Genomic DNA, 113,565 nt, shown 5'->3' with positions numbered 1-113,565 from the left:
GCGTGCAGTTCCACCCGGAGTCGGTGCTGACCGAGCACGGGCACCTGATGCTGGCCAACTGGCTGGTCCAGTGCGGTGACACCGGAGCCGTCGCGAGGTCGGCGGGGCTCGCGCCGGTGGTGGGCAAGGCCGCCGCGTGACCCCCCTCCGCCCCGAACACGAAGCAGGACAGGACGGCCCGTACGAGCAGGGAACGTACGAGGCCGCGGGCGTGTTCGAGGCGGAGGTCGACCGGCTGGCGGATCCGCTGAACGATCCGTTGCCCGGACAGCACGCCTCGCCGTGGTTCAGGGCGGACAACATCCGTCCCGAGGAGACCGGGGCACCGGAGGCGGGACGGGGGCGGCACCGGAACCCGGCCCCGCAGCAGTGGTCCGGGGAGGGGACGGATCCCCGGGCACAGCCGTCCGGGCCGCCACCGGCGGCGCGGGAGGCGCGGGGCGGCCCCGAGAGCGTCCCGGACGAGTGGTACGACCCCCAGGGGTTCGAGCGGGACTGGTACGGGCCGCAGAGCCCCGCGCCGGCGTCCGCGCCCGCTCCGGTGCCCCCGGTCCGGTCGGACCCCTCCCCTTCCCCCTCCCTCTACCAGGACCCCTTCCCGGGCCCCTCTCCGGCCGAGGACGGGACGGCCGTCCTGCGGACCGTCCGCGAACCGGGCCCCTTCCCGGCCGACGACGCGACGGCCGTCCTGCCGGTCGTCGACGGGGCGGGCTTCGGCCCGGACCCGGTGCCGCAGGAGGGCACGGAGGGCTTCGAGGACCCCGAGCAGGGCCCGGAAGGGCCCGCCCCGGGCCCCGGGGACACATCCCCGGAACCGCGCCCCGGAGGCCGTGCCGAACGCCGCCGTGCGGCCAAGGGGCGCGGCCGTCGCCGCGCCGACGCACCGGCACGGACCGCGTCGCCGACCGCGGCGCAGGACGACAGACCGATGTCGCGCGTCGAGGCACGGCGTGCGGCACGCGCGGCCAAGGACAGCCCGGCCGTGGTCGCCAGCCGGTTCACCGGTGAACTGTTCATCACGCTCGGCGTGCTGATGCTGTTGTTCGTCACCTACCAGCTGTGGTGGACGAACGTGCGCGCGAACCAGTACGCGGGCAAGGAGACGGACAAGATCCAGGACGACTGGGCCAAGGGCGACCGCAATCCCGGGGTGTTCGAGGCGGGCCAGGGGTTCGCCATCATCCACATCCCCAAGCTGGACGTGGTCGCCCCGATCGCCGAGGGCATCAGCAAGGAGAAGGTCCTCGACCGGGGCATGGTCGGCCACTACAGCGAGGGCTCGCTGCGCACCGCGATGCCGTCGGCCGAGAAGGGCAACTTCGCCCTGGCCGGCCACCGCAACACGCACGGCGAGCCGTTCCGCTACATCAACCGGCTGGAGCCCGGCGACCCGATCGTGGTGGAGACGCAGGACGCGTACTACACGTACGAGATGGCGAGGATCCTGCCGCAGACGTCGCCGTCGAACGTCTCGGTGATCGATCCGGTGCCTGCCGGTTCCGGCTTCACCAAGTCGGGCCGGTACATCACTCTGACGACCTGTACGCCGGAATTCACGAGTACGTACCGTTTGATCGTCTGGGGCAAGATGGTCGACGAACGACCGCGCAGCAAGGGGAAGCCCGACGCGCTCGTGGGCTGAATCATCATCACGACAGGGACGGGTGCGGTGACAGCGAGGACCGAGGACGAAGAGCGGGTCGACGAGTCCACGCCCCTTCCCCGGCGCGGGGGCCGCCATCCCGTCGCGACCGCGGTCAGCGTCTTCGGCGAACTGCTGATCACCGCGGGCCTGGTGCTGGGGCTCTTCGTCGCCTACTCCCTCTGGTGGACGAACGTGCTCGCCGATCGCGAGGCCACCAAGCAGGGCGAAACCGTCCGCGACCGCTGGGCGGGCGGACCGGGCGCGCTGGACACCAAGGACGGCATCGGGTTCCTACACGTCCCGTCGATGAAGAACGGCGAGGTCCTGGTCAAGAAGGGCACCGACACCGAGAACCTCAACAACGGCATCGCGGGCTACTACACGGAGCCGGTGAAGTCGGCCCTCCCGTGGGACGAGAAGGGCAACTTCACCCTGGCGGCACACCGTGACGGGCACGGCGCCAAGTTCCACAACATCGACAAGATGCGGACCGGGGACGCGATCGTCTTCGAGACCAGGGACACCTGGTACGTCTACAAGGTCTTCAAGGAGCTTCCCGAGACGTCGAAGTACAACGTCGACGTCCTGCAGCCGGTGCCGAAGGGCTCCGGAGCGAAGAAGTCCGGCCGCTACATCACGCTGACGACCTGCACGCCGGTCTACACGTCGAAGTACCGCTACATCGTGTGGGGCGAACTGGTCCGCACGGAGAAGGTGGACAACGACCGCACGAAGCCGGCGGAACTGCGCTAGCAGATCTGCCGCTCCGCGCGAGGGGCCCGGAGCCGCGACCACCGCTTGCGGCTCCGGGCCCCTCGCGCGTGCTGCCGGGGCCAACCCGCCCACGGGCCACCCCCGGCCGTCCAACGACCGTCCACCGGCCGTCCAACGACCGTCCACCGGCCGGGCGGGACCGGAGACAGGGACGCGGGGCGGGAACCGGGCAGGACCAGAGGGGCCGTCACGGCCGAGGGCGCGGGTACGGCAAAGGGCCCCGGTCACCGTGAGGTGCCGGGGCCCGATGGCGGTCGGTGCGGGTCGGTATCAGTCTTCCCGCGAGCCGGACGGCCCGCCGAAGATGTTGCCGTCCCCACCGCCCGGCATGGTCCGGACGGTGACCGCGCTGTTCTTGTCGACCTGCTGGCCCACACCGGGCTGGAAGCCGATGATCCTCGCGTTGTCGTCACCGGGGCCCTGGACCTGGCCGAGCTGCAGACCCGCCTGGGCCAGCAGGGCCTTCGCCTCCGCGATGGTCTTGCCCTGCAGGTCGGGCACCGTGGCCTTCTCCGGCTGCTGCGGCCCCTTGGAGACCTTCAGGACGATCTGCACGTCCTTGGCCTGCTTGCCGGCACCCGGGGTCTGCTCGATCACCGTGTTCGCCGGCTGGTCGGAGTCGACGTCGGTGCGCGAGATGTTGGTGAACCCGATGCCCCTGAGCTGGGCCTCGGCCGCCTCGTACGTACGGGTACGGACGTCCGGGAGGTCCAGGGTGGCCTCCTTGGCCACCGTGATCGTGACCTCGGAGTTCCGCTCGGCCTTCGAGTTCCCCTGGGGGTTCTGCTCGATGACCGTGCCCGAGGTCTTCTCGGACTCGACAGCCTTGACGGCCACCGTGAAGCCCTTGGCCTCCAGGTCCTTGCGGGCGGTCGCCTCCGTCTTCTCGACGACGTCCGGGACCTCGACCTTCGGCGCTCCGGTGGAGACGACGACCGTGATGGTGTCCTTCTCCTCCATCGTGCTGCCGGGTTCCGGGGTCTGGCTGCAGATCTTGCCCTTGTCCTGCTCCTCGCAGGGCTCGCGGGAGCCGATCTTCAGGGTGATGTTGGCACTGTCGGCGAGTTTCTGCGCCCGGTCCACGGTCGTGCCGATCATGTTCGGCGCGTCGATCTCGCCGCTGCTCTTGGTGTCGCTGAACACCGCCCTGCCGATCAGGATCGCCCCGATCAGCACCAGGATGCCCGCGACGACCAGCAGGATCGTCGAGGTGTTGCTCTTCTTCTGCCGACGCCGGTCGGGCCGGTCGTCGTAGCCGTAGCCGCCGTCGTCCGGGTTGACCGGCGGCAGCATCGACGTGGCCGCGTTGTTCGGGTCGGTGGCGTGCAGCGCGGTGGTGGGCTGGTCGTTGCCGCCGTAACCGTCGTAGCCGCCGTAACCGGCCGCGCCCATCGTCGCGGTGGCGGCGACCGGCTGGCCGTCGAGGCAGGCCTCGATGTCGGCACGCATCTCGTCGGCCGACTGGTAGCGATAGTCGGGGTCCTTGACCAGGGCCTTCAACACGATCGCGTCCATCTCGGGCGTGATCTCGGGGTCGAAGTTGCTGGGCTTCTGCGGCTCTTCCCGCACGTGCTGGTAGGCGACCGCGACGGGCGAGTCCCCGATGAAGGGCGGCCGGACCGTCAGCAGTTCGTAGAGCAGGCAGCCGGTGGAGTACAGGTCGGAGCGTGCGTCGACCTGCTCGCCCTTGGCCTGCTCCGGGGAGAGGTACTGGGCGGTGCCGATGACGGCGGCGGTCTGGGTCATCGTCATGCCGGAGTCGCCCATGGCGCGGGCGATGCCGAAGTCCATGACCTTGACCTGACCGGTGCGCGTCAGCATGACGTTCGCCGGCTTGATGTCCCGGTGGACGATGCCCGCGCGGTGCGAGTACTCCAGCGCCTGGAGGATGCCGACGGTCATCTCCAGGGTGCGCTCGGGCAGCAACTTGCGGCCGGAGTGCAGGAGTTCCCTGAGCGTCGACCCGTCGACGTACTCCATGACGATGTACGGGATGGAGACCCCGTCGACGTAGTCCTCGCCGGTGTCGTAGACGGCGACGATCGCCGGGTGGTTGAGCGAGGCGGCGGACTGGGCCTCACGGCGGAACCGGGCCTGGAAGGACGGATCGCGGGCCAGGTCGGCCCGCAGCGTCTTCACGGCTACGGTGCGGCCGAGCCGGGTGTCGTGTGCGAGGTAGACCTCGGCCATGCCACCACGGCCGAGCACCGAGCCCAGCTCGTACCGGCCGCCGAGGCGACGCGGCTCTTCCATAACTGTTCCAGCCCTCTCCGTCAGTCCCGACCGCACCGGTGTGCGGTCCGGCGGTGTGCTGCTCGCACATACGCTACCGGCCACGCACTACCCGATCGGGCGGAAGTCCGGACTCGATATCCGACCGGTATCCCAATGTGCAGGTATGCCGCCCGATGTGATGGGCATCACTTCTTGCTGTCGATGACCGCCTCCATCACGGCCTTGGCGATCGGCGCGGCCAGACCGCCACCGGAGATGTCGTCACGGTTGGCCTGGCCGTCCTCGACGACGACGGCGACGGCGACCGGGGAGCCGCTGTCGGTCTTGGCGTACGAGATGAACCACGCGTACGGCTTCTCGCTGTTGTTGAGGCCGTGCTGGGCGGTACCGGTCTTGCCGCCGACGGTGACGCCGTCGATCTGGGCGTTGCGGCCGGTGCCGGTCTCGACGACGGTCTCCATCATCTGCTGGAGCTTCTGTGCGTTCTCACCGGAGAGGGGCTGGCTGAACTGCTCCTTCTCGTGGGTGTAGATCGCGTCCAGGTTGGGGGCCTGGCGCTCGGCGACCATGTACGGCTGCATCAGCTTGCCGTCGTTGGCGATCGCGGCGGCGACCATGGCCATCTGGAGCGGGGTGGCGCGGTTGGACGCCTGGCCGATGCCGGCCATGGCGTTCTGCGGACGGTTGTCCTTGGGGTAGACGCTGGCGTCGGCGCGGACCGGGGTGAAGATCTCCTCGTTGAAGCCGAACTTGTCGGCCTGGTCGATCATCTTCTGGTTGCCCAGGTCGTCGCTGATCTTGCCGAAGACCGTGTTGCAGGACCACCGCAGCGCTTCCCGGAGCGAGGCGTTCTCGCACGGGATGGTGCCCTCGTTGTCGAGGTCCTGGGTCGAGAGCGGAAGCCGCCAGGGCAGCGGCGACTTCGTCTTCGCGTCGATGTCGGTGTACAGCCCGTTCTCCAGCGCCGCGGCGGCGGTGACGACCTTGAAGGTCGAGCCGGGCGGGTAGGTCTCGCGCAATGCCCGGTTGAGCATCGGCTTGTCCTTGTCCTTCAGGAGCTTCTGCCGGGCCTTGCTGTCCTTGTCGGAGTTGCCCGCGAAGACCGAGGGGTCGTACGACGGGGTGCTCACCAGGGCCAGGATGGCGCCGGTCTGCGGGTCGAGGGCGGCGACGGCGCCCTTCTTGCCGTTGAGCTTCTTGAACGCGGCCTTCTGCGCGGCGCCGTTCAGCGTGGTGACGACGTTGCCGCCCTGCTTCTTGTCACCGGTGAACATCGACAGGGTGCGGTCGAAGAAGAGCTGGTCGTCGTTGCCGGTGAGGATGCCGTCCTCCAGGCTCTCCAGCTGCGAGGCGTCGAAGGCCTGCGAGGAGTAGCCGGTGACGGGGGCCCACATGGGGCCGTCCTTCCAGACCCGCTTGTACTTGAAGTCGCTGCCCTTGGTCTCGACGGACCCGGTGACGGGGTTGCCGTCGACGATGATGTTGCCGCGCTCGTGCGCGTAGCGCTCGATCCGGACGCGGCGGTTCTCGTCACGCTTGTTCAGCTCGTCGGCACGGACGTACTGGAGGTAGTTGGTGCGCACGAGCAGGGCGAGGATGAGGACGCCGCAGAAGATCGCGATTCGGCGCAGGGGCTTGTTCACGGTCGGACCACCTGGGTCATCTCGGCATCGGGGGACGGCGCGGGTGCCGGGGCGGGGCGGCGTGCGGTGTCGCTGATCCTGATGAGGATGGCGATCAGTGCCCAGTTGGCGAGCACGGACGAACCGCCGTACGCGAGGAACGGCATCGTCATGCCACTGAGCGGGATGAGGCCCATGACACCGCCGGCGACCACGAAGATCTGGATCGCGAAGGCCCCGGACAGCCCGACGGCGAGCAGCTTGCCGAAGGGGTCACGGGCGGCGAGCGCCGTGCGGATGCCCCGCTCGACGATCAGGCCGTAGATCAGCAGGACGGCCATCATCCCGGCCAGGCCCAGTTCCTCGGCGACGGTGGAGAGGATGAAGTCGGCGTTGGCGGCGAACATGATCAGGTCCGAGTGGCCCTGGCCCAGTCCGGAGCCGAGGGTGCCGCCGGCACCGAAGGACATCAGCGACTGGGCGATCTGGTCGCTCTGCGCCAGCGTGGCCTTGGAGAACGGGTCGAGCCAGGCGTTCACACGCTGCTGCACGTGGGACTCGAAGGACGCCACACCGACCGCGCCCGCTGCGGACATCAGCAGACCGAAGACGATCCAGCTGGTCCGCTCGGTGGCGACGTACAGCATCACGACGAAGAGGCCGAAGAAGAGCAGCGAGGTACCGAGGTCGGTCTCGAAGACCAGGATCAGGATCGACAGGGCCCAGATGGTGATGATCGGACCGAGGTCGCGGCCGCGCGGCAGGTACATCCCCATGAAACGGCGGCTGGCCAGCGCCAGGGCGTCACGCTTCACCATGAGGTAGCCGGAGAAGAAGATCGCGATCAGGATCTTGGCAAACTCTCCCGGCTGGATGGTGAACGGGCCGAGGCTGATCCAGATTTTCGCGCCGTTCACCGCGGGGAAGAACATCGGCAGGATCAGCAGGACCAGCGCCACAGCCATCGAGATGTAGGTGTAGCGCTGGAGGATGCGGTGGTCCTTGAGGATGATCAGCACGGCGACGAAGAAGGCGACACCGATCGCCGAGTACAGCAGCTGCTTGGGGGCGTCGGGGCTGTACTTCCCGTAGTAGATCTCCGCGCGCTGGATCAGTCGCTGCGACTGGTCCAGCCGCCAGATCAGCACCAGCCCCAGGCCGTTGAGCAGGGTTGCCAGCGGCAGCAGCAGCGGGTCCGCGTACGGGGCGAACTTGCGCACCACGAGGTGGGCGACGCCGCCGAGCAGGATGATTCCGGCGCCGTATCCGAACATGCCGGACGGGAGCTTGCCGTCGATGGCGAGCCCGACGTTGGCGTAGGCGAAGACCGAGATGGCGACGGCGAAGCCCATCATCATCAGCTCGGTGTTGCGGCGGCTCGGCGCGTCGATCGCGCCGATCGTGGTCGTGTTGGTGACAACGCTCATGGTGCTGAAGGCCCCCTACGGCTTACTGCTTACCGCACTGCGGGACCAGCTTTTTCTCTTCCTCCGAGAGGCTGGGACCAGGAGTGGGAGTTTTGGTCGGCTTGGTCTTGTCGGTTTCGGACGTCTTGGCGCCACCGGAGGTCTTGGTGGCGTCCGAGTCCGTGCCCACGGCCTGGCCCTCGTCCGATCTGGCCTTCTCGGCGGCACGTCGCTCGGCGTTCTTCTTGCAGGCGGACGCCTGGACGGAGAGCTCGCCGATCTTCTCGCGGGCGGAGGCGAGGTCGCCCTCGGCGATGGTCGCCTCGACCTGCTTGCGCTGGTAGGCCGGGAGGTACTTGAGTTCGATCTCGGGGTGGTCCTTCTCCACCTTCGAGAGCGAGACCCAGCCCAGTTCCTGGCTGATGCCGCGGAACAGCGCGACATGGTCGTTCTTCGCGCCGACGTAGAACTGGTTCTGGGTCCAGCGGTAGCCGCCGTAGAGGCCGCCACCGACGACGGCGAGCGCCAGCACGGTGTAGAGGGACCTCTTGAGCCACTTGCGTCCGCCGCCGGGCTTCACGAAGTCGTCGTCGGTGTACGCGTCGAAGGAGCCGTCCGGCATCCCGCCGTAGCCGACGTCCTCACCGCTTCCGGGCGGGCCGAAGCCTCCGGCGGGCGGCGGGACGGGGCGGCCGAGGCCGGCCGCGCGGCCGGCCGGGGTCTGCATGGCGGCCGTGCTCTCGGCGGCGGTCATCTGCGCGGCCTGGTTCTCGGCGACCGCGCCGACGATGACCGGGGTGTCGTTGAGCTGCGCGGCCATGGTGTCGTTGCTGTCGACGTCGAGGACGTCCGCGACGATGCAGGTGATGTTGTCCGGTCCGCCGCCGCGCAGGGCGAGTTGGATCAGTTCCTGGATGGTCTCCTGGGGGCCCTGGTAGCTGGCGAGGGTCTCCTCCATCGTCTGGTGGGAGACGACGCCGGAGAGCCCGTCGGAGCAGATCAGGTAGCGGTCGCCGACCCGGACCTCGCGGATGGAGAGATCGGGTTCGACGTGGTCGCCGCTGCCCAGGGCACGCATCAGGAGGGCGCGCTGCGGGTGGGTGGTGGCCTCTTCCTCGGTGATCCGGCCCTCGTCGACCAACCGCTGCACCCAGGTGTGGTCCTGGGTGATCTGGGTGAGCACGCCGTCGCGCAACAGGTACGCGCGGGAGTCGCCGACGTGGACGAGGCCGAGGCGCTGACCGGTCCAGAGCAGGGCGGTGAGCGTGGTGCCCATGCCCTCCAGCTGGGGGTCCTCCTCGACCATCATGCGCAGTTGGTCGTTGGCCCGCTGGACCGCCGTACCGAGCGAGGTCAGGATGTCGGAGCCCGGGACGTCGTCGTCGAGCTGGACGAGGGTGGAGATCACCTCGGAGCTGGCGACCTCACCGGCCGCCTGGCCGCCCATGCCGTCGGCGATGGCGAGAAGGCGCGGACCGGCATAGCCGGAGTCCTCGTTGCCCTCCCGGATCATGCCCTTGTGCGATCCGGCGGCGAAGCGCAGGGAAAGACTCATGCGCACCTCTCCCGTCGGCTCGGGGTACAGCCGGTCTCGAGCCACACTGCCCACCCTCCGGTCGGGAGCCGGGCGGGGTCCGATGACCGTACCGCCGCGGCTCGCTCGCTCCGCTCGCTCATTGTCGTACTACTTCCGCAGCTCGATGACGGTCTTGCCGATTCGGATCGGCGCGCCCAGCGGAACAGGCGTCGGGGTGGTGAGACGGGTCCGGTCGAGATACGTGCCGTTGGTGGACCCGAGATCCTCGACGATCCACTGGCCGTCACGGTCGGGGTAGATCCTGGCATGCCTGCTGGACGCGTAGTCGTCGTCCAGCACGATCGTTGAATCGTGCGCGCGGCCCAGCGTGATGGTCTGTCCCTGGAGCGCCACCGTGGTGCCGGTGAGGCTGCCCTCGGAGACGACCAGCTTTGTGGGTGCCCCCCGGCGCTGGCGGCCGGACTGTTGACGCTGCTGCGGCGGTGCCGCGGCGTTCTGGCGCTGTTGTGGCGGTCGCGCGTCGTTCGCGGTGCGGCGTGAGCCGCGCTGCGTGACGCGCGTTCCGAACAGATCACTACGGATGACCTGGACGGCCACGATCACGAACAGCCACAGAACAGCCAGGAAACCTAGCCGCATGACCGTCAGGGTCAGCTCTGACATTGCCCCCGCTTCACCCTTCGGCTTGCCGGTAAACGATGGTGGTGCTGCCCACGACGATCCGCGAGCCGTCGCGGAGCGTAGCGCGGGTGGTGTGCTGCCCGTCTACCACGATGCCGTTGGTAGACCCGAGATCCTGGATCGTCGAGGGCGTTCCGGTCCGGATCTCACAGTGCCGACGCGATACGCCGGGGTCGTCGATCCGCACGTCGGCGTCGGTGCTGCGTCCCAGCACCAGCGTCGGGCGGGAGATCTGATGGCGGGTGCCGTTGATCTCGATCCAGCGTCGCACCTGCGCGTTGGGCAGGGGGCTGGGACCGGCCGGCGAGTGCCGGTCGGCGCTGGGCCTGCCCGCGCCCGGCGGCGGGGCCGCGGGCATGGGCGGGGCGGAGCTGGGCGGGTAGCCGTAGCCGCCGCCGGGAGGCTGCGGGGACCGTCCCGGGCCGGGGTGGGGAGGCTGGCCCGGGTGGCCCTGCGCTCCCTGCCGGCTCTGGGGGTCCTGTGACGAACTCGACGCCAGGGTGCGGCTGCGCACCCGGTAGAGCCCGGTGTCGAGGTCGTCGGCCTTCTCCAGGTGGACCTTGATGGGGCCCATGAAGGTGTACCGCTGCTGCTTGGCGTAGTCGCGGACCAGGCCGGAGAGCTCGTCGCCCAACTGGCCCGAGTACGGGCTGAGTCGCTCGTAGTCGGGGGTGCTGAGCTCGACGATGAAGTCATTGGGGACGACTGTCCGCTCGCGGTTCCAGATCGTTGCGTTGTTGTCGCACTCGCGTTGGAGGGCTCCCGCGATCTCCACCGGCTGGACCTCGGACTTGAAGACCTTGGCGAAGGTGCCGTTGACCAGACCTTCGAGACGCTGCTCGAAACGCTTCATGACTCCCATGGGGCACCTCCTCCGTCGTAGTCGTCCCTGTACTGCTTACTGATCGTATCCACGCGTCGGGAAATCGGCTGGTTCCCCTTGTCTGCCCTGTGGATGAGTGTCACCTCTCACACGGATCGTAGAGGCGGCCTCTTCACAGTGTCCCGCACCCCGGGTACATACAGCTCGCACCCCGGGTACATACAGGAGGAGTGAGGGCGGCCGCTCGGCGTTCCCGCTGCCCTCCTGACGGTCGGCGAAACAACGGATGTGAATCCACCCTGTCCAGCGTGCTAATCTTCCGGATGTCGCCAGGCGATCGCACCAAACGGTGGGAGAGCCCGGAAACACCACTCTTGCGCGAGTGGCGGAACGGCAGACGCGCTGGCTTCAGGTGCCAGTGTCCTTAGGGACGTGGGGGTTCAAATCCCCCCTCGCGCACAAGGGAGAAGCCCCCCAGGCCAACGGTCTGGGGGGCTTCTTCGTTCCCGGCCTCCATTGTTTCTGTTTCACGTGAAACGTCTGGTTTGGTGAGTGTTGGGTGTCTGTGGGGCCCAACAGGGCTTACGGGGCTTGTGGGGTGTTCGCGGTCGAGTCGCCCGCCGAGTTGTAGCGCAGCAGGTACTCCGCGAACCGGGCGAGGTCGTCCTCCGTCCAGTCCGCCAGGCGCTGCTGGTACGCCGCGTGCCGGCTGGCCTGGGTCGAGGCGAGGGCCTGGGTTCCGGCCGCGGTCGGGTGCAGTACCTGGATGCGGTGGTCGTCCGGGTCCGGATGGCGTTCGACCAGCCCCATTTTCTCCAGGGTTCCGATCTGCCGGCTGACCGTCGATTTGTCCAGCATGTAGTGGGCGGCCAGGTCCGTCGCGCGGCATCCGTTCCGGTCGTCGATGTGCGCCAGCAGTGTGTACGAGACCAGGGGGAGCTCCGGGTGGAGGCGGGCCGCGGCGGCTCGCGCGCGGCGTGCGAAGGCGGTCAGCTCCCGCTGGATGACGTCCAGTGACTCTTCGCGCTTCTCGGGGGTCCCCATCGCTGGTCCGCCTTCCGGCTCGCGTTCCTCGAAATTCAGTTGTAGAGTACAACAAGTAAGAGGTTGTAAAAGCCAACCATTGGAGTGCCCGTATGTCCGCTGGTCCGAGTGCCGGCACCGGATCCACCGCCGCCGCTCTGCGGCATGTGCTGGGCCATTTCGTCACGCCGCTGCTGATGTGCGTCGGCATGGGGCTCGCCTACCTCGGGGCGTTCCATGCCCCGGAGCCGCACGATCTGCGGGTGGACGTGGTCGGCTCGGGACCGAGCGCCCAGGTGCTCGCACAGACGCTGCAGGACAAGGGGGACGGGGCGCTGAGCGTGCGTACCGTCCCCGACCGCGCGGCAGCGGTGGAGAACCTCAGGACCCGGGCGAGCTTCGGTGCGTATGTGCCGGGTGGGCACCCCGAGCTGCTGGTGGCCAGTGCCTCGTCCGACACCAGCGCCACGGTGGTCGAGAAGGTCTTCACCGAGGTCGCGGCGGAGCAGGGCGAGCCGCTGAAGGTGACGGACACGGTGCCGACGGCGGACGGCGACCCGACCGGGCAGGGCATCTTCTTCCTGCTGGTCGCGGTGAGCATCGGTTCGTACGCGTCGGTCGCGGTGATCGGCGGTGCGGGTGCCGTGCTGGCGCTGCGGATCAGGGCCGCGCTGGCTGTCGCCGCGTCGCTGGTGGTGAGTGTGATCGGGGTGATGTTCGCGGGGCCGGTGTTCGGTCTCGTCGACCACGGGCTCGGCGGCCTCTGGGCGATGGCCTGGCTCTACTCGGCGGGCATCCTGCTGATCGGTGTCGGACTGCACACGTTCCTCAAGCGGTGGACGACGCTCGCGCTGATGGTGCTGTTCGTGATGCTCAACTTCACCAGCTCCGGCGGCATCTTCCGGCCCGAGCTGCAGTCCGGCTTCTTTGCCTCGTTGCACTCCTTCTGGAACGGCGCGGGCTTCGTCGAGGGCGTGCGCAGCCATGTGTACTTCGACGGGCACGGGCTCGGCGGGAACGTGCTGGTGCTGGCGCTCTGGTTCGTGGCGGGACTGGTCCTGGTGGGGCTGGCCGGGCTGGCCGAATCGAGGTGGCGGAAGACTGCCGCGGAGGCGGCCGGTGGCGTCATGACCGGGTCCGCCGTCGCCGGGGCTGCCATCGCTGGATCCGTCACCGCCGGGGAGACGCACCACGGGCCGAAGCACGCCGTGAGGAATGCCACCCGGGCCGGGGCCGGGGCGGGCGACGAGGCGGAGACCGAGGAGGAGATGGAGGAGGCCGTCGGCGTCTGACCGGGGCGGATTGTTGTCCACAGGTCGCGGATCAGGTTTTCCACAGGGGCAGACGGGTTTTGGCCCACGGAGGTACCTTCGTCGGAATTGATCTGCGACAGGGCGTAGGGCCGGGAGCGCAGGGGAGCGGGGGAGGCTGCGCACCATGGGCGAAATCGAAGCGACCGTGCCGGTTCAGAGGGCCGCGGCGGGCGATCGGCGCATTCCGGCCGTGCCCGGATTCGCGCGGAGGGCGACCGGGGCGGGCGGGGGCGCGGCGCGGTCGCCGCGGAAGGAGGGCAAGGCCCTGCGGGCGAGGGTGCCCAGGGCCTCGCACGCCTTCCTGGACCTTCCTGCCGGGCGGCCCGACGCGGTGCGTGCGGTGGAGGAGTCGAGCAGGGGCAGGGTGCCGGCGCTCACCCCGATCCGGGTGGGCCGGATGGCGGCCACCCCCTTCGCCTTTCTGCGCGGGTCGGCCGGGCTGATGGCCCACGACCTGGTGGGCACTCCGGTCAGCGGAGTGGGCGCCCAGCTCTGCGGTGACGCCCACGCGGCCAATTTCGGGCTGTACGGCGATGCGCGCGGCAGCCTGGTCATCGATCTGAACGACTTCGACGAGACCGTGTTCGGCCCGTGGGAGTGGGACCTCAAGCGGCTAGCCACCTCGCTGGTGCTCGCGGGGCGCGAAGCCGGTGCGGACGAGGAGACCTGTCGGCGGGGGGCGTACGACACGGTGGGGGCGTACCGGCGGACGATGCGGCTGCTGGCCAAGCTGCCCGCGCTCGACGCCTGGAACGCCATCGCGGACGAGGAGCTCGTCTCGCACACGGACGCCCGGGATCTGCTCGGGACCCTGGAGCGGGTTTCGGAGAAGGCCCGCAACAACACCAGCGCCCGTTTCGCGGCCAAGTCGACCGAGGACTCGGGGGACGGCGGGCGCCGCTTCGTGGACGCGCCGCCGGTGCTGCGGAGGGTGCCGGACGAGGAGGCCGCGGCGGTCGCGGCGGGGCTCGGGGACTACCTGGGCACGATCTCCGAGGACCGTGTGCCGCTCCTCGCCCGGTACGCGATTCACGACGTGGCGTTCCGGGTGGTCGGCACCGGAAGCGTCGGCACCAGGTCGTACGTGGTGCTGCTGCTCGACCACCGCGGTGAGCCCCTGGTGCTTCAGGTGAAGGAGGCGCGGCCCTCCGTGCTGGCGCCGTACCTGCCGGCTGTCGGGTTCGAGGTGCCGGAGGTGGCCCACGAGGGGCGCCGGGTGGTGCTCGGACAGAAGCGGATGCAGGTCGTCAGCGACATCCTGCTGGGCTGGGCGACCGTGGACGGCCGCCCGTTCCAGGTGAGGCAGTTCAGGAATCGCAAGGGCAGCGTCGACCCGGCGGCGCTGGCGGCCGACCAGGTCGACGACTACGGCCGGATGACCGGTGCGCTGCTGGCCCGCGCCCACGCGCACAGCGCGGACCCCCGGCTGATCGCCGGTTACTGCGGCAAGAGCGAGGAACTGGACGAGGCCGTGGCGGCGTTCGCGGTGACCTACGCGGACCGTACGGAGGCGGACCACACGGAGCTGGTGCAGGCCATCGGGTCGGGACGAATAGCCGCCGAGCTGGGCGTCTGAGGGGGCTGGAGCGCCCGGCGACGGCCTGCGCGGGGGCACCGGGGCGTCCGGTGGCGCGGGGTACGGCGCCGGGAACGGTTCCGAGGCGGCCCTGCGACGGTTCCGAGGTGGGCGCGGTCGTGCGTTCGAGGAATGCGGGAGCCGACCGCGCGTCCTCGGGGTGCGGCCCGTGGCCATACGCTGGACGGGTGACCCACGAAGCCGCCGGAGTGCCGACCACCCGGAACGACGATGACCGGCAGGACAACGACCGGCAGCACGGGCTGCATGCCCGGCACGAGGAGCACGTCCTGGACGAACCGATCGAGGAGCAGGGACAGCCGGCCGGTGCCGGTTCGGGAACCGGTGCCGAGGACGGCGCGGGCCCGGAGACGGACGGCACCGGTGCCGCAGGCGGTGTGCCCGACGGGGAGGCCGCGGCCGCAGGCGGTGACGGCCGGACCGGTGACGGTGCCGCCGACGGAGGCACTGGCGACGCCGCTGCGGGGGAACGGCCCGAGGCCCGGCTCGCGAGGGCGGTCCGGGTGGCGGAGCAGGCGCTGATCGAGTTCGAGATCGCGGTGGAGACGTTCCGGGTCGAGGTCGAGAACTTCTCCCGGTTGCACCACCAGAAGCTCGGCCCGATGTACACCCGCCTCGACGAGCTCGACGCACAGATCGCGGAGGCCCGCGCCGCCAGGACGGGTGACCCGGAGGACATCCGCAAGGCGCAGGAGGCGCGGGCGGTCGTGATGCCGATGCCCGGTGTCGACGAGCTGTTCCACGACTGGATCGACTCGGACGGGCTGTCCCCCGAGGCGGCGGCGATGCTGACCGAGCAGCCGGTGCGGCCGCCCAAGCGGGTCAGGCCTACCGAGGAGGCGCGCAGGCTCTACCGCGACCTGGCCCGCAAGGCCCACCCGGACCTGGCTCAGGACGAGGCGGAGCGGGCCCGCAGGGACGAGTTCATCGCCCGGGTGAACGCCGCTTACGGGCGCGGGGACGAGGCCCTCCTGATGGAGCTGGCGCAGGAGTGGGAGGCGGGTCCCGCGCTGCCGGAGACGGAGCTCGGCGAGAGCGAGGAGCTCTACGCCCGGCTGAACTGGCTGACCCAGCGCAAGGAACTGCTCACCGTGCTCGCGCAGGAGCTGGAGGAGAGCGCGATCGGTGCCATGCTGCGGATGGCGCCCGACGACCCGGACCGGCTGCTCGACGAGATCGCCGAGCAACTGCTGGGCGAGGTCGCGAAGCGCGAGTCCGAGCTGGCGGGCCTGGTGCAGTAGCGTTCCGGGTGACCCTGGAGCGTACGTACGAGAGAAGGCATGACCCATGAATTTCGCCCCGTTGCCCTCGGTGGACGTCGCGGCGGTTCCGGCGGACGGCTTCGTGCTGGACGTCCGGGAGGACAACGAGTGGGCGGCCGGGCACGTCGAAGGCGCCCTGCACATCCCGATGAGCGACTTCGTGGCCCGCTTCGGTGAGCTGACCGAAGCCGTCGCCGACGGTCGTCGCGTTCATGTGATGTGCCGGGTCGGCGGTCGGTCCGCCCAGGTCACCCAGTACCTGGTTCAGCAGGGTGTCGACGCCGTGAACATCGACGGCGGCATGCTCGCCTGGGACGGTGCCGGACGCCCGATGGTCGCCGACGGCGAGAGCCCGGCCTTCGTGCTCTGAGCCGGTCCTCTCGGTTTCTGAGCCGGCCTGCTCGGTCCGCTCGGTCTCTTCTCTGAGCCGGTCCGCTCGGCCAGGGCAGTCGTGCGGTGCCGGGCCGGTCGGCCTTCTGGGGCCGGACCGGCCGGGCGCATGTCGTCGGGGTGCGGGACGGGTGTCAGTCGAGGAGGTGCGCGGCCAGCAGGTCGCCCAGGGCCTCCTCGTGGGCCGCTGCGGGGCCGAGGGACAGTTCGATCTGCTTCGCCCAGGCATGGAAGCGGTGCAGCGAGTAGTCCGTGTCCGCGCCGAAACCGCCGTGCAGGTGCTGTGCCGTCTGTACGACCCGTCGGATGCCGTCCGACGCCCAGATCTTCGCCACCGCGATGTCGCCCTCGGCGGGCAGGGCCCCCTCGGCCCCGGTGGAGATCCGCCAGGCCGCCTGCCAGAGCGTCACCTCCATGGCCCGCAGATCGATGTACCGGTCCGCGGCCTGCACGGCGACGGCCTGGAACGTCGCGATCGGAAAGCCGAACTGCTCGCGTTTTCCGGTGTATTCGCTCGTCATGGCGAGCACGGCCTCGCCCAGCCCCAGCGCGAGCGCGCACGTTCCGGTGGTGAGGAGGGCCCGCAGCCACTCCCAGGCCCCGGCACCGTCGATCAGCGCGCGCCGGTCGACCCGCACCGACCGCAGCCGGACCTCGGCGAACCGCTCACCGTTGGTGGAGACCTGCTCGGCCAGGGCGACGCCGTCCTGGTCCGGTCGGACCAGGGCCACCACGGCCCGTCCCTCGCCCGTGTGCGCGGGAACCGCGATCCAGTCGGCCACCTGTGCCCACGGCACCGCCGACTGCACCCCGTCAAGCACCCATGCCGAGTCGGCGTCGTCGGCACCACCGGACTTCCCGTCCGGCAGGTGGCCTCCCGCGGTCGTCTCCCGGCGTGCGGTGACGGCGAGTTCGGCCGGATCGTGGCCCGAGCGGCCGTTGGCCCCGACGGTGAGCACCAGCTCGCCCCGGCCGACCGGGGGCAGCAGCTCGGCGGCCAGCCCGGGGTCCCCGTACCGCTGGAGCGTCATGGCGACCGCGCACGTCTCCAGCAACGGCACCCGGGCGAGCACCCTGGCGGATTCGCGCAGCACCAGGCAGAGCGCGATGGGATCGAGTCCGGCCCCGCCGTGCTGCGGCTCCAGGGTCAGGCCCAGCAGGTCACCGGTGGCGAGTTCGGCCCACAGCGGCCGGTCGATGTCCTCGGCCACCGCGCCCGGTGTGAGCGCGGGGCTGGGCACCCGGTCGGGGGCGGTCCCCGAGAAGACCGCTCGCGCCGCCTCCGTAGCCGCCTGCTGTTCTTCGGTGAAGGTGAAGTCCACTGTCCCTGCCTCCCGCGAACCGCTGCTCCCGTACCCGAATCTGACGGTCCGTCAAGATAGAACAGGTTCTATGAGAAGGGAACAGGGCGCGGGGGAGGGCGGGGCGGGAGACGGTCAGCGGTCGAAGTCGAGTTCCACCTCCGGCGTCATCGGATGCGACTGGCACGCCAGCACGTAGCCCGCCTCCGTCTCGTCCGGCTCCAGCGCGAAATTCCGGTCCATCCGGACCTCGCCCGAGACCAGGAAGGCCCGGCAGGTCCCGCACACCCCGCCCTTGCAGGCGTACGGGGCGTCGGCGCGACTGCGCAGCACGGTCTCCAGCAGTGATTCGTCCTTCTCCACCGGCCAGGTGCCACAGCGGCCGTCCAGGGTCGCGGTGAGCCTGCTGTGGGCCGGCGATTCGGCCCGGGTGCGGGCGGGGGCGTCCGGGCCGTCGTCCACATGGAAGATCTCCTGGTGGATGCGGGTCCGGTCGACGCCCAGGTCGCGCAGCGCCCGGTCCGCGGATTGGAGCAGCCCGAACGGTCCGCAGAGGTACCAGCCGTCCACCTCGGTCACCGCGAGCAGCGCGGGCAGCAGTTCGGTGAGACGGTCCCGGTCCAGCCGGCCGGAGGGGAGACCGGCCTGCTGTTCCTCCCGGGAGAGCACCGTGATCAGCTGGAACCGGTCCGGGTAGCGGTCCTTGAGGTCGGCGACCTCGTCCAGGAACATCGTGGAGACGGCCGTCCGGTCGCTGCGGATCAGGCAGAACCGGGCAGCCGGTTCCCGCGCCAGCAGCGTGGCCGCGATGGACAGGACCGGTGTGATCCCGCTGCCCCCGACGATTGCCGCGAAGTGTCCGGCGCGGGGCGTGAGCACGAAGCGGCCCATCGGGGGCATCGCCTCGACCACGTCGCCGACGGCGAGTTCCTTCAGCGCGTACGTGGAGAACGCGCCGCCGTCGACCAGCCGGATGCCCACGCGCAGCACCGGCTCGTCCGGTTCCTCGGTGGCGGGGGAGCAGATCGAGTACGAGCGGCGGATCTCCTCGCCGTCGACCGTGTGGCGCACGTTGAGGTGCTGGCCGGGCCGGTGGCGGAAGGTCTCGCGCAGCTCGGCCGGCACGGCGAGCGTGACGGCCACCGAATCGTCCGTGAGCCGTTCGATCGCGCGGACCCGGAGCGGATGGAACATCTACAACTCCTTGAAGTGGTCGAACGGTTCGCGGCACGTCACACAGCGGCGCAGCGCCTTGCACGCGGTGGAGGAGAACCGGCTCAGCAGCTCCGTGTCGGTCGAGCCGCAGTGCGGGCAGCGTACCGAGAGCGTGAGCGGCACCGGGCCGCCCGCGGGGGCCTCGGCGTCGTGCGGGCGAGGGGGTGCGATGCCGAACTCGGCCAGCTTGCGCCGTCCCTCCGCGCTGATGTCGTCCGTGGACCAGGCCGGTGAGAGCACGGTGACCACGGAGACCTCCGGTATGCCGTGGTCGTGCAGCACCCGCTCGATGTCGGCGGACATGGCCTCGATGGCGGGGCAGCCGGTGTAGGTCGGGGTGAGGCGCACGGTGACCCTGCCGGGGCCGAGGACGTCCACGCCCCGGAGCACGCCCAGCTCGTCCAGGGTCAGCACGGGCAGCTCGGGGTCGGGCACGGAGCCCGCGAGCCGGTGCAGCTCCTCCTCCAGGAGCGTCTCGGTCACCATGACGCCCCCGGGTGGCTGCGGTGCAGGTGCTGCATCTCGGCGAGCATCCGGCCGAAGGGCTCGGTGTGGATGCCCTGGCGTCCCGCGCCCGCCGTCCACGCCCCGGAGTGCGGGCCGGTCGGCAGGGTCAGCGTGGCCCGCTCCAGCACCGCGGTGACGGACTCCAGCCAGCCGCTGTGCAGCGACTGCCAGTCGACCTCCACGCCCTCGACGGGCTGGAACAGCTCGCCGGTGAACCGCCACAGCGCGTCCGCGGCGCCCTGCATCCGCTCGTGGCTCACGTCCGTGCCGTCGCCGAGCCGCAGCGTCCAGTGCTCGGAGTGGTCCTGGTGGTACGCGACCTCCTTGACGGCCTTCGCCGCCAGGCCGGCGAACCGGCTGTCGCCCGCCGCCAGCTGCTCGTACAGCAGCCGCTGGTAGGTGGAGAAGTAGAGCTGGCGGGCGATGGTGTGGGCGAAGTCGCCGTTCGGCTGCTCGACCAGCTGGACGTTGCGGAAGGCGCGTTCCTCGCGCAGGTAGGCCAGCTCGTCCTCGTCCCCGACGAGGGAGAGCAGCACCCGGGCCTGCCCCAGCAGGTCCAGGGCGATGTTGGCCAGGGCCACTTCTTCTTCCAGCACCGGGGCGTGACCCGCCCACTCCCCCAGCCGGTGCGAGAGCACCAGCGCGTCGTCGCCCAGGGCGAGGGCCGCGGTCACAGGTGCTTCACCCCTTCCGGGATCTCGTAGAACGTCGGGTGCCGGTACGGCTTGTCGCCGGCCGGTTCGAAGAAGGAGTCCTTCTCGTCCGGCGAGGAGGCCGTGACCTGCGCGGACGGGACCACCCAGATGGAGACGCCCTCGGAGCGGCGGGTGTACAGATCGCGCGCGTTGCGCAGGGCCATTTCCGCGTCCGGGGCGTGCAGGCTGCCCGCGTGGGTGTGGGAGAGCCCGCGGCGCGAGCGCACGAACACCTCCCACAGGGGCCATTCGGTCGAGCTGCTCATGCTGTCGCCTCCCCGTTCCGTACGGTCGCGGTCCGCGCCGTCGTGTGTGCTGTCGAGTGCTTCTCGGCGTAGGCGGCCGCCGCGTCACGGACCCAGGCGCCCTCCTCGTGCGCCCGGCGGCGCTGGCCGAGACGCTGCTCGTTGCACGGGCCGTTGCCCTTGAGGACCTCCTGGAACTCCTTCCAGTCGATCGCGCCGAAGTCGTGCTGTCCGCGCTCCTCGTTCCACCGGAGGTCGGGGTCCGGGAGGGTGAGTCCCAGCGTCTCGGCCTGGGGAACGCAGATGTCCACGAAGCGCTGCCGCAGCTCGTCGTTGGAGTGGCGCTTGATCTTCCAGGCCATCGACTGCGCGGAGTGGGCTGAGGCGTCGTCCGGCGGGCCGAACATCATCAGGGACGGCCACCACCAGCGGTTCACCGCGTCCTGCGCCATCTCGTGCTGCGCCGGGGTGCCGCGGCTGAGGGCGAGCAGCAGCTCGTACCCCTGGCGCTGGTGGAAGGACTCCTCCTTGCAGATGCGGACCATCGCGCGGGCGTACGGGCCGTAGGAGCAGCGGCACAGCGGCACCTGGTTGGTGATCGCCGCGCCGTCCACGAGCCAGCCGATGGCGCCGACGTCCGCCCAGGTCAGCGTCGGGTAATTGAAGATCGACGAGTACCTCTGGCGGCCCGCGTGGAGCTTGTCGAGCAGCTCCTCGCGGCCGGTGCCGAGGGTCTCCGCGGCGCTGTAGAGGTAGAGGCCGTGCCCCGCCTCGTCCTGCACCTTGGCCATCAGGATGGCCTTGCGGCGCAGCGAGGGCGCCCGCGAGATCCAGTTGGCCTCCGGCTGCATCCCGATGATCTCGGAGTGGGCGTGCTGGGCCATTTGCCTGACCAGCGAGGCTCGATACGCGTCGGGCATCCAGTCGCGCGGCTCGATGCGCTCGTCCGCCGCCACCGCGGCGTCGAACGCCGCCGCCAGGGCCCCGTCCGCCCCCTCGGGGCCGCCCGCTCCCGCCTGCGCCGCCTGGTCCGCAGTCACTGCCGCCATCCCGGACTCCCTACCGACCGATCGTTCGGTTCAATGTCTTCAATGGTGAGTCGGCGGCCCGTAGGGTGTCAACCCTGTGGATAACTGGCCGGGGAGCGACGGGGATCGGGGCGGGATGGATTCGTACGACGACAGGGGCGCCGGGAGCGGTGACGGCGACGCCGGGCCGGGGACGGAACGGAGCGAGGACGTCCCTTCCGCCCCTTCTCCCTCCTCTGCCCCTTCCGCCGCTGACGGCGGGGCGGCGGCGGGGACTGACACCCGCGGCGGGATGGCCGCCCTGTCGCTCCCGTACCAGATCGTGGCCGCGGTCGTGCTGTCGGTGATCGGGCTGGTCGCCTGCACCCAGCTGGCCATGGTGTTCCTGCACGTCGCGCCCTCGAACACGCTGACCAAGCGGCACGGCGAAGCGGTCGACGACTGGGTCTACCCCGAGTTCGAGCAGAACTGGAAGCTCTTCGCCCCGAACCCGCTCCAGCAGAACATCGCCGTGCACGTACGCGCCGAGATAGCGAGTGCCGACGGCCGCCGCACCACTCCCTGGATGAGTCTTTCCGGCGAGGACGGCAAGGCGATCCGCGGCAACCTCCTCCCCAGCCACATCCATCAGAACGAGCTCCGCCGCGGCTGGGACTTCTACCTCAGCTCCCACGACAACGAGAACCGGGCCAACGGTCTCCGCGGCCAGTTGTCCGAGCAGTACATCCGCCGCATCGCGATGCTGCGCCTGAGCGAGCACGACTACGGCGGCACCGTCGAGCGCATCCAGATCCGCTCCGAGACGCGGTCCGTCGCAGCACCCGGATGGAGCGAGGAGAAGATCAGCACGAAGCCGTCCTACCGGGTGCTGCCCTGGTGGAACGTCACCGCGGCCGACCTTCCCGCAGACGCCGAGGGGGCGGACAAGTGAGCACGCTTTCCTTCGACCGCAAGGTCGCCCGCGCCGTCCAGCGCATCACCTCCTCGGCCTTCGGCCCGTACCAGAGCGCCGTCATCCGGATCGGTTTCTCGGCGACCTATCTGCTCTTCATGCTGCGAGAGCTGCCGCACCGCCACGAGATGTACGGCCCCGACGCCCCGTGGCGCTGGGACATGGCGCAGCAGCTCATATCCGGAAACCAGGCCTTCACCGCCCTCATGTGGTCGGACAGCGCGGTCTGGTTCGAGATCGTCTACGCGGTCGCGCTGCTCTCGGCGGCGCTGCTGATGGTCGGCTGGCACACGCGGGCCATGTCGGTCCTCTTCATGGCCGGTGTCCTCTCCCTGCAGAACCGCAGCATCTTCATGGGGGACGGCGGCGACAACGTCATCCACCTGATGGCGATCTACCTGGTGCTCACGCGTTGCGGGCAGGTCTGGTCGCTGGACGCCCGGCGTGCGGCGCGAGCGGCACGTGCGGCGGAGGCGGAGGAAGCGGTACGGGGAACGGGCGTGGAAGCCGATGTTCCGCGACGTCCGGTGCGCGGGAACGTGGTCGGCCCGGTCCTCTGGGCGGTGCTCGGCGTGGTGCTGATCGCGGCCAGTGCGACGGACGGGCTCGGCGGTACCTGGTGGCTGCCCACGCTCCTGTGGATCCTGTGGATCGGCGAGGGCGCCTGGTGGGCCGTGAACCGCTACGCCCCGCGGAGCCAGACGCGCATCCTGCTCGATGTCATCGCCAACCTCGCCCACAACGCGACCCTCGTCGTGATCATGGCCGAGGTCTGCCTCATCTACGCCACGGCCGGTTGGTACAAGATCCAGGGCTCGCGCTGGCAGGACGGCACGGCGCTCTACTACCCGCTCAAGCTCGACTACTTCACGCCGTGGCCCGCGCTGTCGGACATCCTCGCCTCCAACGGCGTGATGGTGATGCTGATCACGTACGGCACCGTCATCGTCCAGGTCGCGTTCCCCTTCACCCTGTTCAACCGGCGGGTCAAGAACGTCCTGCTCGTCGCCATGATCTGCGAGCACGCGGGCATCGCCCTGCTGCTCGGGCTGCCCTTCTTCTCGATGGCGATGATCGCCGCCGACTCGGTCTTCCTGCCGACCGTCTTCCTGGTCTGGCTCGGCGGCCGGGTGACCCTTGTGCGGAAGCTGCTGTTCTCGCGGGGGAACGGGGTTCCGGAGCAGCGGCGGGCCGCCGACGACGAGGAGGCCCCGCAGCACAGCGGTGGCGGGGGCCATACGCTCGTCGGGTGAGCAGCAGCAGTGAGAGTGGCGGTACCGGCCGTACCGATGAAGCGTCCGCAGCGGTGACGGGACGGGCTCCTCGGCCGGGGTCCGTTCCCCCGGCGGAGCGTGCTTCCTCGGCAGAGAGGGTTCAGACGGGGAACGTTCCGGTGGAGAGCGCCCCGGTGGGGAACGTTCCGGCGGGGGAGCACGGACCGTCCGTCGAGCCGGTGCAGTACGACGACGGGTTCGGGACGGAGGTGGGTGTCGGGCCGCACCCGCTGCCCTGGCCCTCGGACGAGCGGTACGACCCCGAGCTGCTCGCCCACGGCGACCGGCGCAACGTGGGCGACGCCTACCGGTACTGGACCCGGGAGGCGATCGTCGCCGATCTGGATCTGCGGCGGCACGACTTCCACGTGGCGGTCGAGAACTGGGGCCACGACTTCAACATCGGTTCGGTGGTGCGCACCGCGAACGCCTTCCTCGCCAAGGAGATCCACATCGTGGGCCGGCGGCGCTGGAACCGGCGGGGCGCGATGGTCACCGATCGCTACCAGCACGTGCGGCACCACCCCGACACGGAGTCGCTGACCGCGTGGGCGGAGGCCGAGGGGCTGCCGATCATCGGCATCGACAACCTGCCGGGGGCGGTGCCGCTGGAGCGGACCGAGCTGCCGCGGCGCTGTGTGCTGCTCTTCGGGCAGGAGGGTCCCGGACTGACCGAGGAGGCCCGCAGGCACGCGGCGATGGTGTGCTCCATCGCGCAGTTCGGATCCACCCGGTCGATCAACGCGGGGGCTGCGGCCGCCATCGCCATGCACGCGTGGGTGCAGCGGTACGCGGAGATCCCGGAAGGCTGAGGGCCGGCCGCCGTCCGGGCCGGGCACGACGGGACCGGGTGGGGTGAGGCCGGGTGGGGTGTGAGGTGTGGGCCGTCCGGCCCGGACGGCCCACACCTCACCCGGTGATCACGCCTGGCGGCGGACCTCCACCATGCGGAAGCGGTTGGCCACGAAGGCCCCGTCGCACAGCGCAGCGTTCGCCGCCGGGTTGCCGCCCGAGCCGTGGAAGTCGGAGAAGGCCGCGGTCTGGTTGACGTACACGCCGCCGGTCAGGTTCAGCGACAGCTGGGCCGACTCGTCCAGGCAGACGTCCACCACCGCGCTCTCCACCTCCGGTGAGGTGGTGTACGCGCCGACCGTCATCGCGCCCTTGTCCCGGACCGTGCGGCGGAGCAGGTCCAGGGCGTCGGCCGTCGAGTCGACCGCCACCGCGAAGGCGACCGGCCCGAAGCACTCCGACAGGAAGTGCTCCTCGTCGTCCGGCTTGGCGGCGTCCAGCTTGACGACGACGGGGGTGCGGACCACGGCGTCGGGGAATTCGGGATTGGCCACCTCGCGGGAGGCCAGGGCGACCTCGCCCCGGTCCTGCGCCGCCTCCAGGCGTGCCTTCACGTCCGGGTTGACCAGGGCACCGAGCAGCGCGTTCGCCCTGGCGTCGTCGCCCAGCAGGCCGGTCACCGCACCGGCGATGTCGGCCACCACCTCGTCGTACGACTTGTCGCCGGCGTCGGTGGTGATGCCGCCCCGGGGGATCAGCAGGTTCTGCGGGGTCGTGCACATCTGGCCGCTGTACAGGGAGAGCGAGAACGCCAGGTTGGACAGCATGCCGCGGTAGTCGTCCGTGGAGTCGACGACGATCGTGTTGACCCCGGCCTTCTCCGTGTAGACCTGGGCCTGTCGGGCGTTGGCCTCCAGCCAGTCGCCGAACGCGGTGGAGCCGGTGTAGTCGATGATCCTGATCTCGGGGCGGAGCGCGAGGGTCTTCGCGATGCCCTCGCCCGGCCGCTCGGTCGCCAGCGCGACCAGATTGGGGTCGAAGTCCGCCTCGGCGAGCACCTCACGGGCCAGCTGCACCGTGAGCGCGAGCGGCAGCACGGCGCGCGGGTGCGGCTTGACCAGCACGGGATTGCCGGTGGCCAGGGAGGCGAAGAGGCCGGGGTAGCCGTTCCACGTGGGGAAGGTGTTGCAGCCGATCAGCAGCGAGACGCCGCGCGGTGCCGCGGTGAACGACTTGTGCAGCTGGAGCGGGTCGCGCTTGCCCTGGGGCTTGGACCAGTCCGCGCTTCCCGGCGTGCGGATCTGCTCCTCGTAGGCGTACGCCACGGCTTCGAGGCCGCGGTCCTGGGCGTGCGGGCCGCCTGCCTGGAACGCCATCATGAAGGCCTGGCCGCTGGTGTGCATCACGGCGTGGCCGAACTCGTGGGTTCGGGCGCTGATCCGGGCCAGGATCTCCAGGCAGAGCAGGGCCCGGGTCTCGGGACCCGCCGCCCGCCAGGCGCCCATCCCCGCACGCATCGCCGGCAGCAGGACGTCCGGGTCGGCGTGCGGATACTCCACGCCCAGCTCCGGCCCGTACGGAGAGACCTCTCCGCCCGTCCAGCCGTCGGTGCCGGGCTGGCCGAGGTCGAGCCGGGTGTTCAGCACGGCGTCGAAGGCGGCCTTGCCCTCGGCGGGGCCCAGGCTGCCGGGCGCCCCGCCCTCGCCGTACGCCTTCGGGTGCTCGGGGTGCGGGGACCAGTAGGCGCGCGTGCGGATCGCGTCGAGGGCCCGGTCGAGCGTGGGTCGGTGCTTCTCGGAGAGCAGTTGCGGGGAGAGCTCGGCGGCCATGACGGACCAACTCCTCGTCGAGCTGGGCAGGGACGGGCGGACAGAGTTAGAGTAACCGAACGATCGGTCGGGACAAGGGGGCCCGCCAAACCTGTGGACAACTCGTAGGGGAGGATCGCGGACATGACCACGGCCAAGCGGGACACGTACACCCCGGAGACCCTGCTCACCGTCGCCGTCCGTGTCTTCAACGAGCGCGGCTACGACGGCACGTCCATGGAGCATCTCTCCAAGGCGGCGGGCATCTCCAAGTCGTCCATCTACCACCATGTCGCGGGCAAGGAAGAGCTGTTGCGGCGGGCGGTCAGCCGGGCGCTGGACGGGCTCTTCGGGATTCTGGACGAGCCGGGAGCGACGCGGGGGCGGGCGATCGAGCGGGTCGAGTACGTCACCCGCCGCACCGTCGACGTGCTGATAGCCGAGCTTCCCTATGTCACGCTGCTGCTGCGCGTGCGGGGCAACACGAACACGGAACGCTGGGCGATGGAGCGGCGGCGCGAGTTCGACCAGCGGGTGACCGAGCTGCTCAAGGCCGCGGTCGCGGACGGCGACCTCCGTTCCGACGTGGACATACGACTGGTGACCCGGCTGCTCTTCGGAATGGTCAACTCGCTGGTCGAGTGGTACCGCCCGCTGCCGGACGGCGGGGCCGACGGCGAGCAGCTGGCGGACACGCTGGTCCGGGTGGCTTTCGAAGGCATGCGCGCCAGCCGTTGAGCCGCTGAGTCACCGACCGTCGAGCCACTGACCGTCGAACCGTCGAGCCACCGACCGTCGAGTCGCCGACCGTCGAGCCGTTGAACCATTGGCCGTCGAATGGCTCGTTCTCGACCGGTCGGGGCCGGTGGGTGCGGGCAGCGCGGGTGGGCCCCGGGCGTTCCCGGCCGGTCGGGGCCCGCGAACACGTGTTTCAGGTGAGTTCGGTGGGCCTGTCCGGGCCCGGCGCCAGGTCCGTCTCCTCGAACACCAGGAGCGTGCGGGTCGAGAGCACCTCCGGGATGGCCTGGATCTTCGTGAGGACCAGCTCGCGCAACGACCTGTTGTCCGGGGTGTGCACCAGCAGGAGCACGTCGAAGTCGCCGCTGACCAGCGCTATGTGGGTCGCCCCGGGCAGTGCCTGGAGCTGCTCGCGCACGGTGCGCCAGGAATTCTGGACGATCTTGAGCGTGATGTACGCGGAGGCGCCCTGCCCGGCCCGCTCGTGGTCCACGCGTGCACTGAAACCGCGGATCACGCCGTCGTCGAGGAGCCGGTTGATGCGGGCATAGGCGTTGGCCCGCGACACGTGGACGCGGTCGGCCACCGACCGGATCGAGGCGCGTCCGTCCGTCTGGAGCAGTCGCAGGATGTCGCGGTCGATGGCGTCGAGGGGGCGGGCCGGCGGGAGCCGGCCGGGATCCTCTCCACCGGCGGCCATTTGTTCAGCTGACATGTGCCCGTGCCTCCCCGTCCTGGACGACCTGCCTCTATCCCAGGTTGTGGAGAACCGTTTGTCCACAGGCTGGAGGCGCCTGTAGCCAAAATGCGCTCGCGACCGAACAATCGGTAGGTGAGGAACGCCGCACCGGCGCCTCGGCCAGTGCTCGACATTTCGATGTATTTCGACACCCCTCGGCATCGGACCATCCCCCGATGCCGACAGACGCCGCTCGAAACCCCTCGACGCCAGGAGGTGCTTGTCATGACGGTCCAGGAGCTGCCCGGCGCGGCTGCTTACCGGCCCGCGCCGCCCCCGGCCTGGAAGCCGCTCACCGATCCCGCGCCGCTGCTCCCGGACCCCGAGCCGTACCGCGTGCTCGGTACGGACGCCGTGGCGGACGCCGATCCCGAGCTGCTTCTGCGCCTCTACGCGGAGCTGGTCCGCGGCCGGAGGTACAACGCGCAGGCCACCGCGCTCACCAAGCAGGGCCGGCTCGCCGTCTACCCGTCGAGCACGGGCCAGGAGGCCTGCGAGATAGCGGCCGCCCTGGTGCTGGAGGAGCAGGACTGGCTCTTTCCCAGCTACCGCGACACCCTCGCGGCGGTGGCGCGAGGACTGGACCCGGTCGAGGCGCTGACGCTGCTGCGCGGTGACCGGCACACGGGTTACGACCCGCGGGAGCACCGCATCGCCCCGCTCTGCACTCCCCTGGCCACCCAGTTGCCGCACGCGGTGGGGCTGGCGCACGCGGCCCGGCTCAAGGGCGACGACGTGGTGGCGCTGGCCATGGTCGGCGACGGCGGGACCAGCGAGGGCGATTTCCACGAGGCGCTGAACTTCGCCGCGGTCTGGCGGGCCCCGGTGGTCTTCCTCGTGCAGAACAACGGCTTCGCGATCTCCGTACCGCTGGCGAAGCAGACGGCCGCGCCGTCCCTGGCGCACAAGGCCGTGGGATACGGGATGCCGGGCCGTCTGGTGGACGGCAACGACGCGGCCGCCGTGCACCAGGTGCTCGGCGAGGCGGTGGCACGGGCCCGGCGCGGGGACGGCCCGACGCTCGTCGAGGCGGTGACCTATCGCATGGACGCCCACACGAACGCCGATGACGCCACGCGCTACCGCGTCGACAGCGAGGTGGAGGCGTGGCGCGAGCACGACCCGATCCGGATCCTGGAGCGGGAGCTGACCGGGCGGGGGCTGCTCGGTGACGAGGGGATCGAGGAGGCGCGCGAGGCCGCGGACCGGATGGCGGCCGCCCTGCGCGAGCGGATGAACGCCGACCCGGTGCTGAACCCGATGGACCTGTTCGCCCACGTCTACGAGGAGCGGACCGCGCAACTCCGGGAGCAGGAAGCCCGGTTGCGCGTCGAACTGGACGCGGAGCAGGACCGGCACGGCCACGACGACGTGGAGGAGCGGCGATGACGACGGCGGCGGCTGCCACCGGGGAGCGGACGGCGAGGACCAAGCCCGCCACGATGGCGCAGGCCCTCGGACGGGCGCTGCGCGACTCGATGGCGCAGGACCCGACGGTGCACGTGCTCGGCGAGGACGTGGGCACGCTCGGCGGGGTCTTCCGGATCACCGACGGTCTGGCGAAGGAGTTCGGCGAGGACCGTTGCACGGACACCCCGCTGGCCGAGGCGGGCATCCTCGGCACGGCGGTCGGCATGGCGATGTACGGGCTGCGGCCCGTGGTGGAGATGCAGTTCGACGCCTTCGCCTACCCGGCTTTCGAGCAGCTCATCAGCCATGTCGCGAAGATGCGGAACCGGACGGCCGGCGCCATGCCGCTGCCGATCACGGTGCGGGTGCCGTACGGCGGCGGGATCGGCGGGGTGGAGCACCACAGCGACTCCTCCGAGGCGTACTACATGGCGACGCCCGGCCTCCACGTCGTCACGCCCGCCACGGTCGAGGACGCGTACGGGCTGCTGAGGGCGTCGATCGCCTCCGACGACCCGGTGGTGTTCCTGGAGCCGAAGCGGCTCTACTGGTCGAAGGCCGACTGGTCGCCCGAGGCTCCGGTGGCCGTGGAACCGATCGGCCGGGCCGTGGTCCGCCGCACCGGGCGCAGCGCCACGCTGATCACGTACGGGCCCTCGCTGCCCGTCTGCATGGAGGCCGCGGAAGCGGCCGTCGAGGAGGGCTGGGACCTCGAAGTCGTCGACCTGCGCTCCCTGGTGCCGTTCGACGACGAGACCGTCGCCGCTTCCGTGCGGCGCACGGGGCGTGCGGTCGTCGTCCACGAGTCCTCCGGGTTCGGCGGTCCGGGCGGTGAGATCGCGGCCCGGATCACGGAGCGCTGCTTCCACCACCTGGAGGCGCCGGTGCTGCGCGTAGCCGGGTTCGACATCCCGTATCCGCCGCCGATGCAGGAGCGGCACCATCTCCCGGGCGTGGACCGGGTGCTGGACGCGGTCGCCCGCTTGCAGTGGGAGGCGGAGAGCTGATGGCCCAGGTACTCGAATTCAAGCTGCCGGACCTCGGTGAGGGACTCACCGAGGCGGAGATCGTGCGCTGGCTGGTGGAGGTCGGCGATGTCGTCGCCATCGACCAGCCGGTCGTCGAGGTCGAGACGGCCAAGGCGATGGTGGAGGTGCCGTGCCCGTACGGGGGCGTGGTCACGGCGCGGTTCGGCGAGGAAGGGTCCGAACTCCCGGTCGGGGCACCGCTGCTGACGGTCGCGGTGGGGTCGCCGCAGGAGACGGGACGCGGTGCCGGTGCGGACGCCGGCTCCGGCTCCGGCGGTGGTTCCGGCGGCGGGGCGGTCTCCGGTGCCGGTGCTGGTTCCGGTGCCGGTGCGGCGGAGTCGTCCGGCAATGTGCTGGTCGGGTACGGGACGGGCGCACCGGTGGCGCGTCGGCGGCGGATCCGCCCCGAGGCGTCGATGGCGCGGGTGTCCGCGGAGGCGGCGGCCGGGGCCGCCGCTCCGGTTCCGGTCGCGGAGCCGGGCCCGGTGGCCGTCGTCTCCCCTCCGGTACGGAAGCTGGCGCGGCAGCACGGTCTTGACCTGCGGAAACTGGCGGGTTCAGGGCCGGACGGGCTGATCCTGCGGGCCGATGTCGAGGCCGCGATCAGGATGCTGGAGGAGCCGGCCACACCTTTGTCGACCGCTGTTCCCACGGCGGGAACAGCGACGGCCGGGACGGCAGTGGCGGATGCGTCGGCGGCGCGGCCGTCGGCGGCGCGCAGGGCCGCGACCGCGGGCGCGGAGCGGATTCCGTTGCGCGGTGTGCGGGGCGCGGTCGCCGACAAGCTGGCACGCAGTCGGCGGGAGATCCCCGACGCCACGTGCTGGGTCGATGCCGATGCCACCGAGCTGATGGCGGCCAGAGCCGCGATGAACGGTGCCGGCGGGCCGACGGCCGGTCCCAAGGTGTCCGTGCTCGCCCTGCTGGCGCGCATCTGCACCGCCGCACTGGCCCGGTTCCCCGAGCTCAACTCCACCGTGGACCTGGAGGCGCGGGAGATCGTGCGGCTGCCGGAGGTCCACCTCGGGTTCGCGGCCCAGACCGACCGCGGGCTGGTGGTCCCCGTCGTGCGGGACGCGCAGGACCGGAACGCGGAGTCGATCGGAGCCGAGATCGCCCGGCTGACGGAGGCGGCACGGGCCGGGCGGCTGACCCCGGCGGAGCTGACCGGCGGCACGTTCACGCTGAACAACTACGGGGTGTTCGGGGTCGACGGATCGACCCCGATCATCAACCACCCCGAGGCGGCGATGCTGGGGGTCGGCCGGATCGTGCCCAAGCCCTGGGTGCACGGGGGCGAGCTGGCCGTGCGCCAGGTCGTCCAGCTCTCGCTGACCTTCGACCACCGGGTCTGCGACGGCGGTACGGCCGGTGGGTTCCTCCGCTACATAGCCGACTGCGTGGAACAACCGGCAGTACTGCTGCGCACGTTGTAGGCGGAAGCAGTCGCGGGACCTGTTTTCCCCGCGGCTGCTTCCCCCGCGGCTGCTTCCTACGCGCCCGTCTCCGCTCCGTCTCCGCTCCGTGCCTGCGTTTCCCGCGCCGCATTCGTGTTCTCCGTGTTCGTGTTTCCCGTGTTCGTGTTCCGCGTTCTTTTTCCTCGTGTCCGTGCTTCGGCGGGCCCACGGGAACACGGACGCGGGGGAACGGTGCGGGAGCGCGGCCCGCATACTCGGACGCATGACCGCCTATGACGCCATCGTCCTTGCCGGAGGGGCCGCCGAGCGGCTCGGCGGCGCCGACAAGCCGGGAATCCGGGTCGGTGGCCGTGCGCTGCTCGACCGGGTCCTCTCGGCCTGCGCCGACGCCTCGACGACGGTCGTGGTGGGCGGGCGTCGGCCCACTGCGCGTGCGGTCACCTGGACGTACGAAGTGCCGCGGGGCGGCGGTCCGTTGGCCGCGCTCGACGCCGGGGTCCGGCTGACCACGGCGGAGCGGGTCCTCGTGCTCTCCGCGGATCTGCCGTTCCTGGGGGCCGACACCGTCGGAGCGCTGCTGGCGGCCGCGGAGGACGGGCGGCGCGAGGGAGCGCTGTGCGTCGATCAGGACGGGCGCGACCAGCCGCTCGTCGCCGTCTACGGTGCCGAACCGCTGCGGCGGGAGCTTGCGCTGCTCGCCACCGAGCACGGGGGACTGTCCGGACTCCCGCTGCGCCTGCTGACGCACGAACTCGATCTCGCGCGGGTGGAGGGCGACCCCCTGGCCTCTTTCGACTGCGACACCTGGAAGGACATCGCGTCGGCCCGGGCCCGCATCAGAGAGCATGGGGTCGTGCTGGACGAATGGATCACCGCAGTCAAGGACGAACTCGGGATCGAACTCGACGTCGACACCGACGTCCTGCTCGACCTCGCCCGTGATGCCGCCCACGGCGTCGCCCGGCCTGCCGCGCCGCTGACGACCTTTCTGGTCGGTTACGCGGCGGCGAAGGCGAGCCAGGACAGGAACGGGGGCGGGGACGGGGACGGTGCCGTGGAGGCGGTGGCCGAAGCCGCCCGGAAGGCCGCCGCGCTCGCCCGCCGCTGGGCGGACGAGAACGAGACGCAATGACGGCTCGTGACAGCGGGGCCGGTGCCCGGCGGCCGACGGCGGACCACGTGTCTGTTCCCGGGGCCGTCCATGCTTCTGCCTCCGGGATCGGTCCTGCCTTTGGTCCCGACTCCGATCCCGGCTGGGTTCCCGGACCGGCCCCCGATCCGGCCTCGGAGGAGGAACGGGCCGTCGAGGAGGCTCTCGCACTGGTCAGGCGCCGGACGGTCGACGATCCCCGTCCGGCGGGCCGACCCCACCCCGGGACGCGCCCCGACCTCACGGGTTCCCGATCCCCGAAACACCCGAAACACCCGGAACACCCGGAGCACCCGGAGCACCCGGAACATCCGGAGCACCAGGTCTGCCGGGATCGGCCGGATTCCCCGAGCGGGGCGGACTTCCCGAACGGGGTGGTTTTCTCGGGCAGTACGGATTCCTCGGGCGGGGCGGATTCCTCGGGCGGGGCGGATCCTCCGGAGCCCCGGCCGGTCGGGTCGGTGCCGGTGAGCGGGGGCGCCGGCCGGGCCCCGGGGCATGGCCGGCGCGAGACGTCGGTCCCTTGGCGGGAGGCGCGTGCGCTCGCGGCTCGGGCCGGGCGCGGGGCGGCCGCACGGACCGTTCGGCTCGTGCTCGACCGGGCGCTCGGCCACGTACTCGCCGAGCCGCTCGTCGCATTCACCGATCTGCCGTCCTTCGACACTTCCGCGATGGACGGCTGGGTCGTTTCCGGGCCGGGACCGTGGACCGTCCGCGAGGTTCCCGTGACCGGGGAAGGGGACGGAGCCGGGGCGGACGAGAAGGAGGCCGGGGCCGGTCCGGCGTCGGGGACGGGGACGGGGACGGGGCCGGGCCGGGGACCGGGCATTCTCGCCGGGCGGAGTGTTCCCGCACCGCTGCCCGACGGGGATGCCGTACGGATCGCCACCGGGGCCCGTATTCCGGCGAACGCCAACGCAGTGATCCGCAGCGAACACGCGCGCGTGGACGAGGCCAAGGGGCTGCTTCACGCGACGCGTCCGGTCGTACCCGGGCAGGACATCAGGCCGTGCGGGCAGGAGTGCCGGTCCGGGGACCGGCTCATGCCCGCCGGGGCCGTGGTGACCCCCGTCGTTCTCGGTCTGGCCGCGGCGGCCGGGTACGACACGCTCGTCGTGGCGCCCCGGCCCCGGGTCGACGTCCTCGTCCTCGGCGACGAACTGCTGACCGAGGGGCTGCCGCACGACGGCCTGATCCGTGACGCGCTCGGCCCGATGATCGGTCCCTGGCTGCGCGCGCTGGGCGCCGAGGTGTCCGGCCCGCAGCGGCTCGGCGACGACGCCGCAGCCCTGCGGCATGCTCTGACCAGTACGGATGCCGATCTGGTCGTCACCACCGGGGGCACGGCCGCAGGCCCGGTCGACCATGTCCATCCGGTGCTTGCCGGGATCGGGGCCGAGCTGCTGGTCGACGGGGTCGCCGTCCGCCCCGGTCACCCGATGCTCCTGGCCGGGCTCAGGAAGCCGGGGACGCGCACGGGGGCGGGAGCGGGGGCTCGTAAGGGAGACGACGAGAGGAGGACGTACCTCGTCGGGCTGCCGGGCAATCCGCTGGCCGCGGTCTCCGCGCTCCTCACCCTCGCCGCTCCGCTGCTGCACGGGCTGACCGGTCGAATGCCGGAACCGGTGCGCCGGGCCGTCGTGCGTGACGAGGTGCAGGGGCATCCGCACGACACCCGGCTCGTGCCCGTCGCCCGCCGGGCCGCCGGACCCGCGGCGTCCGCCGTCGGCCTCACCGGCGTACCGGGTGGCGGACGCGGCTCCGCGGGCGGAACGGGCAGCGGATACGGTGGCGGCTCGGGAACCGGTGGCGGATACGGCAGGGGCGGCATGGGAACCGGGAGCGGCAGCGGCGAGTACGTCGTACCACTGCACTACAACGGTCCGGCGATGCTTCGTGGGATCGTTGCTGCTGACGGTCTGGCCGTCGTACCGCCCGGCGGGGTACGGTCCGGCACCGAGGTGGAGATCCTCGACCTACCGTGGGCCTCGGCGCTGCCGTGGACGGAAGGGCGTTTCACGTGAAACTTCCCGGCCACGACGCGATGGCCAGGCGTGCCGACGAAAAGGCCCTGCCCACGCGGGTGCTGCTGCCGAGACGTGTCGTCGACGGACCGGCCCGGCAGGTCGCCAAGCGGCTGCTGATGGCGCTGTTGGTGCTTGCCGTGACCGTGCTGATCGTCTGGATGGACCGCGAGGGCTATCACGACGCCGCCGACGACCGGGTCGATCTGCTGGACGCGGTGTACTACTCGACGGTCACGCTCTCCACCACCGGTTACGGCGACATCACCCCGTACGCGGACGGCGCCCGGCTCACCAATGTGCTGCTCGTGACACCGCTGCGGGTGCTCTTCCTGATCATTCTGGTCGGCACCACTCTCGAGGTCCTCACGGAACGGACCCGGGAGGACTTTCGGCTGAAGCGTTGGAGAACCAACTTGCGTGACCACACCGTCGTCGTCGGCTTCGGGACGAAGGGCCGCTCGGCCATCCAGACCCTGCGCGCCACCGGCCTGAAGAAGGAACAGATCGTCATCGTCGACCCGGCGTCCAAGGTGATCGAGATCGCCAACGCCGAAGGGTTCGTGGGTGTGATCGGTGATGCGACGCGCAGCGACGTCCTGCTGAGGGCGGAGCTCCAGAAGGCGCGTCAGATCATCATCGCCACCCAGCGCGACGACACGGCGGTGCTGGTGGCGCTGACGGCCCGGCAGCTCAACCGCGGCGCGAAGATCGTCGCCGCGGTGCGCGAGGAGGAGAACGCGCCGTTGCTCCGGCAGTCCGGGGCCGATGCCGTGATCACCAGTGCCAGCGCGGCGGGCCGGCTGCTGGGCCTCTCCGTCCTCAGCCCCAGTGCGGGCACGGTGATGGAGGACCTGATCCAGCAGGGCAGCGGGCTCGACCTCGTCGAACGGCCGGTGATAAAGGCCGAGGTGGGCAAGAGCGTCCGGGAGACGGACGACCTGGTGGTCAGCGTGCTGCGGGGACACCGGCTGCTCGGTTACGACGATCCGGCGGCCAGCCCGTTGCAGTTGACGGACCGTTTGATCACCATCGTGCGCGCCACGAACGACCTGCCGCCGGACAATCAGCCCCCGCCCATGCCGCGTTCGTAGCCGGAGCGGTTTCCCCCCGACGCGGCTCGACGCGACGCGGCGCGGCTCGGCCTGGATCGGCGCGGCTCGGCTCGGTCCCGACGTGGTTCGCTTTCGTGGTCCGCCGGGGGGTACGGAGTAGCCTCGCGGCCATGTATGCGATCACGATCCCCGAACCCGGTGGCCCCGAGGCACTCGTGTGGGCAGAGGTGCCCGACCCGGTGGCCGGTGAGGGCGAGGTCCTCGTCGATGTCGTGTCCAGCGCGGTCAACCGTGCCGACGTGCTGCAACGGCAGGGCTTCTACAACCCGCCGCCCGGCGCTTCCCCGTATCCCGGTCTGGAGTGCGCGGGCCGTATTTCGGCGGTCGGGCCCGGCGTCACCGGCTGGTCGGTCGGGGACCAGGTCTGCGCGTTGCTCGCGGGCGGCGGATACGCGGAGAAGGTGGCCGTGCCCGTCGGGCAGCTGCTGCCCGTACCGGACGGGATCGACCCCGTCCTGGCCGCGGCGCTGCCCGAGGTGACGGCCACGGTCTGGTCGAACGTCTTCATGGTGGCCCACCTGCGCCCCGGCGAGACGCTGCTGGTGCACGGCGGGTCCAGCGGCATCGGCACGATGGCGATCCAGCTCGCCAAGGCCGTGGGGGCCAGGGTCGCGGTGACCGCCGGGGGACCGGAGAAGCTGGCGCGCTGTGCGGAGCTCGGGGCCGACATCCTGATCGACTACCGGGAGCAGGACTTCGTGGAGGAGCTGAGCAAGGCGACGGACGGGGCCGGCGCGGACGTCATCCTCGACATCGTCGGCGCGAAGTACCTGGACCGGAACGTGAAGGCGCTCGCCGTCAATGGCAGGCTGGCCGTCATCGGCCTCCAGGGAGGCGTCAAGGGCGAGCTGAACCTGGGGGCCCTGCTCAACAAGCGGGCCGCCGTCACCGCGACCTCGCTGCGCGGCCGTCCGCTCGCCGAGAAGGCAGCCATCGTCGCCGCGGTGCGCGAACACGTGTGGCCGCTGATCGCCGACGGCATCGTCCGGCCGGTTGTGGACCGCACGCTGCCGATGTCGGAGGCCGCCGAGGCCCATCGGGTGCTGGAGTCGAGCGGACACGTCGGAAAGGTGCTGCTGCGGGCGCCCGCGGGCTGATGCACGGACCGACCGAGGCCCGGCGCACCTGGTTCATGACCTGTGCGCCGGGCCTCGGCGGTACGTTGCTGTCGGCTGTCGGCTGTCGGCTGTGGGACTTGTGGGTATGTGGGGGCGGAAGCGGTTCTGCGTCCGGCCCGGTGGACGTGGGCTGTCAGTGGCGGTGGATCAGAGGTACGGGCCCGACCGCAGGGCGCCGTGCGGGTCCCCGCTGCCGTCCTCGTCCTCGTGGACGCTGCCCGGCGGAAGGGCGCGGCGCATCTGCTCCAGCTGGGCCCGCGCCGCCATCTGCTGGGCGAACAGCGTCGTCTGGATGCCGTGGAACAGGCCCTCCAGCCAGCCGACCAGCTGGGCCTGGGCGATCCGGAGCTCCGCCTCGGAGGGCACGGACTCGTCGGTGAACGGCAGGGAGAGCCGCTCCAGCTCCTCCACCAGCTCCGGCGCGAGGCCGTCCTCCAGCTCCTTCACGGAGCCGGCGTGGATCTCCTTGAGCCTGACCCGGCTCGCCTCGTCGAGAGGAGCCGCCCTGACCTCCTCCAGGAGCTGCTTGATCATGCTGCCGATGCGCATGACCTTCGCGGGCTGTTCGACCATCTCCGTCACCGGGACCTCACGCGATTCGTCGTCAGTGCCACCGCCACCGCCGCCGATCGCCATGCCGTCCTGTCCCACCACGAGGACTTGGGGGTGCTCCTGCGACCGTTCATTCCTCGGCATCTCCATGGCGACATTGTCTCGCACACCTGCCGTACAACACCTTGGTGCCCCCGCGAACGGTTGATCCACCGTTCGCGGGGGCACTGGATCGGCCGATCGCGCCGTCACCCGGCGACGGTCCGCGGCACCGGCTCTCCGGCCCGTACCGCCATCCGCGTCGCCGGTGCCGTCCCCCGTACCGTCACTCGTGCCGTCATCCGGCCCGGCGGGCCAGGGCGAGGCGCGAGCGGGTGAACGCCATCGCGAGCAGCCCGGCCAGCAGCGGAACCCCGACGACGAGCAGGCCGATGGTGCTCCAGGGCAGCACGATCGGGGTGTACGCCGACTCCATGGGTTCCGCGCGCATCGTCTTCAGCGCCTCGCGCAGGTCGACGAGGCGCAGCGCCACCGCGGGCACCAGACCCGCCAGCGTGCCGAGCACCACCCCCGTGAGCGCCACCACCATGCACTGGAAGCCGGACAGCTTCCGCCGTACGCCCGGGGGCGCGCCCACCGCGCTGAGCGTGTTGAGATCCGCCTCGGCGTCCGCCTTGGCGAGGCCCGTCGTGATCGACGCGGCGCCCAGGGTCACCAGTCCGGCCAGCAGGGTGAGGATCACCAGCATGGTGTCCTCCATCTTGTAGGGGCCCGATTCGGCCTGCACCCAGAGTCCGCCGCCGGCCTGGTCGATCGCGGCGCGCGCCCGCTGGAGCTCGGCGTCCGTCGGCGGGTGGGCGGCGGTGTACACGCTTCCGGCGGGCGAGGTGTGCAGGCCGAGCCGTTCCGCGGTCCTCTGCGGCATGACCATGCTGATCCCGGGGGTGGCCGCGTACTTCTCGGGCGCCACGTACACCTTCAGTTTCGCCGTGGTGGTCCGGGGCCTGCCCGGGTGCTGTGCCCGGTTCTTCTTGTCCTCCTTGCTGTACCGGTGGACCGCCTTGATGGTGACCTCGCCGTTCTTCGCGTACGTCTTGTTGAGCAGTACCGGGGTGCCCGCCGCCAGGGCCTCGGCGGCGGCGGGGTCGGAGAACTTCGCGTAGACGTCGAGCAGGGCCTCGTCCGCGACGATGATGCTGCTCATGTCGGAGTTGAAGATGCCCGACGGCATGAGGCGGGTCAGGCAGGCCGGGGAGCGCATCAGTTCCTTGTGCTCGTCGGCGGAGAGCCGGGCGGCGAGTGCCTTGGCGCCCTTGCCGGTGAGCGGGCAGGCGTGGTCCTTTCCGGCGGGTACGACCATTTCGAGCGAGCCGCAGCTCTCGGACTCGTAGACGTTGCAGTCGCTGCCCGCCCAGACCCGCCGGTAGTCGGCGCGCCTGCCGGTGGTGGCCAGGCTCCGCTCGACGGCGGGCCGGGCCCGCGGGAGCCGTTCGGCGACATCGGCCTCGGCGGAGTAGGAGGAGGATAGGAGAACGGTGCCCTGCGTCATCGTGGGGACGTAGTCGAACTCGTTCTCGGCCTTGGAGCTGGACATGTACGTGGCGACGGCCACCGATCCCGCGACGGCCGCCATCACGGCCGCGACCGCCGGAGCCGTACGGCCGCGGTTGCGGGCCGCGTCGCGCAGCGCCATCCGGGGCGAGAGCGGCAGCCTCCGGCCGATCCGGCCGAGGAAACCGACGAGCACCGGGATGCAGGCGAGCAGACCGAGCTCGGCGACTATCGAACCGCCGGAGACCAGTCCCGAGTCGCCGGTGGTGCCGCCGTAGACGGCGACGCCGGTGCCGATGGTCAGGACGCAGCAGCCCAGGATCGGCAGGACCCGGGAGGAACGGCGGACACCGCGACGGCCGGTGAGCGATTCGAGCACGGACTGCCGGCTCGCCACGATCGCCGGGGCGAACGCCGCCAGGAGGCCGGTGACCAGGCCGAACGCCGCGATGCCCAGCAGTTCCAACGGCCGCAGTTCGAGAGAGACGAAGCGGTGTCCGACCAGGTTCTCAAGTAGCGGGCGGAGCACCGCGGTGAGCCCGATCCCGGCCACCGCACCGGTCACCGCCCCGACTCCGCCGAGCACGAGACCACCGCCGAGCACCACGGCCCGGACATGGCGCCGGTCCCCGCCGCAGGTGCCGAGGAGACCGAGCTGACGGCGGGAGCGACGCGCACCGACCGCGAAGGCGGGCCCGGCGAGCAGCACGATCTCCAGGATCGCCATGGCGACCACGGTGACGACTGCGACGCTCAGTTCCTCGGAACCGCCCACGTACGACTGGTAGCCCTTCCCGGCCAGCGGGACCTCGGAGTCCGGCGGCGGGTCGAGCACGACCTGACGGGACTTGACGAGAACACCCGACTTGTTGGCCCGGAGGATGTCCGGCCAGGTCACTCCTGCCCCCACGGGGCCATCGACCAGCCATTGCACGGGGCGTTCGTTCGGCGGAAGCACCTTCTTGTCGTTCTCGGCGCTGTTCTTCCACGGGGCGAGGACCGCTCCGGGCTCGGCGTACAGCGCCTCGGTCTTCAGCGCGTCCGGCTTCTCGACGACGCCGGTGATCCGGTACGTCCTGCCGGAGTTGCGCACGGTGGTGGTCGAGCCGACGTCCAGCCCGGTCGACTCCAGGAACGGCTCGGTGGCGGCGACCTCGCCCGCGCCGTGCGGGTAGGAGCCGCGTACGAGGTCGACCATGCCGCGGACCATCTTGTCCGAGATCCGGATCTCGAAGATGTCGGTGTTGGTGATGCCGTACGCGGTGGTGACGTCCGCCGGGGCGGACCGGATGTCGATCGCCCGCGAGCCCTCGGGGAACGTGGTGCCGATGTCGATCGCCGGGCCGCTCTCGTCCGGGACGGCCTCCTCGTCGACGGACATGTACATCTCGCCGTCGGGCAGTTGCTCGATGGGGCCGCTCCGCGGGTCCCTGAAGAGGGCGTCGGCGGAGCCCAGTTCGGCCGTCAGCCGTTCGGCCGTGGTCGGATACGCGCTGCGGTACGTCACGTCGAGCGCGGTGACGCCGAGCACCGGTACGGCGATCATCGCGACCACCAGCGCGCTGCGGCCCTTGGCCCGCAGCGCGTCGCGCCGGGCTATCCGTAGGGCCGCGCGCCAGCCCGTGAAGACGCTCACTCGGCGGTCCCGGTGATTCCGGTGGTGCCGTTGATGTCTGCGGAGCCGGTGGCTCCGGTGGCTCCGACAGTGAGCAGGGAGTCGGCGTCGGCGGTGAGCGACTGGTCGACGATCGAGCCGTCCCGGAGGAACACGACCCGGTCGGCCCAGGCCGCGTACCGCGGCTCGTGGGTCACCATCACCCCGGCCGCGCCCTGGTCGCAGCGGCTGCGCAGCAGGGCGAGCACCGCTTCGCCGGTCTCGGAGTCGAGGGCCCCGGTCGGTTCGTCGGCGAGCACCAGACGCCGGTCCCCCACCAGCGCACGGGCGATCGCGACCCGCTGCTGCTGGCCGCCGGACATCTCGTCCGGGAACCGCTCGGCGATCTCCAGGAGCCCCATCTCCTCCAGCGCCGCCCGCGCCTCCTTGCGGGCCTTGCGGACGGAGACGCCGTCGAGTTCGCGGGGCAGGGCGATGTTCTCGGCGGCGGTGAGGGCGGGGATGAGGTTGTAGTCCTGGAAGACGTAGCCGACGCTGCGGCGGCGCAGGGCGGCGACGCCCTTGCGGCCGAGGCCGGCGATGTCCTGGCCCTCGATGATCACCTGGCCGCCGGTCGCGGTGTCGAGGCCGCCCGCGATGGTCAGCAGGGTCGACTTGCCGGAGCCCGAGGGGCCCATCACGGCGACGAATTCACCGGCGTGCACGCGGAGGTCTATGCCGCGCAGGGCGTGCACCTCGGCGATGCCGGAGCCGTGGGTGCGGGTGAGCGCCCGGAGTTCGAGCACCGGTGTACCGGCCGGCGGCGGCGAACCGGCGGGTGCTGCGGATCGGGACGGGGCGTGCGAGGACATGGCGGGTGGTTCCCCCCTAGGAACGGGTGTGTGGCGACGGGACGACGGGGCCGCGACGGGTCGGCGGGCGTCGTCCTGCCGGGTGGCTCGTCGGACGGCCGGACCGGCGGACCGGCGGGCGGCCTGGCGGCCCGCCCGCCGGAGCGCGGTGCATGGTCCGCCGCGAGTGGCCTGTGGTGCGTGGTGCGTGGTTCGTGGTGCGGGTCAGCGTCGGCTGCGCGCGCGGGCGGTACGGGGCGCGGCGCGGCCGGGCGTACGGACCTCGGGCTCCGGCTCCGTGGCGGCGGCCTCGGCGAGACGGACCAGCCGGGTCTCGCAGTGGTCCAGCCAGCGGGCCTCGGCCTCCGCCTGGAAGATCATCTGCTCCAGTACGAGCAGCCAGGCGACCTCGTCGCGGTTGGACGGGGCGGAGGTGAGCGACTGGGCCTTGAGCCGGGTGTAGTCCTGCATCGCCTTCAGGGTGTGGCGGCGCTGGGACTGGATGACGGCGCGGATGTCCACCCCGGGCGCACCGACCGCCATCGCGAGCTTGATGGCCAGCTCGTCCCGGGGCGGGCTGCTGCGGTCGACGGGCGTCTCGAACCAGTTCCGCAGTTCGGTGCGTCCGTCGTCGGTGATCGCGTAGAGGGCGTGGCCCTGGTCGTCCTCGTCGTCCTGGACGACCAGGCCGTCACGCTCCAGCCGGCCCAGCGTCGTGTACACCTGCCCGACGTTGAGCGGCCAGGTGGAGCCGGTGCGCGATTCGAATTCGGTGCGGAGCTGGGAGCCGTACCGGGGGCCCCGCTCCAGGAGGGCCAGCAGCCCGTGGCGGATCGACATACTCAGTATGTATACCGAGTATGTTGTTCGACGCAAGCCTCCGCCGGGAGGTCCGGGGCCGGTCGGGGGCTCGGGCGGGGGGTCAGTTCGGGCGGCGCATGCGGAACGCCAGGAAGGCCAGCCCCAGCCCGATCAGGGCGATTCCCATGCCGAGCGACACCTGTTTCACCTGGCTCACGGTCGGCGCGTCCAGGGCCTGTCGCGGGGCCGGTTCCGCCCTGGTGGGCGCGATCTGTGCGGGGGTGGCGACGGGTGCCGGCCCCGGATCGGTCGCCGGGGGCCGATCCTCCGGCGGATCGAGCAGGCCGTCCGCGTGCGCGAACTCCCACGGCGAGAACTGCCGTCCGGGCCGCAACCGCCCCTCCCCGGCCTCGCGCCCGGCCAGCGGGGACTGCGCGTCGGGAGGCGAAGCCCCCTCGCCGGAGGCGGCCCCGGCCCCGGAGGGTGAAGCGGAGGAGGACGAGGAGGAGGAAGGCGACTGGGGGGAGGACGCGGAACCGGAGGGGGAGCCGGGTGCCGGAGCGCCCGGAGGCGCGGGCGCGGCCGGTCCGTCGCCCGAGGGGGCGGACGTCACCGGCCCCGAAGGCGTACCCGAGGACGTACCCGATGGTGAGCCCGAAGGAGTGGCGTCCCCTTCGGCCTCCCCCTCGTCGGTCTTCTCACCGGCCTTCCCGGCCGCCCCCTCGTCCGGCTCGTCGTCCTGCCCCTCCCCCGCCCCCTCGCCCGAAGGTTCGGCGCCGGGCACCCGGGAGAACGCGGCGGAAGGAGATCCGGCCGAGGTGGCCGAGGCCGGCACGCTGAACGGCCCCGGGGGCAAGGCGGATGCATGCTGGTCGGCCCGCGCCTCGCCCGCCGCAGCCCCCAGCGCCGCGCCCGCCGTCAGCACCAGGCAGGCCACGCACCGTGTGGGATGCGCAGACAGAAATCCTGAAGACAGAATCCCTGAAGGCAGAAGTCCTGGAGACATGGGCACAGCGTCACATGTGACGATGCGTCCGGCATCCTGATGCAATGCGCCGGAGTGAAAACGGCCGATCTTTGAATGTGTGCCCAGGGGATTTCTTTGTCACTCGGGGTGGGGTGCCGACGAATGATCCCAAAGGTTTTTCGTATGAGTTATCACCCGAGGGAATTTTGATGAGCCGGCAAGGGGCGGCCGAATCCGGCGGCTCCCGGGCGCTTGTTCCTGAAGGCCGCGCTTCGGGGCTGCGTCAGGTCAGATGTAGGGATTGGTGATGGACCGGTCGTTGCACATTTCGAGCGACTCGTCACCGTCCATCAGATTGACCTCGATGTACACGTACTTGAGTCCCCTGCTGTCCGTGGCGGACGTCGTCCACGTGTGCGAGGCGCCCTTCCCGTCGTACACGTGGTGCCTTTTCCAGCTGTGCGACTTCAAGTTGCGATCGACCGTGGTCAGTTGGATGGTCACATGATGGCCATCGGCAGCGGTGTCGGTGACCGTGAGATTCACGTTCTTGATGCTGTTGGCATCGACGAACTCCCATGAGCCCCGCCCTTTGGCGCCGCGGATGCTGCATGAAGCCCCGACGGACTCTGCCGCTGCCGGGGATGCGGCCACGGGAATGGTGACCGCTGCCGTGATGCATGCGGCGGTCAGTCCGAGCAGGTTTTTTCGGGCGTGCATTCTCTTCGCATGGATTTTTGCCACGGGTGCAATGTACGCAGGCTGTACATATCGATGCGGTCGATTCGGAGCCGTGTCGCCCACCCATGACCAGGAGATGGTGTGGCAGAAAATCCCTGGTCGGGGCGGGCGGTCGCAGGCCGGTCCTCGTCGGATTCCTGCTGGGTTACTAGGCCGGGTCGCCCGTCGCGATGCGGAGCTCGAAGTGGGCGCCCCGCTTCGGCACGGCGGTGCCGGACGACGGGAACTGGTCGATGACCTGGTCCTCCGCGTAGGTGTTGCCGGGCACCTTGATCGGCTTGATGGTCCAGCCGGCCGCGTCCGCGCAGGCCCGTGCGGAGAGGATGTCCTTGTACAGGAAGCTGGGAGCGTCGACCTTGTTCGGGTCGTCGTTGTTCTCCATGGCGTCCGTGCACTTCTCGGTCTCCATCGTCCGGTTCCGCTCCGGCGGCTTGTGCTCGCCGGCGACCGTCGACTTGGTCGGATTCGGGTCGTCCTCATCCTTACCGTTCAGCGAGAGCACCGTGATCAGCCCGCCGATCGCGACCAGGGAGACGACTATCGCGCCCACGATCACCGGCATGTTCCGCTTCGAACCGCTGCCGCCCGAGCCGGACCGCGGCTGGGTCTGCGTCTGGGGCTGCGGGGAGACCGTGTAGGGCGGCGGGGTCTGGTGGGCCGGGGCCTGGCTCTGGTACGGCTGGGGCGACTGCGGGTAGCCGTAGGACGGCGCCGGGGTGGGGGCCGGGGTCGTCGGTCCGTACGGGCCCGGCTGGGCGCCCGACGGGTACGGGCCCGGCTGGTACGGCGTCTGAACGCTCTGGGGCATGCCGCCGGACTGGTCGACCGGCGGGAAGACCGCCGAGCCGACGCCCGAACCGCTGTTCGTCGGGGCTCCGCCGCCCGCGACGATCATCGGCGCGCCGGTGGCACCGCCCGCGTTCAGCACGCGGGCGATCTCGTCCTGCATCGCCGCCGCGCTCGGGAAGCGCTCGTTCGGGTTCTTCTTCAGGGCACGGGCGACGAGCGCGTCCATCGCCGGCGTGATCGACCGGTTGATCGTGGAGGGCGCGACCGGCTCCTCCTGGACGTGCGCGTACGCGATCGCGAGCGGCGAGTCCGCGTCGAAGGGGAGCCGCCCGGTCAGCAGCTGGAACAGCATGATGCCGACCGAGTACAGGTCGGAGCGGGCGTCCACCCCGCGGCCCAGGGCCTGCTCGGGGGAGAGGTACTGCGGGGTGCCGACGACCATGCCGGTCTGCGTCATCGACGTGACGCCCGACTGCATGGCGCGGGCGATGCCGAAGTCCATGACCTTCACGACGCCGCGCTTGGTCACCATCACGTTGCCGGGCTTGATGTCGCGGTGGACCAGGCCCATCTCGTGGCTGGTGTCCAGCGCGGCCAGGACGTCGGCCGTCACCTTCAGCGCCCGGTCGGCCGGCATCGCGCCGTGGTTCCGGACGTCCGCCTGGAGCACGGAGCCGAGCGGCTGGCCCTCGACGTACTCCATGACGATGTACGGCATCAGCGCGCCGCCGAGCTCGTCCTCGCCGGTGTCGAAGACCGAGACGATGTTGGTGTGCTGCAGTTTTGCGACAGCCTGGGCCTCACGCCGGAAGCGTTCGCGGAAGGACTGCTCGCGGCCCAGTTCCGTGTGCAGGGTCTTGATCGCGACCTGGCGGTCCAGCGCGGTGTCGTACGCCAGGTATACGGACGCCATCCCGCCTTCGCCGAGCAGATCGCGCAGTTGGTAGCGCCCGCCGGCGACCGAACCGCCCGCGTAGCGCCCCTGAGCGCCGTGTGCGCCGTCCTGGCTCATGACTTGCTTCCCCCTCGGCGCGACTGACGCGATCATCCCTATTTACGCGCCAAGTCTGCCCCAGGGGTACGACACGTCAAGCCAGGTGCCCGTTCCGTGACCCTACGCACAAGAAGCGTCTCGGAAGCGTTACAGGAACGGCACGGATTTCGTGCGGAAGGCGCGCCGGGCGGTCGGATGACCCGCCCCTGTCGGCCACGGGGTGTCCGGTGGAGGCTGTAGCGTGGCGTGGCAATGCAGCTGGGGCCTTCCGTTTCGGATCGCGCCGGTCCCACGGGCCCGGCGCGATCCGAAACGGAAGGCCCCAGACACCGTGAGCACGCGGACGCGCGGACAGATACGACGGCGAGGACTGATGGCACCCGATTCCGAAGCAAACGGCGGCGGAGTTTCGGATGGCACCGACTCCTGGGGCATCGACGGCGTCGTCGGCGACGGGCGCTACCGGATGACCCACCGCCTCGGCCGGGGCGGCATGGCCGAGGTCTTCGCGGCCGAGGACGTCAGGCTCGGCCGCACGGTCGCGGTCAAGCTCCTGCGCTCCGACCTGGCGGAGGACCCGGTCTCCAAGGCCCGGTTCACGCGCGAGGCGCAGTCCGTGGCGGGCCTGAACCACCATGCGATCGTCGCCGTGTACGACTCCGGCGAGGACGTGGTGGGCGGGCAGACCGTCCCCTACATCGTGATGGAGCTCGTCGAGGGCCGCACCATCCGCGATCTGCTGCTCAGCGCCGAGGCCCCGCCGCCCGAGCAGGCTCTGATCATCGTCTCGGGGGTGCTGGAGGCCCTCGCGTACTCGCACCAGCACGGCATCGTCCACCGTGACATCAAGCCCGCCAACGTGATCATCACCAACTCGGGCGCGGTCAAGGTGATGGACTTCGGCATCGCGCGGGCCCTGCACGGCGCGCAGTCGACGATGACCCAGACCGGCATGGTCATGGGCACGCCGCAGTACCTCTCCCCCGAGCAGGCGCTGGGCAAGGCCGTCGACCACCGTTCCGACCTCTACGCCACCGGCTGTCTGCTGTACGAACTCCTGGCGCTGCGGCCCCCCTTCACGGGTGAGACGCCGCTCTCCGTCGTGTACCAGCACGTCCAGGACATCCCGGTCCCGCCGTCCGAGGTGCTGAACGCGGTGCCGCCGGAGCTGGACGGGCTGGTCATGCGCTCGCTCGCGAAGGACCCGGACGACCGGTTCCAGAGCGCCGAGGAGATGCGCGGCCTCGTCCAGTACGGCCTGCAGATGCTCCAGGTGCAGGGCGGCCACACGCACACGTGGAACACCGGCCCGGTCGCGGTGCACGAGGGCGGCCACACCCCGCCCGCGGGCGTCACCGGGGGCACGATGGCGATGGGCCACCCGCCGCACCACGGGGACACCTCGCAGGGCCCGATCCTGCCGCCGATGAACCCCGACGACGGCGGTTACGAGGGCGGCCAGGGCGGTTCCGGCGGCGGTCGCGGCAAGCTGTGGCTGTTCGTCGTGCTCGCCCTGATCGCGATCGGCGCGGGCGTCGCCATCGCGGTCAACGCGGCGAACACCGGCGGTACGAAGGAGAAGAAACCGCCGGTGACGAACTCCGATTCGCCGTCCCCGACGAAGGACTCCTCCGAGCCGAGCGACGAGGAGACCGAGGAGAGCCAGACGCCGGAGAACTCCACCGGCAACCAGGAGAACACGCCCCCGTCGCGGACCTACTCCCCGTCCACCACCCCGAGCCAGACGTACGAGCCGCCGACCACCGGACCGTCCACGCCGGGCACGGGCAACGGCGGTACGGGCACCGACGACGGCGGCACTGGTACGGACGACGGCGGCACCGGCACCGACGACGGCGGTACGGGTACGGACGACGGCGGCACCGGCACGGACAACGGCGGCACGGGCACGGACAACGGCGGCACCGGCGATTCGACCGGGGCGACCGCGGGCACTCCCGCCGGCACATCGGCCGCGGCCGGCGCCGCGGCGGGCGCCGGCCAGTGACCTGACGGGCCCGGAACGGGTCGGGGCCGGGACCGGACACTCCGGTTCCGGCCCCTTCCCGTTCCCGCCCCTTCCCGCCCCTTCCGGTTCCGGCCCCTTCCCGTTCCTTCTGGTTCCGGGACGGCCCGGTCGGGCTCACTCCGTGAACGCCTCGCGCACCGCTTCGTACTCGCGCGTCCACCAGACCGCCAGGGCCGACACCGCGGGGAACTGCGGGTCGGCCCTCCGGTCGTGCAGGCAGTACCGCCAGCGCAGTATCCAGAAGTCGTTGAGCCGCTCCCACCACACCCGGTGCACCGCGGCGGCCAGTTCCGCCGCCCCGGCCCCGGCCGCCCGCCGGTAGGCCCGCGCGTACGCCCGCACCTTCTCCAGCTCCAGCCTTCCGGCCGGGAGCACGAAGAAGATCGCCGCCGCCCGCACCGCCTCCTCCGCGCGCGGCTGGATGCCCAGCCGGTCCCAGTCGAGGATCGCGACCGGGTCCGCGCCCCGGTACAGGACGTTCAGCGGGTGGAAGTCGCCGTGCACCCAGCCCGTCGCCGGGACGTCGGGCGTGGGCGGTCTGCGGTCGGCGTGCTGTTCCAGCAGGACGCGCCGCTCCAGGAGGCGGTGCTCGGCCAGTTCGTCGAAGGCGTCCCGGGGCCGTCGCCGACGCGCGGCGGCCAGCAGCTCGTCGATCAGCGTGAACGTTTCCACGGGGTCGGGGCTGTGGTGGCCGCCGGTCCGGTACGCCGGGCCGGCGCCCTCCTCCATGACCTGTTCGAGCCCGGTGTGCACGGCCCCGAGCAGGGAGCCGAGCCGTTCCGACTGGGCGGTGGTGAGCTGGGCGCCCGCCCGGTGCAGCCCGTCCACCCAGGGGTGCAGGGCGTAGCACCGGCCGCCGATCTCCGTGACCGTCCCGCCCTCGGTGTCCGCCACGGGCGGGGCCACGGGCACGCCGAGCGACTGCAGGCGCTGGGTGGCGCGGTGCTGGCGGACGATCGTGGCGCGGTCGCCGGTGGTGTCGTCGAGGTGGTGCTTGAGGAAGAAGGAGCCGCGGGTGGTGGAGACGCGGTAGCCGTGGTTGAGCAGCCCCTGGGTGACGGGTTTGCAGGTCAGGGGCTCGCCCGCGTCCGGGTATCGGCGCAGTACCTCGTCCACGGGTGGGACCGGGCGCCCCGGTCGGTGGGGTGTGGACGGGCGCGGCAGTTCGCCGACCGGTGGAGCGGAGGAGAGGGCTACCGACGGAGCGGAAGAAAGGGTGACAGATGAGCGCGGCACTCACCAAATGTTAGATCACGCTACGTATTGCTTTGGTTCACTTGCGTGAAAGCCCAGAGTGTGCACAGAGACGAAGTGCGGGTCGAGCCTGAGATACGCCGGGGCGAAGGGCTCGCCGTTCACCCGGGCCGGGGCCGTGCCGAAGAGTTCCCGCTGCTCGGCCGTCGGGCGCACGACCTGGGCAGGTCCGGTGAACTGCACGGCCCACAGATCGCCGTCGTCCACGGCCTCGCCGTCGTCCACGGCCTCGCCGTCGTCCACGGCCTCGCCGCCGCCCACGACCTCGCCGTTCCCCGCGCCAGGGGGCACGCTGCCCGCCCCAGGGGGCACGCTGCCCGTTCCCGGGGTCGCGCTGCCCGTCCCCGGGAGCATGTTCCCCGTCCCCGGGGCCACCGTGTTGAAGTTGTCCGCGCCGTACGCCACGACCGCCCCGTCGCAGGAGTCGTGGTAGCGGAAGCCGCCGTGCAGCCGCAGGAACACCCGGCCGTCGATCACGACGTGGCGCGCCACCATCAGAAACGGAAGGGCCCGCATGCTCGTGGCCAGCCGACCGTACGGGACGCGGCCGAGCAGTTCGATCGCCTGGAGTTCCTCGGAGGACATGGCCTCCACTCTCCGTCACCGGGCGAGACCGCCGACAGAGGCTGCGGCCCCGGTTGAGCCGGGACCAAAGTCCCGCTCGACAGCGCCCGTCCAGCAGCGCCCGTCCAGCAGCGCCCGTCCAGCAGTCCCCGTTCAGCAGTCCCCGCTCAGCGTTTCTGCGCCTGCAGCCTGGCCACGTACGCGGCGGCCTGCGAGCGCCGTTCCATGCCGAGCTTGGAGAGCAGGCTGGAGACGTAGTTCTTGATCGTCTTCTCGGCGAGGTGCAGCCGCTCGCCGATCACCCGGTTCGTCAGCCCCTCGCCGATCAGGTCGAGGATTTTGCGCTCCTGGTCGGTGAGGGAGGCGAGCCGGTCGTCGTCCCGGTCCTTCTTCCCGTCGCGCAGCCGCTCCAGGACCCGGGCGGTCGCCACCGGGTCCAGCAGCGATTTCCCGGCCGCCACGTCCCGTACCGCGTTCAGCAGTTCGTTGCCCCGGATCGCCTTCAGCACGTACCCCGAGGCACCCGCCATGATCGCGTCGAACAGGGCCTCGTCGTCGGCGTACGAGGTGAGCATCAGGCACTTGATGTTCTCGTCCTGGGAGCGGATCTCCCGGCACACCTCCACGCCGCTCCCGTCCGGCAGCCGCACGTCGAGCACCGCCACGTCCGGCCGGGTCGCCGGGATGCGCACCAGTGCGTCCGCCGCCGTGCCGGCCTCGCCGACGACCTCGATGTCGTCCTCGACCGAGAGCAATTCATGGACTCCACGCCGGACGACTTCGTGGTCGTCCAGCAGGAAAACGGTGATTTTTCCTTGTTCGCGCACAAAATGCAGTCTCACACACTCGCCTCTTCCCTGCCGCCGAACGGCGGGATAACGTGCGGTTGTTCCGGTGACCTGCGGGGCCGTTACCAAGGCTGTGACCAGCGAGAGTTCCCGACTTTTTCGATTTACTTGGAAATCCAAGCAAAATCGCAGGTCAGATGGGGTTTCGCAGTTATGCGTCGCACTGGGTAACGTGCTTTTGGCAGGGCGCTCGCCGGGGCACCTGTCACGCCTGTCCCCGAACCGAGCGGCACCCACCCCGTGCACGGGTACGGACCCAGGCGAGCCGCACTGGCTTCCCGGCAGACCCCGGGGGCCGGACCGACGGAGGAGCACGCACGTGACCGTGGAGAGCACTGCCGCGCGCACACCGCGACGCAGCAGCAAGCGGACCAGCGCAGCGAAGACGACCGCGAAAGCGCCCGCTGAGACGCCGACGCCCGCGAAGAAGCCGGTGAGCACGCCGGCGAAGAAGTCCGCCGGGACGACCGCGAAGGCGCCCGCGAAGAGGACCGCCGCGAAGAAGACCGCGGCGAGGACGGCCGCCGCGAAGGCGCCGCAGCGTTCCGAGCCCGAGCTCGTCCAGCTGCTGACGCCCGAGGGCGAGCGCGTCGAGCACCCGGACTACTCGATCGACCTGACCGCCGACGAGCTGCGCGGTCTGTACCGGGACATGGTCCTGACCCGCCGCTTCGACGCCGAGGCCACCGCGCTGCAGCGCCAGGGCGAGCTGGGCCTGTGGGCCTCGCTGCTCGGCCAGGAGGCCGCACAGATCGGCTCCGGCCGGGCCCTGCGCGACGACGACTACGTCTTCCCGACGTACCGCGAGCACGGCGTCGCCTGGTGCCGGGGGGTCGACCCGACCAACCTGCTCGGGATGTTCCGCGGGGTGAACCACGGCGGATGGGACCCGAACAGCAACAACTTCCACCTGTACACGATCGTCATCGGCTCGCAGACCCTGCACGCCACCGGCTACGCCATGGGCGTCGCCAAGGACGGCGCGGACTCGGCCGTGATCGCGTACTTCGGCGACGGCGCCTCCAGCCAGGGCGACGTGGCCGAGTCGTTCACCTTCTCCGCGGTCTACAACGCCCCGGTCGTCTTCTTCTGCCAGAACAACCAGTGGGCGATCTCCGAGCCGACCGAGCGGCAGACCCGCGTCCCGCTCTACCAGCGCGCGCAGGGCTTCGGCTTCCCCGGCATCCGGGTCGACGGCAACGACGTGCTCGCCTGCCTGGCGGTCACCAGGTCGGCGCTGGAGCGGGCCCGCAGGGGCGAGGGTCCGACCCTCGTCGAGGCGTTCACCTACCGGATGGGCGCGCACACCACCTCCGACGACCCGACGAAGTACCGGAGGGACGAGGAGCGGGCCGCCTGGGAGGTGAAGGACCCGATCCTGCGGCTGCGCACGTACCTGGAGAAGCAGGGCGCCGCCGACGAGGCGTTCTTCACCGCGCTGGACGAGGAGAGCGAGGCCCTCGGCAAGCGGGTGCGCGAAGTGGTGCGGGCGATGCCCGACCCGGACCCGATCGCGATCTTCGACAACGTCTACGCAGACGGCAACCCGCTGGTCGACGAGGAACGCGCCCAGTTCGCCGCGTACCAGGCATCGTTCGCCGACTCCGCCGAGAAGGGCAAGTAAGCAGCCATGGCCATGGAAAAGATGTCCATCGCGAAGGCGCTCAACGAGTCGTTGCGCAAGGCCCTCGACACCGACCCCAAGGTCCTCATCATGGGTGAGGACGTCGGCAAGCTGGGCGGGGTCTTCCGGATCACCGACGGGCTCCAGAAGGACTTCGGCGAGGACCGGGTGATCGACACCCCGCTCGCCGAGTCCGGCATCGTCGGCACGGCGATCGGCCTGGCCCTGCGCGGCTACCGGCCGATCGTGGAGATCCAGTTCGACGGCTTCGTCTTCCCCGCGTACGACCAGATCGTCACCCAGCTCGCGAAGATGCACGCCCGCGCGCTCGGCAAGATCAAGCTGCCCGTCGTCGTCCGCATCCCCTACGGCGGCGGCATCGGCGCCGTCGAGCACCACAGCGAGTCGCCCGAGGCCCTGTTCGCGCACGTCGCGGGCCTGAAGGTGGTCTCGCCGTCGAACGCGAGCGACGCCTACTGGATGATGCAGCAGGCCGTCCAGAGCGACGACCCGGTGATCTTCTTCGAGCCGAAGCGGCGCTACTGGGACAAGGGCGAGGTCGAGACCGACGCCATTCCCGGCCCGCTGCACAAGGCGTCGGTGGTGCGCACCGGCTCCGATCTGACGCTCGCCGCCTACGGGCCGATGGTGAAGGTCTGCCTGGCGGCGGCCGAGGCCGCCCAGGAGGAGGGCAAGTCGGTCGAGGTCCTGGACCTGCGCTCGATGTCCCCGATCGACTTCGACACCATCCAGTCCTCGGTGGAGCGGACCGGCCGGCTCGTGGTGGTCCACGAGGCCCCGGTGTTCTACGGCTCCGGCGCGGAGATCGCCGCCCGGATCACCGAACGGTGCTTCTACCACCTGGAGGCGCCGGTGCTGAGGGTCGGCGGCTACCACGCCCCGTACCCGCCGGCGCGGCTGGAGGACGAGTACCTGCCGGGTCTCGACCGTGTGCTCGACGCCGTCGACCGCTCGCTGGCGTACTGAGGACTGGGACGTGACAACGATGACCGACACTTCCAACGCTGCCCGCTTCCGTGAGTTCAAGATGCCCGACGTGGGCGAGGGACTCACCGAGGCGGAGATCCTCAAGTGGTACGTCCAGCCCGGCGACACCGTCACCGACGGTCAGGTCGTGTGCGAGGTCGAGACCGCGAAGGCGGCCGTGGAGCTGCCGATCCCGTTCGACGGGGTGGTGCACGAGCTGCGCTTCCCCGAGGGCACGACCGTCGACGTCGGCCAGGTGATCATCGCGGTGGACGTGGACCCGGGCAGCGGCGACGCGGCCCCGGCCCCGGCCGAGGCCGCGGCTCCCGCGCCGGTGGCCGAGGTTCCCGCCCCGGCCGCCGCGGCCGAACCGGAGCCCGAGGCCCCGAAGGGCCGCCAGCCCGTCCTGGTCGGTTACGGCGTGGCCGAGACCTCCACGAAGCGGCGCGCCCGCAAGGGCGCGGCGGCCTCCGTGCCGGCCGCCGCCGCGGCGATCCAGGGCGAGATGAACGGCCACGGCGCCGCGCTCGCGGCTCCGAAGGACCGTCCGCTGGCCAAGCCGCCGGTGCGCAAGCTGGCCAAGGACCTGGGCATCGACCTGGCGACCGTCGTCCCGACCGGCAAGGACGGGATCATCACCCGCGAGGACGTGCACGCCGCTGCGGCGCCCGTACCCGCGCAGGCCCCCGTGCCCGTTCCGGTCCAGGCGCCCGCGCCCGCCCCGGTCGCCGCCGAGGCCCCGGCGGTGTCCGGGACGACGGTGGCGGACGCCCGCGAGACCCGCATCCCGGTCAAGGGCGTGCGCAAGGCCATCGCACAGGCGATGGTCGGCAGCGCCTTCACGGCCCCGCACGTCACCGAGTTCGTCACCGTCGACGTGACGCGCACGATGAAGCTGGTCGCGGAGCTCAAGGAGGACAAGGACATGGCGGGGGTGCGGGTCAACCCGCTCCTGATCATCGCCAAGGCCCTCCTGGTCGCGATCAGGCGGAACCCGGAGATCAACGCCGCCTGGGACGAGCCCAACCAGGAGATCGTCCAGAAGCACTACGTGAACCTGGGCATCGCCGCGGCCACCCCGCGCGGTCTGATCGTGCCGAACATCAAGGACGCGCACGACATGACCCTGCCGCAGCTCGCGGCGGCCCTGGGCGAGCTGGTCTCCACGGCCCGGGACGGCAAGACGTCCCCGGCCGCGATGGCGGGCGGCACGGTGACGATCACCAACGTCGGCGTCTTCGGCGTCGACACGGGCACCCCGATCCTGAACTCCGGCGAGTCCGCGATCCTCGCGGTCGGTGCGATCAAGCTCCAGCCGTGGGTCCACAAGGGCAAGGTGAAGCCGCGTCAGGTCACCACGCTGGCCCTGTCGTTCGACCACCGCCTGGTCGACGGCGAGCTCGGCTCCAAGGTCCTGGCCGACGTCGCCGCGATCCTGGAACAGCCGAAGCGCCTGATCACCTGGGCGTGACCGTTCCGGCAGTAGGTGCATGAGGTGGGCCCGCGCGAAGTTCGCGCGGGCCCACCGGCGCGTCCGGCCCCCGCCGCAGGGCGAGTTCGGCGAACACGGTCTTGCCGACGGTGCGCGACTCGACGCCCCACCGGTCGGCGATCGCCGCCACGATCAGGAGCCCCCGGCCGTAGCACTCCTCGCTCGTCGCCTCGCGCAGGACCGGCAGCCGTTCGCCCCACGGATCGCTGACCGCGACCCGGAGCGTGGTCGCGGTGAGCGCGAGCCGCACCCGCAGGAGCCGTCCCCGGACGACGCCGTGCAGTAACGCGTTGGTCGCCAACTCGCTGACCGGCAACGCCGCGTCCCCGGCCAGCCCCGGATACCCCCACTCCCGCACCAGCCGCGCGGTGCGCCGCCGGGAGAAGGAGACGCGGTCGGCGGTCGGGGCGAAGTCGATCCGGTCCTCGCGAAGGACGGGTTCGGGGGCGGCTTCGGGGGCGGGATTCTGTTCGGCTGCGGTCATGGGCGCGTGCCTCCGTGGGTGCGGGCGGTGGCGATGCCGTGCCTGCGGGGCGCCGGTTTCGGGCGCGGGGCAGGGCGGTGCACTTCCGCCGACTGGTTCCGCTGTGCGAGCGGTCGTGAACCGAACGTAGCGACCTCGGTCAGTTGGAGGCAAGTGAAACGGAGCCAATTGTCTCCAGCGGGGGACGGCGGTCGACTGGCTGTGCTCCGGAAGGCCACACTGGAGCGGTGAATCGAGCGACTCGGCAAGGCAATCGGTCGTCAACTGTCCTGGGGCGCAGGCTCGGAAGCGAGCTGTTGCGGCTGCGGGATGCGTCGGGCAAGACACAGCAGCAGGCCGCTCAGGTCATCTGCGCGACCAACTCGAAGATCGTGAAGATGGAGCAGGGATGGGTCCCGATGAGGGATCCGGACATCCGGGCTCTCTGCGAGTTCTACGGTCTCGATGACGCCCAGTCCGTCGACCGCCTGCTGGAAGTGGCCCGGGTGGATCGGGAGCGACGCAAGGCAAAGGGCTGGTGGAACCAGTACCCGGAGCTGCGCTCGCTGGTCGAGTACGTCGCGCTCGAAGACATCGCCAAGGGCGTCAGAACCTGGCAGGGGGCGTTCGTGCCGGGCCTGCTCCAGACGCCGGACTACGCCAGGGCGCTCGCCGTCGGCAACGCGGACTGGGACGACCCCGACGAGATCGAGCGCTTCGTCGAGGCGAAGATCGCACGCCAGGCGCGCCTCACGGACGGCAGCCCTCTCGCACTGTGGGCGATCGTTGCGGAAGGCGCTCTGCGCCAGCTGGTCGGTGGCCGCGAAGTGATGCGTGCCCAGCTGGCACATCTGGCGGAGGCTGCTGCCAAGCCAAATGTCACGGTGCAGGTTGTCCCATTCCTAGCGGGCTCACACCCGGGCATGACCAGCGCTTTCAGCATCGTGTCGTTTGCCGATCCTGGTGCGATGGACGTGGTTTACATGGACACCACGTCGTCTACGCTGTGGCTTGAGAGCGAGTCGGATGCCGCGCGCCACAACGTCACGTTCGGTCGAATCGCCAGAAGCGGACTCGCTCCCCGCGATTCCATCGCTCTGATGGGGCGTATTCGCAAGGAGTTGTAGTCGTGCCGCACTTCGAGTTCGTCAAGTCCAGCTACAGCAGCGGCAACGGCGAGTGCGTCGAAGTGGCCCGCAACATCCCCCGCACCGTCGCCGTCCGCGACTCCAAGAACCCCGCCGGCCCCGTCGTCGTCCTCGGGCCCGCCGCCTGGGACGCCTTCCGGGCCGGGCTGGGCCGGGCGGACTGACCCGGAACGGCGAGGCCGGGCCGGCAGGGCGGGAACACGTCCGTCCCGCACCGGGGCCGGTACGGGACGGACGCTCCGGGTGGTTCAGCAGCCGACCCACGACATGTCGGGGCGCCAGGTCCTGTCCTCCGAGGCCTTGCCCTTCTTCCAGCTGAACGTCGCCACCACGCGGTAGCTGTCGTGCGGGTACTTGCAGGCGTTGATGCTGCTGGTGGTGGCCGAGTCACCGGTGCCGTGCCAGCCGTCGTAGTCCTGCGCGGTGCGCATCGTCACCCGCTTGCCCGCCGGGTAGCGTTCGAGCTTCACGTTGGTGACCTTGACCTGGTAGTCGCCGCCGCCCGCGACGTCGGTGATCTTCGCCTTGGCCCGGAAGGTCTTGCTCGCGTTGTCCCAGGAGACGGTCGCGCAGCGCCTGACCTCCTTGCCGTAGCACTGCCAGCTGTCGGCCGCGGAGGCCGAGGAGGGGGCGATGACGACCGATGTGGCGAGCGCCGCTGCGACCAGTCCACCGGTGGCCCCCACGCGGCCGACATGCTTGAGCTTCATGTGAATCCCCTCTGATCTGCCGGTAATCCCGGGTCAAGCTATCCATCGAGGGGCTGAAACCGGTCATGAAGTGTCAGGTGGTTGCACTGCCATGACAATGTCGGCGTCCCGTCCCGGGAACGACTCGTACCGTCACGGGGCGATGCCCGGGGTGTGTCGCAGCAGGGCGGGCGTTGTCCGATACCGCGCTGTTCCGGTGCCGGGTGGACGGGCTCCGGGGATACGGGCGGGGGATCCGGGAAAGGATCAGCGGCGTCCTGAGTGCCATCGCCTCCGATCGAACAGTGCCTGCGGAACCCGTGGTCCATCCTTCTCGGCCGTCCGACCGATCGAAAGGTTCCCCGCCTTGCGCACGCAGCCCCCGAAGACCGTGTCCGAACCCGCTCCGACCCTGCTGGAGCGATTACCCGTCCTGCGCCGCGGGCTCGACCGGCTGGAGCGCAGACCCACCGCGTTCGGGCTGGTCATGTGGGCCTTCGGGCTGGCCAGACCGGTGTTCCTGGACCATGTGGTGAGACCCGAGCCGCGCGCCGAGCTCGGTGCCGTGCGCGAGCTGCTGGAGAAGAACCGGGAGCGTTACGCCGAGCACCTCACCGGCTTTCTGGAGTACGCCGACCAACTGGCCGCGATCCCCATGGAAGGGGTGGAGAAGGCGTCCACCGCCTACTGGGGAAACACCTGGCTGCCCCCGCTGGACGCGGCCGCGCTCTACGGGTTCCTCGCCGAGGGGAAGCCGGCCCGCTACCTGGAGGTCGGTTCCGGGAACTCCACCAAGTTCGCCCGCCGGGCCATCGAGGACCTCGGGCTGAGCACCCGCATCACGTCCATCGACCCGGAGCCCCGGGCCCATGTCGATCACCTCTGCGACGAGGTGATCCGTGTCCCGCTCCAGGACGCCGACCTCGGTGTGTTCGCCGAACTGGAGCCGGGGGACGTCCTGTTCGTCGACGGCTCGCACCGGCTCCAGATGGGCTCCGACGTCATGGTGTTCTTCTTCGAGCTGCTGCCCCGCCTCAAGCCGGGAGTGCTCGTCCAGGTCCACGACATCATGCTCCCGGCGGACTACCCGGAGTCCTGGCGCTGGCGCCTGTACTCGGAGCAGTACCTGCTGGCCGGGCTGCTCACCGCCGCGCCGGAGCGCTTCGACGTCCGGCTGCCGAACGCCTTCGTCCACGCCGACCCGGAGCTGCGGAGGATTCTCGACCCGCTCTGGCGCCGGCTCGGCGTGACCCGGCACTTCCATCCGGGCTCCTTCTGGTGGCGGCACGCGGGCTGGTGATTCCACCGGTGTCCTGGACGGGGTGTCCGTCGGCCAATCTGCGGACCGCTGCGGGGAATTGGGCCGCTGAGGTGCGCTGTTAGGGTGACCGGATGTCATCGGTAAAGAAGTTCCAGGTCACCTTCGACTGTGCGAACACCGAACGTGTCGCCCGCTTCTGGTGCGAGGTGCTGGGGTACTCCCTGACGCTGCCCCCCGAGGGGGAGGGCACGTGGGCCGTGTGCTCCGACCCCACGGGGGAAGGCCCGCGGATGTACTTCCAGCAGGTGCCCGAGGGCAAGGCCGCCAAGAACCGGGTGCACCTCGACGTGCGGGCCGGCACCGGGCTCGTGGGTGCGGAGCGGCTGGCCGTGCTGGAGGCCGAACGCGATCGGCTGGTGGCGCTCGGCGCGGTGTGCACGAAGGTGCTGTACGCCGACGAGGAGAACGAGTCGTGCATCAACATGCAGGACGTCGAGGGCAACGAGTTCTGTCTCGACTGAGCGTCGTCGACCGGGCGTCTTCGACCGGGCGTCCCTCGGGGCGGCGGGGGTGTCGGCGCCGCCTGCCATGCTGCACGTATGGCATTTCCCGGCTCCCGTACGAGGACGACCTGTGTGTGGCTGCTGTCCGAGGACGAGCGGGACGTCGGGCGGCGCATCGGTGAGGCGCTGCCCCGGGCCGGGTGGCTGTGCAGCCATCCGGGCCCGAAGGGGCTTCACCAGGTGCACCTGCACCCGTCGCTCGGGGATGCCTTGGGCTGCGGCGGCCGTCAGGCGTTCCTGCTGCTGCCGGAGGGGGCCGGGGCGCCCGAGGACGTCCAGGTGGCCGAGGGGGTCGTCGCCGATCCCGGTCTCCTGCACTCCGCCGTGCTGCAACTCCTGTGCTCGCGCCGGTTCCGGGACGACGAGGGCGAGGCCCTTGAGGCCGGCCGCCTCGCGGTGCGCTGGTACGAACCGGAGGTCGGGCCGGAACGGCACCGGCTCCTGACCGACCAGACACGCCTGGCCTGGCAGGCCCTCCGGTCGGCGACCCGCCCGGCGGCCGTCGAGACCCCGGACGGCCGACGGGTTTCCGGTCTGCGGATCGGCTCCGCCGCGTACGACCTCGTTGCCGGTTCCGGGACGGCGCTGACCCGGGGCGGCTCCCAGCGTCTGCGGCTGGTCGTCGGGCGCTCCGCCGGCATCGGCGGCGGGCGGGGCGGGACGGCCTCCGGGTGACCGTGCGCACGAGAGAGGGGGCCCGCGTGACGCGGACCCCCTTCGTCGGTGCTGCCGGACCGGACTACTTCTTGAAGGAGTAGTCCATGATCTTCTTCATGTCCGCGGTGCGGTTGGTCGCGCTCGTGGAGGCGAGCACCGTGCCGACGATCGTCTTGCTGCCGCGGGTGGCGGCGAAGACCAGGCAGTACTTGGCCGTCGGACCGGAGCCGGTCTTGATGCCGATCGCACCGCTGTAGCTGCTGAGCATGGTGTTGGTGTTGGTCCACGACATGTAGCGGTAGCCGCCGGACTTCGTGGTGACCTTCTGCTTGGTCGACTTGGTCTTGACGATCGAGCGGAAGGTGGAGCTCTTCATCGCGCTGCTGGCGATCTTCGTCAGGTCGCGCGGCGTCGAGTAGTTGGAGCCGTTTCCTATGCCGTCGAACGAGTCGAAGTGGGTGTTCTTCAGCCCGAGGGACTTGGCCTGGGCGTTCATCTTGCCGATGAACGACTTCACGCGGGCCGCGCGGGTGGTGCCGGAGCCGAACTTGTCGGCCAGCGCGTAGGCCGCGTCGCAGCCGGACGGCAGCATCAGGCCGTACAGGAGCTGGCGGACGGTGACCTTGTCACCCACGATGAGGCGGGCCGACGAGGCGCCCTTGGAGACGATGTAGTCGCTGTACGCCTTCTGGATCGTGACCTTGGAATCCAGGTTCAGGTTCTTCTGCGACAGCACCACCTTGGCCGTCATGATCTTGGTGGTGGAGCCGGTGGAACGACGGGTGTCCGCGGCCTTGGAGAACAGGGACTTCGCGGTGCCGTTGTTCATCGTGTAACCGCCGGGGGCGGTGATCTTCGGGGTGGGCGGCGTGGCGGCCTGAGCCGTGGAGGCGAACATGCCGCTCGCGATGACGGCACCCGCTGTCAGGGCCACGGTGGCGGAGGCGGTGATGCGGTTTATGCCCTTGATGCCGATTTTCAACTGAAAGCTCCAAATGCCCCTTGAATGCGGCCACATGAAGGTGCCGCTCGGTGGTGAGACTCATGAGACCAGGTGATGGATGTGCCGATTCCTGGGGCAATTTCGGGCTGCGGGTGATTTCCGGTCCGGACGCCGGTCCGGGCGGCGGTCGGAGTGTGGGCCGGGGTGTGGGCCGGGGTGCCGGGCGGGCCCCGGCCGGTCCGCATCCTGGACGGGTTTCATCATGCATGCATGTTGTATCTATGCTGTGTGCATGCCTGCCGCATCCTCGACCGTGAAGCCGTCGGAAAAATCCCCCGAGAAGAACGTCGCCAAGGTGACCGCCAGGGCGACTGCCGGGGTGACCGCCAGAGCGGCGGTGAAGCGGCCGCCCGCCGCCGAGCGTGTCTACACCCACATCAAGGAGGCGGTCCTGGACCGCCGTTACGAGGGCGGCACGCTCCTCACCGAGGGCGACCTCGCCGAGGCCGTCGGCGTCTCCCGCACACCGGTGCGCGAGGCGCTGCTGCGGCTGGAGGTCGAGGGGCTGATCAAGCTGTACCCGAAGAAGGGCGCCCTGGTGCTCGCCGTCTCCGCCCAGGAGATCGCGGACGTGGTGGAGACCCGGCTGCTCGTCGAGGAGTTCGCGGCCCGCAAGGCCGTGCCGGCCTCCCCGCGGCTGATCGCCCGGCTGGAGGAACTCCTGGAGGAGCAGCGGCTGCTGGCCGAGGCCGGGGACCTGGCCGCGGTGTCCGTGAAGGACCGCTGCTTCCACGCCGAGATCGTGCGCAACGCGGGCAACGAGATCCTCTCGCGCCTCTACGACCAGCTGCGCGACCGGCAGTTGCGGATGGGCGTCGCCGTGATGGAGGCGCACCCGGGCCGGATCGCCGCCAACATCACCGAGCACGGCGAGCTGCTGGAGGCGATCAGGGCCGGTGACGCGGAGGGCGCCGCACAGGTCGTGCGCCGCCATGTCGGCCGGGTCAAGGTGCTGGTCAGGGGTGAGGACCGGTGAGTTCCGCCGCCGCTCCCACGCTGTCCCTGCCCGGTGATCCCCCCGGCGGCCGACGTGCCGTGCGGGTCTGGGGCATCGGCGTCGCCGTCTACTTCGTCGCCATCATCTTCCGCACCAGCCTGGGCGTCGCCGGGCTCGACGCCGCCGACCGGTTCCACGTCAACGCCTCCGCCCTCGCCACCTTCTCCATCCTCCAGCTGCTCGTCTACGCGGGCATGCAGATACCCGTCGGCCTGATGGTCGACCGCCTCGGCACCAAGAAGGTCCTCGCTCTGGGGGCCGTCCTGTTCACCCTCGGGCAGCTCGGCTTCGCGCTGTCCCCCTCGTACGGCATGGCGCTGGCGTCCAGGGCGCTGCTGGGCTGCGGCGACGCGATGACGTTCATCAGCGTGCTGCGGCTCGGGGCGCGCTGGTTCCCGGCCCGGCGCGGCCCGATGATCGGGCAGGTCGCGGCGCTCTTCGGGATGGCGGGCAACCTCGTCTCGACGCTCCTGATCGCACGGGCCCTGCACGGGCTCGGCTGGACCACCACCTTCGTCGGCAGCTCGATGGCCGGCGTCGTCGTCCTCGTGCTCCTGCTGCTGTTCCTGAAGGACCACCCCGAGGGCCACGAGCCGCCGCCCGTCGAGCGGGCGGGCGCCGCCTACGTGCGCGGGCAGATCGCGGACGCCTGGCGGGAGCCCGGCACCCGGCTCGGCATGTGGGTGCACTTCACCACGCAGTTCCCGGCGATGGTGTTCCTGCTGCTGTGGGGGCTGCCGTTCCTGGTCGAGGCGCAGGGGCTGAGCCGGTCGGCCGCCGGTGAACTGCTCACCCTGGTGGTGCTCTCCAACATGGCGGTCGGGCTGGTCTACGGGCAGATCGTGGCCCGCCACCACGCCGCCCGCGCCCCGCTGGCCCTGGGCACGGTCGCGGCCACGGCGCTGCTCTGGGCCTCGGCCGTCTTCTTCCCGGCCGACCACGCGCCGATGTGGCTGCTGATCGTCCTGTGCGCGGTGCTCGGCGCGTGCGGCCCGGCCTCGATGATCGGCTTCGACTTCGCCCGGCCCGCCAACCCTCCGGAGTGGCAGGGCACCGCCTCGGGCATCGTCAACATGGGCGGCTTCATCGCCTCGATGACCACGCTCTTCGCCGTCGGCGTCCTGCTCGACGCGACCGGCGACAACTACCGGATCGCGTTCTCCTCGGTCTTCGTGCTGGAGGCGGTCGGCGTCGTCCAGATCCTTCGACTGCGCTCCAGGGCCGCGCACCGGGAGCGGGAGCACCACGTCATCAGCCGTGTGGAGGCCGTGCACGTACCGGTGTGACCGCCCGCGCCGGACCCGGTCCGGGCCGGTGGCGGCGCCCGTCCTCGCGCGGCGGGCGCCGCCGGTCACCGTTCACAGCACCGCGGAACGCCTCACGGGGTGACGGCGAAGTTCCGCAGGATCGCCTCCGCCAGGTCCTGGTCGCCCTCGATCTTGATCCGGTCGGCGACCGCGCCCGGCCGCACCCGCCCGCAGGCGAGACGGAAGTACGTCTCCCAGTCCATCGCCAGCGTCACCGCGGGGCCGAGCGAGGGCGAACCGTCCACCGAACCGCGGCCCTCCGCGTCGACCCTGACGGTGCGCAGGAACTCCAGCGGCCCGTTCACATCGAGCACGATCGCCGAATTGTGCGGCGCCCCCGCGTCCTTGGCGACCACCTTCGGCAGCGCGTCGAGCAGGGTGTCCCGGACGACGGTGGCGCCGGGGGAGTCCAGGTTGCCGGGCCGGCCCAGCGTCGCCCGCAGGTCCTGCTCGTGCACCCAGACGTCGAAGACCCGCATCCGCAGCGCCAGTTCGAGGGTCTGCTCGGCGCCCAGCGGGGCCCGGACCATGGTCTCGGGGTCGCGCGACTCGTTGCGCAGCTGACGCGCGCGGCGAATGATCGTGTACTCCAGCTCGGAGGTCATCTCCGGCGCGGTGTGGTGGCGCCGCACGTCGACCTGCATCTCCATGTAGCGGGCGAAGTCGCTCTGCACGTGGTAGAGGTCGCGGGGCAGCGTGTGGATCGGGCGCGGGTCGCCGAGCTGCTCGCACTCCATGCCGATGATGTGCGAGACGACATCGCGCACCGACCAGGCGGGGCACGGTGTCCTGCGGTTCCACTCCCCCTCGGGGAGCGACTTCACCAGCTCGGCTATCGACTCGATGGAGTGGGTCCAGGCATCGGCGTAGGTCTGGAGGCTGGGATGGACGGTCACGGGACCCCTCGTGCGGTTCTGCGGTGCATGGGCTGGAGTGCTGGGCGCGGGCGGCGGCGGACTGCGTGGGAGGTTCGATCGCTAAGTTACGCTGCGATCAGGCACCCCGGCAGTGCTTTCGTGTGACGATCGTAGGCCGTGTTGACGGCTTGAACGCCAGGACGGTGGTAGTGTGCGCGCCTCCCTCATCCAGATCGCAGTAGACCCGGACGAATCCGTCGACTCCCGCAGACGGCGCGCGGCCTCGCTGGTCGCCTCCCGCCGCGGCGCGGACCTGGTGGTCCTTCCCGAGCTCTGGCCGGTCGGAGCCTTCTCGTACACCGAGTTCGAGAAGGAGGCCGAACCGCTCCGGGGCCCCACCCACGACGTCATGGCGAAGGCCGCGGCCGACGCCGGGGTCTGGCTGCACGCGGGCTCCGTCGTCGAGCGGGCCGCCGACGGCACCCTCTACAACACCTCGCTCGTCCTCACCCCCGAGGGCGAGCTGGCCGCCGCGTACCGCAAGGTGCACCGCTTCGGCTTCGACAAGGGCGAGGCGGTCATGATGGGCGCCGGCGACGAGCTGGTGACGGTCGCCCTGCCGCAGACCGTGCTCGGCCTCGCCACCTGCTACGACCTGCGCTTTCCCGAACTGTTCCGGGGCCTGGTGGACGCGGGCGCCCAGACGCTGGTCGTCCCGGCGGGCTGGCCCGAGCGCCGTCGGGCCCACTGGACGCTGCTGGCCCGCGCCCGCGCGGTGGAGAACCAGTCGTACGTCCTGGCCGTCGGCTGCGCGGGCACCCACGCCGGTGTCGAGCAGGCCGGGCACAGCATCGTCGTCGACCCCTGGGGCGAGGTGCTCGCGGAGGCGGGCGCGGGCGAGGAGGTGCTCGACGTGGAGTTCGACCCGGGGATGGTGGCGGAGACCCGTGAGCAGTTCCCGGCCCTCAAGGACCGCCGCCCGGCGCTGAGGACCGCCCGGCCCTGACCCCGTCCTCGGGCCCCGACCCCGCCTTCGGGCCGTTTCACGTGAAACCGGCAGGGCCCGGTCACCGCGAGGTCGGCCGGGCGTCGCGGAACCGGCCGGGCATCGTGAAATCGGCCCGGCATCGTGAAATCGGCCGGATTCAGCCGTCGTGGTCCTTGTCCGCGAGGACGATGACGCAGATCGCCACGGCGAGGAGGAGCGCCGCGTCCGCGTCCTCGCGCACGATGTCGATCCCGTAGGTGTCCCGGACGGTCAGCCACCGCCGGGAGATCTGGGCCAGCAGCTCCCCGTCGTACTCGATGGCGAACTCGCGGTCCAGGATCCTGCCGCTGACGTCGAGCACGGTGCCGTCCACCAGCGTGACCCGGTAGTGGTTGCGCAGCAGCGACAGCCGCTTGCGCCTGATCTCGGCGAGCTGTTCGCCGTCGCGCTCGACGATCATCGTGTCGCGCAGGCTGAGCAGCTTCTGCCGGCTCCGGACCAGGACCCGGCCCGAGGGGTCCTTCAGCTCGAAGGTGTCCCGCAGCCGCATGGCCTTGCCGTCGACGAGGAAGACCTTGCGGCCGCCCGCGTCCTCGATCCAGTAGTCGTCACCGACGGCGAAGAGCCGTTCGCGCACCAGGAATCTCATGGGCCACAGGGTCCCCCAGGAACCCCCGGAAGGCCCGGACCCTCCGGAATGCGCGCGGGCCGCGGTGATGTTGACTGTCCACATGGCAACACGTGCGCGCGTCAGGGCCCCCGAGCTGATCGGCAAGGGCGGCTGGCTCAATACAGGCGACCAGCAGTACACCCTCGCCGACCTGCGAGGACGCATTGTGATCCTGGACTTCTGGACCTTCTGCTGTGTGAACTGCCTGCATGTGCTCGACGAGCTGCGCGAGCTGGAGGAGAAGCACCGCGACACCGTCGTGATCATCGGTGTGCACTCGCCGAAGTTCGTCCATGAGGCCGAGCACCGGGCCGTCGTGGACGCCGTCGAGCGGTACGGGGTGCACCACCCGGTCCTCGACGACCCGGAGCTGGCCACCTGGAAGCAGTACGCCGTACGGGCCTGGCCGACGCTCGTCGTCATCGACCCCGAGGGCTACGTCGTCGCCCAGCACGCGGGCGAGGGCCATGCGCACGCCATCGAGAAGCTGGTCGGGGAGCTGGAGGCCGAGCACGGCGCGAAGGGCACGCTGCGCCGCGGCGACGGCCCGTACGTCGCGCCCGAGCCGGTCGCCACGCACCTGCGCTTCCCCGGCAAGGCGCTGCTCCTGCCCGACGGCGGCTTCCTCGTCTCCGACACCACCCGCCACCGCCTGGTCGAGCTCGAACCGGACGGCGAGACGGTGCGCCGGCACATCGGGACGGGGGACAGGGGGCTCGCCGACGGCGGGCCCGACGGGGCCCGGTTCTCCGAGCCGCAGGGCCTCGCCGCACTGCCCGACGGGCGGATCGTGGTCGCCGACACGGTCAACCACGCCCTGCGCGCCTTCGACCCCGCCACCGGTACGACCACGACGCTCGCCGGTACCGGCCGCCAGTGGTGGCAGGGCTCGCCGACGTCCGGCCCGGCCCGTGAGGTCGACCTCTCCTCCCCCTGGGACGTCGCCTGGTTCGCGGACCGGCTGTGGATCGCCATGGCGGGCGTGCACCAGCTGTGGACGTACGACCCCGGGACGGGAACGGTGCGGGCCGGGGCGGGCACGACCAACGAGGGGCTGGTCGACGGACCGGCCGCCGAGGCGTGGTTCGCCCAGCCGTCCGGGCTCGCCGTGTCCGCCGACGGGACCAGGCTCTGGGTCGCCGACTCGGAGACGTCCGCCCTCCGTCACGTCGAGCGCGACGGCACCGGCTTCGCCGTCCGTACGGCGGTCGGCACCGGACTCTTCGACTTCGGGCACCGCGACGGCGCCGCCGGACAGGCCCTGCTCCAGCACCCGCTGGGGGTGACCGCGCTGCCCGACGGGTCCGTGGCGGTCTGCGACACGTACAACCACGCGCTGCGGCGCTACGACCCCGTGGACGACGAGGTCACCACGCTGGCCACGGACCTGCGCGAGCCCAGCGACGCCGTGCTGGTCGACGGCGACCTCGTCGTCGTCGAGTCCGCCCGGCACCGGCTGACCCGGCTGCGCCTGCCCGAGGAGGCCGTACGCGTCGCCGACCGGGCGCACCGCACGCAGCGTGCGGCCACCGAGATCGCCCCGGGCACGCTCCGGCTCGACGTGGTCTTCCGGGCCCCCGCAGGGCAGAAGCTGGACACCCGGTACGGTCCCTCGACCCGGCTGCTGGTCTCGGCGACCCCGCCCGAGCTGCTGGCCGGGGGCGCGGGGGCCGGTACCGACCTGTTCCGCGACCTGGTCCTCGCCGACGACGTCACCGAGGGCGTGCTGCACGTGTCGGCGATGGCGGCCTCCTGCGACGACGACCCGGCCAACGAGTACCCGGCCTGCCACGTCCACCAACAGGACTGGGGCGTCCCGGTCCGGGTGAGTGACGGGGGAGCGCCCCGGCTGCCGCTGGTGCTGGCGGGAATGGACGAACAACAGGCCTGAGACATCGGCCTGAGACATCGGGCCGAGGCGCCGGGATGTCGGGCGGGGCCTCCGGACCGGCGGGTTCGGGTCCTGCCGGTCCGGACCCCGCCCCCCGGGTTTCCGGATCCCACCCCCCGGTGCGATCCGGCTCCGGTGGTCCCGACCGGCAGTTCGGGGTCTGCCGGTCGGGACCTGTTCCGTCGGGACCCGCTGGGTCGGGTCCCGACAGCTCCGAGGCCGTCCGTGCCGTCGTGTGGCCGCGCGCATGGCACGGGCGGCGGAGACCGGGCGTCGGCGAACCCGTCTCCCGCCTCGTCGGCATCGCCGATTCTGGGTGACGCCGCTCACGTCCCGCTGTCGCGATACTGACGTTCCGCTGATGCGCGGGACGGGACGGGACCGGCCGTACCCGGAGGCGCCCGGCCGCACCCGGTCCGGCGTACCGGCCGTACCCGGGCCTGCCGCACCCGGCGCATCCGGGCGCGGCGCGCAGGGTGCGGTGAACGGTGCGCGGGGCCGCGGAATCACCCGGGCGCGGGGGAGCAGGCCCCCGCGCCCGCACGGGTCACCCGTCGGCGGTGAGCCGGTGGGTGGCTTCCTCGTACCGCTTGCGGTAATCCGGCAGGGCCGTCACCCGCAGCAGTGCTTCGAGGGCCCGGACCGCGCCCACGTCGTAACCGGTGCGCTCCGCCTCACCGGCCGCCCGGTCCAGCAACCGGATGCCCTCCTCCTCCGAGCCGAGCGCCAGGTGGGCCTCGCCGCTGGTGGTCAGCAGCAGCACCCTGCGGGCGACCTCCTCGTGCTCGGGGCCGAGGTCGAGCGCGGTCCGGGCGGATTCCAGGGCTTCCAGCGGCAGGTTCGCCGTGAGCTGCATCCGGGCCAGGTGCTGGAGGGCGAGCATCTCGGTGTGCGGGTCCTGCTCCGCACGGGCCAGCTCCACGGCCTGCTCGCAGTTGTCCAGCGCGGTGTGCAGCTCCCCCTGCTCGGCCTGGACGACGGCCAGGTTGATCAGCGCGGTCGCCTCGCCGAGCCGGTCGCCGGACTGCCGGGCGAGGCCGGGCGAGCGCTCCAGCAGGGCGATCGCCTCGGCGGTCCTGCCCTCCTCGGTCAGCACCCAGCCCAGCAGGTTGAGCACCCGCGACTCGGCGTACGTGTCGGAGCGGATGCGGGCGGAGTCCAGCGCCAGTTCCAGCAGCGGGGACCAGTTGTCCCGCACCCGCCAGACCACCTGTGGCCACTGGAGCAGGATGATCCGCCACGCCCGGTCGTGGAATCCGGCGTTCCGGGCGGCGACGGCGGCCAGCGCCAGATCGTCGCGTTCGGTGACCAGCCAGCGCATGGCCGTCGCCCGGTCGGTGAAGTCCCGCACGGCGGCGGGGCGGTGGTAGTCGTCCGGCAGGACGAAGCAGGGCTCGCCGCCGGGCTCGGCCGTGTCGGCGGCGGCCAGCGCGGTGGCGATGTAGTGGTCGAGTACGCCGATGAGGGCTTCGGGCCCGCCCGAGGCGTCCATGCCGCGGGCGTAGAGGCGCACCAGGTCGTGCAGCCCCCAGCGGCCGGGGGCCGTCTCGGCGACGAGGTGGGCGGTGGCGAGCCGCTCCAGCGCCGCCGCGGCGGCGACCGGGTCGGTCCCGGCGAGCGCGGCGGCCGTGTACGGGTCGAAGTGGCTGCCCGGGTGGTGGCCGAGCCGGGCGAGCTGGTGGACGGCGTCCTGCGGCAGCTGTTGCACGGTCAGCCGCAGCGCGGCCGAGACGCCGGTGTCGTCCACGTCGAGGTACGTCAGCCGGCTGCGTTCGTCGGCCAGTTCGTCGGCGAGGCCGGCCAGGGTCCGGGTCGGGCGCCCCGCCAGCCGGGCCGCGGTGACCCGCAGGGCGAGCGGCAGCCCCCCGCAGAGTTCGGCGAGCCGGCGGGCCGCGACCGGTTCGGCCAGGACCCGGTCCTCGCCGAGCACACCGGCGAGCAGGGCGGTGCCGTCCGGCGGTTCGAGGACGTCGAGCGGTACGGGCCGGGCGGCGTCCGAGGCGATCAGGCCCTCCAGCCGGTGCCGGCTGGTGACCAGGGTGACGCAGTCGCTGCCGCCCGGCAGCAGCGGCCGGACGGCGGCGGAGTCGCGGGCGTTGTCGAGGACGACGAGCAGTCGGCGCCCGTCGGTCAGCGAGCGGAAGAGCGCCGCGGCGGCGGCGACGGACTCCGGGACGCGGCGCGGTGCGACCCCGAGCGCCAGCAGGAACTCGCGCAGCACCTCGATGGCCGCGGGCTCGCCGGTGTCGCTGAACCCGCGCAGATCGGCGAAGAGCCGTCCGTCCGGGAAGGTGGCGGAGTTGCGGTGCGCCCACTGCACGGCCATCGCGGTCTTCCCCACCCCGGCCGGTCCGGTGACCAGGCAGACGGGTGCCTCGCCCGCCGCGGCCCGGGTCAGCGCGGCCAGTTCGGCGGTCCGGCCCTGGAAGCCGCGGGGTGCGCGGGGCAGCAGGTCGGCGGGGTGCGGGGTGCTGCCGAGGGGCGACAGCGGGAGGGAGCGGGCCGCCGCGGGCGCGAGGGCGACGGCCGTGTCACCGCTCGTACCGGAGTCCGCACCGGCATCGGCCCCCGCCACCGCCCCGGCCCCGGAGACCGGACCGGCCGGCGGGGCGGCTGCCGTGCGCGGCGCGGCGGACCCGGACCCGTCGGCCGCGGCATTGCCCTCGGCACGGGCGCCGGGGGCGGGGCCGCCGCCCGGCCGGGCCGGACCGGGTGCCGTCGCGCCCCGGCCGTCGGACGCGTTCCGCGCGGCGTCCGGACCCGGGTCGCCGCGCAGGATCAGCGCGTACGCGTCGGCCAGCTCGTGCCCCGGGTCTATGCCCAGCTCGTCGGCGAGCAGCCGCCGCGTGCGGTGGAACCAGTCCAGCGCCTCGGACTGGCGCCCCGCCCGGTACAGCGCCGTCATCAGCCCCGCCGCCAGCGACTCCCGCATCGGGTGCGTGACCGCTTCCGCCCGCAGCACCGCCGCGGCCCGGTTGTGCTCCCCCAGCTCCGAGTAGGCGCGCGCCAGCTGCTCGACCGTGGCCAGCCGCGACTCCTCCAGCGAGTGCGCGGCGGCCTGGAGCGGCGGCCCGGCGAACGCGCCGCTGAGCGCGGGGCCCTGCCACAGGGACAGCGCCTCCTTGAACATCAGCACGGCGTCGGCGGGGTTGCGCTGCCCCCGCGCCAGCGTCAGCAGCTCCTCGAACCGCTGCGAGTCCAGCAGGGTCTCCGGCAGCCGCAGCACGTACGCGTCGCCGAGGGTGACCAGCTCCACCCCGTACGCCTCCGCGTCCGCGCCGACCAGGAGGGCGCGCAGTCTGGAGACGTGCCCCTGGATGACGCTGCGGGCGTGCAGCGGCGGCTCGTCGTCCCACAGGGAGTCCGTCAGTCTCGCTATGGAGACCGGGGTGTTCGCGGACAGCAGCAGCGCGGCGAGCAGGCTGCGGCGCTTGGCGGGACCGAGCGGCAGGGGTCCGGTGAACGTGTCGACGGAGACGGTGCCGAGCAGCCGGAACTCCACGGGCGGCTTCCTTCCGGGCCGGACGCGCCCATGGCCGGGCAGCGGGAAAGTCCCAGGATATCGGGGCTCCCGAGGCATCGACGACGAGCGGCAGCCGGCTGCTGAGATGAAAGTGGAATGTCATATTCCGCCAAGCTCCGCGACATCCGGACGCGGGCCGGGCGTCCTTCCGGAGCCCCGGGAGCATCCGGAGCCCCTGGAGTCACGGAGAACCCACGGGGCCCGCGGAGAGCGCTTGCCGCCCGCCGCTGAAGGCCGACGGGCGACAGGACCGGGCTCGGGCCCGGGTTCCGGCAGGCGGACGGGCGGGGATCAGCCCGTCAGGAACGCCGCCATCGAGTTGGCCAGCAGGTACGGGTCGTCCGAGCCGCACAGTTCACGGGCGCTGTGCATGGACAGGATCGCGACCCCGATGTCCACCGTCTGGATGCCGTGCCGGGCGGCGGTGATCGGGCCGATCGTGGTGCCGCACGGCATCGAGTTGTTGGAGACGAACGTCTGCCACGGCACGTCCGCCTCCCGGCACGCCTCCGCGAACACGGCCCGGCCGCTGCCGTCGGTCGCGTACCGCATGTTGACGTTGACCTTGAGGATCGGTCCGCCGTTGACCACCGGGTGGTGGGTCGGGTCGTGGCGCTCGGCGTAGTTGGGGTGGATCGCGTGACCGGTGTCGGAGGAGAGACAGACGGTCCCGGCGAAGGCCCGCGCACGGTCCTCGTACGCGCCGCCGCGTGCGAAGACGGAGCGCTCCAGCACCGTGCCGAGCAGCGGCCCGTCGGCGCCGGTGTCGGACTGCGAGCCGTTCTCCTCGTGGTCGAAGGCGGCCATGACCGGGATGTACGGGAGCTCGTCGTCCGGCTGCCCGGCGACGGCGGCGAGCGCGGCGGTCGCCGCGTGCACCGAGAGCAGGTTGTCCATCCGGGGCCCGGCCAGCAGCTCGCGGTCCCGGCCCAGGTAGGCGGGGGGCTCGACGGCGTGCGGCATCAGGTCCCAGCCGGTCACGTCCTCGGCGGCGACGCCCGCCTCCTCGGCGACGAACCGGATCAGGTCGCCCTCCGCGACCTCGCCCAGGCCCCAGATCGGCTGCATGTGCTTCTGCCGGTCCAGCTTCAGCCCGTCGGGGTTGGCCGACCGGTCCAGGTGCACGGCCAGCTGCGGAACGCGCAACAGCGGCCGGTCGATGTTCACCAGCCGGTGGGTGCCGTCCCGCAGCGAGATCCGGCCGGCGAGGCCGAGGTCCCGGTCGAGCCAGGTGTTGAGCAGCGTCCCGCCGTAGATCTCCACGGCGATCTGCCGCCAGCCGTGCGCCCCGGTGTCGGGCAGCGGCTTGACCCGCAGGTTCGGCGAGTCGGTGTGCGCCCCGATGATCCGGAACGGGGTGTGCGCCCCGGCGCCCTCCGGTACGTACCAGGCCACGATCGCGCCGCCGCGCAGGACGTACTTCCCCCCGGTGCTGCCGTCCCAGGCGGCGGTCTCCTCCACCTGCCGGAATCCGGCCTTCTCCAGGCGCTCGGCCGCGGTGGCCACGGCGTGGTACGGGGAGGGGGAGGCCATCAGGAAGGCCTGAAGATCGTCGGTGTGGCCGCGGTCGAAGCGGGGGGAGGAACTCATGTTCCTCACTGTAACGAGACCGGACCGGCGGGCTTCACCGTCGTCCCCGGGAGGGCGTCCGCCCAATGCCCGTCCGATGTCCGGTCGGTGCCCGCCCGACGCCCGGCCGGTGCCCTTTCGGCGCCCGGTCAGTGCCCGGAGACCTTCGCGGAGGGCTTCTCCCCGTTCTGGGCCTGCTGCGCCCGCTCGGCGAGCACGGCGGCGAATGCCTCGACCTGCTCGTCGGGGACGGTCGTCTTCCCCTGGGTGCCGGTGCTGATGCCCAGCACGGTCGTCCCGACCCGGACCTGCGCGATCGTGGCCGGTCCGCCCATGGTGCCGACGGCGGCGCGGTTGGCCTCCCGGTCGTCGCCGATGTCGCCCAGGTCCACCTTCCGGGCGTCCAGTCCGACCCGGTCCCCGCCGTACCACTCGATCAGGACGTCGTAGGCGGCGTCCGCGGTCTTCTCGTCCTCGTAGGCGAGGACCCAGAAGTTCAGCGTGGTCACGTCCGGCTTCCGCACGAAGGCCGAGGCGCCCCAGGACGTGACCGTGTCGCAGGCCGTCTTCCGCTTCTTCTTGGTGTCGGCCATGCAGACTGACGGCGGGAACCCGGCCACCGGCTTCTGGGCGTCGGGCTTCACGTACATCCGCCAGCCCGGTACGGCTTTCGCGTCCGGCAGCACGGAGGCGACCTGCTTCCGGTCGAGCGCCTTCGCCGCGGTGTCGTCACCGCTTCCGCACCCCGCGAGCAGCAGCAGCGCCGCCCCGGCCGCCAGGAGCCCCCGGCTCCCCCGTACACCCCGTATACCCGCGAAACCCTTGCCACCCATGAGTGACCCGCCCCCTCCGGCTGCCTGGACCTCCGATATTAGAGAGGGCCGGTGCGGCGGGACGGCACCAGGGCTACAGCCGGTCGATGGCGGTCAGGTCGATGTCGATGTCGTACGGGACGGAGAGCTTCAGCCGGTCGCGGTGGACACCGGTCGGGGCGTACGTCCCGCTCACCGCGTCGCACTCGTACGTCCACACCACGGGCCGGTCGTGCTCGTCGTCCATCTCGACCCGCCAGAAGTGCGGGATGCCCGCCGCCGCGTACTTGTGGGGCTTGGTGTCGCGGTCGCGGTCCTCGGAGTCGGGGGAGACCACCTCGACGGCGAGCAGGACGTCGGCGGCCTCGTAGCGGGTCTGGCGCAGTCCTCCTACGCCATCCGCCTTCACCACGACGAGGTCGGGTTCCGGAACATTGCGCCTGCCGAGCACGACGGCCATCTCACGGCGGACACGCAGATCCTCCGGAACGTGAGTGCGCAGCCCCTGCTCCAGCAGATACATCGCCAGCGTGTGGAATTCTCGCTGCGGACTCACGAAAACCAGACTCCCGTCGATCAGCTCTGCGTGCGGCGGGAGGTCGAGCGTGAAGAATTCGTCCACGGTGTAGCCGTCCGGCGGTGGGACCGGCCACTTGGAATCGTCGCGCCGCGACTGCGACGCTTCGGGCAGTGACTCGGCGGTCATGGTTCCTCCCATGGACGGGATTCTGAGCCCTGCCGTCAGCGTACCCAGCCGATACGACAGCACCGCCACCCGAAAACGTGTCCGGGTGGCGGTGCGTGTTGACGATCTTGAACGGGGACCCAGGGCCTCTCGTTTGGATCATGCCGGGCTCGCGTGCCCCGGCACGCACTCCCCCAAGGCCTTAAGGGCCAGGGGGACCCCCTTCGGCGTTGTCGTCGGTCGCCGACGCTCCGCGTCGACTCCCTCCTCCGCCTTGCGATCGCACGCACCGGACCCCGCTCGCTGATCCGGCCTGATCCAAACGAAAGACCCTAGAACGCGGCCTCGTCCAGCTCCATCAGCGAGTTGTCGACGGCCTCGGCGAGCGCGCGCTCGGCCGAGACGCCCGGCAGGACGTTCGCGGCGAAGAACTTCGCGGCGGCGATCTTGCCCTGGTAGAACGCGACGTCCTTGCCGGTCGCGGTCGGCAGCTTCTCGGCCGCGACGGCGGCACCCTTGAGCAGCAGGTAGCCGACGACGACATCGCCGGAGGCCATCAGCAGGCGGGTGGTGTTGAGGCCCACCTTGTAGATGTTCTTGACGTCCTCGCCGGTCGCGGTGAGGTCGGTGATCATCGTGCCGACGATCGCCTCCAGGTCGACGGCCGCCTTGGCGAGCGAGCCCAGCGCACCGGCCAGCTCCTCGTTGCCCTGGGCGCCGGCGAGGAACTTCTTGATCTCCTCGGCGAGGGTGTTCAGCGAGGCGCCCTGGTCGCGGACGATCTTCCGGAAGAAGAAGTCCTGGCCCTGGATCGCGGTCGTGCCCTCGTACAGCGTGTCGATCTTGGCGTCACGGATGTACTGCTCGATCGGGTACTCCTGGAGGTACCCGGAGCCGCCGAAGGTCTGGAGCGACTGCGCCAGCTGCTCGTACGACTTCTCGGAGCCGTAGCCCTTCACGATCGGGAGCAGCAGGTCGTTGAGGCCGTGCAGCGCCTTCGCGTCCTCGCCCGCGGCCTCCTTCTCCTGGATCGCGTCCTGGACGGTGGCGGTGTACAGCACGAGGGAGCGCATGCCCTCCGCGTACGCCTTCTGCGTCATGAGGGAGCGGCGCACGTCGGGGTGGTGCGTGATGGTGACCTTGGGGGCGGTCTTGTCCATGAACTGCGACAGGTCCGTGCCCTGGACGCGCTCCTTGGCGTACTCCAGCGCGTTCAGGTAGCCGGTCGACAGGGTCGCGATCGCCTTCGTGCCGACCATCATGCGGGCGAACTCGATGATGCGGAACATCTGGCGGATGCCGTCGTGCTTGTCGCCGATCAGCCAGCCCTTGGCGGGGTGCTTGTCGCCGAAGGTCATCTCGCAGGTGTTGGACGCCTTGAGGCCCATCTTGTGCTCGACGTTGGTCGCGTACACGCCGTTGCGCTCGCCCAGCTCGCCGGTGGTCCAGTCGAACTCGAACTTCGGGACCAGGAAGAGCGAGAGGCCCTTCGTGCCGGGGCCGGCGCCCTCGGGGCGGGCCAGCACGTAGTGGAGGATGTTCTCGGACATGTCGTGCTCGCCCGAGGTGATGAAGCGCTTCACGCCCTCGATGTGCCAGGAGCCGTCCGCCTGCTCGACGGCCTTCGTGCGGCCCGCGCCGACGTCGGAACCGGCGTCCGGCTCGGTCAGCACCATCGTCGAGCCCCACTGCTTCTCGACGGCGATCTCGGCGATCTTCTTTTGCGCCTCGTTGCCCTCCTCGAAGAGGATGCCGGCGAACGCCGGGCCGGAGCAGTACATCCAGATGGCCGGGTTGGCACCGAGCAGCAGCTCCGCGTAGCCCCAGATCAGGGAGCGCGGCGAGGTGGTGCCGCCGATCTCCTCGGGCAGGCCCAGACGCCAGTACTCGGAGTCCATGAACGCCTTGTACGACTTCTTGAAGGCCGCCGGGACCGGCGCGGTGTTGGTCTCCGGGTCGAAGACCGGCGGGTTGCGGTCGGCGTCGGCGAAGGACTCGGCCAGCTCGTTCTCCGCGAGGCGGGTGACCTCGTCGAGGATGCTCTTCGCCGTCTCGACGTCCATCTCGGCGAACGGACCGGTGCCGTACGTCTTGTCGCGACCGAGGACCTCGAAGAGGTTGAACTCGATGTCGCGGAGATTCGACTTGTAGTGCCCCATGGAAGGCTCCGTAATCAATAGCGGTGGCGCGCGGCGCCCCGGGGGTCGGGGTGCGGGCCGGACGGGCGACGAGCCGGCGTGCGTATATCAGCTGACCTCTACGATGATGCTACCCGTCAGTAATAAGGCGCAACCCCTCAAGGCCCCGATGTGTCCGATTACTCTTTGCGGCATGTACGGCTACGACCAGAACCCGGGTGCACAGCAGCAGATGGGTGGCGGCTACGGCGAGCAGCCGCTGTATCCGGAGCCCTCGCCGCCGTCCCTGGGGGACGCGGTGCGTGCCTTCACGACCGGCTCGCTGTCCGCCGAGGACTTCCAGCAGATCTTCGCGACGTCGAAGGTCTACTGCCCGCGCGGCGACAATCCCGGGTTCCTGGCGCTGCACAACACCCAGCAGCCGGTGATCCCGATGTTCACCACGCTCAAGGAACTGCGGCGGTACGCGGGCAAGGAGTCCAAGTACTTCGTGATCACCGGCGCCGAGGTGATCGACCTGCTGCCGACCGGCTACGGCTTCGTCCTCGACATGGAGGGCGAGCACCGCATGGTCTTCGACGCGAAGGCCGTGGAGCAGATGGTCGACTTCGCGATGCGCCGCATGTACGGCTGACGCGCCGCGCGTGCGGCCGATGTGCCGCGCGTGCACGGCCGGCGTCCTCCGGCCGGAATCGTCGGAATCGTTGGAAGAAGGGCCCGTACCGATCGGTACGGGCCCTTCTCGTCGTGCGCGGGGGCGGCGCGGGAATGGATGGGACCTTGCAGGATGTTCACCATTCAACTAAATTGGGGGAAGACCAAGCCGGAGGTGGCTCCCATGCCCGCAGTGACTGTCGAAAACCCGCTGACCCTGCCCAAGGTCGCCGCCCCGGGCGACGCCGCGGCCCGTCCCGTGCTCGCCGTCACCACGGCGCCGAGCGGGTTCGAGGGCGAGGGCTTCCCGGTTCGCCGTGCGTTCGCCGGGATCAACTACAAGCACCTCGACCCGTTCATCATGATGGACCAGATGGGCGAGGTGGAGTACGCGGCCGGCGAGCCGAAGGGAACGCCCTGGCACCCGCACCGCGGCTTCGAGACCGTCACGTACCTGATCGACGGGACCTTCGTCCACCAGGACTCCAACGGCGGCGGCGGCACCATCCGGAACGGCGACACCCAGTGGATGACCGCGGGGTCCGGCCTCCTGCACATCGAGGCCCCGCCGGAGTCCCTCGTGATGTCGGGCGGCCTCTTCCACGGCCTCCAGCTCTGGGTGAACCTGCCCCGGGCCGACAAGATGATGGCCCCCCGCTACCAGGACATCCGCGGCGGCCAGGTCCAGCTCCTCGCCTCCCCGGACGGCGGCGCGCTGCTCCGCGTCATCGCCGGTGAGCTCGACGGGCACGAGGGCCCCGGCATCACCCACACCCCGATCACGATGATCCACGCCACCGTGCGCCCCGGCGCCGAGGTGACCCTGCCGTGGCGCGAGGACTTCAACGGACTCGCGTACGTGATGGCGGGCCGCGGCAGCGTCGGTGCGGAGCGCCGCCCCGTGCACATGGGGCAGACGGCGGTCTTCGGCGCCGGTTCCTCGCTGACCGTCCGCGCGGACGAGAAGCAGGACGGCAACACCCCGGACCTGGAGGTCGTGCTGCTCGGCGGCCGTCCGATCCGCGAGCCGATGGCGCACTACGGGCCGTTCGTGATGAACAGCCAGGCCGAGCTGAAGCAGGCGTTCGAGGACTTCCAGGCCGGCCGCCTCGGCACGGTGCCCGCCGTCCACGGCATGTGAGTCCACGGGCCGCGGTGCCGGGCGTCCTCGACGGGGACGCCCGGCACCGGCGTGTGACGGCCCGTCACCCGTACGGCTCCGCAGGCGGGACACGGCCCCCGCGCCGTGGTCGGCTGGGAGGGTGCAGACCGACAAACCCCTTCTGCCCGACGCGGCGCGGCGCACGGCCGCCTGGTGCGTCGTCGCCCTGCTCGTCACCGGGGTCGCCGCAGTCGTCATCTGGCTGTGCATCATCCTCAAGACGGCGGTCACCCCGGTGCTGCTCGCGCTGCTCGGCACGGCGCTGCTCGGCCCGGTCGACCGCCGGCTGACCGCCGCCGGTCTGAAGCGCTCGCTGTCGGCGGGCCTCACCTGCGTCCTGCTCGTCGCGGTGGTCGGCGGCGCCGGGTACATCGTCGTCACCGCGCTCGTGGACACCGGCGACCAGATCGTCCGGTCGTTGAAGGACGCCGGTCAGTGGATCATCGACCACTTCGGCATCGGCGAGAACACCGACGCGGACGACCTCGTGGCCAACGCCCGGAAGATCGTCGAGAAGTTCGGCGCGAGCGCGGCGGGCGGAATCCTCTCCGGGCTCAGCCTGGTCGGCTCGCTCGTCGCCACCGGCGTGCTGGCCCTCCTGCTGACCTTCTTCTTCCTGCGCGACTCCGACCGGGCCGCGAGCCTCGCCCACACGATCGCGCCGCGCGGCACGGGGGACCTGATCGAGGCCATGGGGCGGCGGGCCTTCGAGGCCGTCGAGGGCTTCATGCGCGGCACCACGTTCATCGCGCTGATCGACGCCGTGTGCATCACCGTCGGCCTGCTGATCCTGCAGGTGCCCGGTGCGGTGGGGCTGGGGGCGCTGGTCTTCGTCGGCGCCTACATCCCCTACCTCGGGGCCTTCATCTCCGGTGCCGTCGCGGTCCTGGTCGCGCTCGCCGACCGGGGGCTGGTGATCGCGCTCTGGGCGCTGGGAGTGGTGCTCGCCGTGCAGGTGCTGGAGGGGCACGTCCTGCAGCCGATGATCCAGAGCCGTACGGTCCAGATGCACCCCGCCATGGTCATGATCGCGATCACCGCGGGGGCCAGTGTGGCCGGGCTGCTGGGCATGCTGCTCGCGGTCCCGGTCTGCGCGGCGGCCTTCGGCGCCATCGGCGAGCTGCGCGGCGACCGCCCCGGGCCGCCGGGGGAGGGCGGGCCTCCGGGGGACGGGATTTCCGGGGGCGGGCCATCCGGGGGCGGGGCCCCCGGTCCGTCCGCCGGCTGAGGGCGGGGCCTTCCGGGAACCCCGGAGCCGGCTCAGTCCTCGGGGGCCTGGGGTACGGAGTCCGCCGCCTCCCCCTGCGTGGCCCCTGCCGGCTCCGACTCCTGCAGCTCGAACCAGATCGACTTCCCCGCGCCCCGCGGATCGACCCCCCACGCGTCGGCGAGCATCTCCATCAGGACCAGTCCCCGGCCGCTGGAGGCCATCTCGCCGGGACGCCGTTTGTGGGGCAGTTCGTCGCTGCCGTCGGCCACCTCCACCCGCAGCCTCCGTTCGCCGTGCTCCCCCGTGGCCTGCGCGACCATCAGCGCGTCCCCGTCCGTGTGGACGAGGACGTTGGTGGCCATCTCGGAGATCATCAGCACCGCGGCGTCGACCTGCTCCGGGTCCGCCCAGTCGTGCAGCAGCTCCCGCAACTGCTGCCGGGCCGCCGCGATCCGCTCCGGCTCGGCCTGCGCGATGGTCAGCGCGGTGCGCCGGGGCGCCGTCTGCCGGGCCGCTCCCTCGTCGCGCCGCAGCAGCAGCAGCGCGATGTCGTCCTCCCGGCGGTCCGCCAGCGGGCCGGTCATGTAGCGCGCCGCCGGTCCGTGCACGACCTGGAGGAGGGCGTCGGCGAGCTTCTCCAGGTCGGTCGTGTGCCGCTCCATGATCGGCCGCAGCCGCAGCCAGCCGGAGAACATGTCGTGGCCGCCGGTCTCGATCAGCCCGTCCGTGCAGAGCATGATCGTTTCGCCGGGTTCCAGGGTGAGCCGGCTCGTCGGGTAGTCGGCGTCCGCCTCGACGCCGAGCGGCAGCCCGCCCTCGGTCTGGCGGATCAGCGCGGTTCCGTCGGCGGTCGTCACCACGGGGTCGGGGTGGCCCGCACGGGCGATGTCCAGCGTGCCGGTCTCCGGGTCGACCTCCGCGTACAGGCAGGTCGCGAAGCGGGGCCCGACCGCCTCCCCGTTCTCGTACGCGTCGGTGAGCCCGGACAGGAAGCGCGAGGCGCGGGAGAGCACCGCGTCCGGACGGTGCCCCTCGGCGGCGTACGCGCGCAGGGCGATCCGCAGCTGCCCCATCAGCCCGGCGGCCCGCACGTCGTGGCCCTGGACGTCACCGATGACCAGGGCGATGCGGCCGTTCGGCAGCGGGATCATGTCGTACCAGTCGCCGCCGACCTGGAGCCCGCCGCCGGTCGGGACGTAGCGGGCGGCGACCGTCATGCCCGGGATCTCCGGGCCGAGGGAGGGCATCATCGAGCGCTGGAGCCCCAGCGACAGCTCCCGCTCGGTCTCGGCGACCCCGGCACGGGCCAGTGCCTGTGCGAGCATCCGGGCCACGGTGGTCAGCACGGACCGCTCGTCCGGCGAGAACGACACCGGGTGCCGGAACCCCGCCATCCAGGCGCCCATGGTGCGCCCCGCCACGATCAGCGGCAGGAAGGCCCAGGACCGGCGCCCGAACCGGCTCGCGAGCGGCCAGGTGACCGGGTAGCGGCGGCGGTACTCCTCCGGCGAGGGCAGGTAGATCGCCCGCCCCGTCCGTACGACCTCGGCGGCCGGGTAGTCCGTCTCCAGCGACATGTCGTTGAACGGGTCCTCGTCGCCCATGCTGTGCCCGTGGTGCCCGATGACCGTCAGCCGGTCGCCCGCGACGCCGAAGACCGCCAGGCCGTCCGGCGAGAACCCGGGCATGGAGAGCGAGGAGGCGACCCGCAGCACCTCCGTGGTGGACCGGGCCTCGGCCAGCGCCCGGCCCGCGTCCAGCAGGAACGCCTCGCGGGAGCGGCGCCAGTCGCCGGTGATGGGTGTGGGCACCCCGGTGGCGCCGGGCTGCGGTTCGGTGACCTCCTGGACGGTGCCGACCAGCACGTAGCGGGTGCCGTTCGCCTCCCCGGCCGGGAGCGGCCGGGAACGGCTGCGCACCGTGCGCAGCACCCTGCCCTCGTCGTCCACGATCCGCACCAGGGCCTCGGCGAGGGTGTTCTCGGCGAACGCGAGGCCCATCAGGCCGTGGATCTCGTTCCAGTCCACGGGGTGGAAGCGGGAACGCACCACGGACTCGCGGAAGACGCCGGCCGACAGGGGAAGGCCGAGCAGCCGGGTGGCCTCCGCGTCGAGCGCGACGGTCCCGGCTCCGCTGTCCCAGCGCCACAGGCCGGTCGCCGTCGCGGCCAGGACGTCCTCGGTGCGCATTGCCCCACTTTAAGAAGATCTGCTCCGTGAACGCCACCGAGGACGGCCGCCCGGGGACGGTCGCGGAGGCCGTCCGGGGCCGGTCCGCAGGGCCTTCGGGGCGGCCCGTACGGCCCCGGACGATCCTGGCCGCGCCAATGTCAATGAACCGGTGCGGGTGCGGGCGGTAGCCTGGGGAGGCTGAATCCACCCCGAATCGCGAAGACTGGATGAACGACGATGCATCGGTACAGGTCCCACACCTGCGGCGAGCTCCGCGCCTCTGACGTCGACACCGACGTCCGGCTGAGCGGCTGGCTGCACAATCGCCGAGACCTGGGCGGCATCCTCTTCATCGATCTGCGCGACCACTACGGTCTGGTGCAGCTCGTGGCCCGCCCCGGCACCCCCGGCAACGAGGCGCTGTCGAAGCTCACCAAGGAGACCGTCGTACGGATCGACGGCAAGGTCTCCGCGCGTGGCGCCGACAACGTCAACCCCGAGCTCCCGACCGGTGAGATCGAGATCGAGGTCACCGAGGTCGAGGTGCTGGGCGAGGCCGCCCCGCTGCCCTTCACGATCAACACCGAGGACGGGGTCAACGAGGAGCGGCGCCTGGAGTACCGCTTCCTCGACCTGCGCCGCGAGCGCATGCACCGCAACATCATGCTGCGCTCGGCCGTCATCGCCGCCATCCGCTCCAAGATGGTGGCCCTCGGCTTCAACGAGATGGCGACCCCGATCCTCACCGCGACCTCTCCCGAGGGCGCCCGTGACTTCGTGGTCCCGTCCCGGCTGAACCCGGGCAAGTTCTACGCGCTGCCGCAGGCCCCGCAGCAGTTCAAGCAGCTGCTGATGATCTCCGGCTTCGACCGCTACTTCCAGATCGCGCCGTGCTTCCGCGACGAGGACGCCCGTGCGGACCGTTCGCCCGGCGAGTTCTACCAGCTCGACGTCGAGATGTCGTTCGTGGAGCAGGAGGACGTCTTCCAGCCGATCGAGAAGCTGATGACCGAGCTCTTCGAGGAGTTCGGCAACGGCCGCCACGTCACCTCGCCGTTCCCGCGCATCCCGTTCCGCGAGTCGATGCTGAAGTACGGCAACGACAAGCCCGACCTGCGCGCCAAGCTGGAGCTGGTCGACATCTCCGACGTCTTCGCCGACTCGGAGTTCAAGGCGTTCGCCGGCAAGCACGTCCGCGCCCTGCCGGTCCCGGACACCGCCGGTCAGTCCCGCAAGTTCTTCGACGGCCTCGGCGACTACGCCGTCCAGCACGGCGCCAAGGGCCTGGCCTGGGTCCGCGTCGGCGAGGACGGCACGCTGGCCGGTCCGATCGCCAAGTTCCTCACCGAGACCGACGTCAAGACCCTCACCGAGCGGCTGTCCCTGGTCCCCGGTCACGCGGTGTTCTTCGGTGCGGGCGAGTTCGACGAGGTCTCCAAGATCATGTCCGCCGTCCGCGTCGAGGCCGCCAAGCGCGCGGGCCACTTCGAGGAGGACGTCTTCCGGTTCTGCTGGATCGTCGACTTCCCGATGTACGAGAAGGACGAGGAGACCGGCAGGATCGACTTCTCCCACAACCCCTTCTCGATGCCCCAGGGCGGCATGAAGGACCTGGAGGAGAAGGACCCGCTGGACATCCTCGCCTGGCAGTACGACATCGTCTGCAACGGCATCGAGCTGTCCTCCGGCGCCATCCGGAACCACGAGCCCGACGTCATGCTCAAGGCGTTCGAGATCGCCGGTTACGACCGCGAGACCGTCGAGCACGAGTTCGCGGGCATGCTCCGCGCCTTCCGGCTCGGCGCCCCGCCGCACGGTGGCATCGCCCCGGGCGTCGACCGCATCGTGATGCTGCTGGCCGACGAGCCGAACATCCGCGAGACGATCGCCTTCCCGCTCAACGGCAACGCCCAGGACCTGATGATGGGCGCCCCGACGGAGCTGGACGAGTCCCGCCTGCGCGAGCTGAACATCCAGCTCCGCAAGCCGGTCGCCGCGACGACGAAGGACAAGGCCGACCCCAAGGACTCCGTGGCACGGGACACCGGCGCGAAGTAAGCGTCACCCGTTCCGCTTCGGTTCCACGTGAAACAGCCCCCGGCCACCTCGGCCGGGGGCTGTTTCAGTGTTCCGGCCCGGCCACCGTCCGGGCCTCCCAGGTGGCCGTGTCGGAGATGTACACGGAGACGGGCCGATCGAACCACACACCGGCCTCCGGCAGGTCGCGGACCATGGCCGGGACCTCCGGCTCGAACCTCAGCACGGTCAGGGTCTTCCAGCCGTGCGGGATCTCGTCCCACACGACCCCGAACTGCTGGGTCACGGCGACGACGGTGACCGCGACCCGGACGACGTCGCTCTCGTCCGCGCGCCGGAAGCAGCAGCCGAAGCGCCGACCGACCGGCACCTCCGCGTAGTTGTACGAGAGGAAGAGGGCGACCTCGTTCCCGGCGGGCCGGGGCAGCCCCCGGCCCATGCCCGTGAGCGCGCCCGGATCGGCACGGCTCTCCACGAGCAGGACGCGCTCGGTCCTCGGGGTCTCGTCCTCGGTCCTCATGACCGCCATCGAACACGAGACGCGGCATGCGGGAAAGCCGGTCCCGGACCCGCCGTGCTCCGACACCGTGCCGTACCCGTGTCCTGTGCCACCACCCGCGCGGAGGACGTCTGCCGTGGTGGCACCGGTCCCTGACCCGGCCTCAGTCGCCCTCCGGCTCCTCGCGGAACGGGAAGGCCCGGAACCTACACGCAAGCGACCGGCCGGGGACTTTTCGGCGCGCGGAAACGGCGGGCGGTACAGCCGTATGGCCCTCGTGCGGATTCGCGCTCGTGCGACGCGGCGTTAACTGGGGTCGGCAGCAAGAGGCGTGACGGGGAGGTCGCCGGTGCTGTCCCCCACCCATGACCGAACGCTGAGGAGTTCCCGTGTCCGTGTCCCGCCCGTCGGCTGTCCGGCGTCCCCCGTACGCCGCCCACCTCGGCGCCTGTGCCGCCGCGCTGTTGCTGCTCACGGCCTGCGGCCACACCTCCGGTACCTCCGCCGCTCCCGGCACCGCCGCCGGGGCGAGTGCCACGACGTCCGCCGGTGTCGCGGGCCCGCAGGGCGACGGGGTGAGAAAACGGGCCGCCCCCGGGCCGCGCGCGCCGATCGTCCGGCCGCGCGAGATCCCCGCGCTGGGGCCGAGGACCCGGGCCTCGATCCCGGCGGACGCCGGGCAGGTGTTCGTCGTCACCGGTGAGGACTACGACTCCAGCCGGTCCAGCGCGGTCCTCTACACCCGCGACAACCCGGCCCTCGGCTGGCAGGCCGTCACGTCCCGCTGGCCGGCCCACAACGCCCTGAACGGCTGGACCGACGAGCACTGGGAGGGCGACCTCCGCTCCCCGGTCGGCGTCTACGGGCTGACGCACGCGGGCGGCCTGCTCGACCCGCCCGGGACGGCGTTCCCCTACGACCAGGACCCGTTGTTCTCGGTGAGCGGCGAGGGGTTCGAGGGCGAGTCGCTCGAAGGGTCCTTCGACTACGTCGTCGCCATCGACTACAACCGCGTCCCCGGCGTCACCCCCCTGGACCGGGAACGTCCGCTCGGCCAGGAGCGCGGCGGCGGCATCTGGATCCACGTCGACCACGGCGGCCCGACCCAGGGCTGCATCTCGCTCCCCGAGGACCGGATGCGGGAACTCCTGAGCGCCCTCGATCCGGCGAAGAAGCCCGTCGTCGTGATGGGTGACGCGGAGGCCCTGGAGCGGTGAACCGGAAACGGGCCGGAGGACGGGCCCGTACGCTGGACGTGACCCGTTTCCCTTCAGGAGGCAGTGATGAGCGAGGCCGAGGAGAGCGCGCTCGCTCAGGGAGCCTTCGAAGTACTTGCCTGGCATGCTGCGCGGGGCGAGGAAGCACCGTGGCTGGAGTTCGTGAACGGGAAGCCGGTGCCCAAAGCCCGGTGGGACGGGGCCCGTGGGCGGATCATCGAGTGGCTGACCCGCCTGTGCCTGCGGACGGACCCCGGCAATTGGCTGTTCGCGGCACAAGGCTTGCACGTCGGTTCGTACCGCAGGGGCAACGCTCGTCCGGACGGAGCGCTCGCCCCGCTCGACACCTTCGTCGGACAGGGCGAATGGGCCGACCCCGCCGGTGTCCTGATGGTCGTCGAGGTCACCTCGTACGACGAGGACACCGACCGCCGGGACCGGGTCGAGAAGCCGCGTGCGTACGCCGAGACCGGCATTCCCGTCTACCTGCTCATCGACCGCGACACCTGTGAGGTCAAGGTGCACTCGCAGCCCGACGGGGTGAGGTACGAGCAGGTGGTGACCGTGCCCTACGGGAAGACCGTCGAGCTGCCCGACCCGGTGGGCATCGAGCTGGACACCGAACCCTTGAAGAGCTGGGTCCGCTGACCCGGACACCCGGACACCGGAAAGGGCCGGTCCCCGCGGGTGCGGGGGCCGGCCCTTCGCCGTGCGTGCGGGGGCCGCTTACGCGGGCTTCTCCTCCAGGCGGGGGAAGAGCACCGCGCCCTTCGTCACCGTCGTGCCCGCCGGGAGACGGCCCCAGGTGCCGGCGTCCTGCACGCGCTGGTCGGCCAGCGCGCCCAGGGACGACTCGGCGCCGAGGGAGTCCCACAGCTTCTGCGAGGTCTCCGGCATCACGGGGTTCAGCAGGACCGCGACGCCGCGCAGCGACTCGGCGGCCGTGTAGAGGATCGTCGCGAGGCGGGCCCGGCCCTCGGGGGAGTCGTCCTTGGCGACCTTCCAGGGCTCCTGCTCCGTGATGTAGCCGTTGACCTGCTTCACGAAGTCGAAGATCGCCAGGATGCCGGCCTGGAAGTCCAGTTCCTCGCCGATCTTCCGGTCGGCCGTGGCGACGGCCTTCGCCAGCCCGTCCCGGACCGCCTTCTCGGCGTCGCCCGCGGCGGTGGCCTCCGGGAGCGCCCCGTCGAAGTACTTGCCGACCATGGCGGCGACGCGCGAGGCGAGGTTGCCGTAGTCGTTGGCCAGCTCGGAGGTGTAGCGGGCGGAGAAGTCCTCCCAGGAGAACGAGCCGTCGCTGCCGAACGCGATGGCGCGCAGGAAGTACCAGCGGTAGGCGTCCACGCCGAAGTGCGAGGTCAGGTCCTGCGGCTTGATGCCCGTCAGGTTCGACTTCGACATCTTCTCGCCGCCGACCATCAGCCAGCCGTTGGCCGCGATCCGGCCGGGCAGCGGCAGGCCCTGCGCCATCAGCATCGCGGGCCAGATCACCGCGTGGAAGCGGAGGATGTCCTTGCCGACCAGGTGCACGTTCGCGGGGAAGGTCCCGTCGAACTTCTCCTGGTTGGCGCCGTAGCCGACCGCCGTGGCGTAGTTCAGCAGGGCGTCGACCCACACGTAGATGACGTGCTTCTCGTCCCACGGCACGGGGACGCCCCAGTCGAAGGTCGAGCGGGAGATGGAGAGGTCCTGGAGGCCCTGCTTGACGAAGTTCACGACCTCGTTGCGGGCGGACTCGGGCTGGATGAAGTCCGGGTTGTCCGCGTAGAACTCCATCAGCTTCGGGCCGTAGGAGCTCAGCTTGAAGAAGTAGTTCTCCTCCTTGAGGATCTCCACCGGCTTCTTGTGGATCGGGCACAGCTTGACGCCGTCCTCGTCCTCGATCAGGTCGCCGGGGAGCTTGTACTCCTCGCAGCCCACGCAGTACGGGCCCTCGTAGCCGCCCTTGTAGATCTCACCCTTGTCGTACAGGTCCTGCACGAACTCCTGCACCCGGTCGGTGTGGCGCTTCTCCGTCGTACGGATGAAGTCGTCGTTCGCGATGTCCAGGTGCTCCCAGAGGGGCTTCCACGCCTCCTCCACGAGCTTGTCGCACCACTCCTGCGGGGTGACGCCGTTCGCCTCGGCAGTGCGCATGATCTTCTGACCGTGCTCGTCCGTGCCGGTGAGGTACCACACCTTCTCGCCGCGCTGGCGGTGCCAGCGCGTGAGCACGTCGCCTGCGACGGTCGTGTAGGCGTGGCCCAGGTGAGGAGCGTCGTTGACGTAGTAGATGGGGGTCGAGACGTAGTACGCCGTCGCCCCCTGCTTCTCGGATCCAGTGGCCGCCATGGTCGAAATCCTAACGGCCTGCGGGAGATCGATTCACACCGATAAACCCGCTCACGGGTGCGGAGACCTTTGCGAAACATGCCTTCCCGTAGCAAAGACGCATCCTGGGAGGGAGTGGACGCGCATGCACGAGGCAGGGGACATCACGATGCGGGTACTGGTCGCCGAGGACGAGGAGATCCTGGCGGAGCTGGTCGCCACCGGGCTGCGGCGCGCGGGTTTCGCCGTCGACACGGTGTACAGCGGCGACGCCGCCCTCGCCTACCTGGGGCTGCACGACTACGACGTCGTCGTCCTCGACCGCGACCTGCCACGGGTGCACGGCGACGACGTGGCGCGGCGGCTCGTCGCCGCCGGCTCCCGGACCAGGATCCTGATGCTCACCGCCGCCGGTTCCATGGAGGACCGGGTCGCCGGGCTCGACCTCGGCGCGGACGACTACCTGGGCAAGCCGTTCGAGTTCCCCGAGCTGGTGTCGCGGGTACGGGCGCTGCGCCGCCGCAGCGCCCGCCCCGTGCCGCCGCAGCTGGAACGGCACGGCATCCGGCTCGACACCGTGCGGCGCACCGCCTCCCGGGAGGGGCGGGAGCTGGACCTCTCGCCGAAGGAGTTCTCGGTGCTCCAGCTGCTGCTGGAGGCCGACGGCGGGGCCGTCAGCGCGGAGGAGCTGCTGGAACGGGCCTGGGACGCCAACGCCGACCCGTTCACCGGCGCGGTCCGGGTCTGCATGAGCAAGCTGCGCGGGAAGCTCGGGGAACCGGCCGTGATCCGTACGGTGCAGGGTGTGGGGTACGCGCTGTGAAGTGGCTGTCGGGGGCGCCGCACTCCAGGATCCGGGCCCGCATCGCGCTGGTGTACGGCGGGGTGTTCCTGATCCTCGGCACGGCGCTGCTCACCACCGTCAACCTGGCCTCCCGGGCCGGAACGGACTCCCAGGCGCGCGACATCGCCCGCACCGCGGCCGTGATCCAGCCCGGCTACGCGGTGAACGGCCCGCTGATCACCCGGCGCAGCCTCGGACCGCCCACCGTCTACGACCTCACCGACAACGTCAGCGACGCGGCCGGGCACCAGCTGCTCATGTGGTCCGTGGCCTCGCTGCTCGTCATGACGGCGTGCGCGGTCGGCGTGGGCTGGTGGACGGCGGGGCGGGTGCTGCGCCCGGTGCACGCCATGACCGCGAAGGCGCGGCGGCTCTCCGAGCACAATCTGCACGAGCGGATCGCGTCCAGCGGCCCGGACGACGAGTTGAAGGAGCTCGGCGACACGCTCGACGCGCTGCTGGCCCGGCTCGAGAAGGCGTTCGACAGCCAGCGGAGGTTCATCGCCAACGCCTCCCACGAGCTGCGGACGCCGCTCGCCACCCAGCGGGCCGCGATCCAGATCGGGCTGGACGACCCGTCCCCGGAGGATCTCGTACGGACCCGGCAGACGCTCCTGGACAACAACCGGCGCAGCGAGCGGCTCATAGAGGGGCTGCTGGTGCTGGCGCGCAGCGAGCGCGGGCTCGCGGAGGGCGAGCGGGAGGCGGTGGACCTGGCGCACGTGGTGGCGGAGGAGACCGCCCGGCATCCGGGGGTGCGGGTCGGGGCCGGCTCCCGCGCGGTGGTCCGGGGCAACCGGCTGCTGCTCGCGCAACTGGTGGCGAACCTGCTGGCCAACGCCGTCACCTACAACGTGCCCGACGGGTCGGTGGACGTGTCGCTGACGGCGGACGGCGGCGGGGCGCTGCTGGAGGTGCGCAACACCGGGCCGGTGGTGGAGGCGGCGGACATCCCGGGGCTGTTCGAACCGTTTCGGCGGGGCGAGGGCCGGGACCGGATGGGGCGCGGTTCCGGCCTCGGCCTGTCGATCGTGCGGTCCATCGCGCTGGCGCACGGCGGTACGGTCACGGCGGTGCCGGGCCCCGGGGGCGGGCTCGCCGTGACCGTACGGCTGCCGGTGGATCAGGCGTCGGGCGCCGTCCCGCGGGCGTCGAGCCAGGCGGGGAGCGCGGCGAGCACCTCGCGGTAGAACGTGCCGTCCGCGACCTCGCGGGGAGCGGGGCCGGCGTGGAAGAACCCGGCGTTCGGGGCGTCCAGCTTCCGCAGGAAGTCGAAGCCCTTGGCGTCCTGCTCGCCGAACGCGACGAACTGGAAGAAAAGCGGCAGCCGGGCCGCGTCGGCCAGCGCCTGCCTGGAGGGCTGCTTGGCGTCCGGCGGGCCGTCCGTCTGGAAGATCACCAGGGCGGGACCGGTGGCCCCGGAGCCCTCGTAGTGCGCGACGACCTCCTCGACGGCGGCCTGGTAGTTCGTCCGGCCTAGGCGGCCGAGGCCCGCGTTCAGCTCGTCGATCCGGCCCTCGTGGTCGGCGAGGCCGACCGTGCCGGTGCCGTCGATCTCCGTCGAGAAGAAGACGACGGGGACGGTCGCGTCCTCGTCGAGGTGCGCGGCGAGTGCCACGGTGCGGTCGCCCAGGTGCTGGGCGCTGCCGTCCTTGTAGAACGGCCGCATGGAGCCGGAGCGGTCGAGGACCAGGTAGACGGTGGCGCGCAGCCCGGTCAGCCCGTGCGCCTTCAGTCCGGCCTGGGCGGCCTTGTACGGGGCGACGAGGCCGGGGGCACGCGACTTGACCCGGGCGAGGGTGAGGGCGGGCTTGGGGGCGGGGGCCGGGGCGGGCACCGAGGTCTCGGCTGCCGGGGTTTCGGCGTTCGAGGCCGGGGTTTCGGCGGCCGGGTCGGGCTCGGTGGCCTTCGGCTCGGCGGCCTCGGGCTCGACGGCCTCGGTGACCTCTGCCTCTGCGGGCTCCGGCTCGACCTCGGGCTCGGTCGCGACGGGCTCGGGTCCGGTGGGGGTTTCGGCCACCGGGGCGGGCTCGACGACGGGCTCGACGGGCTCGACGGGCTCGACGGGCTTCGCCCCGGGCTCGGCCTCGGTCGTTTCGGTGGCGGTCTCGGCCACCGGGGCCGGCTCGGGCTCCGGCTCGGGCTCCGGCTCGGGCCGTACGGACGTCGCCTCGGGCTCGGGCGCGGTCTCCGTCTCGGTCTCCGTCTCGACCTCGGCCTTGACGGGAGTCCCGGGCTCGGCGGCCTTCGGCTCGGGGGCCTCGGTGACCTCTGCCTCTGCGGGCTCCGGCTCGGGCTCGGGCTCCGGCTTCGATTCCGCGACCGGCTCCGGCTTCGGCTCCGGTTCGGCCGTCTTCTCCTCCGGGGCCGAGCCCTGCGCCGGGACCGTGGGGACGGAGGGCTTGTCGAAGGCGGCTGCCACCAGGTCCGAGGCCAGGCCGGTGCTGTCGTCGCGCTCGGCGGACAGCGGCGAGGAGGGGGCCGGGATCGTGGCCCCGGCGGCCGGGGCGGGGTCGCCCACCGGGGCCGTCGCCGCTTCCGGCTCCGGCTTCGGCTCGGCCGTCGGCTCCGCGACCGGCTTCGACTCCGCCGTCGGCTCCGACTCCGCGGGCGCGGTGCGTTCGGTCTGGGGCGGGACCGTGGCCGCCGGCGCGTCCTGCTCCGCGCGGTCACGGCCGAACACCTTGCGCAGCAAGCTCCGAATGCCCATGGGCGAGGCCTTTCGCGTGAGTTGGGTGCGATGAATGTCCGACCTGTGGGAATTGATCCCTGGCCAGGGCGGATACGTAAGGTTAGCGGCCGGATCCGGCCCTTCGTCGGCACGGCCCGCCCTGGGGAAAACGATGCGCGGACGAGCGGCGCAACGATTCCCCGCCGGGTCCTGGGGGAGTCTCCGCCGGGTCCTGTGCGCATGTCGTGCGGGCCTGATGTGCTTCGTCCGAACGCACTGACAAAGCCCTGAACTGCCTTGTTAACGTGATCGGCCGGTGCGCTTGACGTGAAGTCAGGCGCACCGTTGTCCGTTGTTCACCAGCATTGCGAAGAAGGGCCTTCACATGGGGAAACCCTCTCGTCGAGCACGTCTTGCGGCCTGTGTCGTCGCGACCGGTGCGCTGATTTCCGTACTCGCTCCGGCGGCCGGTGCCACCGCCGTCCCGGCGGCCTCCCGGCCGTCCGTCGCACCGGCGGTGGACGATCCCGTACCGGGCAACGAGGGCATGCCGGACGACGGCTTCGAGAACGAGGACGAGGGCGAGCAGGACGACTTCGCGGGGACGGAGGCCGGAACGGCCTCGGCCGCCCCGAAGGCGTCGCTCGCCGCGGCCCCCGTTCCGGGCCGGGCCGCCGACTTCAAGCTGGCCAAGGGCACCGACATCTCCGCCCTCGTCGGGAAGCTGTACGACGGGCTGCCCACGCAGGGCCTCACCGAGCTGATGGAACAGGCCAACCGGCCCGCCGGCTGGGGGAGCGACTGCGGGGACACCGGTATCTACGGCCCCGACCTGACCGCCTCCCCCCGCGTCTGCTGGAAGAGCGACGACGCCACCTCCTCGGAGTGGGTCCCGCAGGCCATCACCGGTGTGTCGGACGCGCAGGAGGACGAGGACTGGGGCACGTCCAACGCCGAGCCGATCGCCGTGGCCAGTTACGACGCGGAGAACCCGGGCCGCAGCGACTACCTCTCGGGCAAGGACAACTGCCTGCTGAGCCCGACCGGGGACGCCTGCAACGAGAAGGGCATCCGGGTCAGCTTCTTCAACCAGGCGACCAAGATGTACCGCCATGTGCTGCTGGTCTGGCCGTACATGAACTCCAAGGACCACATCTCCTTCGACGCGCTGCACGCGCGCGAGGGCAAGTGCCTCACCGAGGTGACGTCCTCCTGCGCCGCGCAGAACGGCATCCACGCCGGCGGCATGGTCTGGTACGGCAACTACCTGTACGTCGCCGACACCGCCAACGGCATGCGGGTCTTCGACCTGCGCAGGATCATGGACCTCAACCCGGACAACAAGACCGACGTCGACGACCCGACGCCGGACGGCCTGACCAGCAACGTCACGGACAAGCGCAGGGTCGGCCGGCAGAACAACGTCTGGTACGGCTACGGCTACCGCTACGTCATGCCGCAGGTCGCCACGCTGAAGTTCACCACGGCGAAGAACGGCGGCTCCACCAGCAAGAACCAGTGCTACGCCACCGGACGCCCGAAGGCCTCGTACATCTCGCTGGACCGCACCGGCACCGACCACATGGTCCTCGGCGAGTACTGCAACACCAACTCCGGCGGTACGAGCCCCGGCCGGGTCGGCACGTACCCGATGGCCGACCTGGTGGCCGCGGTCGAGGGCGCCACCGGCAAGACCGCCTCCGCCGACCTGGCCTACGGCCTGCCGACCGGCGCCAAGTTCGGCGACGAGGCGCTGTGGCACAAGATCCAGGGCGTCATGCGGTACGAGGGCAAGTGGTACTTCCACCGCAGCAACGGCTACGACAACGGGCGGCTGCTCCAGGCCACGCCGGGCACGGTCGACGGGGTCGACCAGCTCGTCGGCAACACGAAGACCCTGCAGTCGTCGTTCGGGCCCGAGGACCTCTACCTCGCGCACGGGCGCGGTGACGGCTTCGCGCCGAAGCTGTGGTCGCTGAGCGAGCACGCGCCGAGCAAGTGCGGAGCGTGCGAGCGCGAGCTGTACGGCTACAGCATGTCCGACGTCATCAGCAGCTTCGGCTGAGGCACGGAGCACGGAGCACGGAGTACGGAGTACGCGGGGGACGGGCGGGCCGGTGAACGATCCGGTCCGCCCGTCCCCGTACCGCACTACAGTCGGTCCCATGGTTTCCGGTGAGGCGCCGCAGGCGGAGGGCAGCGTTCGGGTCGATGTCTGGATCTGGTCGGTCCGGCTGACGAAGACCCGTTCGCAGGCCGCTGCCGCCTGCCGCGCGGGTCATGTGAAGGTCGCCGGTGAGCGCGCCAAGCCCGCCCAGACGGTGCGCGTCGGCGACGAGGTGCGGCTCCGGCACGCGGGCCGGGACCGGATCGTGGTCGTGTCGAAGATCGTGAAGAAGCGGGTCGGTCCGCCGGTGGCGGTGGAGTGCTTCGTCGACAACAGCCCGCCCCCGCCGCCGCGCGAGGCGGCGATCCAGGTTCCGGTACGGGACCGGGGCGCGGGGCGGCCGACGAAGCGGGACCGGCGCGAGATGGAACGGCTGCGGGGCGGCGGCCCCGCGGGCTGACCGGGGTCTGCGGACCGGGCCCACCGCTGCCGCGGCGGGGTCACGGCTGCGGGGACGCGATCGCGCGGGCCGCCGCCACCTCCTGGCGCAGCGGGGCCAGTACGCCCTTCTCGTCACCGGGCAGTTCGGCGCGCACCTCCACCAGGACCTCGCTCGACCGGATCCCGTCGGCCAGTTCCAGCAGCTGCCGATGGATCTCGGCCACCTCTTCCCGTGGTGGCGGAGGCGCTCCGTGGTTGATCCGGACCCGGGCCGCCGTCGCCGCGTCCACGATGCGTTCGACCGCGACGACCAGCGGCCACCAGGCCGCGGCCCGGGTGCCGACCGGCGGGGGTTCGGTCAGCGCGCGCTGGAACTCGGACCGGACGACCGACAGGTTGCGGTAGATGAGGCGCCGGGCCCGCAGCCGTTCCGCCCGGTCGCCCGAACCGCCGCTTCCGTTCCGCGAACCGCCGTCCCCGTCCCGCGAGCCACCCGGACCACCCGGACCGGTCGAGCCGCCCGGACCGGTCGGGACGTCGAGCTCGAACGCGTACGCCACGTAGGCGGCGATGTCCGTCACCGCGTCCGCGAGCCGGTGGCCGATCCGGACGTGCCAGCTCTCCGGCCACAGCAGGTAGCCCGCCACCAGCACGATGGCGCAGCCGATCAGGCTGTCCAGGAAGCGCGGCCAGACCAGGTGGAAGCCCTGGTGGTTCAGCAGGTCGGACAGGAGCAGGATGACCGGGGTGATGGCCGCGGTCTGGAACGCGTACCCCTTCGCGGTGAGCGCCGGGATCAGCGCCGCGAGCACCATCATCACCGGCACGTCCCACCAGCCGATCGGCACCGCGGCCAGCACCGGTGCGGCGATCACGAGGCCGGCCGCCGTGCCCACCGAGCGCAGCACGGCCCGGGAGAACACCGAGCCGAAGTCCGGCTTGAGGACGAACGTGACGGTCAGCGCCACCCAGTAGGAGCGGGTCACCGGGATCAGCGAGGTCAGCGCCTGGGCCAGGCCGATGCACAGGGCGAGCCGCAGCCCGTACCGCCAGGAGGCCCCGGAGAACAGCACGTCGCGGGTGGTCCGCCGGATGCGCACCCCGAGCGCGGCGGGCCTGCCGAGCCGGTCGTCGACGTTGTACGGATCGGGGTCGGCCTTGTGCACGACGACCGCGGCGTGCCGCAGCGCGCTGTCCACGGCCCGGGTCGCGGGCGAGTCGGGGGCGGGCAGGACGAGTTCGGGGCGGCCGGTGCGGCTCTCCTCGACGGCGACGGCCAGTTCGCGCACCGCCGCCGGGATCTCGTCCGGGAGCGTGATCCGGCGCACGTGGACCGCGGGGGCCGCCTCCACGAGCGGGATGACGACGTTGAGCTGGGCGAGCAGCCGCACCATGGCGCTGTTGCGGCCGTGGTAGCGGGCCCGGCGGGCCAGGATCAGGTCGTACGAGGTGTTGAGCGACTGGGTGACGGCCTGGCGCTGTTCCTCGTAGCCGGGGCCGCCCGCGGCGGCGAGCAGGTCGGCGACGGCGAGATAGGTGTTCGCGACCGCGACCCGCTCCGGCAGCGCCCGCCGCAACGGCCAGGCCAGCAGGGTCAGGGCGAGGACGAACAGGCCGCCGACGGTGAGCAGCAGCGGCGCCACCCACCAGGGTTCCGGCAGCGGGAGCCCGGCCCCGACGATCGCGTTGAGCAGGAGCAGCAGCCCGGACACGGAGGCGACGGCGCCGATCGTCGACATCATCCCGGAGACCAGACCGACCAGCGTCAGCGCGACGACGGCCGCCCAGCCGGTCCCGTACACCAGGGTGCCGAGCATCACGCCGAGCGCGCCGAACAACTGCGGCACCGCGATGTTGAGGATGCGCATGCGGTACGCGTCGGCGGTGTCGCCGATGACGCCGGAGAGCGCGCCCATGGAGACGAGCGCGCCGTACGCCGGGCGGTCGAGCGCGAAGCCGACGGCGAGCGGCGTCGCCAGCGCGACGGAGGCGCGGAGGACCGCGGCCCACGGGACGGGGGTGGACGGCTGGGGCCGCAGCCCGCTCAGCAGCCAGGGGGGCGGGGCCACGCGCCTGCGGCCGTCCCCGGTCTCCGCCTCGGTCAATGCGTCCCCCCGGGTTCTGCGTTCAGCCCTGATAGCCCTCGACCTCATCGGCCGGCCGGACTCTCGCGGTGGAGGGGTCCTCGCCGGACCCGCGCAGTGCGCGGCGCTGTCGCAGCAGATCCCAGCACTGATCGAGCCGGACCTCAACAGCGTGCAGCCGGGCCTTCTCGTCCGGGCCGAGGCCCGACTCCCGCACGGAGCGGTCGCGGAGCTCGCGTTCCTCGGAGACGAGGGTGCCGATGTCGTCGATGATGTCGTGTTCCGGGTCGTCCATGACCTCTCCTTCGGGACGGGGTGGGGACGGGGTCAACGGGTACGGGGGCGGGTGCGGGGATACGGGTGCGGGGATACGGGCACGGGGCTCAGAGCACGATGACGGTCTTGCCGCGTGCGCCGCCCGTCCGGTTCCGGTCGAGGGCCTGCGGGGCCTTCTCCAGCGGGAGTTCGATGTCGATGGGCACGCGCAGGACGCCCTCGGCGGCGCCCGCGGCCAGGACGTCGAGCAGGACCGGGGTGGGTTCGAGCCGGAAGTCGACGCCGGTCACGCCCGGGGGCAGGGCGGCCCCGGCGGCGACGCCGTGCGTGGTGAGGGCGATGCCGCCGTCGCGCACCCGCGCGGCGTGGACGGCGAAGGCGTCCGGTGCGGTGGAGACCAGGTCGACGAGCGCGTCGACGCCGTCCGGGCAGGCCGCGCGCACGGATTCGTCGAAGGGGCGGTCGGTGACGTCGATGGTGGCGGCGGCGCCCAGGGCGGCCATCCGCTCGTGCTCGGCGCCGCGCACGACGGCGATCACATGGATGTCGCGGGCCGACGCGAGCTGGGTCAGATAGCTGCCGACGCCGCCCGCGGCCCCGATGACCAGCAGGGTCTCGTGGCCGCGGAGCGCCGCGCCCTCCAGGATCTGGGCGGCGGCCATCCCGGCGGACGGCAGGGCGGCCGCGGCCCGCAGGGGGAGGCCGGGCGGCACGAGGGCGATCGCGGAGTCCTGCGGCACGGACACGTAGTCGCAGTACGTGCCGCTGCCGGACGCGGCTCCGGCGACCCGGCCGAAGACCTGGTCGCCGACCCGGAAGCGGTTGTCGCCGGGGCCGATCATGTCCACCCGGCCGGCGAAGTCCACGCCGACGACCAGGGGGAAGACGCGGGCGGTGGCCGGGGCACCGGGGGCGCCCCGCACGGTCTGCCAGTCGCAGGGGTTGAGCGCGGCGTACTCGATCCTGACCCGTACCTCACCGGTACCCGGCTCGGGCTTGGGCATCTCCACCAGCGCGGGGTCGGCCCGGAACGCGCCGACGGCTATGGCTCGCATGCGGAAGACCTCTCAGTCGTCCCCGATCCGGCAGTCATGGGAACCATTGTTTTTCGGCCCGCCCGCCCCCGCACTTCGAGCCCGGTCGGCCCGCGTTCCGAGCCCGCCCGCCCCTGCGCTTCGAGCCCGGTCGGCCGTCCGGGGTCAGCCTTTTCCCTCCGGCCGGCCCGGTCGCGGGCCGGGGCGGTGGCGGGCGATCAGGAGCCGGGCGAGCACCGCGCACACCACCACCGCGAGCCCGGCGGCGAACACGATCCACACCGTCGTGCGCAGCGAGGCGGTCAACGCGTCGTACACCGCCGCCGCCCCGTCCGCCTCGCCGTCCGGCACCTCGGACAGCACCCGGTCGCGGGCGACCGCGAGCACCGCACGCAGCACGAGCGCCCCGAGCGCGAAGCCCAGCCCGGCCGCCGCCGCGGCCGTGAGCGCGGCGGCCCCGGAGCGCCGGTGCCCCGGCCCGCCGCCGCGCGCCCAGGCCGCGGCCACGGCCAGGACGGCGAGCACGAGCGTGCCCACGGCGGGGAGGACGCCGCCGGCCCGCAGCAGCCGGAAGGACTGGCGCAGCTGGTCGGCGCGGTCGGCGGAGACGAGCGTGATGTCGGTGTGCTGGACGGGGATGCGGTCGGCGAACGGCACCCCGTTGTCCACGAGGTTCTGCCGGATCTGCGCGGTCACGGGTGCCAGGTCGATGGTCACGGCCTCCCCGGTGTCGCCGTCCAGGGCGGCGGTGACGGCCTCGTGGGCGGTGCGGTTGGCGGCGTTCCACGCGGTTCGGAAGGCGTCGGTGGTGGTGAACGACAGCACCGCTTGGTGCAGGAAGTCCCGCACGGTGCTCTGGAGCGGTCCGGCGTCGATCCGCTTCATCGCCCCGTCGGTGATGAGGTCGCTGACGGTCTCGCGCACCTCGGGGTCGGAGGCGAGCGGCGCCACCGCCTCGACGTAGCGGTCGGTGTCGTCGATCTCCAGATCGACCCAGGCGGACAGGGCGCCGACCGGCACGAGGACGGCCAGGACCACCACCAGTACCACCGAGAGGGCCGTCGACAGGTGCGTCCGCATCCCTCCAGGGAATCGTGTGCGCGGGCGCCGTGCCCCGGCCCGTACGCCATCCGAGTTGCCGGGCGGCCCGGCCGGGTGTGCCCTGGAGGGAACGAGGGGCGACGGAAGGAGATCCCCGCCATGGCCACACATGCAGCGACGCCGGCACGCGGACGGAGGGCGCACGCGCGCGGACGCAGCGTGCTCTCCTGGGCCATTCCCGTCACGCTGGGCGCGGCGTACGGCCTCTACGCGTCCTTCATCCTCCGCAACAACGGCGCGAGCGGCACCCGGCAGTTCTGGTACGGCCTGATCACCGCGGTGGTCCTCACGGTCCTCTGCTACGGGCTCGGCAGGATCCAGCGCAGGATGCTGCCCCTGGTGCGGGCGGTGGCCTACGGCGCGCTGACGGCGGCGGCGATCGGCCTGCTGGTGGGCCTGACCAATTCGAGCGTGCTGCGTTCCTCGGCGCTCGGGCTCTCGGTGGGGCTGGGGATGTTCGTCAGCGCGTTCTACATCTTCTACACCCATGAGGACACCCGGCCCGTCGGATGAACGCGGGCGCCGCGCGCGTACCGCCGCCCGGTGCCCACGCCCGGTGCCTCTGTCGGGTGTCCTCGTCGCCCCGCTGTCAGCCGCCCGCCGGCAGCGGGGCGCAGGACGTCACGGCGCGCACCGCGGTGGCCCGGCCGAGGTCCGCGGTGACCCGGCCGGCGTCGGTTCTGAGCGTCATCCTGCCCCCGGCGGTGCGCAGCGGCTCCCCGCAGACCGTGCCGTCGGGGGTGGTGACCGAGACGCGCGGTCCCTCCTTCGACGGCCCGTACCAGGTGATCCCCACGGCCGCGATGAGCAGCGCGGCACAGCAGAGGGTGAGCGGTACGCCCCGGGCGAGGGACCGGGCGGCGCGCAGGGCCTCGGTGTGGTCCGCGGCGACGTTGTCGAGCCGGAGCGCGTCGGTGTCGCCCGCGGTCGCCGGCCGGCCGTGGGCGGCGCGCAGCAGGGACAGGCCGCCCGCGGCACCGCACAGGAGCGCGAGGAGCAGCACGGCGCCGACGGTGGCGGCGTACGGGGCGGCGAGCGAGCCGATGTCGCTGCGGCCCCGGAGGAGGCCGAACCCGACGAGTCCGGCCAGGAGCGCGGCGAGGCCGTTGCGCCAGGCCAGCGCCGATTCCCGGACCCGGGGCAGCTCCCGGCGCAGCAGGGCGCGGTGGTGGCGGGCCGCGAGCCGGTCGGCCGGGGTCCCGGCCGGTCCCGGTACGGCGCGCCAGGTCATCGCCGCGCCCCCTCCAGCAGGATGTTCCAGTACGCCCCGCAGCCCTCCTCGTCGCCGGGCCGGCCCGGGTGCTCGGTCCGGCAGACGCAGAGCACCGGCACCGGCACGAGCCCCGTGCCGGGGGTCCCGGACCGGACGACGCGCGGCGCGGACCGGACGACGGAGCGGGTCCAGGTGTAGACCGTCGCGCAGTGGCAGCGCGGGCAGGTGCCGGTCAGGACGGCCCCGTCCCCGGTGGGCTCGATGAGCAGGCCCGCGGTGTACGCGGCGGGGTAGCCGGGCTCCGTGACCTCCTCGTACGGGAGGGCGGACGCCCGCCTCGTACGGGCGGGGTCCGCCGGAGAGGTCGTCGAGGGGTTCAGGGGGTTCGGGGGGTTCCGTGCGGGCGGGGCGGGCTCGGGCACGAGGCGTCTCCCATGGGCGGGGCGGGGCGGCGGCAGACGTGGGTGGCGGGCGTCGGTGGTGGATGTCGGTGGCGGGCGTCGGCGACGCGCGTCCGGTTTTCGATGCTGCCAGAGGGCCGGGCCGTGTTCCGGCCCGGCGGCCCCGGGGCGGTGCGCCGCAGGTGGCGCGGCGGTGTCCCGGCTCCGCCCGTCGCCTGAATCACCGCTGGCCAAAGGGGTGTTGTCCGGTTTCCGGTCGATTGTGGGACGTATTCCGGCGGCTGCCGCGAAACGGCCCTGACGGCCGACGGGCGTGGGCATCATGTCCGCAACAGGGCCTCGTGCCGACTCGGGGGCACCGTGACCGTCCGAACGGGCGGTGGAGGGAGGGGCGTTGAACGACATCGACGAAACCGGCGACAGCCGCGACGCCGATCTGCGGGAGCGGGTGGCCGATGCGGTCCGGCGGTCGGAGGGGGCGCGCCCGGTGCCCGCCGTGCACGCGGAGCCGACCGGACCGCAGGGCGTGGAGCTGGACGGGCTGATAGCCGAATTCCTTTCACTGACATCCGAGTTGACGCAGAGGGAGCCGGACGGGGAACTCCTCCAGGAGGCGAGGTTCCGGCTCGGGACACTGATCGGTTCGCGCTGGGCGGCAGGCGACGAGGAGCCGGACCGGCAGGAGGCGATACGTCTGCTGCGCGAGGTCCGGGCCTCCGGCCTCCTCTCCCCGGAGGACCACCTGACGGCGGCGCGCAACCTCGTCGCCCTGCTGCAGGGCCCGGCGGCGCGCATCGCTCCCGGGCAGTTCGACGACGCGCTCGGCCTGGGGGGCCTGTCGCTCATCCAGAGGATGGGCAGGCCCCAGAGCCATGGCGGCGCCGGAGTCGTCGAGGCCGCTCCCGAGACCTACCGGCTGATGAAGGAGATCGCCGAGCATCTGGAAGAGACCCCGGAGCTCCGGATCCAGCTCCGGAGCATGGCCCTGATGAGCGAGCTCTCCCAGGCGCTCACCGGCAACGATCCCCAGAAGCTGTTCGCCGCGTTGCGGAAGATGGACTCCGAGGGCCTCGACTCCCTGGTCCCGGCCGGTCCGATGCGCTCCTACGCCCAGACGGTGTTCGAAACGATGGCGGCCCAGATGCAGCGGGCGGAGGAGGCGATGGCGTCGGGGAGGAGCGAGACCGACGTCATGGCGTCGAAGCGCGACTGGGACGACGGCGAGAACGAAATCATGGCCCTGTTCGCCGAGATGAGCCGACCCGGTCTGTTCTCGCCGAAGGAACTCGACGAGCTGACGGCCCGGCTGTCGAATCCCCCGCCGGGAGCGAAGCACGGTACGCAGATCTTCGCCGCCATGGGGGCGATGCTGGCCGGCCTGCGCTCCGGCCGGCCGGAGGAGGCGCAGCGGGCGCTGCGGATGCTCCAGGAGATCGCGAGCGTGGACGAGACGCTGACCTGGATGGTGCGGGGCATGCTGCCCACCGTGCTGCTCAACGCCATGCTGGTCGGCGGCAGCCTCCAGGATCTGGAGGGGGCGGAGGCCCTCATCGAGGACTTCCTGCCCGCCGGTGAACGCCCGGACGCCGGTGCCCTTCCGGACCTCCCCGGTGCGAGCGAGATCGTGACGATCACCCAGTGCATGCGCATCCAGGCGAAGACGATCCGGGCGATCGAGGACCGCGACACCGAGGCGCTCGAAGGGTTCGTGGGAGACCTCCTCGACATCCTGGACGCCGGTGGCACCGGCGAGGGAGTGGTCACCCTCGTCCCACTGTACGAACTGGGCCTGGTCCACCTCGCCCTCGCCTGGCTCACCGGCAGCGTCGACTCGCTGCGCAGCGCGGTGCACTACCAGGAGCAGGCGCTGACGACCCCCGGCATCGAGTCGATGCTCCGGCCGGTGATCGACATGAGCTGGGCACCGCTGCTGACCCTCGCCTCCTACCTCGAACCCTCCGTGGAACGCCTCCAGGAGGGCATCCGGCGTGCGCGATCGGCCCTGCAGGGCGTGCCCGCCATGGCCGACCAGCGGGTGCGGGCGCGCCAGGCGATCGGGCTGGCACTGGACGCGGTGTACGGGATGACCGGCGACCCGGCCGTCCTGGACGAGCTGATCGGTGAGCTGGACTGCCCCGAGGAGGAGCTGAGGACGGCGAGCGGGGCATCGGTCGCCCCGGTGCGCTGGGCACTGGCCGAGGCGTACGGGCGACGGGCGGCCCCCGGCGGGGACGACCTGGTCAGGGCGGTCGGATGCGCCCGGGAGGCGCTGCGCACCATCGCCGAGGACGTACTGCTCCAGCAGGGCGTCCAGCACGGCCTCCAGGTCGCCAGGACCGGTGCCAGCCGTGCGCTGGTCGCCGCCGGGTGGGCGGTCCGTGCCGGGCGGCCCGCGGACGCGGTGGCCTGCCTGGAGGAGGGCCGGGCCCTGGTCCTCGGCGCGGCCGCGGCCTCCGCCACGGTCGCCGACCGGCTGGCGGAGCGCGGCGAGCACGAACTGGCCGACCAGTGGCGCCGGGAGACCGCCCGGGGAGGCACCGTTCCCCGTGCGGGAGGCAGCCGGTCGGAGCTGGCGGAGGTCGTGCTCGGCGAGTCGTTCGGCACCCCGGAACTGCCGAGCGCCCTGCGCCGCCGGGCCCTGGAACTGCTGCGCCCCGCCGGCGGGGAGGAGGCCCCCGGGCCGATTCCCGACGCGTCCGAGCTGGTCGCCGCCGCCGGGCGGGCGGGGATCGACGCGCTGGTGTACCTGCTGCCGGGGCAGGGGGACACGGACGGTTCCGCCGTGCTCCTGGCACCGGGACGCGATCCGTGGACGCTGCCGCTGCCCGGTCTGTCTGCCGGGGGCCGGCTCCCGCTCGACGGCTATCTGGACGCCGCGGCCCGGCACGCCACCGCCCGGCGGGGGCAGCAGCGCTGGGAGGTCGCGCTGGACGAGCTGTGCGCCTGGGCGGGCGAGGCCGTGATGGGGCCCGTGCTGGACGAACTCGGGCTGTGGGAGAGGGCACTCGCGGAATCCGGCCTGACGGGCGGGGCCGCTGCGGCGGCCGGGACTCCTACGGGCGGAACCACGACGGCCGGGGCCCCGGCGGAGCCGGTCAGGCTGACCCTGATCGCCTGCGGGAACCTCGGTGTGGTGCCCTGGCAGGCCGCCCTGCTCACGGTGCCCCCGGCACCGGGATCGTCACCGGTACCGGGAACGGCACAGGAGTCGGCACCGGAACCGGGATCGGTGCCGGGCGGTCGGCCCGCCACGGTCCGGGCGTGCGAGGTGGCGGTCCTCTCGTACGCCGCGTCCGGCCGGGAGTTCGCCCGGTCGTCCGGCCGGGACCGGCTGCCGACCGCCCTGGGGCAGGCGCTGGTGTGCGTACCGGGCTGGGACCTGGACGGGGCCGAGGACGAGGTGCTGGCCCTGGCCGACACCTACTACCCGGACGCCGCCCTGTACGGAAGCCTGATGACCCGCGAACCGGTCCCGGCACCGCCCGAGGGGACCCCCGACGAGGTGCTGGCGCTCCTGGGGGCGGGGCCCGGCCGGGACGCCACCGGGCGCGTCGCCCTCGTCCACCTGGCCTGCCACGGGGTGGCCGGGCCCGACCCCGCGGCCTCCGCGCTGGAGCTCGGCTGGCCGGAGGACGCCGAACCGGAGGCGGGCCGGCTCACGGTCACCGCGTTGCTGGACACGCCGTTCGACCGCACGGAGAGGGCGGGCGGCCCGCTGGTCGTGCTCAGCGCCTGCGAGACGGACCTCAGCACCCGCGACCACGACGAGGCGCTGACGCTGACCACGGCCCTGGCGCACCGGCTGGCCGCCGACGTGGTGGGCTCCCGCTGGACCGTCCCGGACGTGGCCTCCTCGGTCCTGATGACCGTCTTCCACGACCGGCTCGACGCCGGACTGGCCCCGCCGGACGCGCTGCGGGCCGCCCAGCGCTGGATGCTGGCGCCGCCCGGCAGCCGGTCGCCGGTGCGCGGCCTGACACCCGAACTCACCCGTGTTGCGGAGGAGTTGGACCTTTCGGTGCCGTTCGTCTGGGCCGCCTTCATCCACCAGGGCAATCCCGGACCGTCCCGCCGGGCCGACGCCCACGGCGGGAAGACCCCCGTCACCGCGGAAGGAGAAACCCGGAGATGACCCCCGACGCGTTCCTCGCCCTGCTCCGCACCCACTGGCCGATGACCCTCGCCGCCCTCGACGGCGACCGGCGCGTGCGGCTGCGCGACGGTCTGCGCGACCTCGCGGGGGCCGGTGACCGCAAGTCGGTCGAACGGGCCCTGCGCACCCTGCGGGTGCAGCTGCGGGCCCTGCCCTCCGACCACCCGGTGGCCCGGGAGCTGAGCGGCGCGGTCCGCTACGCGCCCGCCCCGGTCGCCCCGACCGTGGACCGGGCCCTGCTCGGCGAACTCCTCGACGTGTTCGCCGACCCCCCGCCCGACCCCGGGGAACTGCTCCGGACCGCCCAGGAACGGCTGTGGCGGACCCCGGCCCTGGACTCGGCGGAACTCGGCCCGGAGGCCGCGGACGACCCCGCGTCCGCCGGTCTGATCAGGCTGAGCCACCCCGGGTCCGGGGACCGTTACCCCCGCTTCCAGTTCGTCCCCGGCACGACCGAGACGCGGCCGGTGGTGCGCCGCGTCAACCACATCCTGATGGCCGACAAGGACCCCTGGGGCGCCGCGGACTGGTGGCTCGGCGGCAACGGCCGCCTGGCGGGCGTCCCGGCCGAACTCATCGGCACCGTCCCCGACGAGGACCTCGCACGGGCCGCCCTCGAACTGGTGGGGGGCTGCTGATGGACCGGATGCCGCCCACCGGCGTCACCATGCGGCCCCTGCGGCACATCCTGCCCGAGGGGACCGAGCTCTGGCGCTGCCACGAGCACGAGTTCGGCCCCGGGTCGTTCAACCCCAACACCGCCCACCCGTACTTCGGCGGCAACCGCTTCGACGCCACGGAACAGGATCCCTACCCCTTCCTCTACGCCGCGCTCGACCCGGTCACCGCCCTCTGCGAAGTCCTGCTGCGCTCGGTCGACTTCGCGGACCGCACGGCTGTGCGGCTGATCCCGTGGGCGCAGGCGTCCCGGTACACGCTCTCGGTGCTGCGCACCACCCGTGAGCTGTCGCTCGTCGATCTGACGACGGCCGAGGGCCTGGCCGCCGTCTGGCAGGACTCCTGGCTGGTCGACGCCGAGGCCGCCGAGTACCCGAAGACCCGTTACTGGGTGCGGCTGATGCGCGAGCACGCCGCCGGGGTGCACGGTCTGGTCTGGGAGTCGAAGCGGTGCCGGCCCAGGAGCGCGCTGCAGCTCTTCGGCGACCGCTGCGGGCAGGACCCGCTGGCCGCCGATCCGGAGCGCGCGCTGCGGCTCGACTCCCCCGAGGGCGTGGCCGAGGCGAACCGGCTGCTCAACCCGCTCCGGGCGGTCGTCTCGACCCCGTGGCCGCCCTGACCCGCCCCTGACCCCCGGCGCCGCGCCCGGCCCGGGGGTCAGCAGGCCCCGTCCCCCGCGATGCGGACGGTGCAGCCGACCCGGAGGCCCAGCCGGACGCGGTCCCCGTGCCGCAGCCGGTGCCGCACGCCGGGCAGGAGGTGGCCGTCGTTCACCCAGGTGCCGTTCAGGGTGCCGTCGGTCTCCTCGGCGACCCAGACCGTGCCGTCGGGGTCGACGGTCACACTGGCGTGCCGGCGGGACACCGTGGACAGGTCCTTGAGCGCACCGGCCGAGGCGGGGGCCCAGTCCGCGTCCCGGCCGAGGCGCAGCGGTTCGCCGGGGCGCACGGGCAGGGACAGGGCCAGGGTGTCGAAGTGCAGCACCGCCGGGGCACCGGCCGGCATCGCGCCACGGCCCCCGCCTCCGCCCCCGGACCCGCCTCCGTCCCCGACCGGGGCCAGACAGCGTGGACAGAGCGAGGCCCCGGGCAGCACGAGGGCCGCGCAGCCGGGGCAGCGCGCACCGGAACCGGCGGTGTCCGGGGGCGGCGGGACCAGGACCGGCCCGCGCGGCTCCTCCTCCGGGATGTCCTCCCAGTCGTCGTCCCAGCCCTCGTCCCGGTCGTCCCGGCCGTCCGGATCCTCCCCGTCGTACCGGGGCGGCGTGGTCATCGCTGTCCCGGCACGAAGGCGGGGGACGCTTCGGTACGGATCTCCACCAGGCCGTCGGCGCGTTCGTGGATCTCCTGCACGGAGACGGTCCAGCCCGCGCCGATCGCCGGATCGGCGAACAGGACCCGGGCCAGCGGGTTGATCAGGTGGGTCTCCAGCGCCATGCCGATGCCCCGGCCGCCGTTCCACTGGTCGTGCGTGCAGTACTCGGTCAGCTGGTCCCGTGCGTGCGGGGAGAGTTCGAGCGAGATGTCGTGCTCGGCCAGCAGCTGGCGCCGGATGTTGTCGATCTGGAGCCGCATGATCCGTTCGGCCACCTCGCCGGAGATGAAGTCGAAGACCACCACGTTGCCGCCGAGCCGGTTCATCAGCTCGGGCCGGCCGATGACGTGCTCGAAGTGGCGCTTCACGTTCAGCCGCACGGTCCGTGCCAGTTCCCGGTACGGGGTGCCGGGGCGGACGATCCACTCCCGTTCCTCGGTCTGCGGATCGGTGCGCTGCACACCCAGGTTGGAGGTGAAGATCAGTACGCACTCGCTGAAGTACGTGGTGACGCCCTGCCCGTCGGTGAGCCTGCCGTCCTCCAGCACCTGGAGGAACTTGTCGAGGACCCCCTTGTCGGCCTTCTCGATCTCGTCGAACAGGATCACCCGGAACGGGTTGGCGCGCACCGCCGTCGTCAGCTCCCCGCCCGCCTCGTACCCCACGTATCCGGGCGGGGCGCCCACCAGGCGGTCCGCCGAGTGGGAGGAGGAGAACTCGCTCATGTCGAAGCGCAGATACGCCTGGTCGCTGTCGAACAGCACCGAGGCGACGGCCTTGGCCAGCTCGGTCTTGCCGGTGCCGGTGGGGCCCGCGAAGAACAGCACGCCGCGCGGCCGGTGCCCCGGACTGGTGGCCTGGGCGCCCGAGAGCCCCATCGCGGCCCGCTTGAGGATGTCCAGCGTCATGGAGACGGCCGCCTCCTGACCGAGCACCCTCTCCGGCACGGTGCGCTCGCCCTCGATGATCCGCTGCCGGATCTCGTCGCGCCGCCACGGGTTCTTCTCCACCCCCAGCCGGTACATCCGCACCGCGTCGGGCATGGCGTCGAACGGGATGCCCCGGGCGACGGCCAGGTCGAGGGACTGCCGCATGGCCCGCAGCGGCAGCCCGACACTGGCCCGTGCGAAGGCGTCCACCGGGTCCTTGCCGGTCGCCCCGCCGCCGGTGCGCGGCCCGTCGTCGTCCGAGGGCCCCCGCCGGTCCCCGCCCGGCCCGGTGTGCTCGTGGCGCAGGAGCGCGGCCATCCGACGGCGTTCGTCGGCGTCCGGGTCGGGCACCGCGATGGTGCGGATGCGCTCACTGCCGGAGACCAGCCAGTTCGGCAGGTCGCGTTCGCCCTCGGCGAGCCAGATGACCGGGTTGAACAGCGGTGCGGTGCCGGTGCTCACGGACGACGGCGGCACGCCCGGCGGCAGCGGTACGGGCCTGGCCTGCTCGGCGAGTTCCAGGCAGGACACGAAGAAGTCGCGTTCGGACTCGGTGAGCCGGGTGACGTCGGTGGTGAGCCGGGCGGCGTGCTCGATGAGCAGGACGACCCGGAGGGGCTCCAGCGGACGGCCGTTGCCGTGACCGGAGCGCCGGTGCTCGGCCCAGCCCGTCACGATGCCGCGGAGCTGCGGTTCCATGTCCATGAGGACCGGCGGGCGGTGCCGGTCCCGGCCGCCGGACTGCTGCGTGACGCGCAGCAGTTCCTCGACCATCAGCTGTTCGGGGCCCGGCACGACGCGGAAGCCCCGGATCTGGTCGTAGCGGATCAGCGCCTGGTACCCCAGTCTGCGCAGGGCGTTCCACACGACCTCGGCCAGCGAGTGGTGGGCGTCCCGGGACCGGCGGCGCACCAGGTGGAGGTCCTGGATGTTGCCGTGCAGGACGTACTGGGAGTGCACGCCCAGGGTGCTCGTCAGCTCCTCGACGAACAGCGGCACCGTGCGCTCCGGGGGGTCGGGGCGTTCCGGGCCGTGCTCCGTCGCGTCGTCCCGGTCCTTGGCCAGTCGCGGGCCGTGGCCCGGCCGGTGCGTGCGGTCCCCGTGGGACCGGGTGTCCTCGGTGCCGTGGATGTCCACGCCGTTCCTCCGCATCCTCGTTCTCGTGCTCGTCCTCGGCCGTGTTCGCGTCGGCCGTGCTCGTCCTCGGCCGTGTTCGCGTCGGCCGTGCTCGTGCCGTCCGTCAGCGGCCGTCGGTCGGTACCGTGCGGTGCCGGGGCCGGGCGTCGTCCCTGGAGTCCCTGGAGTCCCTGGTGTTGCTGCCGTCCCTGACGCCTCTGTCGCCGACGGTGTCCTCGTCGAGCACGAGGACGCCCTCCTCGCCCCGGGTGCCGGGCACGGTGCCGCTGCCCTCCAGTGCGAAGTCCAGGGCGACGCCGAGCCGGCGGGTGATCTCCCGCAGCCGGTCCAGGTGACCGCCGGCCCCGCGGCACCGTTCGTCGTCCAGGGCGAGCGCGTCGGCGTCGCGGGTGCCGGGCCGTTCGCGGCGCATGGTGGCCACCCGGGCCCGCTCCCCGTCCAGGACGATTCGCAGCCAGTGCTCGTCGCCCCAGCCGGGCGGGGTCCAGTCGAGGCGGAGGAGCCGTTCGCGCGGGTGCGACGAGTCGGCAGCAGGGGTGTCGTGGTGGTCCGTTCCCAGGACCGCGATCCGCAGCATCCGCTCGACGTACCGGTGTTCCAGCTCCGCCAGCCGTTCCGCCACCCGGTCGTCCACCTGCTGCTGCTCGTGGGGTTCCAGCCGGCGGCCCTCGTCGAGCACCCGGCGCAGCAGCGCGGTCTCGGCCGGGGCGGGCGGCAGCGGGTCGGTGCCCTGCGGGGCGGTGGTCTCCAGGAAGTGGAGCTGTGCGGCGGCCCGTTCCTCGGCGTGCCGGCGGGCCCGCACGGCGCGGTTGGTGTCGGCGACGAAGCGGCGTGCCTCGCGCAGATGGGTGCGGGCCTTGAGCGGGCGGGTCGCGGCGGCGGCGATCGCGTGCCGCACCGCCGCGGTGGCCGGTGCGGCGTCCTCGGCGGTGGCTGCCACGTCGAGCCGGGCGAGCAGTTCGGCCCCGATCCGTACGGCGTCCTCGTGCCGCAGCTCCTCCGCGCCGGGCGGCTGCGGAAGGGCCTCGTCCGCCCTGCGGGCGACGGAGGGGTCGGCGTCCCGCGCGGCGTCCGGCCGCGACCGGTGCTCGTCCAGCACCGCGGCGCGCCGGGCCCGCAGTTCACGCTGCCAGGCGTCGTCCTCCGGTTCGGCGAAGGGGGGCGGGGTGGACCGCAGCACCCAGTCGGCGTGCGCGGCCTCGGCCCGGCACGTCCGGTCCGCCAGGACGGCCAGCTCCTCGCGCAGCCGGGCCAGGGGCATGCCCACCGGATCGAGGGGGCCGGGGAGGTCGGGCTGCGGCGGCCGGGGAGCGCCGGGCGGGGCCGTGCGCGCGGCCCGCCGCACCCGGGCGAGCAGCGCCGCCCGCCGCGCGTTCGCCCGTGCGGCGGCGAAGGCGGCGGCCTCCCACTGCCGGGCGGCGGTGGCGGCCACCTCCTGCCGGTGTTCGAGACAGGCCTGTTCCTCGGCGGCCCGTACGGCCGCCGCCGCGAGCACCTGGGTGGTGACGAGGGCGGCCCGGCCGGCCAGCAGCGCCCCGCTGAGCGCGCCCAGGGCGACGGCCGCCGGGGCGAGGAGTTCCTGCAGGCCCTGGGCCGCCGCGTCGGTCAGGTGCCCGGCGGCCTGGTGGGCGGCGTCCGCCACCCCCGGCACATGGGCGATGTCGGGGTGGGCCAGGGTCTGGAGGTGCGAGGCGAGGCCGTCGGCGGGTGCGTAGCCCATCCCGGGCATCACCTCGGTGATCGACGGCAGGGCGATTCCGGCGCTCATCGGCGTCCTCCCCGGGTTCCGTTCAGGTTTCCGCCATGGGCTCCACCCCGGTTCACGCCCCGGTTTCGGCCCGGGGGCCGGCTCCGGCCCATGCCCCGGTTCAGGACCTGCGCGGTGCGCAGCCGGTTCTGTTCCAGGCGCCAGGAGACCGCGCGGTACACCGTCCAGACGGTGAGCGCCACGACGGTGCCGACCGGCCAGGCCCAGGGCGCGGTGGTGACGGAGTGGACGCCCAGGGCCACCACCGCGGCCAGCAGCGCGGCCGACGGCAGCAGGGTGCGCAGACCGCGCGACCGGGCGAACCGGGCGGGCCGCTCCGACGTGGCGATCAGCCGCCCGGCGAGCGACCGCCGGGGGTGGTAGTGGGGCGGTCCGATGAACGCCGCGGCGGACAGTTCCAGGGCGAACACCGCGGCGGCCGCGGGCAGGGCCAGCGCCCAGGCGAGCACGACCGCCTCCTGATCGGCCCAGCCGACGACGTCGGAGAGACCGATCAGGAACCCCCACGGGACGGTGGCCAGCGTGGCGCCGAGCAGCGCCCAGCCCAGCGTCGGCGGGCGCTCCATCCGCCGTATCCAGGCCAGGGCGGCGTCATGGTCGGCGGCGAGCAGCCGGTCGGCCTCCGCCTCGGCCAGCTCGTTGTGGCGCACCGCGGCCTCGGCGGTGGCGACATCGGCCAGCAGCCGTGCGACGAGCAGGCGCGGGGCGTCGTCCGGGTCGGCGACGAGCCGGGTGTACCAGCCGACGGGTACGGCCATGCCGGCCCGTACCGCGTCGGCGCCCCGGGCCAGTTCCGCCGCGGCCCGCCCCGGCTCGTGGGCCAGGCGCAGCAGCAGCGCGTCGACGGTGCGGTTGCGGCGCAGCCGGAGGCGGGCGGTGGCGCGGTCACGTGGCCCGCGCGCCAGGATCTCCTCCGTCAGAGGCCGCCAGGCGGAGCGGTGTTCCATCCACCGCCGGTGCACCTCGTCGAGTCCGGCGCCGCCCGGACGTTCGGCGAGCAGGGGCAGCAGCTCGTGGCGCAGCAGGTCGTCCAGGAGCGCGTGGGCCTCGGCGTCGCCGTTCACGACCGCCGCGGTCAGCTTCCGGATGCCTTCGGTGTTGAGTTCCCACCCGTGGTGGGAGACCTCCAGCAGCGGGCCCAGCCAGTTGATCAGCCGGGTGGTGGTCCGGGCGTCCGGCGCTTCGGAGAGCTCCGCGCGCAGGGCGACGAGCCGCTCGTTCTCCTCGGTGTCGCGGTCGGGCGAGCCGATGAACTGTCCCAGCCACTCGACGAGTTCGGCCCGCCGTGCCCGGCGGGACAGCAGCCGGCCGGTGGCGACGCGGTTGATGCCCATGAGGAGGGCCAGTTCCTCGGCGCTGGTGACCTCCCGGCCCATGAAGAGGAAGGGGCGCAGGGTGCGCCGGGGCGGCAGGTCGTGCGGTGCGGCGCCGGACGTGCGGGGCGCGACCGGCGGGGACTCCCCCCGCAGCCAGGCCGCCACCTGCTCGCCGCTCCAGCGGTGCTCCGGGGCGCGGGTGAGCAGCCCCTGGCAGAGCATCAGCAGCCGGGGATCGGTCACCAGGGGGAGTTCGGGGTCGTGGGTGGCGACCTCGGTCAGGACCTCCTCGTCGCCGCGGAAGTCGATCGGGTGGCTGCCGCCGGCCAGTTCGGCGACGACCATGCCGAGCGACCACCAGTCGACGGCGGGGGTCACGGCCTGCCGGTGCGGGGCCGCCTCCGGCGCGAGGTAGAGCGGTTTGCCCACCCAGCCGCGCCGTCGCGGCCGGTCGCGCTGCGGTTCGTGCACCGCCGCGCCGAAGTCGATCAGCACCAGTTCGGTGCGGTCCTCGTTCTGGATGCGCACCATGATGTTGTCGGGCGTGACGTCGCGGTGCACGATGTCCCGCGCGTGGATGGCGACCAGCGCCGCGTGGAGCTGTTCCACGACGGCCCGGACCAGGGCGGGCGGCAGCGGCCCGGGGTGGTCGGCGAGGTAGCGGGCGAGGTCGGTCTCGCCGTACGAGAGGGTCAGGTCGTAGGGGTGGCCGTCGGCGGTCCCGCTCTCCAGCAGCCCGGCGACCGACCCGCCGAGCCCGCCGGGCCCGTCCGATCCACCCGGCCCGTCCGATCCACCCGGCCCGTCCGGTCCGCCGGGACCGTCCGGCCCCTCGGCCAGGATGCGGCGGACGCCGGGGTCGGGGCCGAACCGGTGGTGGTACCACTTCAGCACGAGGGGCACGTCGGCGGGCGCGTGCCGGGCCTCCCGGTCCTTGACCCGCAGCACCACGGCCTGGGACGGGCGGCGGACGTCGCTCAGCACCTGGGTCAGGTCGAAGCGTCCGCCCAGCGCGGCCGGCACCCGGTCCAGCCCCCTGCGGGTCTCCGCGTCCCGCGGATCGTGGTGGCCGGTCCCGGGCTCGTCGACATCCATTTCGGTGGGCGGCGGCGGAACAGTCATGCGACATGCCTTCCGATGACGGTGACGGACAGGACGGGCAGGACGGGCGGGACGGGCAGGACGGGCAAGGTGGACAGGACGGGCAGGACGGGCGAGACGGCGACGGTGACGGGCGGGACGGGCGGGACGGGCGGGACGGCGACGGTGACCGGCGGGATGCGGGCGGCAGCCGTGCCGCCGGGCCGGATCGAGTAATTCCGTTTCATGGCTCGGCAGTTGCCGGGACGTGCGCCGTCACGTGCGCCGGGGCGGTGCGTCCGGCATCCGGTTTCGGACGGCCGGACAAGGTTGCCGAAAGGCGCTCCCGCGGGCGGACGGGCGGGCATATCGTGTCGGGCATGAGCCAGGAGACCCAGCCCTCCTCGTCCGCTCCGGAGCCCGAACCCACGCCCCCGAAGTCCCCGCCCGCCCCCGGCCGGGGGCGTTCCGACGAGCGGTCCCGTGCCGGAGGGCGCCCCCTCCCGCCGCTGCCCGGCGCCGAACGGCTGGCCGCGGAGCTGCGGGCGCTGCGCCGGCCCGGCCTGTCCGGTCTGCGCACCCTGCGGCCCGAGGCCCTGATCAGGGTGGCCGCCGCCGCGGGCCTGTGCGGTGGGTTCGACGACGAGGCCGCCGGGGTGGAGACACTGCTGAAGGCCGGTGTGCGGCACCTCGGCGGGAACACCCTGTCCGCCGACGGCACCCGCGGCGATCCGCTCGCCAGGGCGGCGGCCCACACCTTCGGGCTGCTGCCGGACCGGCGGGGCGTACCGGGCCAGGACCGCCGCAGGGCCGCGGCGGCCGTCTACGGCGTCACGCCCGAACGCTTCCGCAAGAGCCAGGAGCGGGAGGTGATCGCGGAACTGGCGCTGGCGGTACTGGCGGTGGCCCGGACGTCCGCCGCCGGACCGCCCCCGGAGCTCCCCGCGGTCCCGGCCGTGCCGGAGGGCGGCACGCTGCCCGTGCGGTCGCCGGACCCGGTGCCCGATCCGCCGACCCGGCTGACCGGACCGCCGCTGCCGGCCGCCGCCGCGCACCGCATCACCGTGCACGTCGCGTCCATCGAACTGCTGCGGGACATCGACATCCTGGTGTCCTCGGAGAACATCTACCTGGAGATGTCCAAGACCTTCCGCTCCACCGTGTCCGGGTCGCTGCGCCGGGCCGCCGCGATACGCGACGAGAGCGGCGAGACGGTCGACGACGTCCTCGTCCGGGAACTGGTCGAGTGGATGCGGGCCCACGGCCGGGCCGGGCTCCCGGTGCGTCCCGGCACCGTCGTGCCGACCTCGCCGGGCGCCCTCGCCGAGCGCGGCGTGCGCCGTATCCACCACGCGGCCGTGGCCTCCCCGACGAGCGACGGCCACGGCTACCGGGTCGATCCGCACGTGCTCGCGGAGGCGGTCTCGGCCAGCTTCCGGCTGGCCCGCGCGGAACGCGACCGGTTCGACCCGCCGCTCTCCTCCCTCTGCTTCCCGCTGCTCGGCGCGGGGCACGGGCTGCCGCCGGAGAAGGCGGCGCGCTGGCTGTGCTGGGCCGTCCGCGAGGAGCTGAGCCGCGACCCGTCCTGGACGGTGCACCTGGTGGCCCAGCGCCCCGAACTGGCGAAGCTGCTCACGGTCGCCAGCTCCGCTCCCTGAGTCGTAGCCCACGTTCCTTCAGCCACCTTTCCCAACGGGGTAGTTCGCCTCGCCGCGGTACGCCGTAGAGCCGTACGGCGGGGGGTCCGGCCGGTTCGCCGGAGGTCCGACCGGACTCCACGACGACCTGCACCGCCGGTCCGTCCGCCTCCCGGTCCAGGTGCGGCGCGTACCGGATCCGGCCGAGGCCGGTACGGGGCGTCAGCCGCTGGTTCGCGGAGCCGCGCCACACCAGCCCGGTCGGTTCGGCGACCCGGAACCGGCCGGTCACCACGGCGTCCGCGGACGCCAGGGCGGAGCGCCGGGCGGCGTCCAGCTCGGACTCCTCGTAGCCGGTGTAGACCAGCAGGTCGGCGGGGAGCCCGTCGCCGGTCGC

General features: G+C 71.9%; 97 protein-coding genes, 1 tRNA gene and 1 pseudogene (2 of these 99 running past the window's edge). 47 read left to right on the top strand and 52 right to left on the bottom strand.

What is annotated here, in order from left to right; genetic code table 11:
• The 3 genes in view from ABZZ04_RS00750 to ABZZ04_RS00740 are tightly spaced (at most 27 nt apart) and all read left to right on the top strand, a layout consistent with a single transcriptional unit that may run on beyond the window.
• On the top strand, positions 1-140 hold the final stretch of the coding sequence (locus ABZZ04_RS00750) for an aminodeoxychorismate/anthranilate synthase component II (protein WP_356930032.1). It extends 499 nt beyond the left edge of the window; the window shows 140 of its 639 coding nt (coding positions 500-639); its start codon lies off the left edge, out of view; it ends in the stop codon at positions 138-140.
• Positions 137-1,642 (top strand): class E sortase, encoded by a 1,506-nt coding sequence (locus ABZZ04_RS00745; protein WP_356930031.1) that lies wholly within the window; start codon positions 137-139, stop codon positions 1,640-1,642. The genes ABZZ04_RS00750 and ABZZ04_RS00745 overlap by 4 nt, the downstream gene beginning before the upstream one ends.
• Positions 1,643-1,669: 27 nt before the next feature.
• On the top strand, positions 1,670-2,398 hold the full coding sequence (locus ABZZ04_RS00740) for a class E sortase (protein WP_356930030.1): 729 nt from the start codon (positions 1,670-1,672) through the stop codon (positions 2,396-2,398).
• A 291-nt stretch (positions 2,399-2,689) separates the two neighbouring features.
• On the opposite strand, the gene pknB is transcribed toward ABZZ04_RS00740, so the two are convergent.
• The 6 genes from pknB to ABZZ04_RS00710 all read right to left on the bottom strand — a co-directional run bounded on the left by pknB (position 2,690) and on the right by ABZZ04_RS00710 (position 10,762).
• A complete protein-coding gene (pknB, locus tag ABZZ04_RS00735; RefSeq protein WP_356930029.1) occupies positions 2,690-4,672 on the bottom strand; it encodes a Stk1 family PASTA domain-containing Ser/Thr kinase in 1,983 nt (660 codons plus the stop codon).
• A gap of 167 nt (positions 4,673-4,839) precedes the next feature.
• Positions 4,840-6,297: a penicillin-binding protein 2 gene (locus ABZZ04_RS00730; protein WP_356930028.1), complete on the bottom strand. Its 1,458-nt coding sequence runs from the start codon at positions 6,295-6,297 to the stop codon at positions 4,840-4,842.
• Positions 6,294-7,703, bottom strand: a complete 1,410-nt coding sequence (locus tag ABZZ04_RS00725; RefSeq protein ID WP_356930027.1) for an FtsW/RodA/SpoVE family cell cycle protein — start codon at positions 7,701-7,703, stop codon at positions 6,294-6,296. The genes ABZZ04_RS00730 and ABZZ04_RS00725 overlap by 4 nt, the downstream gene beginning before the upstream one ends.
• A 22-nt stretch (positions 7,704-7,725) precedes the next feature.
• The gene (locus ABZZ04_RS00720) at positions 7,726-9,237 is read right to left on the bottom strand and encodes a Stp1/IreP family PP2C-type Ser/Thr phosphatase (RefSeq protein ID WP_356930026.1); all 1,512 of its coding nucleotides are present in this window, start codon (positions 9,235-9,237) and stop codon (positions 7,726-7,728) included.
• A 129-nt stretch (positions 9,238-9,366) separates the two neighbouring features.
• Complete coding sequence (locus ABZZ04_RS00715) at positions 9,367-9,882, bottom strand: FHA domain-containing protein (protein ID WP_148836929.1); 516 nt, start codon at positions 9,880-9,882, stop codon at positions 9,367-9,369.
• 10 nt (positions 9,883-9,892) lie between these two features.
• Positions 9,893-10,762, bottom strand: a complete 870-nt coding sequence (locus ABZZ04_RS00710; protein ID WP_356930025.1) for a DUF3662 and FHA domain-containing protein — start codon at positions 10,760-10,762, stop codon at positions 9,893-9,895.
• 337 nt (positions 10,763-11,099) lie between these two features.
• Between ABZZ04_RS00710 and ABZZ04_RS00705 the strand changes: the two genes are divergently transcribed.
• A tRNA-Leu gene (locus ABZZ04_RS00705) sits at positions 11,100-11,182 on the top strand.
• Between the two features lie 123 nt (positions 11,183-11,305).
• Here the strand turns inward: ABZZ04_RS00705 and ABZZ04_RS00700 are convergent.
• The gene (locus tag ABZZ04_RS00700; RefSeq protein WP_356930024.1) at positions 11,306-11,767 is read right to left on the bottom strand and encodes a MarR family winged helix-turn-helix transcriptional regulator; all 462 of its coding nucleotides are present in this window, start codon (positions 11,765-11,767) and stop codon (positions 11,306-11,308) included.
• 92 nt (positions 11,768-11,859) lie between these two features.
• Here ABZZ04_RS00700 and ABZZ04_RS00695 point away from each other — a divergent pair, with 92 nt between their 5' ends.
• From ABZZ04_RS00695 to ABZZ04_RS00680, 4 genes are all read left to right on the top strand, one after another.
• Positions 11,860-13,038: a hypothetical protein gene (locus ABZZ04_RS00695; RefSeq protein WP_356930023.1), complete on the top strand. Its 1,179-nt coding sequence runs from the start codon at positions 11,860-11,862 to the stop codon at positions 13,036-13,038.
• Positions 13,039-13,183: 145 nt separating this feature from the next.
• Positions 13,184-14,635 carry a DUF2252 domain-containing protein gene (locus tag ABZZ04_RS00690; RefSeq protein WP_356930021.1) on the top strand — a complete coding sequence of 484 codons (1,452 nt, stop codon included), beginning with the start codon at positions 13,184-13,186 and terminating at the stop codon, positions 14,633-14,635.
• A gap of 188 nt (positions 14,636-14,823) precedes the next feature.
• Positions 14,824-15,897, top strand: coding sequence for a J domain-containing protein (locus ABZZ04_RS00685; protein ID WP_356930020.1), 1,074 nt, complete (start codon positions 14,824-14,826; stop codon positions 15,895-15,897).
• 46 nt (positions 15,898-15,943) lie between these two features.
• On the top strand, positions 15,944-16,288 hold the full coding sequence (locus ABZZ04_RS00680) for a rhodanese-like domain-containing protein (RefSeq protein WP_148836923.1): 345 nt from the start codon (positions 15,944-15,946) through the stop codon (positions 16,286-16,288).
• A 154-nt stretch (positions 16,289-16,442) separates the two neighbouring features.
• Here ABZZ04_RS00680 and ABZZ04_RS00675 read toward each other — a convergent pair whose 3' ends face one another.
• The 6 genes from ABZZ04_RS00675 to paaA form a co-directional block, all read right to left on the bottom strand.
• A complete protein-coding gene (locus ABZZ04_RS00675) occupies positions 16,443-17,630 on the bottom strand; it encodes an acyl-CoA dehydrogenase family protein (RefSeq protein WP_356930019.1) in 1,188 nt (395 codons plus the stop codon).
• Between the two features lie 114 nt (positions 17,631-17,744).
• Positions 17,745-18,803 (bottom strand): 2Fe-2S iron-sulfur cluster-binding protein, encoded by a 1,059-nt coding sequence (locus tag ABZZ04_RS00670; protein WP_356930018.1) that lies wholly within the window; start codon positions 18,801-18,803, stop codon positions 17,745-17,747.
• Positions 18,804-19,310, bottom strand: a complete 507-nt coding sequence (gene paaD / locus ABZZ04_RS00665) for a 1,2-phenylacetyl-CoA epoxidase subunit PaaD (RefSeq protein ID WP_356930017.1) — start codon at positions 19,308-19,310, stop codon at positions 18,804-18,806.
• Positions 19,304-20,005 (bottom strand): 1,2-phenylacetyl-CoA epoxidase subunit PaaC, encoded by a 702-nt coding sequence (gene paaC, locus ABZZ04_RS00660; protein WP_356930016.1) that lies wholly within the window; start codon positions 20,003-20,005, stop codon positions 19,304-19,306. The genes paaD and paaC overlap by 7 nt, the downstream gene beginning before the upstream one ends.
• The gene (paaB, locus tag ABZZ04_RS00655) at positions 20,002-20,292 is read right to left on the bottom strand and encodes a 1,2-phenylacetyl-CoA epoxidase subunit PaaB (protein ID WP_093548044.1); all 291 of its coding nucleotides are present in this window, start codon (positions 20,290-20,292) and stop codon (positions 20,002-20,004) included. The genes paaC and paaB overlap by 4 nt, the downstream gene beginning before the upstream one ends.
• Entirely contained in the window at positions 20,289-21,320 is a 1,032-nt protein-coding gene (gene paaA, locus ABZZ04_RS00650; protein ID WP_356930015.1) for a 1,2-phenylacetyl-CoA epoxidase subunit PaaA, read from the bottom strand. The genes paaB and paaA overlap by 4 nt, the downstream gene beginning before the upstream one ends.
• A 115-nt stretch (positions 21,321-21,435) precedes the next feature.
• On the opposite strand from paaA, the gene ABZZ04_RS00645 reads away from it, so the two are divergent.
• The 3 genes from ABZZ04_RS00645 to ABZZ04_RS00635 all read left to right on the top strand — a co-directional run bounded on the left by ABZZ04_RS00645 (position 21,436) and on the right by ABZZ04_RS00635 (position 24,337).
• Entirely contained in the window at positions 21,436-22,230 is a 795-nt protein-coding gene (locus tag ABZZ04_RS00645) for a DUF5819 family protein (RefSeq protein WP_356930014.1), read from the top strand.
• Entirely contained in the window at positions 22,125-23,504 is a 1,380-nt protein-coding gene (locus tag ABZZ04_RS00640) for an HTTM domain-containing protein (RefSeq protein WP_356930013.1), read from the top strand. Before ABZZ04_RS00645 ends, ABZZ04_RS00640 begins: the two co-directional genes overlap by 106 nt.
• 155 nt (positions 23,505-23,659) lie before the next feature.
• Positions 23,660-24,337 (top strand): TrmH family RNA methyltransferase, encoded by a 678-nt coding sequence (locus ABZZ04_RS00635; protein ID WP_356930012.1) that lies wholly within the window; start codon positions 23,660-23,662, stop codon positions 24,335-24,337.
• A 108-nt stretch (positions 24,338-24,445) separates the two neighbouring features.
• Here ABZZ04_RS00635 and paaN read toward each other — a convergent pair whose 3' ends face one another.
• Positions 24,446-26,146 (bottom strand): phenylacetic acid degradation protein PaaN, encoded by a 1,701-nt coding sequence (paaN, locus tag ABZZ04_RS00630; protein WP_356930011.1) that lies wholly within the window; start codon positions 26,144-26,146, stop codon positions 24,446-24,448.
• Positions 26,147-26,269: 123 nt separating this feature from the next.
• Here paaN and ABZZ04_RS00625 point away from each other — a divergent pair, with 123 nt between their 5' ends.
• Positions 26,270-26,863 carry a TetR/AcrR family transcriptional regulator gene (locus ABZZ04_RS00625; RefSeq protein ID WP_356930010.1) on the top strand — a complete coding sequence of 198 codons (594 nt, stop codon included), beginning with the start codon at positions 26,270-26,272 and terminating at the stop codon, positions 26,861-26,863.
• 193 nt (positions 26,864-27,056) lie between these two features.
• Here the strand turns inward: ABZZ04_RS00625 and ABZZ04_RS00620 are convergent, their stop codons facing one another.
• Positions 27,057-27,578 (bottom strand): Lrp/AsnC family transcriptional regulator, encoded by a 522-nt coding sequence (locus ABZZ04_RS00620; RefSeq protein WP_356930009.1) that lies wholly within the window; start codon positions 27,576-27,578, stop codon positions 27,057-27,059.
• A gap of 249 nt (positions 27,579-27,827) precedes the next feature.
• On the opposite strand from ABZZ04_RS00620, the gene pdhA (ABZZ04_RS00615) reads away from it, so the two are divergent.
• The 7 genes from pdhA (ABZZ04_RS00615) (at position 27,828) to ABZZ04_RS00585 (ending at position 36,844) form a co-directional block, all read left to right on the top strand.
• The gene (gene pdhA, locus ABZZ04_RS00615; RefSeq protein ID WP_356930008.1) at positions 27,828-28,991 is read left to right on the top strand and encodes a pyruvate dehydrogenase (acetyl-transferring) E1 component subunit alpha; all 1,164 of its coding nucleotides are present in this window, start codon (positions 27,828-27,830) and stop codon (positions 28,989-28,991) included.
• Positions 28,988-30,019, top strand: coding sequence for an alpha-ketoacid dehydrogenase subunit beta (locus ABZZ04_RS00610; RefSeq protein WP_148836911.1), 1,032 nt, complete (start codon positions 28,988-28,990; stop codon positions 30,017-30,019). The genes pdhA (ABZZ04_RS00615) and ABZZ04_RS00610 overlap by 4 nt, the downstream gene beginning before the upstream one ends.
• Positions 30,019-31,476: a dihydrolipoamide acetyltransferase family protein gene (locus tag ABZZ04_RS00605; protein WP_356930007.1), complete on the top strand. Its 1,458-nt coding sequence runs from the start codon at positions 30,019-30,021 to the stop codon at positions 31,474-31,476. Before ABZZ04_RS00610 ends, ABZZ04_RS00605 begins: the two co-directional genes overlap by 1 nt.
• A 244-nt stretch (positions 31,477-31,720) precedes the next feature.
• Positions 31,721-32,590: an NTP transferase domain-containing protein gene (locus ABZZ04_RS00600; protein ID WP_356930006.1), complete on the top strand. Its 870-nt coding sequence runs from the start codon at positions 31,721-31,723 to the stop codon at positions 32,588-32,590.
• Positions 32,587-34,632 carry a molybdopterin molybdotransferase MoeA gene (locus ABZZ04_RS00595; RefSeq protein WP_356930005.1) on the top strand — a complete coding sequence of 682 codons (2,046 nt, stop codon included), beginning with the start codon at positions 32,587-32,589 and terminating at the stop codon, positions 34,630-34,632. Before ABZZ04_RS00600 ends, ABZZ04_RS00595 begins: the two co-directional genes overlap by 4 nt.
• Positions 34,590-35,726, top strand: coding sequence for a potassium channel family protein (locus tag ABZZ04_RS00590; RefSeq protein ID WP_356930004.1), 1,137 nt, complete (start codon positions 34,590-34,592; stop codon positions 35,724-35,726). The genes ABZZ04_RS00595 and ABZZ04_RS00590 overlap by 43 nt, the downstream gene beginning before the upstream one ends.
• Positions 35,727-35,857: 131 nt before the next feature.
• Positions 35,858-36,844 carry an NAD(P)H-quinone oxidoreductase gene (locus ABZZ04_RS00585; protein WP_356930003.1) on the top strand — a complete coding sequence of 329 codons (987 nt, stop codon included), beginning with the start codon at positions 35,858-35,860 and terminating at the stop codon, positions 36,842-36,844.
• Between the two features lie 168 nt (positions 36,845-37,012).
• Here ABZZ04_RS00585 and ABZZ04_RS00580 read toward each other — a convergent pair whose 3' ends face one another.
• The 7 genes from ABZZ04_RS00580 to ABZZ04_RS00550 form a co-directional block, all read right to left on the bottom strand.
• Positions 37,013-37,567, bottom strand: coding sequence for a bacterial proteasome activator family protein (locus ABZZ04_RS00580; RefSeq protein ID WP_148836906.1), 555 nt, complete (start codon positions 37,565-37,567; stop codon positions 37,013-37,015).
• 187 nt (positions 37,568-37,754) lie between these two features.
• Complete coding sequence (locus ABZZ04_RS00575; RefSeq protein ID WP_356930002.1) at positions 37,755-40,604, bottom strand: FtsX-like permease family protein; 2,850 nt, start codon at positions 40,602-40,604, stop codon at positions 37,755-37,757.
• A complete protein-coding gene (locus tag ABZZ04_RS00570; protein WP_356930001.1) occupies positions 40,601-41,434 on the bottom strand; it encodes an ABC transporter ATP-binding protein in 834 nt (277 codons plus the stop codon). The genes ABZZ04_RS00575 and ABZZ04_RS00570 overlap by 4 nt, the downstream gene beginning before the upstream one ends.
• Before the next feature lie 204 nt (positions 41,435-41,638).
• Positions 41,639-42,253 (bottom strand): PadR family transcriptional regulator, encoded by a 615-nt coding sequence (locus ABZZ04_RS00565; protein WP_356930000.1) that lies wholly within the window; start codon positions 42,251-42,253, stop codon positions 41,639-41,641.
• Positions 42,254-42,335: 82 nt separating this feature from the next.
• Positions 42,336-43,151 carry a hypothetical protein gene (locus ABZZ04_RS00560; protein WP_356929999.1) on the bottom strand — a complete coding sequence of 272 codons (816 nt, stop codon included), beginning with the start codon at positions 43,149-43,151 and terminating at the stop codon, positions 42,336-42,338.
• A 318-nt stretch (positions 43,152-43,469) separates the two neighbouring features.
• Complete coding sequence (locus tag ABZZ04_RS00555; RefSeq protein ID WP_356929998.1) at positions 43,470-43,925, bottom strand: hypothetical protein; 456 nt, start codon at positions 43,923-43,925, stop codon at positions 43,470-43,472.
• 145 nt (positions 43,926-44,070) lie between these two features.
• A complete protein-coding gene (locus ABZZ04_RS00550) occupies positions 44,071-45,723 on the bottom strand; it encodes a protein kinase (protein ID WP_356929997.1) in 1,653 nt (550 codons plus the stop codon).
• A 355-nt stretch (positions 45,724-46,078) separates the two neighbouring features.
• Here ABZZ04_RS00550 and ABZZ04_RS00545 point away from each other — a divergent pair, with 355 nt between their 5' ends.
• A complete protein-coding gene (locus ABZZ04_RS00545; protein ID WP_356929996.1) occupies positions 46,079-47,713 on the top strand; it encodes a protein kinase in 1,635 nt (544 codons plus the stop codon).
• 135 nt (positions 47,714-47,848) lie between these two features.
• On the opposite strand, the gene ABZZ04_RS00540 is transcribed toward ABZZ04_RS00545, so the two are convergent.
• The 4 genes and pseudogenes from ABZZ04_RS00540 to ABZZ04_RS00525 form a co-directional block, all read right to left on the bottom strand.
• Positions 47,849-48,850: a phosphotransferase gene (locus ABZZ04_RS00540; protein WP_356929995.1), complete on the bottom strand. Its 1,002-nt coding sequence runs from the start codon at positions 48,848-48,850 to the stop codon at positions 47,849-47,851.
• Between the two features lie 135 nt (positions 48,851-48,985).
• The gene (locus ABZZ04_RS00535) at positions 48,986-49,393 is read right to left on the bottom strand and encodes a hypothetical protein (RefSeq protein ID WP_356930241.1); all 408 of its coding nucleotides are present in this window, start codon (positions 49,391-49,393) and stop codon (positions 48,986-48,988) included.
• Positions 49,367-49,573 (bottom strand): annotated as a pseudogene (locus ABZZ04_RS00530) (pyridoxamine 5'-phosphate oxidase family protein); the annotation flags it as partial. The gene ABZZ04_RS00535 and the pseudogene ABZZ04_RS00530, both read right to left, overlap by 27 nt.
• A gap of 146 nt (positions 49,574-49,719) precedes the next feature.
• A complete protein-coding gene (locus ABZZ04_RS00525; protein WP_356930240.1) occupies positions 49,720-50,379 on the bottom strand; it encodes a response regulator transcription factor in 660 nt (219 codons plus the stop codon).
• 454 nt (positions 50,380-50,833) lie between these two features.
• Between ABZZ04_RS00525 and pdhA (ABZZ04_RS00520) the strand changes: the two genes are divergently transcribed.
• From pdhA (ABZZ04_RS00520) to ABZZ04_RS00510, 3 genes are read left to right on the top strand one after another with little or no spacing between them, the layout of a single operon-like run.
• Positions 50,834-52,024 (top strand): pyruvate dehydrogenase (acetyl-transferring) E1 component subunit alpha, encoded by a 1,191-nt coding sequence (pdhA, locus tag ABZZ04_RS00520; RefSeq protein ID WP_356930239.1) that lies wholly within the window; start codon positions 50,834-50,836, stop codon positions 52,022-52,024.
• 6 nt (positions 52,025-52,030) lie between these two features.
• Positions 52,031-53,011 (top strand): alpha-ketoacid dehydrogenase subunit beta, encoded by a 981-nt coding sequence (locus ABZZ04_RS00515; RefSeq protein ID WP_356929994.1) that lies wholly within the window; start codon positions 52,031-52,033, stop codon positions 53,009-53,011.
• Between the two features lie 10 nt (positions 53,012-53,021).
• Entirely contained in the window at positions 53,022-54,482 is a 1,461-nt protein-coding gene (locus tag ABZZ04_RS00510; RefSeq protein WP_356929993.1) for a dihydrolipoamide acetyltransferase family protein, read from the top strand.
• On the opposite strand, the gene ABZZ04_RS00505 is transcribed toward ABZZ04_RS00510, so the two are convergent.
• Positions 54,469-54,987: an ATP-binding protein gene (locus ABZZ04_RS00505; protein WP_356929992.1), complete on the bottom strand. Its 519-nt coding sequence runs from the start codon at positions 54,985-54,987 to the stop codon at positions 54,469-54,471. The genes ABZZ04_RS00510 and ABZZ04_RS00505 overlap by 14 nt on opposite strands.
• Positions 54,988-55,214: 227 nt before the next feature.
• Here ABZZ04_RS00505 and ABZZ04_RS00500 point away from each other — a divergent pair, with 227 nt between their 5' ends.
• Both ABZZ04_RS00500 and ABZZ04_RS00495 read left to right on the top strand, forming a co-directional pair.
• A complete protein-coding gene (locus tag ABZZ04_RS00500) occupies positions 55,215-56,093 on the top strand; it encodes a helix-turn-helix transcriptional regulator (RefSeq protein ID WP_356929991.1) in 879 nt (292 codons plus the stop codon).
• 2 nt (positions 56,094-56,095) lie between these two features.
• On the top strand, positions 56,096-56,278 hold the full coding sequence (locus ABZZ04_RS00495; RefSeq protein WP_356929990.1) for a DUF397 domain-containing protein: 183 nt from the start codon (positions 56,096-56,098) through the stop codon (positions 56,276-56,278).
• 84 nt (positions 56,279-56,362) lie between these two features.
• Here ABZZ04_RS00495 and ABZZ04_RS00490 read toward each other — a convergent pair whose 3' ends face one another.
• Complete coding sequence (locus ABZZ04_RS00490) at positions 56,363-56,824, bottom strand: hypothetical protein (RefSeq protein ID WP_356929989.1); 462 nt, start codon at positions 56,822-56,824, stop codon at positions 56,363-56,365.
• Positions 56,825-57,170: 346 nt separating this feature from the next.
• On the opposite strand from ABZZ04_RS00490, the gene ABZZ04_RS00485 reads away from it, so the two are divergent.
• From ABZZ04_RS00485 to ABZZ04_RS00475, 3 genes are all read left to right on the top strand, one after another.
• Complete coding sequence (locus tag ABZZ04_RS00485) at positions 57,171-58,103, top strand: class I SAM-dependent methyltransferase (RefSeq protein ID WP_356929988.1); 933 nt, start codon at positions 57,171-57,173, stop codon at positions 58,101-58,103.
• A 92-nt stretch (positions 58,104-58,195) separates the two neighbouring features.
• Complete coding sequence (locus ABZZ04_RS00480; protein WP_356929987.1) at positions 58,196-58,585, top strand: VOC family protein; 390 nt, start codon at positions 58,196-58,198, stop codon at positions 58,583-58,585.
• Between the two features lie 78 nt (positions 58,586-58,663).
• On the top strand, positions 58,664-59,302 hold the full coding sequence (locus ABZZ04_RS00475) for a hypothetical protein (protein ID WP_356929986.1): 639 nt from the start codon (positions 58,664-58,666) through the stop codon (positions 59,300-59,302).
• Between the two features lie 64 nt (positions 59,303-59,366).
• Here ABZZ04_RS00475 and ABZZ04_RS00470 read toward each other — a convergent pair whose 3' ends face one another.
• Positions 59,367-60,266, bottom strand: a complete 900-nt coding sequence (locus tag ABZZ04_RS00470) for a serine hydrolase (protein WP_356929985.1) — start codon at positions 60,264-60,266, stop codon at positions 59,367-59,369.
• A 253-nt stretch (positions 60,267-60,519) separates the two neighbouring features.
• Here ABZZ04_RS00470 and ABZZ04_RS00465 point away from each other — a divergent pair, with 253 nt between their 5' ends.
• Positions 60,520-61,263 (top strand): GntR family transcriptional regulator, encoded by a 744-nt coding sequence (locus tag ABZZ04_RS00465; protein WP_356929984.1) that lies wholly within the window; start codon positions 60,520-60,522, stop codon positions 61,261-61,263.
• Positions 61,260-62,570, top strand: coding sequence for an MFS transporter (locus ABZZ04_RS00460; RefSeq protein ID WP_356929983.1), 1,311 nt, complete (start codon positions 61,260-61,262; stop codon positions 62,568-62,570). The genes ABZZ04_RS00465 and ABZZ04_RS00460 overlap by 4 nt, the downstream gene beginning before the upstream one ends.
• 92 nt (positions 62,571-62,662) lie before the next feature.
• Here the strand turns inward: ABZZ04_RS00460 and ABZZ04_RS00455 are convergent, their stop codons facing one another.
• Positions 62,663-63,487, bottom strand: a complete 825-nt coding sequence (locus ABZZ04_RS00455) for a maleylpyruvate isomerase family mycothiol-dependent enzyme (protein ID WP_356929982.1) — start codon at positions 63,485-63,487, stop codon at positions 62,663-62,665.
• 172 nt (positions 63,488-63,659) lie between these two features.
• Between ABZZ04_RS00455 and ABZZ04_RS00450 the strand changes: the two genes are divergently transcribed.
• On the top strand, positions 63,660-64,454 hold the full coding sequence (locus ABZZ04_RS00450; protein ID WP_356929981.1) for a carbon-nitrogen family hydrolase: 795 nt from the start codon (positions 63,660-63,662) through the stop codon (positions 64,452-64,454).
• Positions 64,455-64,593: 139 nt separating this feature from the next.
• Here ABZZ04_RS00450 and ABZZ04_RS00445 read toward each other — a convergent pair whose 3' ends face one another.
• On the bottom strand, positions 64,594-65,085 hold the full coding sequence (locus ABZZ04_RS00445; RefSeq protein WP_356929980.1) for an LURP-one-related family protein: 492 nt from the start codon (positions 65,083-65,085) through the stop codon (positions 64,594-64,596).
• A gap of 82 nt (positions 65,086-65,167) precedes the next feature.
• Between ABZZ04_RS00445 and ABZZ04_RS00440 the strand changes: the two genes are divergently transcribed.
• Positions 65,168-66,997 carry an NHL domain-containing thioredoxin family protein gene (locus ABZZ04_RS00440; protein WP_356929979.1) on the top strand — a complete coding sequence of 610 codons (1,830 nt, stop codon included), beginning with the start codon at positions 65,168-65,170 and terminating at the stop codon, positions 66,995-66,997.
• A gap of 547 nt (positions 66,998-67,544) precedes the next feature.
• Here ABZZ04_RS00440 and ABZZ04_RS00435 read toward each other — a convergent pair.
• The 5 genes from ABZZ04_RS00435 to ABZZ04_RS00415 all read right to left on the bottom strand — a co-directional run bounded on the left by ABZZ04_RS00435 (position 67,545) and on the right by ABZZ04_RS00415 (position 75,745).
• Positions 67,545-70,499 (bottom strand): BTAD domain-containing putative transcriptional regulator, encoded by a 2,955-nt coding sequence (locus ABZZ04_RS00435; RefSeq protein WP_356929978.1) that lies wholly within the window; start codon positions 70,497-70,499, stop codon positions 67,545-67,547.
• Between the two features lie 312 nt (positions 70,500-70,811).
• Positions 70,812-72,110: a M18 family aminopeptidase gene (locus ABZZ04_RS00430; RefSeq protein ID WP_356929977.1), complete on the bottom strand. Its 1,299-nt coding sequence runs from the start codon at positions 72,108-72,110 to the stop codon at positions 70,812-70,814.
• 128 nt (positions 72,111-72,238) lie between these two features.
• Positions 72,239-72,922, bottom strand: coding sequence for a hypothetical protein (locus ABZZ04_RS00425; protein WP_356929976.1), 684 nt, complete (start codon positions 72,920-72,922; stop codon positions 72,239-72,241).
• A 73-nt stretch (positions 72,923-72,995) separates the two neighbouring features.
• The gene (locus tag ABZZ04_RS00420) at positions 72,996-73,619 is read right to left on the bottom strand and encodes a Uma2 family endonuclease (protein WP_356929975.1); all 624 of its coding nucleotides are present in this window, start codon (positions 73,617-73,619) and stop codon (positions 72,996-72,998) included.
• A 299-nt stretch (positions 73,620-73,918) separates the two neighbouring features.
• Positions 73,919-75,745, bottom strand: coding sequence for an acyl-CoA dehydrogenase (locus tag ABZZ04_RS00415; protein WP_356929974.1), 1,827 nt, complete (start codon positions 75,743-75,745; stop codon positions 73,919-73,921).
• 172 nt (positions 75,746-75,917) lie between these two features.
• Between ABZZ04_RS00415 and ABZZ04_RS00410 the strand changes: the two genes are divergently transcribed.
• From ABZZ04_RS00410 to ABZZ04_RS00400, 3 genes are all read left to right on the top strand, one after another.
• Positions 75,918-76,358: an SseB family protein gene (locus tag ABZZ04_RS00410; RefSeq protein ID WP_148836880.1), complete on the top strand. Its 441-nt coding sequence runs from the start codon at positions 75,918-75,920 to the stop codon at positions 76,356-76,358.
• A gap of 204 nt (positions 76,359-76,562) precedes the next feature.
• Positions 76,563-77,519, top strand: a complete 957-nt coding sequence (locus ABZZ04_RS00405) for a pirin family protein (protein ID WP_356929973.1) — start codon at positions 76,563-76,565, stop codon at positions 77,517-77,519.
• Between the two features lie 121 nt (positions 77,520-77,640).
• Positions 77,641-78,768, top strand: a complete 1,128-nt coding sequence (locus tag ABZZ04_RS00400) for an AI-2E family transporter (RefSeq protein WP_356929972.1) — start codon at positions 77,641-77,643, stop codon at positions 78,766-78,768.
• 32 nt (positions 78,769-78,800) lie between these two features.
• Here ABZZ04_RS00400 and ABZZ04_RS00395 read toward each other — a convergent pair whose 3' ends face one another.
• The gene (locus tag ABZZ04_RS00395) at positions 78,801-80,939 is read right to left on the bottom strand and encodes a SpoIIE family protein phosphatase (protein WP_356929971.1); all 2,139 of its coding nucleotides are present in this window, start codon (positions 80,937-80,939) and stop codon (positions 78,801-78,803) included.
• A gap of 219 nt (positions 80,940-81,158) precedes the next feature.
• Between ABZZ04_RS00395 and aspS the strand changes: the two genes are divergently transcribed.
• On the top strand, positions 81,159-82,979 hold the full coding sequence (aspS, locus tag ABZZ04_RS00390; RefSeq protein WP_356929970.1) for an aspartate--tRNA ligase: 1,821 nt from the start codon (positions 81,159-81,161) through the stop codon (positions 82,977-82,979).
• Positions 82,980-83,043: 64 nt separating this feature from the next.
• Here the strand turns inward: aspS and ABZZ04_RS00385 are convergent, their stop codons facing one another.
• Positions 83,044-83,478, bottom strand: a complete 435-nt coding sequence (locus ABZZ04_RS00385) for a hypothetical protein (RefSeq protein WP_356929969.1) — start codon at positions 83,476-83,478, stop codon at positions 83,044-83,046.
• 368 nt (positions 83,479-83,846) lie between these two features.
• Here ABZZ04_RS00385 and ABZZ04_RS00380 point away from each other — a divergent pair, with 368 nt between their 5' ends.
• Positions 83,847-84,674: a L,D-transpeptidase family protein gene (locus tag ABZZ04_RS00380; RefSeq protein ID WP_356929968.1), complete on the top strand. Its 828-nt coding sequence runs from the start codon at positions 83,847-83,849 to the stop codon at positions 84,672-84,674.
• 66 nt (positions 84,675-84,740) lie between these two features.
• Positions 84,741-85,322, top strand: coding sequence for a Uma2 family endonuclease (locus ABZZ04_RS00375; protein ID WP_356929967.1), 582 nt, complete (start codon positions 84,741-84,743; stop codon positions 85,320-85,322).
• A 78-nt stretch (positions 85,323-85,400) separates the two neighbouring features.
• On the opposite strand, the gene metG is transcribed toward ABZZ04_RS00375, so the two are convergent.
• On the bottom strand, positions 85,401-87,005 hold the full coding sequence (metG, locus tag ABZZ04_RS00370) for a methionine--tRNA ligase (RefSeq protein WP_356929966.1): 1,605 nt from the start codon (positions 87,003-87,005) through the stop codon (positions 85,401-85,403).
• A gap of 148 nt (positions 87,006-87,153) precedes the next feature.
• Here metG and ABZZ04_RS00365 point away from each other — a divergent pair, with 148 nt between their 5' ends.
• Both ABZZ04_RS00365 and ABZZ04_RS00360 read left to right on the top strand, forming a co-directional pair.
• Positions 87,154-87,807, top strand: a complete 654-nt coding sequence (locus tag ABZZ04_RS00365) for a response regulator transcription factor (protein WP_356930238.1) — start codon at positions 87,154-87,156, stop codon at positions 87,805-87,807.
• A complete protein-coding gene (locus ABZZ04_RS00360) occupies positions 87,804-89,018 on the top strand; it encodes a HAMP domain-containing sensor histidine kinase (protein WP_356929965.1) in 1,215 nt (404 codons plus the stop codon). Before ABZZ04_RS00365 ends, ABZZ04_RS00360 begins: the two co-directional genes overlap by 4 nt.
• On the opposite strand, the gene ABZZ04_RS00355 is transcribed toward ABZZ04_RS00360, so the two are convergent.
• The gene (locus ABZZ04_RS00355) at positions 88,952-90,538 is read right to left on the bottom strand and encodes a VWA domain-containing protein (protein WP_356929964.1); all 1,587 of its coding nucleotides are present in this window, start codon (positions 90,536-90,538) and stop codon (positions 88,952-88,954) included. The two genes, ABZZ04_RS00360 and ABZZ04_RS00355, sit on opposite strands and share 67 nt — an antisense overlap.
• 346 nt (positions 90,539-90,884) lie before the next feature.
• On the opposite strand from ABZZ04_RS00355, the gene ABZZ04_RS00350 reads away from it, so the two are divergent.
• Positions 90,885-92,564, top strand: coding sequence for a hypothetical protein (locus ABZZ04_RS00350; protein WP_356929963.1), 1,680 nt, complete (start codon positions 90,885-90,887; stop codon positions 92,562-92,564).
• 100 nt (positions 92,565-92,664) lie between these two features.
• A complete protein-coding gene (locus ABZZ04_RS00345) occupies positions 92,665-93,066 on the top strand; it encodes an RNA-binding S4 domain-containing protein (protein WP_356929962.1) in 402 nt (133 codons plus the stop codon).
• A 40-nt stretch (positions 93,067-93,106) separates the two neighbouring features.
• On the opposite strand, the gene ABZZ04_RS00340 is transcribed toward ABZZ04_RS00345, so the two are convergent.
• The 4 genes from ABZZ04_RS00340 to ABZZ04_RS00325 all read right to left on the bottom strand — a co-directional run bounded on the left by ABZZ04_RS00340 (position 93,107) and on the right by ABZZ04_RS00325 (position 97,521).
• Positions 93,107-95,116, bottom strand: coding sequence for an FUSC family protein (locus ABZZ04_RS00340; protein WP_356930237.1), 2,010 nt, complete (start codon positions 95,114-95,116; stop codon positions 93,107-93,109).
• Positions 95,117-95,174: 58 nt separating this feature from the next.
• Positions 95,175-95,426 carry a DUF2630 family protein gene (locus ABZZ04_RS00335; protein ID WP_356929961.1) on the bottom strand — a complete coding sequence of 84 codons (252 nt, stop codon included), beginning with the start codon at positions 95,424-95,426 and terminating at the stop codon, positions 95,175-95,177.
• Between the two features lie 88 nt (positions 95,427-95,514).
• On the bottom strand, positions 95,515-96,462 hold the full coding sequence (locus ABZZ04_RS00330; protein ID WP_356929960.1) for an NADP-dependent oxidoreductase: 948 nt from the start codon (positions 96,460-96,462) through the stop codon (positions 95,515-95,517).
• Between the two features lie 144 nt (positions 96,463-96,606).
• A complete protein-coding gene (locus ABZZ04_RS00325; RefSeq protein WP_356929959.1) occupies positions 96,607-97,521 on the bottom strand; it encodes a hypothetical protein in 915 nt (304 codons plus the stop codon).
• 120 nt (positions 97,522-97,641) lie between these two features.
• On the opposite strand from ABZZ04_RS00325, the gene ABZZ04_RS00320 reads away from it, so the two are divergent.
• The gene (locus ABZZ04_RS00320; protein ID WP_356929958.1) at positions 97,642-98,055 is read left to right on the top strand and encodes a hypothetical protein; all 414 of its coding nucleotides are present in this window, start codon (positions 97,642-97,644) and stop codon (positions 98,053-98,055) included.
• Positions 98,056-98,131: 76 nt separating this feature from the next.
• On the opposite strand, the gene ABZZ04_RS00315 is transcribed toward ABZZ04_RS00320, so the two are convergent.
• Together ABZZ04_RS00315 and ABZZ04_RS00310 are read right to left on the bottom strand one after the other, a co-directional pair.
• Complete coding sequence (locus tag ABZZ04_RS00315; protein WP_356929957.1) at positions 98,132-98,773, bottom strand: hypothetical protein; 642 nt, start codon at positions 98,771-98,773, stop codon at positions 98,132-98,134.
• The gene (locus ABZZ04_RS00310) at positions 98,770-99,177 is read right to left on the bottom strand and encodes a hypothetical protein (protein WP_356929956.1); all 408 of its coding nucleotides are present in this window, start codon (positions 99,175-99,177) and stop codon (positions 98,770-98,772) included. Before ABZZ04_RS00310 ends, ABZZ04_RS00315 begins: the two co-directional genes overlap by 4 nt.
• Before the next feature lie 373 nt (positions 99,178-99,550).
• Here ABZZ04_RS00310 and ABZZ04_RS00305 point away from each other — a divergent pair, with 373 nt between their 5' ends.
• From ABZZ04_RS00305 to ABZZ04_RS00295, 3 genes are read left to right on the top strand one after another with little or no spacing between them, the layout of a single operon-like run.
• Positions 99,551-103,288 (top strand): CHAT domain-containing protein, encoded by a 3,738-nt coding sequence (locus ABZZ04_RS00305; RefSeq protein WP_356929955.1) that lies wholly within the window; start codon positions 99,551-99,553, stop codon positions 103,286-103,288.
• On the top strand, positions 103,285-103,947 hold the full coding sequence (locus tag ABZZ04_RS00300; protein ID WP_356929954.1) for a hypothetical protein: 663 nt from the start codon (positions 103,285-103,287) through the stop codon (positions 103,945-103,947). Before ABZZ04_RS00305 ends, ABZZ04_RS00300 begins: the two co-directional genes overlap by 4 nt.
• On the top strand, positions 103,947-104,606 hold the full coding sequence (locus tag ABZZ04_RS00295; protein ID WP_356929953.1) for an RES family NAD+ phosphorylase: 660 nt from the start codon (positions 103,947-103,949) through the stop codon (positions 104,604-104,606). Before ABZZ04_RS00300 ends, ABZZ04_RS00295 begins: the two co-directional genes overlap by 1 nt.
• Before the next feature lie 38 nt (positions 104,607-104,644).
• Here ABZZ04_RS00295 and ABZZ04_RS00290 read toward each other — a convergent pair whose 3' ends face one another.
• The 5 genes from ABZZ04_RS00290 to ABZZ04_RS00270 all read right to left on the bottom strand — a co-directional run bounded on the left by ABZZ04_RS00290 (position 104,645) and on the right by ABZZ04_RS00270 (position 111,779).
• Positions 104,645-105,259 (bottom strand): FHA domain-containing protein, encoded by a 615-nt coding sequence (locus ABZZ04_RS00290; protein WP_356929952.1) that lies wholly within the window; start codon positions 105,257-105,259, stop codon positions 104,645-104,647.
• Positions 105,256-107,367, bottom strand: a complete 2,112-nt coding sequence (locus tag ABZZ04_RS00285) for an AAA family ATPase (RefSeq protein ID WP_356929951.1) — start codon at positions 107,365-107,367, stop codon at positions 105,256-105,258. The genes ABZZ04_RS00290 and ABZZ04_RS00285 overlap by 4 nt, the downstream gene beginning before the upstream one ends.
• 103 nt (positions 107,368-107,470) lie before the next feature.
• Entirely contained in the window at positions 107,471-109,135 is a 1,665-nt protein-coding gene (locus ABZZ04_RS00280; protein ID WP_356929950.1) for a hypothetical protein, read from the bottom strand.
• The gene (locus ABZZ04_RS00275; protein ID WP_356929949.1) at positions 109,132-111,573 is read right to left on the bottom strand and encodes a protein kinase; all 2,442 of its coding nucleotides are present in this window, start codon (positions 111,571-111,573) and stop codon (positions 109,132-109,134) included. The genes ABZZ04_RS00280 and ABZZ04_RS00275 overlap by 4 nt, the downstream gene beginning before the upstream one ends.
• Positions 111,570-111,779 carry a hypothetical protein gene (locus ABZZ04_RS00270; RefSeq protein ID WP_356929948.1) on the bottom strand — a complete coding sequence of 70 codons (210 nt, stop codon included), beginning with the start codon at positions 111,777-111,779 and terminating at the stop codon, positions 111,570-111,572. The genes ABZZ04_RS00275 and ABZZ04_RS00270 overlap by 4 nt, the downstream gene beginning before the upstream one ends.
• Before the next feature lie 132 nt (positions 111,780-111,911).
• Between ABZZ04_RS00270 and ABZZ04_RS00265 the strand changes: the two genes are divergently transcribed.
• Complete coding sequence (locus tag ABZZ04_RS00265) at positions 111,912-113,189, top strand: Appr-1-p processing protein (RefSeq protein WP_356929947.1); 1,278 nt, start codon at positions 111,912-111,914, stop codon at positions 113,187-113,189.
• On the opposite strand, the gene ABZZ04_RS00260 is transcribed toward ABZZ04_RS00265, so the two are convergent.
• Positions 113,164-113,565 carry the 3' portion of a 4Fe-4S single cluster domain-containing protein gene (locus ABZZ04_RS00260; protein WP_356929946.1) on the bottom strand. Its footprint extends 303 nt past the window's final position, so 402 of the gene's 705 nt are visible here — the last part of the coding sequence; its start codon lies beyond the right edge, outside the window; its stop codon occupies positions 113,164-113,166. The two genes, ABZZ04_RS00265 and ABZZ04_RS00260, sit on opposite strands and share 26 nt — an antisense overlap.

The sequence above is a fragment of the Streptomyces sp. NPDC006435 genome (assembly GCF_040612315.1).
Classification (GTDB): Bacteria; Actinomycetota; Actinomycetes; order Streptomycetales; family Streptomycetaceae; genus Streptomyces.
The sequence above is the reverse complement of the archived record's forward strand: the minus strand, read 5'-3'. Positions and strand labels throughout refer to the sequence as shown.

What these genes read in the sequence shown, in the direction of transcription:
- pknB (WP_356930029.1), bottom strand. Translation starts at nt 4,672, where the DNA reads ATGGAAGAGCCGCGTCGCCTCGGCGGCCGGTACGAGCTGGGCTCGGTG.
- ABZZ04_RS00725 (WP_356930027.1), bottom strand. Translation starts at nt 7,703, where the DNA reads ATGAGCGTTGTCACCAACACGACCACGATCGGCGCGATCGACGCGCCG.
- ABZZ04_RS00720 (WP_356930026.1), bottom strand. Translation starts at nt 9,237, where the DNA reads ATGAGTCTTTCCCTGCGCTTCGCCGCCGGATCGCACAAGGGCATGATC.
- ABZZ04_RS00715 (WP_148836929.1), bottom strand. Translation starts at nt 9,882, where the DNA reads ATGTCAGAGCTGACCCTGACGGTCATGCGGCTAGGTTTCCTGGCTGTT.
- ABZZ04_RS00710 (WP_356930025.1), bottom strand. Translation starts at nt 10,762, where the DNA reads ATGGGAGTCATGAAGCGTTTCGAGCAGCGTCTCGAAGGTCTGGTCAAC.
- ABZZ04_RS00700 (WP_356930024.1), bottom strand. Translation starts at nt 11,767, where the DNA reads ATGGGGACCCCCGAGAAGCGCGAAGAGTCACTGGACGTCATCCAGCGG.
- ABZZ04_RS00695 (WP_356930023.1), top strand. Translation starts at nt 11,860, where the DNA reads ATGTCCGCTGGTCCGAGTGCCGGCACCGGATCCACCGCCGCCGCTCTG.
- ABZZ04_RS00690 (WP_356930021.1), top strand. Translation starts at nt 13,184, where the DNA reads ATGGGCGAAATCGAAGCGACCGTGCCGGTTCAGAGGGCCGCGGCGGGC.
- ABZZ04_RS00680 (WP_148836923.1), top strand. Translation starts at nt 15,944, where the DNA reads ATGAATTTCGCCCCGTTGCCCTCGGTGGACGTCGCGGCGGTTCCGGCG.
- ABZZ04_RS00670 (WP_356930018.1), bottom strand. Translation starts at nt 18,803, where the DNA reads ATGTTCCATCCGCTCCGGGTCCGCGCGATCGAACGGCTCACGGACGAT.
- paaD (WP_356930017.1), bottom strand. Translation starts at nt 19,310, where the DNA reads ATGGTGACCGAGACGCTCCTGGAGGAGGAGCTGCACCGGCTCGCGGGC.
- paaB (WP_093548044.1), bottom strand. Translation starts at nt 20,292, where the DNA reads ATGAGCAGCTCGACCGAATGGCCCCTGTGGGAGGTGTTCGTGCGCTCG.
- paaA (WP_356930015.1), bottom strand. Translation starts at nt 21,320, where the DNA reads ATGGCGGCAGTGACTGCGGACCAGGCGGCGCAGGCGGGAGCGGGCGGC.
- ABZZ04_RS00645 (WP_356930014.1), top strand. Translation starts at nt 21,436, where the DNA reads ATGGATTCGTACGACGACAGGGGCGCCGGGAGCGGTGACGGCGACGCC.
- ABZZ04_RS00640 (WP_356930013.1), top strand. Translation starts at nt 22,125, where the DNA reads ATGGAGCGAGGAGAAGATCAGCACGAAGCCGTCCTACCGGGTGCTGCC.
- paaN (WP_356930011.1), bottom strand. Translation starts at nt 26,146, where the DNA reads ATGGCCGCCGAGCTCTCCCCGCAACTGCTCTCCGAGAAGCACCGACCC.
- ABZZ04_RS00625 (WP_356930010.1), top strand. Translation starts at nt 26,270, where the DNA reads ATGACCACGGCCAAGCGGGACACGTACACCCCGGAGACCCTGCTCACC.
- ABZZ04_RS00620 (WP_356930009.1), bottom strand. Translation starts at nt 27,578, where the DNA reads ATGTCAGCTGAACAAATGGCCGCCGGTGGAGAGGATCCCGGCCGGCTC.
- pdhA (WP_356930008.1), top strand. Translation starts at nt 27,828, where the DNA reads ATGACGGTCCAGGAGCTGCCCGGCGCGGCTGCTTACCGGCCCGCGCCG.
- ABZZ04_RS00610 (WP_148836911.1), top strand. Translation starts at nt 28,988, where the DNA reads ATGACGACGGCGGCGGCTGCCACCGGGGAGCGGACGGCGAGGACCAAG.
- ABZZ04_RS00605 (WP_356930007.1), top strand. Translation starts at nt 30,019, where the DNA reads ATGGCCCAGGTACTCGAATTCAAGCTGCCGGACCTCGGTGAGGGACTC.
- ABZZ04_RS00600 (WP_356930006.1), top strand. Translation starts at nt 31,721, where the DNA reads ATGACCGCCTATGACGCCATCGTCCTTGCCGGAGGGGCCGCCGAGCGG.
- ABZZ04_RS00595 (WP_356930005.1), top strand. Translation starts at nt 32,587, where the DNA reads ATGACGGCTCGTGACAGCGGGGCCGGTGCCCGGCGGCCGACGGCGGAC.
- ABZZ04_RS00585 (WP_356930003.1), top strand. Translation starts at nt 35,858, where the DNA reads ATGTATGCGATCACGATCCCCGAACCCGGTGGCCCCGAGGCACTCGTG.
- ABZZ04_RS00580 (WP_148836906.1), bottom strand. Translation starts at nt 37,567, where the DNA reads ATGGAGATGCCGAGGAATGAACGGTCGCAGGAGCACCCCCAAGTCCTC.
- ABZZ04_RS00570 (WP_356930001.1), bottom strand. Translation starts at nt 41,434, where the DNA reads ATGTCCTCGCACGCCCCGTCCCGATCCGCAGCACCCGCCGGTTCGCCG.
- ABZZ04_RS00565 (WP_356930000.1), bottom strand. Translation starts at nt 42,253, where the DNA reads ATGTCGATCCGCCACGGGCTGCTGGCCCTCCTGGAGCGGGGCCCCCGG.
- ABZZ04_RS00550 (WP_356929997.1), bottom strand. Translation starts at nt 45,723, where the DNA reads ATGAGCCAGGACGGCGCACACGGCGCTCAGGGGCGCTACGCGGGCGGT.
- ABZZ04_RS00545 (WP_356929996.1), top strand. Translation starts at nt 46,079, where the DNA reads ATGGCACCCGATTCCGAAGCAAACGGCGGCGGAGTTTCGGATGGCACC.
- ABZZ04_RS00515 (WP_356929994.1), top strand. Translation starts at nt 52,031, where the DNA reads ATGGCCATGGAAAAGATGTCCATCGCGAAGGCGCTCAACGAGTCGTTG.
- ABZZ04_RS00505 (WP_356929992.1), bottom strand. Translation starts at nt 54,987, where the DNA reads ATGACCGCAGCCGAACAGAATCCCGCCCCCGAAGCCGCCCCCGAACCC.
- ABZZ04_RS00490 (WP_356929989.1), bottom strand. Translation starts at nt 56,824, where the DNA reads ATGAAGCTCAAGCATGTCGGCCGCGTGGGGGCCACCGGTGGACTGGTC.
- ABZZ04_RS00480 (WP_356929987.1), top strand. Translation starts at nt 58,196, where the DNA reads ATGTCATCGGTAAAGAAGTTCCAGGTCACCTTCGACTGTGCGAACACC.
- ABZZ04_RS00475 (WP_356929986.1), top strand. Translation starts at nt 58,664, where the DNA reads ATGGCATTTCCCGGCTCCCGTACGAGGACGACCTGTGTGTGGCTGCTG.
- ABZZ04_RS00465 (WP_356929984.1), top strand. Translation starts at nt 60,520, where the DNA reads ATGCCTGCCGCATCCTCGACCGTGAAGCCGTCGGAAAAATCCCCCGAG.
- ABZZ04_RS00445 (WP_356929980.1), bottom strand. Translation starts at nt 65,085, where the DNA reads ATGAGATTCCTGGTGCGCGAACGGCTCTTCGCCGTCGGTGACGACTAC.
- ABZZ04_RS00440 (WP_356929979.1), top strand. Translation starts at nt 65,168, where the DNA reads ATGGCAACACGTGCGCGCGTCAGGGCCCCCGAGCTGATCGGCAAGGGC.
- ABZZ04_RS00430 (WP_356929977.1), bottom strand. Translation starts at nt 72,110, where the DNA reads ATGAGTTCCTCCCCCCGCTTCGACCGCGGCCACACCGACGATCTTCAG.
- ABZZ04_RS00425 (WP_356929976.1), bottom strand. Translation starts at nt 72,922, where the DNA reads ATGGGTGGCAAGGGTTTCGCGGGTATACGGGGTGTACGGGGGAGCCGG.
- ABZZ04_RS00420 (WP_356929975.1), bottom strand. Translation starts at nt 73,619, where the DNA reads ATGGGAGGAACCATGACCGCCGAGTCACTGCCCGAAGCGTCGCAGTCG.
- ABZZ04_RS00415 (WP_356929974.1), bottom strand. Translation starts at nt 75,745, where the DNA reads ATGGGGCACTACAAGTCGAATCTCCGCGACATCGAGTTCAACCTCTTC.
- ABZZ04_RS00410 (WP_148836880.1), top strand. Translation starts at nt 75,918, where the DNA reads ATGTACGGCTACGACCAGAACCCGGGTGCACAGCAGCAGATGGGTGGC.
- ABZZ04_RS00405 (WP_356929973.1), top strand. Translation starts at nt 76,563, where the DNA reads ATGCCCGCAGTGACTGTCGAAAACCCGCTGACCCTGCCCAAGGTCGCC.
- ABZZ04_RS00395 (WP_356929971.1), bottom strand. Translation starts at nt 80,939, where the DNA reads ATGCGCACCGAGGACGTCCTGGCCGCGACGGCGACCGGCCTGTGGCGC.
- aspS (WP_356929970.1), top strand. Translation starts at nt 81,159, where the DNA reads ATGCATCGGTACAGGTCCCACACCTGCGGCGAGCTCCGCGCCTCTGAC.
- ABZZ04_RS00385 (WP_356929969.1), bottom strand. Translation starts at nt 83,478, where the DNA reads ATGAGGACCGAGGACGAGACCCCGAGGACCGAGCGCGTCCTGCTCGTG.
- ABZZ04_RS00375 (WP_356929967.1), top strand. Translation starts at nt 84,741, where the DNA reads ATGAGCGAGGCCGAGGAGAGCGCGCTCGCTCAGGGAGCCTTCGAAGTA.
- metG (WP_356929966.1), bottom strand. Translation starts at nt 87,005, where the DNA reads ATGGCGGCCACTGGATCCGAGAAGCAGGGGGCGACGGCGTACTACGTC.
- ABZZ04_RS00365 (WP_356930238.1), top strand. Translation starts at nt 87,154, where the DNA reads ATGCGGGTACTGGTCGCCGAGGACGAGGAGATCCTGGCGGAGCTGGTC.
- ABZZ04_RS00355 (WP_356929964.1), bottom strand. Translation starts at nt 90,538, where the DNA reads ATGGGCATTCGGAGCTTGCTGCGCAAGGTGTTCGGCCGTGACCGCGCG.
- ABZZ04_RS00350 (WP_356929963.1), top strand. Translation starts at nt 90,885, where the DNA reads ATGGGGAAACCCTCTCGTCGAGCACGTCTTGCGGCCTGTGTCGTCGCG.
- ABZZ04_RS00345 (WP_356929962.1), top strand. Translation starts at nt 92,665, where the DNA reads ATGGTTTCCGGTGAGGCGCCGCAGGCGGAGGGCAGCGTTCGGGTCGAT.
- ABZZ04_RS00335 (WP_356929961.1), bottom strand. Translation starts at nt 95,426, where the DNA reads ATGGACGACCCGGAACACGACATCATCGACGACATCGGCACCCTCGTC.
- ABZZ04_RS00330 (WP_356929960.1), bottom strand. Translation starts at nt 96,462, where the DNA reads ATGCGAGCCATAGCCGTCGGCGCGTTCCGGGCCGACCCCGCGCTGGTG.
- ABZZ04_RS00325 (WP_356929959.1), bottom strand. Translation starts at nt 97,521, where the DNA reads ATGCGGACGCACCTGTCGACGGCCCTCTCGGTGGTACTGGTGGTGGTC.
- ABZZ04_RS00320 (WP_356929958.1), top strand. Translation starts at nt 97,642, where the DNA reads ATGGCCACACATGCAGCGACGCCGGCACGCGGACGGAGGGCGCACGCG.
- ABZZ04_RS00315 (WP_356929957.1), bottom strand. Translation starts at nt 98,773, where the DNA reads ATGACCTGGCGCGCCGTACCGGGACCGGCCGGGACCCCGGCCGACCGG.
- ABZZ04_RS00300 (WP_356929954.1), top strand. Translation starts at nt 103,285, where the DNA reads ATGACCCCCGACGCGTTCCTCGCCCTGCTCCGCACCCACTGGCCGATG.
- ABZZ04_RS00295 (WP_356929953.1), top strand. Translation starts at nt 103,947, where the DNA reads ATGGACCGGATGCCGCCCACCGGCGTCACCATGCGGCCCCTGCGGCAC.
- ABZZ04_RS00290 (WP_356929952.1), bottom strand. Translation starts at nt 105,259, where the DNA reads ATGACCACGCCGCCCCGGTACGACGGGGAGGATCCGGACGGCCGGGAC.
- ABZZ04_RS00280 (WP_356929950.1), bottom strand. Translation starts at nt 109,135, where the DNA reads ATGAGCGCCGGAATCGCCCTGCCGTCGATCACCGAGGTGATGCCCGGG.
- ABZZ04_RS00275 (WP_356929949.1), bottom strand. Translation starts at nt 111,573, where the DNA reads ATGACTGTTCCGCCGCCGCCCACCGAAATGGATGTCGACGAGCCCGGG.
- ABZZ04_RS00270 (WP_356929948.1), bottom strand. Translation starts at nt 111,779, where the DNA reads ATGAAACGGAATTACTCGATCCGGCCCGGCGGCACGGCTGCCGCCCGC.
- ABZZ04_RS00265 (WP_356929947.1), top strand. Translation starts at nt 111,912, where the DNA reads ATGAGCCAGGAGACCCAGCCCTCCTCGTCCGCTCCGGAGCCCGAACCC.